The sequence below is a fragment of the Bradyrhizobium sp. 154 genome (assembly GCF_023073875.1).
Lineage (GTDB): Bacteria > Pseudomonadota > Alphaproteobacteria > Rhizobiales > Xanthobacteraceae > Bradyrhizobium.
In genome coordinates this window covers 283,817-391,949 of the sequence record NZ_JADPKG010000113.1, presented here as the reverse complement: position 1 = coordinate 391,949, position 108,133 = coordinate 283,817, and the positions used below count along the sequence as shown (strand labels likewise).

The window sequence follows — 108,133 nt, the reverse complement described above, 5'->3', positions numbered from 1 at the left end:
GGCATCGGCCTTGATTAGGCTCGCATCGACTGCAAATCCTTCACCGCCGACCAGTCGTTCCTCGATGCAGCGCCGCAGCACGCTCTCGAACACGCGACGGAAGAGATCGCTCTGCCGGAAGCGGCCATGCCTGTTCTTGGAGAATGTCGAATGATCGGGCACCGTCCCATCCAGACCGAGCCGGCAAAACCACCGGTAGGCCAAATTGAGGTGAACCTCATCGCACAGGCGCCGTTCCGATCGGATGCCGAAGCAGTAACCGACCAGGAGCATCCGGATCATCAGTTCAGGATCGATCGAAGGTCGGCCGATGCTACTGTAGAAGGGTGCCAGGTCCTGCCTGATCTCTTGCAGATCGACAAACCTGTCGACCGATCTCAAGAGATGGTCGGCGGGAATATGCTTCTCGAGCGAGAACTCATAGAACAAAGCAGCCTGTTCGACTTGTCGATGCCCCATCATGATCTTCAGTCCTGCCAATTAGACCGACTGAATCACTGATATCTCTGCGTCGCAACTGCCGCCTTTTTCAACAAAATCGGCCAGAAATCGACACCTGCGGCATTCGAGCAGGTCTATGTCGTCGGTCTGGACGACGATGGAAAACCGCGGGGCGCTCGGTTCACTATTCTGAGGGACAGCATCGTTTCCGCGGCCATGGACATGAACTGCCGGGTTCTGATCCGGCAGCCCACCAAGGTGTGCGCAGTGGCCAGCAAGCTGCCGGTAGGACATGTTTTTGGCATGGGCAAAGTAGTGACGTTGTTCCTGCCGAACATCCGCCGCGAGCTCTATGTGGCGATATTGGCGGCGGAACGACTTGCTGCCCTGCAAGACAACCTCCGGGCCGCGGGAGCGCTTCTTCGTACAATTCATTGACCCTGTGGCCGCATATCTTTGCTGTCGTCCAGAATGCCGCTCAACAACGCGTTCTCGGCTGTTTTCGCGAAATTTAGCCGATCTGAATCGGCATCTTTTCTGGGTGAGATAGCACCCGCTTTTCCGCACGAATGATCGCCTCAGGCGACCCTAATTTCTCAGACATATCGCCTGAGAAAAAATGGGAAAAATCATCATGCAGACCACCCAACAAGGCAAAAGGCGGGCGTCGCGCTTGTCACCCGAACTCGCAGCGGCCATCCGCCCTGCAATGGAAGCAGCAACAAGACTGAGGCTGCGTGGCGGCCGGTTCGAAATATACAACGTCGTGGAAGAAGTCTATTCCCTCTACCTGGATTGGAAGAATCGCAAAATCGCGAAGCGGTCAGCTCGCGCCCTCGCCGGCCAGCTAGGCATCGCACGGCGCAAAAGAATGACCTCGATCCGCATTTTGATCGAGGCAGTCTTGCCTGAGGCGAACCACAAGCAAAAGAGCCGCTGGGTAAGAGCCCTGGAATACATCTCCTCCCAAGACGTCCCGGCCACTAGGCTACGGCAATTCGCGCGACTACACGATGGATTGGCCGGATGTGCGCGGGCAGCAGTGGAGATTAAAAGGAAGCGGAGGCGCTCGCTGCGCGATTTTCCAGAGGGCGATTGGGGTGACTGAGCTGCGATCATCTGCAACAGGCTATTGTCGGCATAACGGGAATCCAACTATTTCGACGCCCGTCTAGCCCGGCAATGCGGTCGAGGCGCTCAGTGCTCCCGGCGTGCGGGCAAAAAGAAAACGGGCCCCACTGAAATGTGGAGCCCGCGCCTTCTATTCTAAACATCTTTAGCGACTCGGCTCAACCGACGCGCCCAGTTCACGCTATATCCGCTTCCGCTGCCATATCCTCAACGTGGCCCGCCAGCTTTAAGAGCCCCTTATCGAGCTCGGTGATGCGACGTACCGCAAGCGCCAAGTCCGACCGCAGCTCCGCCACCTTTCGGGCGAGGCCAGCGCACCCCCATAGCTTTGCCGTTAACTCGGATAACCCTTCTGCCGAGCTCGTCCGCAAAATGAATGGCAAGTCGTCCTTTATCTTTCGGGCCTCGGACCTCAAACTCCCGCTATCTGCAATGACATCGAATAATTCTTCAATCTCATCGGGGAGCAGCGGGCTTCTCTCGCATGCTGCGATAGCGTGGGTAAGCTCCTGAAACTGCTGCGGACTGCATTTAATAGCATTTGCTCTTAGCTCGCTGTCAGCGAGCGCGTTTAGTCCGGCGAGGATGCTGTCGTAACTCATGATCATTTCTCCGTGGTTCGCCGCAGCTTCGCGGCTGCATTCCCAACGGGCATTTACAAGATCGCGAAATTCTCGCGGACAGGCTAACGACCCAGACGCAAGCGCACTCTTCCGGCTAAGGTGCTCGCTCAGGCGCGTCCGCATCGGCGGTAGCGGCACAGGCTCACACAACATTTCATGGTGAGAACCGCCCCTCCAAATTGCGTTTGACTATGTTGATCGAATTCACGGTTAGTGGAGGCGGAAAGTTATGTCACGAGACTCTACCGTGTATTCCGGGCATCCAGAGTAATCGCACGCCGGTGTGAGTCTGAGGCAGCACTGATTTAGAAAAACAAAGCTTGACCGTTCGAAACCACGGAATCAAGCAACAGTCGCGTAGCTCTTCCTATTAGAGAATGGAATATTGACGAGCTCGAATGTGTAGAAAGGTCTGGTATCGTGCATCGCCGCAGCAAAATTAGTGCGTTTGTCGTCTACTCAGAAAGCCATGCTGACAGTTTACATTATACACTGCAGGGCGACGACGCCCCTCAACTCGCTTCTGAGAGCCTTCTAATAGGCGAGCCGAGCAAGCCCAGTCGCGGACAGGTCCGTTACTGGCATGTCGTCCGCGACTAGCGCTTGCTCTCAGCCATGGTCTGACAGCAGGGCTGTCGGCGTCCACGACCAGGATTCTGCTCAGCCGTGGACCGGTCCCTCACAAGATGCGGCCCTACCAGGGGCTTCACTGTTTAACGAAGTTTCAGCGCAGGAAAGGATGGATCGTCACCATGCCGGATTATCCGGCCGAGGAAGCCCTGTCGATCCAGGAGAATTGCGAGTTCTGCTTGGTGATGTACCGCCAGTTCGTCCACTTTCGTATCTGCGTTGCCACGGGAATCCGTACATGGCATTCGATTCTTGAAGCGCGCCTTGAAGGTATAAGTGGCGGTGGTCACCAAGTCTTTGTCACGGGCCTTCTGAGAGGTGACGACCACGGGCCTTTCAACGTCCCCACTTTTTGGGTAGTGGCGACGGAACGTACCTTCAACTAGAGCTTTCCCTCCTCCGCTAAAAAGAAGATATAGATGAGGGCACCATCTCGGAGAGCGGCCATCGTCAAAGTGCTTGAGGTCGTAATCGATGCCGCCCAGGACTATTGGCGCGCTTATTGGGCCTCGACCAATTTGTTTACGTACGCGATCTTTAAGCCTGTCACAGTTGAAGCCGTCGAGATGACCGAGGTCGAACAGGTCTGGCGGTACAATGCTGACCGTAAACCAGAACTCTGGGTCACGGGCCATATATTCGGCCAGCGTTGAGCCCCACCAGCGGCGGAAGGCGCGCAGGCAGACCGGACACCCGGCCGAACGGCATCTGAAAAAACCACACCCGTTAAGACGCTCGGCGAGGGCGCGGCCAGGCTCACCAAATTCGGGAAGAGCGCTCACCAAACGGCGGCGCCGATCGTGAGCTTCACTCAGCGTCTCGAACTTTTTCAGATGTTTTGCAGGATCGTAGTCTTCGTTAATATCGGCGGAGTAGAAGTTGAATTTCATGAAGATCTCAGGGGTGGTTCAAGAGTAAGACGCTGGAATCGATCCATCCGAGCGGCGCTGAATCGGGCGCAGCCAAGGTTCGCTTTAAGCGAACCTGGCACGAGACTTCAGTCCCCCCAATCGTCTTCGTTCTCCTCCTGCACGCTCGAGCCGCTCAAAGCGGTGATGTCTTGAAACTCGATGGTCGGTTGCTCTCCAGCTGGGACACGAACGAAACCGATGATCTTGATCGCGGTGCTGTCGGCGAGATCGTCCAATTTCGCTCTGAGTTTTGGTGGCAGGGCAATCTGAACCTGCCTGTCAAACACGGGTTTTCTCTCTTTCCGGTGCCTTACGTCAGAATGATCCGCTTCGCCCTGCTCTGCAGTATTGGATCCGGGGGCGATAGGCGGTGATTTCCTGCGTGGGTCGTTGAGAGCCGCCAGCTGAGCAAGTTTCTGGATGCCGCCATGCTTCTGTAGGGCTTCAGGGATATTGTCGACCGAAACTCCAATTCGGTCGACTAGGTACCGAAGCGCGCGGGCCGCTTTTGAGGCCTTCTTGCGAGCCTCTTCCGACTTGGCGTCCGTGATGAAGATCATTGCGGCGTAAACGACGTCCGATTTTTGTCCAACGCTCTTCAGAAACTGATCCTTGCGCTCGCGGTCAGCCTCGATCGCCGTCGCAATGCTCATTGCGTCCGCGAACATCTGGTACAGAGCTAGCCGGTAGCGCTGATCAACGCGCCGGTATTCCTCCTTGATATGGTCAAGGCGGTCCAGCAGTTCATCGTATGAGTGCGGTGTAGCAACTAGTTCTTGGGACATAGGCTCACGTCTCCTTACTTTGTGTAAGCAAAACGCCAGCCGGCACTTCGTCATTCGCGTAGCTTAGATGCTACTCGATTGATTGAATCCCAGATCGGAATCGCTTGTTGACGCGCCTCGCGCGTGACTGCGCTGCCACGAATTCAGCAATAGGCGCATCAAAGGTCTAACATGGAGCCCGGTATTGGACCGGTACACCCTGCTTCGTCCGCTTTCCGACCATTGAGCAATTTCGATGCTAGGACGAGCCCGGCATCGGCTTTTCGGTTGTACAGCCCATACAATATGCTGTCAATCGCATTTTTATGTGTTATGATCGGTCATGAGAGACCCCTTAACGCCGCGTCTTCTGACCGCACAGGAATGTGCAATCCTGCTGCTGCGTCTGATTGAGCTTCGAAATCAGGAAGGTACGCCGACTAGCCGCGTACGTCTCTCTGATCTCACGTTGCGCCGTTTATGGGGGCGGCATCGCCTGGATAGAGAATTCGTGGAGGAAGTTCAGGAGTGGTTGTTTCGAGGTGGATGGACAATTTTCTTTGCGGGCTCCACATATGCCGCCATCAAGACCTCAGCAGTGCTAAATTGGTCCCGCCTATCGTCGAAGCGATTGTTTGAGGAAGTTGGCACTGACGATTTGAGGTTCATTCAAAATGGCGACTTTGATTTCGCCCGGCATGCGCGCTTGCTTGCAAGTGAAGCTGACATTTACGATAGCGACTGAGCGCGCGCGAGCTTCGTAACTGCCGAGCTGATGATCTATTGATCCCTGCTCGTAGCTAACATATCTTACGAGTACACACGGTTATATCCGGTGTTACGCTAGTTCTCCTCCACTCAGTCTGCGGACGAGTCACGTGAAACAATCGCCGCTGGTAACGGCGACTGGCACGTCAAAATGGAGTCGAAATCTGCTGGTTGCGCACTCAACGCGCGTCTTACGGCCGAACGTTCGCCCACCTCTGATGGTCGCGCATCACTTGGAAGTACTAGCGCGACTGTCTGGTTCTCAAACTCAACTACGACCCGGGACGTCGAGCCGGCGCCCGGCCCACAGCTTCCGCCGCGGTTGCTGAGCAGGCAACAGGCTGCTGCCTACTGCAACCTATCGCCGAGCGCTTTCTCGGCTTGGGTGCGGTCTGGCAGGCTGCCTTCGCCTCTTGCCGGCACAACGCGGTGGGACCTGAAAGCTATCGACCTTGCATTGGACATCATGAGCGGCCTCCAGCCGCAACAGGAAACGTCTGCCTTGGATGAATGGAGAGCTAAACGTGCGCGTCGATCTGAAAGGGGTTCATCGGGTTAAAGCCCGCCTCGCAACAGGCGAGGTCAAGACCTACTACTATGCTTGGCGTGGCGGACCACAAATCAAGGCCGAACCCGGCACGCCGGAATTTGTTCGCGAATACCACGAAGCGTACGCGAGCGTCCGGCAGCCCCGCGCCGGCACGTTCATGACGATCATCGCGCAGTATAAAGCTGCGCCAGAGTTTACGGCGCTCGCTCAATCGACAAAGCGCGCCTATCTCGCCTACATCAAGCTGGTCGAGGACGAATTCGGTGACCTGCCAATCGCCGCACTAACCGACCGTAGAGTTCGCGGCGAATTCAAGAGCTGGCGAGACAAGTTCGCCAACACGCCACGCAAGGCCGACTACGCCTGGACAACATTGGCGCGGCTCATGTCGTTCGCAAAAGACCGCGGCATCATTGCTACTAACCCATGCGAGCGAGGCGGCCGCCTCTATGCAGCCGACCGCAAAGACAAGATTTGGACGGAGCAGGACATTGCTGCGGTCCTGTCGGTCGCCTCGGCGGAGATCCAACTCGCCTTGATACTGGCCTTGTGGAGCGGCCAACGGCAGGGCGACCTGTTGCGCCTGCCCTGGTCAGCGTACGAGAGCCCCTACATTCGGCTGCGTCAATCGAAAGGGGGCCGGCGCGTCGCCATGCCGGCCGGCACCCCGCTGCGAGCCCTGCTTGATGCTACCGACCGTCGGGGGCCGCTCATCCTGACGAACACGCTGGGCCGGCCCTGGACGTCCGACGGATTTCGCACCTCGTGGTCAAAGGCCTGCGAGCGCGCCGGCATTAGTGGTCTCACCTTTCATGACCTGCGCGGCACGGCCGTGGTTCGGTTGGCGATTGCTGGCGCCAGCGTGCCGCAGATCGCTGCAGTCACGGGCCACTCGTTGAAGGACGTCGAAGCCATTCTCGACGCGCATTACTTGGGTCGCGATATTCAGCTCGCCGAAGCTGCGGTGCTGAAGCTCGAAGCGAGAACAAAACTGTAAAATGACCTGTAAAATGAAGCCACCTTACCGCGTCACGTCTGCTGCTAAGTGCTTGTTTTATATGGTGGGCGCACCAGGGCTCGAACCTGGGACCCGCTGATTAAGAGTCAGCTGCTCTACCAACTGAGCTATGCGCCCGAAAGGCGGTAAGGCCTTGCGAGGCCGGTCGTTTAGCAAAGCGATCCGGGTATGGCAAGCGATCGGCCGCAAGTTTTCCAAGGCTTCGTCCACAAGTCCAAAATAGCGAAAAGCCGCTGGATTCCAGCGGCTTCGCCAGGGTTAATCGCGGGACAATCCGGCCCTGCTCAGAGCCGCCCCTCGCGGTCCCCGTCCGGACCGCCGTCGCGGTCGAAACGGTCACGGTGGAAGTGCCCCATGCCACGCTCCATCATGCGGTCCATGCGGTGTTCCATGAAGTGACGGGGCAGGCCGTCTTCGCCGCCGCCGAATGGGCCGCGGTGGCGGGTCAGCACCGCGAGGCGGCGCTTCTGGCCCTCGTCCAGCGTCTTGTAGAGCGGATCGGCGGCATCGGCGATCTTCTTCAGGGCCGCGGAGCTGGCGCCCATGTCCTCGGCGCGCTGGCGCAGGCGGGCGATCGGATCCTCCGGCCTGTCGGTATCGCCGGGGCCGGCATTCATCCGCGCATTGGCGCGGTCGATGCGCAGCTTGGCGAAATCGCGCACCGCGGCCTCGACCGGCGGCCACAGCTTCTCCTGATCGGCATTGAGCTTCAGGCCGGCGTGGACGGCGGCGATCCGTGCGTCGATGAAGGCGGCGCGGTCCTCGGGGTTCATGCGCATGTGATGGAAGCGCTCCATCCACGGGCGATGATATTGAGCATAGACCGCGCCCGAGCCGGCGACGCTGAGCACGGCGATGGCAGCGATGGTGAATTTCCTCATACGGACCTCCTCTGGAAGGATGCCCTGAGGATGAGGGCGGCGCCGCCGACGCGCAACTTACAACTTGGACAGGAAGCGGTGTTCTTAGGACTACGTAACGGCTGATTTACCGCCAGCCACGATCGGAAATCGTTTGCAACAAAAAGGCTTCCGTGCAGCTGGCACGGAAGCCCCGTTCATCGTGCATCGAGATCAGTTCGTCGTGCTCTTGGCTTCCTTCTGGAACTCGTCGATCAGCGCCTGGCCGACGCGGCCTGCGGCGTCCTTGTAGACCGGCTCCATCGCCTTGCGCATCGCCTCGTCCTGCTCGGGCGTGAGCTTGATGATCTCGCTCTTGCCGCTCTTCTTGATCTCGGCGAGCGCGTCGTCGTTCTCCTTCTGCGACTGCGCGTTGCTGAAGGCGGTCGCTTCCTTCATTGCCTTGGAAAGCTGGTCGCGGATGTCGGCCGGCAAATCGTCCCAGAACTTCTTGTTCACGATCACGACGTAACCGATGTAACCGTGATTGGTCTCAGTGATGTACTTCTGGACCTCGTGCATCTTCTGGGTATAGATGTTCGACCAGGTGTTCTCCTGGCCGTCGACGACGCCGGTCTGGAGTGCCTGGTAGACTTCCGAGAACGCCATCACCTGCGGCAGCGAGCCGAGCGCCTTGAACTGGGCCTGGAGCACGCGCGAGGACTGGATGCGGAATTTCACGCCCTGATAGTCGGCAGGCGAGACCAGCTTCTTGTTGGCGCTCATCTGCTTGAAGCCATTATCCCAATAGGCAAGTCCGGTGATGCCCTTGGCGTCCAGGAGCTTGAGCAACTTCGCGCCGAGCGGGCCCTCCGTCACCTTCCGCAGCGTCTTCAGATCGGGAAGGATGTAAGGCAGATCGAATACCTCGAATTCACGGATGCCGAGTGGGCCGAATTTCGAGTTGGACGGCGCCAGCATCTGCACGCTGCCGAGCTGGAGCGCCTCGAGCTCTTCCTTGTCCTTGTAGAGCGTCGAGTTCGGATAGACTTCGACCTTGACCTTGCCGCCGGTGTACTTCTCGGCGAGCTCCTTGAATTTCTCCGCCCCTTTGCCCTTCGGCGTGTCGGTGGCGACGACGTGGCTGAATTTGATGATGATCGGGTCGGCGCTGGCGGGGCCGACAAGGCCTAAGGCCAATGCCGCGACGGAGGCCGCGATCGCGAAGGTGCGCATAATCTCTCCCTGATGTTATTTGGGCCGCCCGGCGCGCGGGCGACCGTCCTCATGCCGGCTGCATCAATACAGGGCGGCGCGCCATGCGGCTATTGGCCGTTAGCAGGGCAGGTATTCGTGGTGAATGCCACGAGCACCGCTGCGCGCCCTTTTCCCACTTGCGGGAGACAGTTGGCAGAGGGTGCTTCCACGTAGAGGCTCCCCAGAGGAAGAGAACCCTCACCGGACGCTACGCGCCGACCTCTCCCGCAAGCGCGAGCGGGAGAGGTGAAGCCCACGCGCATCGCTCGCCAATGACAAGGCTTCGCTTGTCAGCTCGCCGCTGCCGTCGTCACCGTGTCACGCTGGCGCTTCATGACGATCTTGTTCAGCGCGCCGAGATAGGCCTTTGCGGAGGCGACCAGCGTATCCGGATCCGCAGCGCGCGCCGTCATCGAGCGGCCGTCCTGCGACAGCCGCACCGAGACTTCAGCTTGCGCGTCGGTGCCTTCGGTCACCGCGTGAACCTGGTACAGTTCGAGCTTGGCCTCGTGCGGCACCAGGCGCTTGATGCAGTTGAACACTGCGTCGACCGGACCGTTGCCCTCGGCTTCCTCGATCTTGATCTGGCCGTCGACGTCGAGCTTCATGGTGGCGCGCTGCGGACCGTGGGTGCCGGCGATCACGGTCAGCGAGGTCAGCTTGATGCGGTCGTGCGAGGCTGCCATCTCCTCGTCAACCAACGCCTCGATGTCCTCGTCGTAGATGTCCTTCTTGCGGTCGGCCAGCGCCTTCATCCGCGTGAAAGCATCTTCCAGCTGATTGGGGCCGAGCTTGTAGCCCATCTCCTCCAGCTTGTGCACGAAGGCGTGGCGGCCGGAATGCTTGCCGAGCACCAGGGAGGACTGCTTGAGGCCGACCATCTCCGGCCGCATGATCTCGTAGGTGGACGCGTCCTTCAGCACGCCGTCCTGATGGATGCCGCTCTCATGCGCGAACGCATTCCGGCCGACGATAGCCTTGTTGTACTGCACCGGGAACGAGGTCGCCGCCGACACCACCTTCGAGGCGCGGGTGAGCTGCGTCGTGTCGATCTTGTTCCAGTACGGGAATTTGTCGTTGCGCACGTTGATCGCCATCACAATCTCTTCCAGCGCGGCGTTGCCGGCGCGCTCGCCGATACCGTTGATGGTGCACTCGACCTGACGCGCGCCGCCGACGATGCCGGCCAGCGAGTTGGCGACCGCCATGCCGAGGTCGTTGTGGCAGTGCACGGAGAACACAGCCTTATCTGAATTCGGCACACGCTCGATCAGCGTCTTCATGAAGTGGGTGTATTCCTCCGGCACCGTGTAGCCGACGGTATCGGGGATGTTCACCGTGGTGGCGCCGGCCTTGATCACGGCCTCGACGATGCGGCACAGAAAGTCCATCTCGCTGCGGGTGCCGTCCTCGGCCGACCATTCGACGTCGTCGATCTGGTTGCGGGCGCGCGCGACCATCGCGACCGAGGTCTCGATTACTTGTTCCGGGGTCTTGTTCAGCTTCACCCGCATGTGCAGCGGCGAGGTCGCGATCACGGTGTGGACGCGGCCGCGCTTGGCAAATTTCACCGCCTCGGCGCAGCGGTCGATGTCGGCCGGGTGGGCGCGTGACAGGCCGGCGATGACCGAATTCTTGGAGCGGCGGGCGATCTCGCTGACGGCCTGGAAGTCGCCTTCGGAGGTGATCGGAAAGCCGGCCTCGATGACGTCCACGCCCATATCGTCCAGCAGTTCGGCGACTTCGAGCTTCTCCTCGAAGGTCATGGTGGCGCCGGGACATTGCTCGCCGTCGCGCAGCGTGGTGTCGAAAATGATGACGCGGTCCTTGTCGGACTTGTTCACGGTGGCCATTCTAGATTTCCTTTTGAGCTTTTGCGCCGTTCAGTGGTCTGGGCGCTTGAGGTGTCCGGTGATCTCGTACAACCCCTGAGCGCCCAGGCGCGTGGCGCCCAGCCGGCCCTCAGGGGCAGCTAAGAAGAAGCCCGCCAAGAAGGAGGGTGGGCAGCAGCGCGGCCGGGATCGTGGCGGCGGCCACGGCCACCTCCCCCGAAATCCCATCGATTTGGCCGCGAATCAGCATTGCCAGACCCTTTGAGCCCTCAATACTCGGTCAAAACCGTTGATGGTTGATTGCCGGGAGGGGCTCGATCCGCCCGTTTCTAAACGAGAAACGCCTGCAACTGCAACGCCTAAAAGATAGTCAGTGGAACTGACCTAAATAGGAGAGATTGCAGCCCGCGACGAGCGCAAGGCGCGCCGACTATCCCGTGCCGGTGCGGCGGGCGCGGGCCCTGTTCTCCCAGCGGTTCAGCATCTGACCGAGTTCGCCGGTCGCGACCACAGCGGTGCCGGCATTCGTGATCTCGTTGGTGTTCGCCGGCGCGTTGGCAGGAAGCCAGTCCGGCTCGGTATACTCACGCCAGCGGCGCGCCTCCGCCCGCCTTTTGCGGGAGACGTAGTCCCGCGTGAAGTAGCCGGCCGCAAATGCGATCGCGAGCAGGATGACCAGGACGACAACTTGCACAATGAACTCCGGCTTTATCCCCGTTAGCGCCTGCAATCCAAACGCATTTGAAGGTGACGAAATTGCGACCCGCCATCGCGCAGCGGTTTCGATTCCACCCCTCGCAACCGGCAGCGGACCGCACTAACCTCCGCCCGCTCGGCCGGATCAACCGGTCAGCGAACATGATCGGGAGGACGCGATGACACGCCAAGAGGCTCGTGACGAAGGGCAGCGTGACCAGGATGCTGCGCTTTCACGACGAACACTCGTCCAAGGAGTTGTACAAGGGCTTGCGCTCGGCGCCGCCGCCACAATGGCCGGAGCCGGCTGCGCCCTGGCCCAGACCGGCCCCGCCGCACCGCCGACGACGATCACCACCCCGCCGCGCGATTTCGGTCCCCAGGGCGCGCCGACCACATATTTCTGGGACCCCGACATCATCGCCGTCGATCCCTCCTTCAACGATCTCGCGCAGCCCAACACCGCGATCAAGCGTCTCTATACTGGCGTGCTGTGGGCCGAAGGCCCGGCCTGGAGCGCGCAGGGACGGTATCTCTTGTGGAGCGACATTCCCAATAACCGGCAGATGCGCTGGAGCGAGGATGACGGCCGCGTCAGCGTGTTCCGCACGCCCTCAAACAATTCCAACGGCAACTCGTTCGACTTTCAGGGCCGCCAGCTCTCCTGCGAGCACCTGACGCGCCGGGTGACGCGTTACGAGCATGACGGCACCGCCACGGTGCTCGCGGACTCCTATCAGGGCAAGAAGCTGAATTCGCCGAACGACATCGTCGCACACCCCGACGGCAGCTATTGGTTCACCGATCCGCCCTATGGCGGCCAGCTCTACGAAGGCGAGCCCGACGTCGCGGGCGGCCCGAGCAATGCCGGCGGCAAGCTCAATCCGCGGATCGGACAGCCCGCCGGCTTCGTGCCGGGCAAGCGCGAGCTCCCGACCAACTGCTATCGCATCGACCCGTCGGGCCGCATCGATCTCGTCGTCACCGAAGACCAGGTGCCAGATCCGAACGGCCTGTGCTTCTCACCAGACTACAAGAAGCTCTACATCGCCTCGACCGGCAAGGGACCGGGCGACACCGGACCGGGCGGCAAGGGCGAGATCTTCGTGTTCGACGTCGGCAGCGACAACAAGCTCTCCAACCCTAGAAAGTTCAGCGATTGCGTGATCGACGGCGTGAAGTGCGGGCCGGATGGCCTGCGCTGCGATGTCAACGGCAATGTCTGGGCCTCCAGCAATGCCGGGCGCGCCGTCGGCTATAGCGGCGTGACGGTGTGGTCGCCGGAGGGCAAGCTGCTCGGCCGCATCCGCCTGCCGGAGGTGTGCGGCAACGTCTGCTTCGGCGGCCCAAAGCGCAACCGGCTGTTCATGGCGGCGAGCCAGTCGCTCTACGCGGTCTACACGGCAACGCAGGGCGCAGGACCAGGCTGAGCGACACAAGCTCAATGCGACGCTGCGCCGGCGTTCCTCGCCGGCGCCAATTCTTTTGATAATCCTTCGGCGCGCGAGGAAAAAAACCATGCGTGTTGTGATCTGCGGCGGTGGCGTGATCGGCGCCTGCACCGCCTGGTTTCTTCGTCGCCGCGGCATCGACGTCATTGTGGTGGAACGGACAGAGATCGCGGCCGCAGCGTCCGGCAAGGCCGGCGGCTTCCTCGCACGCGACTGGTGCACCGGCACGCCGCTCGACGCACTGGCGCGGCGCAGCTTCGCACTTCATGCGCAACTGCCCGGGGAGATCGCGGGCGATTGGGGCTACCGCCCCATGACCGCCTATAGCGGCCTCGTTGTCCCCGATGGTGACGCCCGGCGAAATCTGCCCTCGGCACTTGGCTGGCTCGCCAACGGCGTCGCCATCGCGCAAACCATCGGCACGACCGCGACGACCGCGATCGTTCACCCTCGCAAATTCACCTCGTTCCTCATGGATGCGGCGCTCACGCAGGGCGTGCAACTTCGTCGCGGCCGGATCAGCGGCATCGTGCGCGATGCGGATGGCATCACAGCGAGCGGCGTCCAGGTCGAGGGCAGCGTCATCGAGGCGGACGCCGTCGTCATCGCGATGGGGCCGTGGTCGCTGCTCGCGGCGCAATGGATGAACCTGCCCGCCATCTATGGCCAGCGCAGCCCGAGCATCGTGTACGACACCGGCGGGGATGTGCCAGCCGATGCGCTGTTTCTTGAGCATGAGGACAATGGCGTCGCCGTGTCCATCGAGGTTTTCCCCCGTGCCGACGGCAGCACGCATATCACGGCGCTTTCCGACATCGCGCCGTTGCCGCTCGATCCCGCCGCCGTGACGCCCGACCAGGACGCGATCGCGCGCCTGCAGGCGATGAGCGAGCGGCTCTCGCCGCTGTTCCGGCCCGAGAAGATCATCGCGCGGCAGGCCTGCTTCCGCCCGGTGACGCAGGATGGTCTGCCGCTGATTGGCAAGGTGCCGCAGAGCGAGGGTCTCTACGTTGCGACTGGACATAATGTCTGGGGCATCCTCAATGCACCCGCGACCGGCGAGGCGTTGGCGCAGCTGATCGCCGAGGGCACGACGCAGATCGACCTTTCGCCATTCGATCCCGCCCGCCTCGGCCCGCTCGATCCGTCGCTGCTGCACGCACGTTGAACGGATGGGGCATGCTGGCGGCGTACATGCATGGGCCTCGACCGAATCTGCATGCCTGACGTGCCCGAGTCGCGCTGCACTCTATTTACGCAGCAATGGACTTTAACCCGCCTCCCACAATCCTGAATGCAGTTTCACTTGCCGAGAATGCCCTCGCCGGTATAGTCGCGCCCCAATAGCTCACAAGAGGCTGTTCAAGGGAGAAAAACAACATGAAGAATAGACTCTCTGTTGCGTTGCGAGTTCGCTCGACGCCGCCGTGATCGGCGCGCCGGACGACGCCGTCAGGAGTGACGTCAGTCTCCCGAGCTCCATCAAGTCCACCGCGAATTGATCGGAACGGCATCCGGGCCTCGGCCGGAGAGCCTTCCGCATGCGGTGCACGCAGCACCTTTTTCTCAAGTGGCAGCCAGGTTGCCCGGCCAATCATCAATGCGAGCATTCCAGATTTTGATCGATGGCTTTGCCATCAGCGCTCTCTACGCTCTCGGTGCCACCGGCTTCACGCTGATATTCGGCGTCTCCGGCGTGCTCAACCTCTCCCACGGCGCTATCATGGTGGCGGCAGCGGTGGCGGCCTGGGCCGCCGCCAGCATTCTCAGCGTCGGCACCTATGCCGGCGCGCTGATCGGCGTCGGCGTCGCCCTCATCACGGCATTTGCCACCTATTTCGCGGTGGTGAAGCCGATCCAGGATTCGCGCCGCATTCCGAACGAGGAGAAGGAGATCTTCGTCCTCACGGGAACGCTGCTGTGGGGCATCATGATCCAGGAGCTGATCGCCTATTTCTTCACCAACAACGCCAAGACCGTGCTGCCGATCGTCGAGGGCGTGGTCGAGATCCTCGGCGTCCGCACGCCGCGCAACGAGATTTTCACGGCGATCGTCTGCTGCCTGGTTATCGCTCTGTTGTGGCTCCTGGTGAACCGCACCCGCACCGGCAAGGCCGTGCTGGCCGCCTCGATGAACCCGCGCGGCGTCACGCTGCTCGGCCTCGAGCTCACCAACATCTACATCGTGGTGTGGGCGATCTACGGTATCCTCGCCGGCATCGCCGGCGTGCTGCTGGGCATGTTTCTGGGCGTCAGCTCCTACAGCGTCGGTCCGCTGACCGCGAGCGCGTTCTCCATCGTCGTGCTCGGCGGCCTCGGCAGCGTCTCCGGCTCGCTGATCGCGGCCTTCGTGGTCGGCTATCTCGAGACCCTGACCGCCTATCTGATCTCGCCGGCCTATCGCACCATCCCGGCGCTGCTGCTGCTCGTGTTTGTGATGTACATCCGGCCACAGGGCCTTCTGGGGAGGCGCTGAGATGGCCACCTTCTTCACCTCTCGCCTCTTCTTCGTCTCGCTCGCGCTCGTCGTCATCGCGGCAACGCTGCCGCTCTACGTCTCTGGCTATGTGCTGGGCCTGCTCACCGTCGCATTCTATTTCGGTGTGTTCGCGATGGCCTGGGACCTCTTGTTCGGCTTTGCCGGCGAGGTCAATTTCGGGCCGACCTTCCTGATCGGCGTCGGCGCCTACACCGCCGGCATCCTCAATGCCCAGTTTGGGTGGTCGGTTTATCTCTGCATCGTGCTCGGCGCATTCGCCTCCGTCATCGCCGGTCTCGTGCTGGCGTTGCCGGCCCTGCGCGTGCGCGGGCCCTATTTCGGCCTGACCACGTTGGTCGCGGTGTTGATGCTGCAGAATTTCGTGGTGGTGTTCGCCGACCTCACCGGCGGCGAGATCGGGCTGACCATTCCCGACGTCATCTCTATCAACGCCGGCGTGAATTACTGGATCGCGCTCGGCTTCATGACGATCTCGGCCGCAATCCTCTACGGCCTGTCGCAATCGCCGATCGGCCTCGTGCTCCAGGCCAGCGGCCAGGACCCGGTGCAGGCCGGCGCGCTCGGCTTCAACATCGTCAAGCACAAGCTCGCCGCCTTCATCGTCAGCGCGTTCTTCTCGGGGCTGTCAGGCGCGCTGCTGGTATTCTACTTCGGCACCGCCTCGGTCGGCACCGTCGTCGACGTCGCGGTCGGCGTCAACGTGATCGTCTCCGCCGTGCTCGGCGGCCGGCGCACCGTGCTGGGCGCTGCGCTGGGCGCGATCTTCCTGATCGTCGCCGGCGAGTTCTTGCGGCCGACCGGTGAGCTCGCGACCTTCATCGTCTCGGCGGTGGCGCTCCTCGTCGTGCTGTTCTTCCCTGGCGGCTTCCTCGGAGCGGCCCTCTCGCGCGAGGCGCGCTCGTGATGGATATGAGGCTTCCAAACAGGGCCGTGCTCGAAGTCCGCGGCCTGACTAAGCGCTTCGGCGGATTGACCGCAGTCAAGAGCCTCGGCTTCGAGGTCAATGGCGGCGAGATTTTTGGCCTGATCGGGCCGAACGGCTCGGGCAAGTCGACCGCGATGAAGACCGTGATGGGCATCGAGCGCCCGACGTCCGGCGAAGTGATCTTCGAGGGCGAGAACGTCGCCGGCCTGCCCGCGCACAAGATCGCGCGCAAGGGATTTGGCATGGTGTTCCAGCACTCGCGGCCGCTGAACCGGCAAACCGTGCTGGAGAACATCCTGGTCGCGCTGCTGCCGGACAGCCTGTTCATGCTGTTCCCCGACAAGGCGCTGATCGAGCGCGCCAAATGGATCGCCGAGCGCGTTGGGCTCGGAAATGTGATGAACCGCCGCCCGCCGACCCTGCCGTTTGCCGATCTGCGCCGGCTCGAACTCGCCAAGGCCATCGCACGTGACCCAAAGGTCGTGCTGGTCGACGAGCCCTTCGCCGGGCTGACGCGCGCCGAGGTCGAGATGTTCTCCGACCTGATCCGCAGCTTTCGCGACGAAGGCCGTGCGGTGATGCTGGTCGACCACAACGTCAAGAGCGTCGCAGCCCTCGTCGATCGCGTGCTCGCGATGTATCTCGGCGAGGAGATCGTCACCGGCAAGGCCGACGAGGTCATGAGGAACGAGACCGTGCGCCGGGTCTATCTCGGCGGCGCGATCGAGACCCATGCGCGGCCCGAGACCAGCTTCAAGGATAAGGTGCCGCTGCTCCAGGTCGAGAATGTCAGCGTGTTCTACGGCAAGGCGCAGGCGCTGGAGAACGTCTCGATCCATGTCCACGAGGGCGAGTTCGTCTCGATCGTCGGCCTCAACGGCGCCGGCAAGACCACATTGTTCAACACCATCTCCGGCTTTCTGCCCTACAGCGGCGAGATCGTGCGCGGCGGCGAGAAACTCCGCGGCACCAGTCCGGCGAAGATCGCACGCAGCGGTCTCGTGCAATGCCCGGAATCACGCGAACTGTTCGGCGAGATGAGCGTGCGCGAAAATCTCGATCTCGGCGGCCAGCATCTTTCCGACGAGAAGCGCGCCGCACAGCTCGCCTGGCTGTTCGAGCTGTTCCCGATCCTGAAGGAACGCCAGAGTCAGATGGCACAGACGCTCTCCGGCGGCGAGCAGCAGATGCTCGCGATCGGCCGCGCCCTGATGATGCAGCCACAGATCCTGATCCTGGACGAGCCGACGCTGGGCCTTGCCCCCGTCATCCTCGAGCAACTCTCCAAGGCGCTGACCAAGCTGCGGCAAACCACATCGATCACGGTGTTGCTCGGCGAGCAGAACGTGACCTTCGCGCTGCCACATGCCGACCGCGTCTATGTGCTGGAGCATGCAAGGATCGTGTGGGAAGGCGATCCCGGCCGCTTCGCGAGCGAGGCCGGGGCCGATTTTCTTTAAGTCTGTCAACATCAACAAAAACATAGAAAGGGAAACGACCATGCGACCATTAGTTCTCGGCAGCAGCCTTCTCGCCTCCGCATTGGCCTTGTGCCTTGCCGCTCCGGCCTACGCGCAGTCGACCGATCCGATCAAGATCGGCGTCATCGCCGAAGTGCAGTCGATCGCGGGCGCGGCAACGCCAGGCGGCGCGCAGATTGCCGCCGACGAGATCAACGCCAAGGGCGGCGTGCTCGGCCGCAAGATCGAGATCGTGACCTACGACAACAAGAGCTCGTCGGCGGATTCCGTTCGCGCTTTCCAGCGCGCCGTCAGCGAGGACAAGGTCTCCGCCGTCATCGCGAGCTATATCAGCGAGGTCGTGCTGGCGCTCGAGCCCTGGGCGGCGCGGCTGAAGATGCCGCTGATCACGCCAGGCGCGGCCTCGAACGAGATCACCAAGGCGATCCACAACGATTACGAGAAGAACAAGTACACCTTCCACGGCTATCTGACCTCGGCCGCGCAGGCCCAGCTCGTCTGCGACGCAGCCAAGGACCTGCTCGTCGACAAGCTCAAGTTCAAGACCGTAGCGATCATGAGCGAGGACGCCGCCTGGACCAAGCCGCTCGACGTCGGCTACGAGGCCTGCCTGCCGAAGGCTGGCCTGAAGGTCGTCGAGCACGTCCGCTTCTCGCCTGACACCACCGACTTCACGCCGATCTTCAACAACATCGAGAGCAAGAAGCCCGACGTGATCGTCACCGGCATCTCCCATGTCGGCGTGCAGCCGACGGTGCAGTGGAAGAACCAGCAGGTGCCGATCCCGATGTTCGGCATCAGCGCGCAGGCGCTGAGCCCGACCTTCTGGAAGGACACCAATGGCGCGGCCGACGGCATACCGTCGCTGGCGGTTGCGACACCCGACGTCGCCGTCACCCCCAAGACGAAGCCGTTCGCGGCTGCCTTCAAGGCCAAGTTCGGCGCACCGCCGGCCTATACAGGCTACACCGCCTATGACGAGGTCTACTTCATCACGGAAGCCATCAAGCGCGCCGGCTCGACCGATCCCGACAAGATGGTCGCCGAGCTCGAGAAGACCGACTACGAGGGCACGATCGGCCGCATCCAGTTCTACGGCAAGAACGACGAGTTCACCCACGGTATCAAGTCAGGCCCCGGCACTGTCACCGGCCTCGTCTTCCAGTGGCAGGACTCCAAGCAGGTCGTGGTCTGGCCCGAGAAGATCGCGGAAGGCAAGATGAAGTTTCCGAGCTTCGTGAAGCTGTCGCAGTAATTGATCCGCGCCCATGCAAGCCCATCGCTCCTGCGCGGAGCGGTGGGCTTTTCCTTTATCTTTCGCAGGTGCGTTGTGTCGCGGCCGACGCCTATCGACCTTGGACGATGTTGACTTTCGCCATCCTGCTCCCAATACTTCGAAAAAAACCAAACATAAGACGGTTTTGAGGGAGGATAGGATGCCGACTTCACGCAGGCAGCTGCTGAAGACATCGGCGGCTGCCGCCGCCGCACTCAGCCTCGATTGGACACGGGCCCAGGCGCAAGCCGAGAATTTGCGCATCGGCTTGATTTACGACCTCACCGGCCCCTTTGCCGCCGGCGGCTCGGTCGCCTCCTCGGTCGGCGCGCAGATCGCCATCGACCTCGTCAACGAGAAGGGCGGCATCGGCGGCAAGACCAGGATCGTGCCGGTCGCCGCCGACTCCCAGAGCAAGGCGGACGTCGCGATCAACGAGGCCGAGCGGCTGATCAGCCAGGAAAAGATCGACATCATCAACGGCGTCTATTCCAGCGCGCACGCGGTGCCGATGGCGGCGAAGGTGGAGCAGCAGAAGAAGATCCTCTGGATCACGACCGCGGTCTCGACCGCCGTGTTCAAGGACAAGAACCTGCAATACGTGTTTCGCGCCCAGATCCATTCCGACCAGTACGGCCAGGCCTTTGCAAGCTTCATCACGGAGCATGCGAAAGCCAAGCTCGGCATCGATCCGAAGGAGGTCAAGGTCGCGTTAATCCACGAGGACGGCCCCTATGGCGTCGGCGTTGCCTCCGCCGACGAGGCCTATGCCAAGGAGGCCGGCATTCAGGTCGTGCTGCGCGAAGGGTATTCGGCCTCCGCGCCCGATCTTTCGGTGCTGGTGACAAAAATCAAGCGCGCCAAGGCCGACGTGATCTCGCATGCCGGCTACAACCCCGACATCACCCTGTTCCTGCGCCAGGCCCGCGAGAGTGGTTTGCGCTTCAAGATGCTGTTCGGCGCCGGCGCCGGCTACAGCCAGCTCGACAAGCTGCGCGCGACTTTCGGTGCCGACATCGACAATTTCTGCAACATCGATCCAGTGCCGGCGCAGTTGCTCGATCCCGCCAAGCTCGCGCCGGGCATGGGCGACCTGATCAAGACCATGGTTTCGCGCTACCAGGCCAAGACCGGCGCGACCGACGTGCCGCCGCACTGCTCGATGGGTTTCAACCAGACCTGGGTGCTGCTCAACAACGTGCTGCCGGTCGCCAAAGAGAAATACGGCAGCTTCGACCCGGAGGCCATCCGCAAGGCAGCGCTCGACGTCGACATCCCCGCTGGCGGCACCATCCAGGGCTATGGCGTTAAATTCTTCCGGCCGGGCACGCCGCTGTCCGGCCAGAACGAGCGCTCGACCCCGGTCGTGATGCAGAACGCCGGCGAGCACATCTCGGTGGTGTGGCCGACGAACATCCGCACGCGGGAGCCGGTCTTCCCGCTACCGAAGGGCTCGACCTACGGGGCGTGAGGCGGTTGCGCTCGCGTGGCAACCTCCCCTGGACGGTAAGGCTATCGCATATGAATTCTTGGAGTGGCCCGAGCAAACGCCTCGTCGTTCGAGACGACCGCTCCGCGGTCTCCTCAGGATCAGGCTAATTGGCATAGGGCCCGTTGAAACTGCTGCCGCATACTCCGCCCTCATCCTGAGGAGCCCGCCAAAGCGGGCGTCTCGAAGGATGCGCCGCATGGAAGCCGCTTCCCATATGCGATTGCCCTCCCTCGAGAGGAGGGTAAGAGAGCTATGCCCTTACAACACCACCCTTCTCCCCTCCTCCGCCGACCAATAGCCCGCGTAATTCACCTTGATCGTCTCGTACGCCAGCGCGAGGTCCGACAGCGGCTGCCGTCCGGTCGCGGCGCATTCCATGAAGTCCTGGATCTCCTGCAAATAGCCGCGCGTCCATTCCTCCTCGAGGCAGACATATTGCCAGCCGGTTTTCCGGTCGACCTTTTCGGTGATGTAGACGCTGGCGAGCTTCTCCTCGCTGGTTTGGTAGCTCATCAGATGCGTGTTCGGGGTGATGTTGGCGAACAGTGAGCCGCCGCTCGTGTGGGTCTCGATCAGGTTGCGCACACCGCCCATGATCATGTCGCCGGAGAACACCGTCGCCTTGGTGCCGTCGGAGAAGGTCGCCGTCAGCGTGCCCCAATCCTCGACATCGACCGGATTGGCCTTGATATAGGTGCGTTCTTCGGGCCTGAGGCCAGCGGTGACGTTGCCGACATCGCAAGTGACGCTGGCGACGCGGATGGTCTCGCCGCGCGCTTTCGCCTCGACCTGCTTGAGGTAGAGCACGGCCGAGAGCGGGTGACAGCCCATGCGGATCAGCGAGCCGCCACCCGTCATCGCCCATTGCGCGGCATGTGCAGCGTGTGAGCCGGAATGGCTCTCCTCGCCCTTCATGAACAGGATCTTGTCGCCGGTAGCCCTGATTATCTCGGCGGCCTTGGTCACCGCGGGCGCGTAGATCCAGTCCTCGGCATACATGAACAATTTGCCGCTACGCTCGATCGCGGCCCCCGTCGCGTCCATCTCCTCGAGCACGCGCTCGTACATCAGCGCCTTCGGCACGCGCTTGCCGATCGGCTGTTGGTCGCCCTCGCGGCCGAAATAGCCGGCGAACGGCTTTTCACAAATGACGTGCTTGCCCGCCTGCATGGCGGCGATGATCATCTCGGCATGGAGATTGGGCGGGGTGCAGATGTCGACGACATCGAGCTCACGGTCCGCAATCACCTCCGCGAAGCTGCGGTAAACCCGCGGGATATGGTGGCGGGTCGCAAACTCGACCACGTGATCGCCGCGCGCGGCCACCGCCGCGACCTCGACGTCCACGCCATAGACGCGCTGGAACGCATACATGTGCAGCTCCGACACGAAGCCGCAGCCGACGAGTCCGACTCTGATCCTGGCCATGGCGCCCCTCACCCTTGCTTTGGGAGGCACTATAGCCCGCTGGCCGGCCTAATCCACCGAGACCCGCACCACGCCGGCGCTCATCATGCCGAGCGCCCGGGCGGCCGGCACCGAGAGATCGACGATGCGGCCGCGGATGAACGGGCCACGATCGTTGACGCGGCACTGGATCGTTCGTCCGCTATAGGACACTCTCAGCACGGCGCCGAAAGGACGCGTCCGGTGCGCGCATGTCAGCTCGCCACCTCTGCCGGCCTTTGCGTATCCATAGTACGAAGCAAGCCCGCTTTCGGCGTGGGCAGCAGAAAAGGCAAAAAGCAAAAAGCTGGCCAGAGATACCAATAGCGTCGTCTGCGCTTGCACGGCACCCTCCCGCTTGCCCTGCCCGGCGCTGCAAACGTGGCTTTGTTCCCCAAAGTTCCGGAAACACTGCCGGGCAACGCCCGGCAGCACCATCACACTTTGTTACTATTGTGGAACACCAGCGTGCGCACCTCGATGCTCTCGCGCGGCGCGGCATCTGGCGGCGTGGTCGGATCGACGAAGGCAGTGTGCGGCCCGAACCGCGTGCGGCCGTCGATTGCGGAATCATAGCACTTGAGCAGCAGCGCCTCGTCTGAGGTCATCTCGGGGAAATAGAACCAGCGGTGGTTCGGATTGTACCTTACCGAATAGGTCTCGCCGCGACGGTTGGGATAGATTAAATCGGAAGCGACGAGATCGTCGGGCGCAACCGTCGTGCCGTCGGCCATTGCCAGCGGTGAATCGCGCAAGGGGCCGCGGATCGGCCGCCACAGATTGATCACCTGCACGCGACCCTTCAGCAACTCTTCGGCTTCGTCAGGCAGATGCTCGCGCACGCGGTTGGCGCCGGAGACGGCGGTCTGGTCGACATGCACGCGTGTCGCTGGCTGGCGCGGGCCACCGCCACGAATGTCGGCGGCGCCCTCGATGCGCTTGCGCACGGTGTGGTCGAAGATGAAGACACGATCGGCCTTCAGCGTCGCGCGCAGGAATGCCTCCACGGCGGGATAATAGACCGCCCTGACCTCCTCCTCGTTGTAGAAATCCTTCACGCGGGTCGGATGACGCACCAGCGCGAAGCCTTCGCGATCAAGCGAGAAATTCTGCGCAATCAGCCGCGCATCAAAGATCGGGACCTGATGCGGCTCGGCAAGCGCCGTGCTCTTCGGCTCGCCCGGCGGCGGATCGAAGGCGTAGGTACGCGGCTTGCCTAAGACCGGCGCGAGATAGTTGAGTTCGGCTGTGACGAAGGGAAGCGATTCGATTTTTGTTTCTTGTAGGCCCATGGCCGGTCTCCCGATGTGGTCGTCTAAAGCATCTTGGCGGGAACCGGCGTGGCGCAAGGGAGCGGGCGCAAATAGCAATGGGGATGTTGTCGGGGACGCGAAATGCAGAAGGAACGTTTCGAGAGCGGCTTTCGCGTAGAAGGGCGCATTCTCATCTCACGGACGCATGAGCAATGCGTGAGATCTCGTGCCTCGTACGCCGCCGTGTCCGAAACACAAGATCTTGCAACAGCAGCGCACCGGCTAACACGAGCCGGATCATTCCGCGGCCTCGCCGCGAACAGCCTGACGCTTCGTAATCAGTTCACGCGTCAGCGGGATCAGCTCGCGGCCATATTCAATGGCGTCGATCAGCGGATCGAAGCCGCGAATCAGGAAATGGCTATGGAGGTCGTAATAGTCGCCAAAGACTTCCGCGACCTGCTCGGGCGTACCGACCAGCGCGGTGGTGTTGCTGTTGGCGCCGGTGAGCTTCGCGATCTCGGTCCAGAGCCGCTTGTCGATGCGGCTGCCCTGGTCGGCGAGTGCGAGCAGGCGCCGCGCGCCGGCCGTGGCGTGGCCGTCGGCGGGCTTGCGGTAGCCGGTCTTGTCCTGAAGCGCGGTCGCGCGCGCCAGAATGTCTTCCGCCTTCTCCCAGGCCTGTTGCTCGGTCGACGCAATGATGGGCCGCACTGACAGGCTGAAACGCGGCGTCGGCCGCCCGTGCCGGACCGCCGCGTTGTGGACGCGGGAAGTGACGTCGCGTACCTGCGCATAGGATTCACCCCACAGCGCGAATGTGTCGGCGTGCTTGCCGGCAACGTCGATCGCCGCATCGGAAGCACCGCCGAAATAGACGCGGATGCCTTCCGGGCGATACGGCTTCACTTGCGAAAAGGCGTTCTCGACCTGGTAGTACTTGCCCCTGTAGGTGAACGGCTTGTCGCTGGTCCATTCCAGCTTGAGGACGTCGAGGAATTCGGAAGTACGAGCGTAACGCTCGTCCTTGTCGTCGAGCGTGTTGCCGTCCTGCCGCAGCTCGGTGGCATTGCCCCCGGTGATGACATGGATCGCGACGCGGCCGCGCGAGAATTGGTCGAGCGCCGCGAACTGCCGCGCCAGCAGCGTCGGGGCGGTGAAGCCGGGCCGCTGCGCGATCAACACGTTCAGGCGATCGGTGACCCCGAGGACGTGCTGCGCGACCTGGAGCGCATCGGGCGAGGTCGAATGAAACGCCAGCAGCGCACGATCGAAGCCGGCATTCTCATGCGCTTTCGCCACCGTCTCGATGTGGGTCGGATTGAGCACCGGCCCTTCGCGGACGATGGTCTCGGACGAATGGTTGTTGCTGATGAAGCCGATGAACTCGATCGACATGACCGTCTCCCTGATTTTTCCCGAAAGCTAGAGGCCCAATGCGGCGCGGCCGAGACCGGTGCGCGTGGAATCGTCCTGCGGTGTGTGCACGCGCCCGCACAGCACGTCGCGATAGTGACGCTCCAGCGGATTGGTGCGACTGAGGCCGTGATTGCCGGAGATCGACAGCGCGTCCTCGACCGCCGCGACGGCATTGTTGGTGACGGTGAGCTTGATGACGTTGGACTCGCTCGCAGAGAGCTGGACGCCGTCATCGAAATCGCGCGCAAAAGACTCGATCAGCCGTGCATTGACCGCGAGCCGCGCCTCGATGGCGCCGACAATCTCCTGCGCCCGCGGCAAGCTCGCGAGCGGCGCGCCGAGGCCGGCGGGAACGCGCTGCTTCAGGAACGTGATCAGCCAGTCGCGCGCGGCGCGGGCGACGCCGTCATAGATCGCGGCAACGAACACCGTATGGATGGTCGCCTGCGTCACGTCGGGCGTGCGCCAATCCGCCGGCTTGCGGAGATCGACCTCGGCATCGAGCGGGATCACGACATCGTCGAAGATGACGTCATGGCTGCCGCTGGCACGAAGGCCGTGGTGGTCCCAGGTCTCGACGATGCACGTGCCCGGCAGGCCCGCCGGCACCAGGAACTGCCCGACCCGCGGCTCCGCCTCGTCGGTCCGGGCCCAGACCAGGTACCACTTCAGGATCGGCGATCCCGTCGAATAGATCTTGTGGCCGGAGAGGCGCCAGCCGGTTCCGGTGCGCCGCGCGATCGTCGCCGGCAGACCGCCGCGCGCGGGCGAGCCGAGCTCCGGCTCGACGCGCAGCGCGTTGATCAGCGCCAGGCCCTCGACGCTTTCGCGCGCAAGCTTGCGTGACAGCCGCGCCGGCCAGGTCGGGCTCCGCGACATGACGAGATGATTGATGTAATGCATTGACAGCACCAGCGCCGTCGACGGATCGGCCTTGCCGATGATGCCGATCACGCGCGCGGCGTATCGTGCGCCGGCGCCGGCCCCACCATGAGCCGCAGGAACCGTGAGCGACAACAGGCCCGCTGCGGAGAGCTCGCGAAAATTCTCGAAAGGGAAGCTGCCATTGCGGTCATGCTCGGCGGCGCGTGCGGCAAAGCCTGCTGCCAGGTCTTCAGCACGCGCGATGTAATCGGGCTCGGTGGGGACTATGCGCCCTTTGGCTACGGGAGTCACCATGTCGCGTCCAACCCCAGCAGACCGAGAATCTGGCGGCGCAGATCGGCCAGATAGGGATCGCCGCGGTGGCGCGGATAGGGCCGGTCGACACGGATGTCGGCCTTGACCCGTGCCGGGCGGTCACTGAAGACGATGACGCGGTTGGCGAGCACCAAGGCTTCCTCGGCATCGTGCGTCACCAGCAGCGTGGTAAAGCCCTTGCGCTGCCACAGCGAGACAAGCTCGGCCTGCATGGTGATGCGGGTCAGCGAGTCGAGTTTTCCCAATGGCTCGTCGAGAACCAGGATCTTGGGATCGTTGACCAGCGCCCGCGCCAGCGCGACGCGCTGCGCCATGCCGCCGGAGAGCTGGTGCGGATAAGCGCTGCGGAAAGACGACAGCCCGACGAGATCGAGAGCATCGTCGACGCGGTGACGCTGGCTCTTCAAAATGCCCTGGGCCTCGAGGCCCAGGGCGACGTTGTCCCAGACCGACCGCCAGGGAAACAGGGTCGGATCCTGGAACACGACCACGCGCGAGGGATGTGGACTGTTGATGCGGCTCTCGTCCTCGCGCAGCGTTCCGGACCTCGGCTTATCGAGGCCGGCGACAAGCCGCAGCAAGGTCGACTTGCCGCAACCGGAGGGACCGAGCAGCGCGACAAACTCGCCGGGCTCGACAGAGATGCTGACGTCGCTGAGAACGGGCAGCTCGGCGCCGTCGATGTCGAAGGCGTGGCTGACCTGCTCGATGTCGAGCGCAGCGCCGGCAGCCGGACGCGCGATCGCTTGAGCCAGAGCTACCATTTTACGGTCCCCTTCTGCCAAACTAGCAGGCGGTCGCGGATCGAGAACAGCAGCGTAATCGCGCCGGAGCAGAGCAGCGACATCACGATCAGTGCCGCATACATGTTGGCATAGGCGGCCCAGCCCTGCGCCCATTGCAGGTACCAGCCTAGCCCGGCCTTGACACCGATCATCTCGGCGACGACGAGCACCGCGAAGGACGCGCCGAGCCCCATGAACAGCCCGACGAACACGTGCGGGAGTGCCGCCGGAATCGCGACCTTCAGCACCAGGAAGGACGGCTTGGCCCCCAAGGTCCGCGCGACGTCGTAATAGGCGTTGCTGACGCTGGCGACGCCGGACCAGGTCAAGACGGTGACCGGAAAGCCGGTCGCCAGCGCGATCAGGAAGGTCGAGGCGCTCCAGCTCGACGGGAACGTGAAGAAGGCAATCGGCAGCCACGCGGTCGCCGGCAACGGACCGATGAAGCGCAGCACCGGATGCACCCAATAACCAACTGCGTGCGACCAGCCGATCGAGACGCCGGTCAGGAAACCGATCGTGGCGCCGACCAGATAACCGCCGAGCTGCAGTTTTACGGAGGCAAAGACACTGTCGAGCAGCTTTGGCAGATCATCGGTATAGACCTCGACGATCGATTGCGGCGGCGGAAAGAACGGCAGCGGCAGCCAAGCAAATTTTGCCGTTGCGACCTCCCACAAGGTCAGGAACGCGCCGAGCGCCACCAGCCAGGGCGCGCGTTTGCGCAAGCCGCGGCCTGCGGAGCCGAGATAATCGGCACCCAGCGTTCCGAACAAGGCAACCGCAGCGACGATGAAGGCTGCAATGCCGACCGAATGCGTGCGTGACCAGTCGCCGACATCCTGCCACCACAGACAGGACAGGCCAAAGCCGATCCAGGCGATGCTTGCGAGCACGCCGACGCCGGTCTCCCGGAGCCAATTCGCAAGCAGTGGCGCGCGAGAGAGGCGCGGCGCGCCGGAGGCGAGGCCGTCAGACAGCGAATACGTCGACATAGATGCGCTCCGCGAATTTGGCCGTGTCGGTGCTCGGCTTGAAGACCTGCACGCTCTTCAGATCATCGGCATAGGCCTTGAGCTCGCGCTTGAGCACGTCGCCGACCGGATGATGATGGTGGGTGTGGTAGCGCACCATGCCCTCGATGTCGGCGAGGGTGGCCGCCTTCGGTGCGTAGGGCTGGAATGATTGTGCGGCAATCGTCGCATTCTGCGCGGTGAACATCGCGGCATCGAGCAGCGCTTGCGTGATGGCCCGGGCGATCTGCGGCTCCTCGCGCACCAGGCTGCCGCGCAGGCCGAGGATGCAGCAGCTCTTTTCGCGATACTCGCCGTCGAGATTGGAAGCGACTTCCTTGTACTGAGTATCCTTGAGCCAGAGATAGGCGAGCGGATCGGAGGACAGGAAGGCCTGCACCTCGCCCTTCTCCACAGCGACATTGAGCAAATTGCCGGGATAGGCGCGCCAATCGACGTCCTTGATCGGATCGATGCCGAGCTTGGCGAGCTGGATCGAGAAGAAATTCTTGTCGGGGCCGGCGAGGTCGCCGACCGCGACGATCTTGCCCTTGAGATCGGCGAGCTTCGCGACGCCGGAATCGCGGCGCGACAGCACCCGCATGCAGCCGCCATGGGTGCCGGCGGCGATCTTGACGTCAAACCCCTGCTCCAGCGGCTTCAGCCAGCGCAGCGCCATGCCGAGGCCGGCGTCGCTCTTTCCGGTCGCGATCGCCTCGAGCAACTGGTCGGTCGAGCCGGAATAGTTGACGAGCTCGACGTCGAGATTGTGCTTCTGGAAGAAACCGTGCTCGATGGCGACCGGCACGGGCGCGAGGCAGACGGCGCCGGCATTCCACGACAGTTTCAGCTTGCGCGGAGCGCCAGTAAGCGCAGGTGCATTCGATGCTGTCTGGCACAATGGAAATTCCGAGAAGTCGACGCCGGGCGCGAACCCGCGCGGCGCAAAGGCGTGTGCCGCACCAAGAGCGCCGAACGGCGCAGCAAAGGCTGCCGCAAGCCCCGCCTGGAGCAGATGGCGCCGGTCGAGACTCGATCCACCGCGCTTGTCGTCATTGCTCATCGGTCCCACTCCTGCGCTGGCACGGCTCCGCTACATGCGCAACGGCTCGCGTTGCGCATGTTCCGTGCGGAGCTGCGTTTGAGAGAAAATCTTTTCGCGGGCGCTTCACGCGCCGCGTTGATGCGATGCGCAAATCATGCGGCGCAGTCGCCGCATCGTCAATGAAATGGAATTTCGAATGTTCGACGAAGCGAAGTCATTCTCTCCATCGCCACCCTCGCGAACGATGAAAGGATTTTCGCCGCTGCATCCTTTGGCAGAGCGCCGGGCTTCCCGCTCCCTGCTTCTTTCCTACGCAATTTCGGCCGCGCACACCGCACTTTCTCGAAAGCATCACTTTGCTAAAACGTCCTTGCCTGTCGCCTTTGCAATACGGATAGCCATTTCATTGACTGCGCTCCGCGCGGCCCTAGACTTCATGACCTCGCTGCATCGCTCGCTCACGCGTCGTGAGCAAAGCAACAAGACAGGCCACATGCGCATCAACTCCCATCATCACCCCATCACCCGCCGTCTCGCGGCATCGCTGCTTGCCGCCGCCCTCACCTTGTCGACGGCCGCCGCATCGTTCGCGGCCGACACCGTCGTGCTGCGCGTCGGCGACCAGAAAGGCGGCAACCGGTCGCTGCTCGAAATCTCCGGTTACACGAAAGACCTGCCCTATAGAATCGAGTGGTCGGAATTCCCCGCGGCCGCGCCGATCCTGGAAGCGCTCAACGCCGGTGCGCTCGACGTCGGCTATACCGGCGATCTCTCGTTCCTGTCGGTCTATGCGGCCGGCGCGCCGATCAAAGCGATCGGCGGGACGAGGTCAGACGCCAAGACGCAGGCCATCCTGGTGCGCCAGGATTCTCCAATCAAGTCGGCCGCCGACCTCAGGGGCAAACGGCTCGCCGGCACGCGCGGCGGTTGGGGTCAGTTCCTGATCGACGCGACGCTGGAGAAGGCGCAGATCAAGCTGGAGGATGCGACCTTCGCGCCGCTCGGACCGGTCGACGCCAAGATCGCGCTGCTCGCCGGCTCGATCGATGCATGGGCGGTGTGGGAGCCCTACGTCTCCTTCGCGACGCTGAAGGACAAAGCCCGCGTGATCGCCGACGGCGAAGGCCTGACCCCAACCATCACCTTCATCGTCGCTTCCGACAACGCCATCGCCACCAAGCGCGCGGCGGTGCAGGATCTTGTGCAGCGGCTGAACAAGGCGCGGCTATGGTCGCTTGATCACCTTTCCGAGTATGCCAGGAACACGGCCGAGCTGACCAAGCTGCCGGAAGACGTGCTGCTCTCGGCCTACACCGCGCAGCGCACCAGCCCGATCGTGATCGACGAGAACGTCGTGAAGGAGGTGCAGGATGCCTCCGACCGCTCGACGCGCTATGGCATCCTGCCGAAAAAGCTCGACGTCGGCAAAGCCGTCGACCGCAGCTTCACGGCTGCGGCCGCAGGATCGAACTAAACGCACCCGGCGGGATGCGCAGGCTTCGCCTCGAGGCCGGCCCGCTGCATCTCGCCGCGATCGTGCTCATGCAATTCGCCTGTATGAGCATGATCGTGTGGCTCGCGCTCTAGCCGCGCAAAACCTTACCAATATCCGCGATAGTAAGGCCGGTGAAAGACCCGATATGGCCGGTAGTAGCCGTAACGATAGCCGTAGTACGGACGATACGGCCGATAGTATCGCGGATAAGCGTAGGCCGGCCCATAGCCGTAATAAGCCGGGGCATAACCATAGCCGTACCCCGGATAGCCATAACCGCCGTAATACGGGCCGCCATAGTAGCCATAGCCGTAAGGCGCGGTGCTGGCGGCGATGGCGCCGCCGATGATCGCACCGGCCGCGAGGCCGCCGAGACCCCATCCCCAGCCACCGCCGCGCCAATGTACCTGCGTGACATCATCGCCGACGGCAGCCTTCATGCTCGCGACGTTGGTCGGCATCGGACCCGCCGCGGCCTGCTCGATTTGGCCGGCCATGACCACGCCGGCCAGCGAACAGGCAATTGCCGTTTTCCAGATCCTCATCGTCTTACTCCCTATCTGACGTTTCGCTTGGAAATGGATCGCATCGCCATGATCGAACATCCTTGCGCCTAGTCAAAGCCTCGAATTTGCGTGCGGCGCACAAGTGCCCTTCACGTCTCGCTGCGAGACGGCCGCTGGCGGGCCAGCGCGCCTGCTCGGTCGCCATGTGACACCGGCGCGACGCCGGAGTTCGGTGGCCAAGAACGGCATCAAGCCAAAGCATTAAGCTTGCCGCGCTCGCAACTAACAACCTACTTCCCGATTTACTATTCGTGCCGTTACTATCGGTTCCAATGGGCGCGGGACCGCGGGGCTTCTCGCGACAAAAGGCCTCGGCAAGCGCCAGAGCGCGGGAGGATGACATGAGTGCCGTCGGTAGTGAACCGCTTGCCCGCCAGGCGCTGGCGTTCGTCCTCGCTGGTGGACGCGGCAGCCGGCTTTTGGAGCTGACCGACCGGCGCGCCAAGCCGGCGGTCTATTTTGGCGGCAAGTCCCGCATCATCGACTTCGCGCTGTCGAACGCGGTGAACTCCGGCATCCGCCGTATTGCGGTCGCCACCCAATACAAGGCGCACAGCCTGATCCGGCACCTTCAGATGGGCTGGAACTTCTTCCGCCCCGAGCGCAATGAGAGTTTTGACATTCTCCCGGCGAGCCAGCGCGTTTCCGAGAACATGTGGTATGTCGGAACGGCGGACGCGGTCTACCAGAACATCGACATCATCGAATCTCACGCCTGCCGCTTCATCGTCGTGCTGGCCGGCGACCACATCTACAAGATGGACTACGAGGTGATGCTGCGCGAGCACGTCGAGAGCGGCGCCGACGTCACGGTGGGCTGCCTCGAGATGCCGCGCGCGGAATCATCGGGCTTCGGCATCATGCATATCGACGAGAAGGGCTGGATCCAGTCCTTCCTGGAGAAGCCGAAAGACCCGCCGCCGATGCCAGGCAAGCCGGACGTCTCGCTCGCCAGCATGGGCATCTACGTGTTCAATGCGAAATTCCTGTTCGACCAGCTCAGGCGCGACGCCGAGGACCCGGACTCGAACCACGATTTCGGCAAGGACATCATTCCATACCTCGTCAAGAACGGCCGCGCATTCGCGCACCAGTTCTCGACCTCCTGCGTGCGCTCCAGCAGCCACAACGGCGCCTATTGGCGTGACGTCGGTACCGTCGACGCCTATTGGTCCGCCAATATCGATCTCACCGATGTCGTACCGGAACTCGACCTGTTCGACCGCGCCTGGCCGATCTGGTCCTATGCCGAGATCACACCGCCGGCCAAGTTCGTCCACGACGAGGAGAGCCGGCGCGGCCAGGCCGTGAGCTCGCTCGTCTCGGGCGGCTGCATCATCTCCGGCGCCTCGCTGCGCCGCTCGCTGCTGTTCACCGGTGTCCGGATCAACTCCTACGCCAATGTCGAGAATGCCGTGATCATGCCCTACGTGAATGTTGGGCGCGGCGCTCGCTTGAAGAACGTCGTGATCGACCGTGGCGTCGAAATCCCCGAGGGCCTCGTCGTCGGTGAAGATCCCGAGTTCGACGCCAAGCGCTTCCGCACCACCGAGCAGGGCATCTCGCTGATCACCCAGCCGATGATCGATGGGCTCAATAAATGACGCCTGTTCGCGTCCTCGCGGTCGCTTCTGAAGTCTATCCCATCGTCAAGACCGGCGGCCTCGCGGACGTCGCTGGCGCGCTGCCGGTTGCGCTGAAGGCGCATGGCGTCGAGATGCGCACCCTGATGCCCGGCTATCCCGACGTGACGCGGCTGCTCGCCGGAGCGGAGGAAATCCGGCGCTGGCCGGATTATTTCGGCGGGCCTGGACGCCTGCTCGCAGCCTCGCACGACGGCCTCGATCTGTTCGTGCTCGACGTGCCGCATCTCTATGCGCGGCCGGGAAATCCTTACGTCACCAGCGAAGGCGTCGACTGGCCGGACAACGGCGTGCGCTTCGCCGCGCTCTCGCGCGTCGCCGCCGATATCGGCCACGGCCTGGTTCCGGCTTTCGTGCCCGACATCATGCACGCCCATGACTGGCAGGCGGGGCTCGCGCCGGCCTATCTGCATTATGACAACCGGCCGCGGCCCGGCACCGTGATGACCATTCACAACATGGCCTATCAGGGCAAGTTTGCTCCCGAGCTGATTGGCGCGATCGGCCTGCCCTGGCACTCCTTGAACGTCAACGAAATCGAATATTTCGGCGGCATCAGCTTTTTGAAGGCGGGCCTGCAATTTGCCGATCGCATCACCACGGTGTCGCCGACCTACGCGCGGGAGATCCAGAGCGACGAAGGCGGCATGGGGTTCGGCGGCCTGCTTCGCGCACGCGCGAGCGTGCTCAGCGGCATTCTCAACGGCATCGACATCTCGGTGTGGAATCCGCAAACCGATCCGCACATTGCCTACCGCTTCGGCGCGGAAGACCTCACGTTCCGGGCTGCAAACAAGGCGGCGCTTCAGCAGCAGTTCAATCTCGATTCCTCCGACGAGGCGCCGTTGCTCGGCGTCATCAGCCGGCTGTCCTGGCAGAAGGGGCTCGATCTCCTGCTCGAGGCCATTCCAATCATATTGGGTGAAGGCATGCAGCTCGCGCTGCTCGGCAGCGGCGATCGCGATCTGCAGGACCGCTACCAGGCCGCCGCTCGCGCCAATCCCGGCCGGATCGGAGTCGTGATCGGCTACGACGAGATCCTGGCGCATCTGATCCAGGCCGGCTCGGACGCGCTGATCGTGCCGTCGCGCTTCGAGCCGTGCGGCTTGACCCAACTCTGCGCGCTGCGCTATGGCGCCGTCCCGATTGTGTCGCGCGTCGGCGGCCTCGAGGATACCATCGTCGACATCGGCGAGGCCGACGCATCCGGCCATGATGCCACCGGTTTCAAGTTCGGCCCCGTCACGGCGGACGCCCTCGCCGGCACGCTGCGCAAGGCCAACACCGTCTTCCACGACAAGCTGACCTGGCGCCGGCTGCAATTGAGCGGCCTTGCGACCGACGTCTCCTGGCGCAACCGCGCCGGCGACTATGCCGCGCTCTACCGCGACCTCATGGCGGCCCGCGCGTGAGCATTGCCGAATCCATGCTATAGAGCCGGCATGGACCCCTTCGCGATCAAGCTGCTCGGCTTTGCCGCCGCCACCTGCACCACCGTCGCCTATGCGCCGCAGTTCATCAAGGTCTGGAAGACGCGCTCGGCGCGCGACATCTCGCTCGGCATGTTCCTGGTCATGGTGCTGGGCCTTGTGCTCTGGCTCGTCTACGGCCTGCTCTCCGGCGATGCCCCGCTAGTCGCCGCCAACGCGATTACCGTGGTGCTCGCCGGCGGCATCCTGTTCATGAAGCTGAAATACGGGTGAGGATGCCCCCTCTCCCTTGTCGGAGAAGGAAGATCACCCACCAAACACATACGACGCCATCGCTACGCCCGCGACCTCGTCGACGAAGACGCGGCGGCCAATGTCGCTGCCGGCGGCGCCCGCCGCGACCATCAGCGGCAACAGATGGTCCTCGCGCGGATGCGCGAGGCGCGCGCTGGGCGCGTTCTCCCAGTCGACGAGCATGGCGTTGCGCCGTGTCGCGTCCGGATTGCTGATGGCCTCGTTCAGATAGGCCTCGAAGGCGTACGAGACCGGCTTGGACTCCGGTTGATTGAAGCCGCGCATGTTGTGATAGGTCAGTCCGCTGCCGACGATCAGGACACCGTCGTCGCGCAGCGAGGAGATCGCCTGCCCGACCCTGATATGCTCGGCCGGATCGTAGCTCGACTTCAGCGACAGCAATACGATCGGCATGTCGGCGTTCGGATACATCAGGCCGAGCGGCACGAAAGTGCCGTGGTCAAAGCCCTGATCGGGATCCTCGCGGCAATCGAGCCCGGCGCGCGTCACCAACGCCTTCACTTCGGCTGCGAGCTCGGGCTGGCCCGGCGCCGGATATTTGAGGTGATAGGTATGCTCGGGGAAACCGTAATAGTCGTACACCATCGGCGGATGCGCCGAGGTCGACACGGTGAAGGCGTCGGCCTCCCAATGGCCAGTGATGACGAGCACGGCCTTCGGCCTTTTCGGCAACACTTGCGGTAATCGGCCGAACTCCGCGGCGGTCTTCGCATATTGCACCCGTCTGTCCTCCATGAACGGCCAGGGGCCACCACCATGCGACAGGAACAGGGTCGGAAATCGCGTCATCAGGTCGTCTCGCTAGCAACAGGCGCGTGCGAGCTGCCCGCGCAGTTCGCGGCGAGCATAGGCAAACCGGGATGGTTAGCAAGCCGTTAACGATTTGCCTTCCAAAATCCCGCCGTGGCCGAAGCAGTCGGCCTGAAGACAAGTGAGACGTGAGATGAGGAAGTTTGCGCTGGGGGACGTCGTCAACAGTGACAAGGGCCGCCGCGGCGTCGTTCGCGCCGCCTACAAGTCACGGGACGGCCAGCAGTTCTATGCCGTCGAGAAGGATGGCGCGATGGACTATCTGGAGGAAGACCGACTGAGCCCGGCGCCGCGCGTCGAGCTCGCGGCATAAATCCCACTCATTTCCTGCCCTCACCTGCGAGCCGATCGAGACGCTCCGCGAAGGGGTCGTCTCCGCTCGCGATGCGATCGTCCGCGATCAGCAGCAGGCGATCACGGTCGGCGGCCGCGTCCCAATGGGGCAAACCGAGGCCATTGGGATCGCCGTCTTTCGCAAAATTGATCCAATAGCCGCGGATGCGGCTCGCGACCTCGCGGTCTGCTCGCGAGAAGATTCCTGCACCGGGCACGCCTTCGACACCGAAGATGAACTGCAACTCGCGTCCGTGCCCATGATCAGGATTTGCGCGCTGCGCTTCAGGCACATAGCTAAAACGATAGCGGAAGGTCGGCGCGCCGCTTGCGGCATGCAGGCGCGCAAGCAGCCTCACCGGCTCGGAGAAGTCCTTGTCGGTGAAGAATCTTGCCGCGCCCGATGACCTCGCAAGATCCGGATAAAGACTGCGCAGGTCATCGCTTGTGACGCCTGCCGACGCCAGCTCCTCCTCAACACTGAGTTCGCTGTCGAAACCGGTCTCATCGTCGTTCGAGCCGATGATCAGGGGAATGCGGCTTTGATGTCCCGCTGCAAAGCCCGCGGCGACGTCCTCAGTCACCAGGCTTCCATCCAGCATCGGCGCAAAGCTGCGCGGTGATTTGTCCAGCAGCTGTTTTCCGGCGCCAAGCAGGCGGCTCGGCGCAACGTCGCGCAAGTCCGTCCGCTCTCCTAGCGCCGCGACGAGCTGACGACCGACAGCCTCCGCCTCTTGCGCCAAGCGAAGGCGCGCACGACCGGGTAGCGATTGCAGAATGGCTTTGTGGAATAACCCGCGCGTCTGCCGGCACAGCATCAGCAGCGCGATCGACGTCGCGCCTGCGCCATTACCGAACAGGGTGACGTTGTTTGGATCGCCGCCGAACGCCGCGATATTGTCGTGCACCCAATGCAGCGCCGCGATCTGGTCCATCAGACCGTAATTGCCGGAGCCGCTTTCCGACAGCGCGGGATGCGCAAGCCAGCCGAGCACACCGAGGCGATAATTCACGGTGACGACGATGAGGCCGGCCTGCACCAGCCTGGCGCCGTCGAACAGCGGATCGTTCGCGGTCCCCGTGACGAAGGCGCCGCCATGGATGAACATCATCACCGGTAACGGACCATCGACTCCGAAGGGACGAAACACGTTCAGCGTGAGGCAATCCTCGCTCGCGCCAGGCAGCGACGGTTGAAGACAAGGCGCGCCGTAGTCGTAAGCGGTGCGCATCTCCGAGCTCTCGGCCGTCGGCTGCGGTGGGCGCCAGCGCAGCGGACCGACCGGCGGCGCCGCGTAAGCAAGCCCCTTGAAGGAGGCCACCTCACCTTCCACGGCGCCAAGCATCTGTCCTTCGCGCGTCAGCGCGAACGGAAACTGTCCGACCGGCTGGGCCAAGGCCAGGCCGGCGCAGCCCAGAACTGCGGAAGCCGCAACAAGCGCGAGCAAGGACCGCATCTTCTAGATATCTCGATGCGAGAAAGGGTTCCCGGCAGGTTATGTCCCTGACCGTCAGCGAGGCAAGTCTCTCGCCGCGTCTAACTCCCCTTGGCCAGGAGCTCCGCCAGCGCGCGGCGGGCGACGATGCCGAGCTCGCCAAGCGTGGAATGTCCCGACTGCGCCGCCTCGATCAGGCGCTCGGCGATGAACCTGCGGCTGTCGTGATCGCCGCCATGCGGCAGTTGGCGGCACGTCTCCTCCAGGACGACGTCCATGTTCGCTTTGGTTCGATCACTCAACTCTATCATGACGCCCGGTCAGTATGCGTGGCTAGTAAGCGCAAGCATACACAGAAGGATGTAGTCTGATTAGCCCGGACAATCCCGGCGATTGTGCATCGCGATGCGTGTATCGCCACAAGCCTCGCGCGGCCACGATGACGCCGCAAACGACTACCGAAGATTGCACTTGTCCTGATGACAAGCCGAACCTGCAGCGATAGCCTGCCGGCAAAACAAAATACACGGGAGGAATGCCATGCCTGACGCAAGGGTCGCCGCACGTGAATCCAGGGCGGCGAGTGGAGCAGCCCAACAGGTCGATGTCGCCGTGGTCGGCGCCGGGTTTGCCGGCCTCTATCTCCTTCATCGCCTGCGCAAGGCCGGCTTCAAGGCGATCGCCCTTGATGAGGCCGGCGACGTCGGCGGCACCTGGTACTGGAACCGCTACCCGGGCGCCCGCTGCGACATCCAAACCATCGATTACAGCTACACCTTCGATCCGGAGCTCGAGACGGCCTGGACCTGGTCCGAGAAATACGCGACCCAGCCCGAGATCCTGCGCTATCTCGGCTTCGTCGCCGACCGCTATGACCTTAGGCGCGACATCCGCTTCAACACCAAGGTCAGCGCAGCCACATGGGATGAAGCGACAGGGCGCTGGCAGCTCACCACCGATAACGGCGCGCCGGTCTCCTGCCGCCACTACATCATGGCCACCGGCTGCCTTTCGGCGCCAAAGCCGCCCGAGATCGACGGCGTCAAGGATTTTGAGGGCGAAGTCTATTTCACCGGACGGTGGCCGCATGACGGGGTCGATCTCGCCGGCAAGCGCGTTGCCGTGATCGGCACGGGCTCGTCCGCCATCCAATCGATCCCGCTGATCGCCGAACAGGCCGCGCATCTGACCGTGTTCCAGCGCACGCCAAATTTCGCGCTGCCCGCGCATAACGGCCCGGCGCTCTCGGACCGCATGAGCCTGCTGCAAAGCGACCGCGCGGCCTATCGCGAGCAGGCACGCCAATCGATGGCCGGTGTGCCTTATCCTCAGCAGACCGCGGTGAGCTGGCAGCTCAGCGACGCCGAGCGTCGCGCGCGCTTTGAAGAGGCATGGGGCAAGGGCGACCTCGTCTATATCCTGACCCAGCTCTGGGCCGACCAGGCCGTCGATGTCGACGGCAACAAGATCGTCCAGGACCTGATCCGTGAAAAGATCAGCGCCGCGGTCAAGGACCCCGAGACCGCGGCGGCCCTGATGCCGCACGATCATCCGTTCGGCGCCAAGCGTCCCTGCCTCGATACCAATTACTACGCGACCTTCAACCGGCCGAACGTCACGCTGATCAATCTGCGCCAGGAGCCGATCAAGGCGATCACCGCAACCGGCATCACGACTGCCAAGCGCAGCGTCGACCTCGACGTGATCGTGTTCGCGACCGGTTTCGACGCCATGACCGGCGCGATCCGTGCCGTGCATCCGATCACGGGACGGGGCGGCCGATCGCTCTCGGACGTCTGGGCGCAGGGACCGCAGACCTATCTCGGCCTCACGGTCGAGGGCTTCCCGAACTTCTTCATGATCACCGGCCCCGGCAGCCCGTCGGTGCTGTCGAACATGGCGGTGTCGATCGAGCAGCATGTCGACTGGGTCGTCGATCGCCTTGCGGAGCTGCGCGATGCCGGCTTCACCACGATCGAGCCGACCGAAACGGCGCAGGCCGCCTGGGGCCGGCACATGGCCGATTGTTCGATGCTGACGCTGCATCGCCTCGCCAACACCTGGTACACGGGCGCCAACGTACCCGGCAAGGTCCAGGGCCTGATGCCCTATACCGGCGGCGTCGGCCCCTATCGCAGTATCTGCGACGAGGTGGTCAGCCGCGGCATGCTCGGCTTCAGGCTCACCGGCCCCAACGTCGCGACGCAGTGCAATGACGGCGAGGTGGTGCGCCTGCAGCCGGACGTGCGGCTGGTGCTGAACCTGCTGACGTCGCTGAACCTGCCGCCGATCGAGTCGATGGGCGCGCTCGGCGCCCGCGCCTTCGTCAACGAGTTCAACGAGGGCCGGCCTGCGGGGCGGCCGATCGGCGACATCGTCGACGGCACCCTCCCAGTTACCGACGGCGCGCTGGCTTACCGTGTCTACAAGCCGGCAACCCCGGGCCCGCATCCGGTCGTGGTCTACTTCCACGGCGGCGGCTGGGTGCTCGGCGACGAGCAGTCGGACGAGCCGTTCTGCCGCGACATGGTGCGGCGGACCGGCATGATCTTCGTCAGCGTCGGCTATCGCCATGCGCCGGAGCACCGCTTCCCCACCGCGGCCGAGGACGGCTATGCGGCGACGCGCTGGATCGCCGAGCATGCCGCCGAGTTCGGCGGCATGCCGGGGCCGGTGCTGGTTGCAGGCTGGAGCGCCGGCGGCAACATCGCCGCCGTCACCTGCCAGCTCGCACGCGACCGTGGCGGACCCGAGATCGCCGGCCAGCTCCTGGTCTGCCCGGTCACCGACTGCACCTTCGATCGGCCCTCTTACAACGACAATGCGACCGGCTACTTCCTGACGCGCTCGCTGATGTACTGGTTCTGGGACCTCTATTGCTCGCCGGCCGACCGCACCGACCCGCGCGTCTCGCCGCTCCGCGGCAAGCTCGAGGGATTACCGCCGGCCTTCGTCGTCACCTGCGAGTTCGACCCGTTGCGCGACGAGGGCGTCGCCTATGCCGAGGCGATGGCCGCCGCGGGCGTCCCGGTCGAGCAGCTTCGGGCGCGCGGCCATTTCCACTCGTCGTTCGCGATGGTCGATGTGGTGATCACCGGCGTGCCCGGCCGGCTGCAAATGGCCGGAGCCCTGCGGCGCTTCGCGGGACTTCCGCCGGAGGTCAGCCGCGGCGACGAGAGCAGCCGGGGCCAGGACAGCCCGGGGCACAAAATCGCGGCCGCCGCGAGCTGAATAGGGACAGGCCGCCGGGAACCTTTTCCCGGTTGCCGCGTTGGTTGTTCGTGGCATTGAGATGCAGCGACAAGTGTGTAGGCCCCGGCACGCGACCCCGTGTGCTGGGGTCGTCTTTTGCGTGAGGCAGGACGATGGGGGACGTGGTCGGGGATTCAAAGGTCGATTTCGGCGCGCTTGCGGTGCTGCATAAATGGCCGTCGCTTGCAAACCAGCGAAGGCTGGACAGAGAATCCTACCAGGTGAGTGAAGGCACGCTCGACGAGTGCATCTCGGCCTTCATGCAGAAGCCGGCGACGACTCGGCACCTCTATGAGATTCGCACCGTGGCGCAACCACCGCTCGTCACTGAAATCCTTTCGCCCGAGCACGTCATCGAGCTCTCGCGCTTAAGGGAATTTCTCTGAGGCCTTCACAAGCACGCGAGCAGGAACCTTCTTCCGGTTTTTCCCGTTGTCAGGGATCGGAAGCAAAGACATGAGCGCCTCAAGATGCTTGACGCCGGCGTGTCATCCCCCGTCGTGCCCTACGGCGCAGACCAGACCCTGTTCGTGGTGATCGATCGCCGCGACGAGGCGACTGAAATCCGCATCGAGCGCAGCGATCTCGAAGCCACCATCGGCGAGCTTGTCGCCGGATGCTTCAACGACCCGATCAAGGTGATTTCATTCAACACGCTCGAGCATTGGATGAAGGACATTTCGACCGATGTCGCCGGCGAGATCCGCGCGCGCTGCGACATCGACGGTGTAGAGCTGCCGGATTATCTCAGCGACTTCGTCGAAAGCCATTCCTGAGCCCGCTTCTCCGATTGCGCGGGCAAAAAAAGCGCCGCTTGCGCGGCGCTTTTCGTGTGACACGCTTATCGGCGTGACACGCTTAGTGGTGCCAGAACAATGCCAGCAGCAGAACGATCGGCAGCGGTACGCCAAGCAACCAAAGCAAAGCACCTCGTCCAAAACCCATGATCTCCTCCTCCTCTTGCATCACCGAGATGACGTCGGGAAAAAGCAGAAGTTCCGCGCCTCGCGGCGAGGGCGGATGCAATCAGAGCATGGAACGGCGGATGCTAAACGCGCCGGTGCTTGCCGCCGATCACCTCGATCTCGCGGCGGCGCTCGCCCGCGAAGGTCAGGAGTTTTTCGATCGTCAGCGCATCCGTGATCCGTTTGGCCAGCCGCTCAGCGCGCGCGGCCTGATCTTCGAGATACTGGATCGTGTTCAAGCGCCGCCTCCCCCAAAGCCCCGGATTGCTGGACAGGTATGGTGCGACAGAGCAACTAACAGCCGGTTAAGCACTGCGAGCGGCTTGAGGCTCATTGCACGACGTCGAGGCGGACATTGGTGATGCCTTTGTCGACCATGCCGAGCGCCTCGGCCGCGGAAGGGGAGATATCGACCACGCGTCCGCGAACATAGGGCCCGCGATCGTTGACCCTGACGGTCACGAAGCGGCCGGAGGAGGTATCGGTCACCCGCAGCTTGGTGCCGAACGGCAGGCTCGGATGCGCCGCGGTCAATTCGTTCTTGTCGAACTTCTCGCCGCTCGCGGTCTCCGTATCCGAATAGAAGCTGGCAACGCCATGCGAGGCGGTCTGCTTTGCGTCACCGTCGGAGCCGCGCGACCTCATGATCGGCCTTGGATGCAGCGCCGCCACCCTGTGCGGGCGCTCCACCGCGGCCTGCCGGCTGGTGCCGGCGAGATCGGCCTTCTGGCGGCTGACCGGCGATTGCGCGCAGGCGGCGAGCGAGGCGGCGCCGCCGATCGCGAGCAGCAGCCGGCACGAGGTTGCGAAGGAAATCCGGGCAGCTTCGGCACGTGCAATGCGAGACATGGTACGCCCTCCGAACGGCCCCGATTTTCGGTGGGCAATGAGGGCAGAACCTTGTCGGAACAAAAGCAGGCCTGAGGCCGCCTCCGTTTCGCGCCAGCTGTGACGATTCCACCACACTGGCCTTGTCCTGAACAGGCGCGGGTTAGCGGCACGCCGGTGCGTAAACCTCCGGCGCTACGCTAAATGTGGCAGGCACCCAGTGTTTTGGGTCCGCGCGCGGATATGCCGCCGACCTTAGTAACGCGGCTCGTACATCTGCGACTGCACCAGGGCCTTCACGTCGTTGGGCGCAGGTCCGTCAGCGAGGCCGCGCTGAAAGGCGACGTCTGCGACGGCGGCGGCGATGCGGACCGAGACCTCGCGGATGCGTGGCAGCGCCGGATAAAGGCTGCCTTGCGCGAGGTCGTCCTTGCCGACGCAATCGGCGAGCGTGTGGGCGGCCGCCATGAACATTTCGTCGGTGACGAGGCGCGAGCGGCTGGCGACGACACCGAGGCCGACGCCGGGGAAGATGTAGGAATTGTTGCCCTGGCGCGGCACGAAGGTGCGGCCGTTGAGCGTCACCGGATCGTACGGGCTGCCGCAGGCGAACAGCGCGCGGCCCCCGGTGTAGCGGTAGGCATCCTCCGCCGCGCACTCGGCCTTCGAGGTCGGATTGGAGAGCGCAAACACGATCGGCTGCTCGTTGAGTTCGGCCATCGCCTTTAGCACCTCGGGGGTGAAGGCACCGCCGACAGCGGCGACACCGATGATCGCCGTCGGCTTCAGCGTCTTGATCGCAGTCAGGAAATCGGCGATCGGCGCCTGGCCGGCATGGGCATAGCGCAGCTTGTGGCCGGACAGGCCATCGCGGCCGCTGACGACGAGGCCGCGGGAATCCACCAGCCAGTTGCGCCGGAGCGCTTCGGCCTCCGCCAGCCCTTCCGCCATCATGGCGGAAACCACGAGATCGGCGATGCCGGTCGCCGCCTCGCCAGCGCCGAGGAACAGGATGCGCTGATCCCTGAGCTTGCCGGCGGAGACGCGGAGAGCCGAGAACAGACCAGCGAGCGCCACCGCCGCGGTGCCCTGGATGTCGTCGTTGAAGACGCAGGCCTCATCCCGGTATTTGTGCAGCAGCTTGAACGCCGAATGGTTGGCGAAATCCTCGAACTGGATCAGCACGCCCGGGAATGTCTTGCGCGCGGCCTGCATGAATTCGTCGACGAAGCTGTCATAGGCCTCGCCCGTCAGCCGCCGCTCGCGCAGGCCGAGATAATAGGGATCGTTCAAGAGCTCTTCGTTGTTGGTGCCGACGTCGAGCACGATCGGCAGGCACAGCTCGGGATGCACACCGGCGCAGGCCGAATAGAGCGAGAGCTTGCCGACCGGAATCCCCATGCCGTTGGCGCCGAGATCGCCGAGGCCCAGGATGCGCTCGCCGTCAGTGACGACGATCAGCCTGGCCGGATAGGGCCAGTTCTTCAGGATCTCGGCGATCTGGCCGCGATCGCGCGAGGAGATGAACATGCCGCGCGGCCGCTGGAAGATCAGGCCGTATTTCTGGCAGGCGAGCCCGACGGTCGGGGTATAGATGATCGGCTGGATCTCGTCGATGTTGTCGACGACGACGCGGAAGAACAGCGCCTCATTGCGGTCATGCAGCGCGTTCAGAGCGACGTATTTCTCCAGATCGGTCGGCAGCGTGCGCAGATTGGTCAGCACGCGCTGAGCTTGCGTCTCCATTGTCAGCACGCAAGGCGGCAGCAGGCCGCGCAGGCCCAGCGCGTCGCGCTCGGATTCGGTGAAGGCGGTGCCCTTGTTGAGCAGGGGATCGCGCAGCAGCGTCATGCCGTGTGATTGATCGGACGATGTCGGTTGGGCAGCGACCCGGGCAGGTCTATTCACGAATTCCCCCAAGGAGTTTCTTATTGAACCGCGGACATTGTCGGCCAGCGCTCCCCCGAGATCAAGGACGTTGGGACTGAGGCATCTATTGTGATCTCGCACCGCAGCGAGATCGTCGCGCGAGATCGCAGGTCGCGCGCGACGCAAAGGTTAACGCCGCAAGCTCTTGCTCCTCATGATGCGAATTGAGAGCCTGCTCTCTCCCCTCGTCATTCCCGGGCGCGCGTCGGCGCGAACCCGGAATCCATTCCGCGGCCGTCTCTGCGGCCCAATGGATTCCGGGCTCGCGACTTCGTCGCGCCCCGGAATGACGAGAATACCTCACGATCTGTCACGATGAGGAAGTGTTATGAGGCGGCAGCACTACTCAACCTTGATGTCGGCGGACCTTACGATCGGCCACCGTTTCTCGGTCTCGGCCCTCTGGACGGCCGCGAGCGCCGCGGCGTCCCACCCTTTTGTCGCCCGCTTGTCGTCAGCGGGCTGATGCCGGAGTGAACGCTGCCGGGCGAGCGGAGGCAAGCCGGAAGATGATAGAGCCGCTATCCGGCCGCCCGTCTGGGCGTCAGATTGGCGGCGCTGTCGGCCGGCGGCGCGATCTGCATCAAGATGGTCTGGGTCGCCGAGGCGACCTCGATGCCGCTCTGCTGGAAGCGCAGCTTCATGCGGCGGTTGAATTCACGCTGGACGGGCCAGCGGCCGGCCTCGGTGCAGCGGATCTGGCCGACGATCGACACCATTGCGCCATCGACCTTGTCGATGCCCCAGAGCTCGAGATCGCCACGGATCAGCGCACGGAACTCCGGCTCGCGCCGCATCTCGTCAACGATGTCCTTGAGAATCTGACCGGCGCGGTCGGTATCTTCCTTGTAGGCGACGTTGACGCTGACGGAAGCGTTGCCGGCGCCACGGCTGGCATTGGTGATGGTCGTGACCGCGCTGAACGGCACGATGTGCACGGCGCCATCGCCGGCGCGCAGGCGGATGGTGCGGATCGAGACATTCTCCACCACGCCTGACAGCCCGGACACGCTGACATTGTCGCCGACCTGCACCGTGTTCTCCAGGAGCAGGAACAGGCCCGTGATGAGGTCCTGCACCAGCTTCTGCGAACCGAAGCCGATGGCAATGCCGACGATGCCGGCGCCCGCGAGCAGCGGGGCGACGTTGACGCCGATTTCGCTCAGCGTGGTGAGGCCGACGACGGCGGCGATCAGGCAGAGCAGCGCCGTCCGCAGCATCGGCTGGAAGGTACGTAGACGCGCGGCGCGGGCATAATGTCCGTCCCGGGACAGCGTATTGATCTGCCGGTCCAGCAGCGCGTTGCTGGCTTCCCAGATCGCGGCCGCGATGAACACTGCGACGCCGATCGTCATCACGGCCGAGATCAGCCGGCTGCCGATCTGGCCGCCGTAGAACCAGACGATCGCGTCCACGCCCCAGACTTCGAGCACCGCCACGAAGCCGATGAAGGCGATCACGCCAGATACGATCTTGCGCAGCAGCGGTAGATAGCGGTTGGCACGGATCTCGAGGCCGGGAAAGCGCTGAAGGATCTCCGGCCTGATCCGGAAGCCGCGGTCGATCAGGCTCAGCGTCAGCATGATGGCGACGCGAGTCATCAGCGCCACCACGACCGTCCCGACGAAATACTGCAAGAGCAGCGAATAGCCGTTGCGGATGTTGAGCGCCCACACGGCCCACAGCGCAAGATCGAGCCCGATGGCAAGATAGTGCCAGCCGCCGGCGATGCGATTGCGCAGACGGGCCGCGATCCCCTGCCGGTCGGCCGGCGCACGGATCGCTTCGGCGACCTGGCGGCGGCATTGCAGGATGATGACGACGATGAAGAGGTGCACGACCAGCATCACCATGCGCAGCAGCGCGGCATAGCCGGCACGATGCAGGCCGAGCAGCAGGGCCACATTGGCAAAGGCGATGCCGGATATGCCGACGCCGACGATGCGGCGCGCCCAGATCTCGACGTAGGCTGCGGTCTCGGCCCGAACCGGGAACAGGCCGAACGGTCCCGCCAGCGCCCGGATCACGCAGATGAGGCCGCGGGAGAACGCATAGGCGTTGACGACCGCGAGGATCACGAGACGTACTGTCGTGGGCTCGCCGATCTCGGTCCCGAGCAGCGCGGTGGCGATGCCCACGAAGACGACCACCGGCAGCAGTTCGAGCACGAGGCGTCCCAGCACGAAGGGCACCCGCAGCAGGATCTGCCAGACCCGCGCCAGACTGTGGCGGCGCCTGTGCAGTTCGGGCGCGGGGGTGACATCGGCCACCGATGACGGCGGATCGGCAATCGGCAGCGCCTGTGCTGGCAGGCGCGCGGTCTGCGGCACGCGTCCTTCCAGGAACGCAACCGGACGCCGGATTAGGCGGAACATCACCCATTCGGCCGAAAGGGCGCAGCCGAGCACCAGCGCCAGCTTCCAGGCGGTCTCGATCAAAAGATTGTAGGCGGCGGGATCGTTCGCGGTCCGCATGATCCAGTAATAGAACGCCGGAAAATGCGTGAGCGTCCGCGCCATGCTGGCGATCTCGCTCGATATCGAACCGATCTCCTCCGACACGGTGAGCAGGAGCTGTGCACCGAGGCCATCGGCCGAGAGCGGGATCGGCGATTTCTGCTCAGGCGCGGCCGGTGCCGGCTGCTGACCAGATGCATTCGCGATCGCGCGCAGCGTGTCGATCATGTGCGCACGCTTCTTGTCGTCCTGCAGTGTCTCCAGCGCGCGCTTGGCTTCCTCAGGCGACAGCGCGGCCGTACTGCTCGCAGCCGGCGTCTCGGCGCGGGCGCCGCAGAGAGATGAGATCGCGAGGAAGAGAGCAGCGAGGAGCGCCGGGGCGAACTTATGCGACACGAAGATTCCTTGGATAAAACAGATGCGCCGGCGGAGTCGGAATCGTCACCACCGAAGCACATGCGTCATGTCGGATGACCGTTATTCGCCCCGGACCTGTGTCGGAAGTTGGCCTTCGAGGCGACATTCTCTTGGCATTTGCCGCAATGCAGGATCGAAGATGGCGCGGGCTCAGCGCAGCTGAGACGTCATGAGAACACTGCGCGCGCAAGGGCTCTCCCGCTGTTCCGCAACGCTATCGCATCTGGGAAGCGGAATCCCTGCGGCCGATCCTTCGAGCCGCCCGCTTTGGCGGGGACTCGAGGCCAATTAGCCTCATCCTGAGGAGACCGCGGAGCGGTCGTCTCGAAGGACGAGGCGCTTGCTCAGGCCGGTCCAAGAGATCGCATGCGACTGCCCTGCGCCATTCCGGGAATTGGCCCGGAATGACGACAGGGAGGGAGGAGGGACAAGGCAGGACTTCAATACGTACGTCGCGGCGGGCCTCGGCGCGGCCAGCCCATGATCGACGTGATGCAAAATACAGCGCCGGGAAGGTAGGGGCTTTGCCTCACTGATGCAGCCCGCTAAACCTTGACCCGGCGTGCCGTTCGCGGTTTCGCCGCTATGCGATAGTCCGAACGAGCTCCATCGCACTTAGCGGCTGGATCTGCGGAGGTGGTGTCATAGACCTCCCCTTGCTCATGAGGTGGACGTTGCGCGTCGCTTGTTTGCGACCACTGCGATGCTCCTCCCGAGACACAAAACTGTCAAGCGGGATCGATGATCTGAAGGATCACATTTGAAGGCGCGAGTTCCCTGAACGGGGCATGGTGACATCATGCTCCTGTTTTGCCCGACGTGTCAAACCGACTTCGTAAAATCCGCAAGCGCGCGACGTGACCGGCAAGCCATTGATTCCACTATCCCCGGCTACTGTGCATGGGGTTGTTTTCGCAGTTTTTGTCCATGGCCGGCTTGCCTAGAGAAACATATCTGCCAGATCGACCGACGAGGACTTCCCGACCCGGTCGAAGTTTTGCGCCAGCCAGCTTTGCGCCGCCGCGCGGCCCTCGTCGCGCAGGCGGCACAACAGGCTCCATTCCGGGTGGAATTGCGTGGCCGTGCCGAGCTGCGACATCAGCTGGTCGTTGCCGATCCAGTGCATGTACATGCGGCTGTGCCTGTCGCTGTCGAGCTCGCCGTCGTCGATCAGCCGCGTGGCGAAGGCGATCGCGCGCATTTCTCGCATCAACGACGAATTGAAGCTGATCTCGTTGATGCGGTGGAGGACGTCAGCCGCACTGGTCGGCAGCGCGTCGCGCCGGATCGCCGTGACCTGCACGATGATAACGTCGTGGCTGCCCTTGCGGTAGATGAGCGGGTAGATCGCGGGATTGCCGAGATAGCCGCCATCCCAATAATGCTCGCCGTCGATCTCGACGGCCTGAAAATAGGGCGGCAGGCAGGCCGAGGCGAGCACGGTTTCTGCGGTGAGAAACGGGCTCTGGAATACCTTGATCTTGCCGGTGCGGACGTTGGTGGCGTTGAGAAAAAGCTGCGGCGCCTCGGGCGAGGAATTGAGCCTGTCGAAATCGACCACGCGCTGCAGCAGCGAGCGGAGCGGATTGAAGTGGAACGGATTGAGCAGGTTCGGCGGCAGCGTGTGCGTCAGCGTGTGGATGACGGCGTGGACCGGATGATATTCCGGCGGCAGCTTCAGGGCCTGGATCCACTGGTTGAGCGGCGAGAGCAAATCGTACGCCCTGTCCATGCGCGAGACTTCGTACCAGAATGCGTGCAGGCTCTGCCGCGCCGCCTCCGCGCCCCCGTTTGCCATGCCGGAGGCCAGCGCCACCGCATTCATCGCGCCGGCGCTGGTGGCGCTGATCGCTTCGATCGCGAGCCTGCCGTCCTCGAGCACCTGGTCGAGCACGCCCCAGACGAAGGCGCCGTGCGCGCCGCCGCCCTGGAGCGCGAAGTTGACGTTCTTGCGATCCGCGGTGCCGGTGGCTGTCACTTTGCCCGCTTCTTGCCTCCCTTTCCTTCTTTCTCCAGCTCCTTGCGCACCTCGTCGAACTCCTGCAGCGAGGCCTTGTCGACACGAGGAAATTTCAGGTCCAATCTTTCGAGCGCAGCATTGATCACGGAGCCGATCACGACGCGGGCGAACCATTTGTGGTCGGCGGGCACCACGTACCACGGCGCATGAGGTGTCGACGTGTGCCGCACAATGTCCTGATAGACGGCCTGGTAGCGCGGCCACAGCGCGCGCTCCTTGATATCGTCCATCGAGAACTTCCACTGCTTGGCCGGCTCTTCCAGCCGGTCGAGGAAGCGCTCGCGCTGCTCCTCCTTGGAGACATTGAGGAAGAACTTCAGCACCACGGTGCCGTTGCGGCAGAGATAGCGCTCGAAGGCGGAGATGTCCTCGAACCGCTCCTTCCAGATGTTCTTGGTGACGAGCTTTGCCGGCAGCTTCTCCTTGGCGAGGATCTCCGGATGCACCCGCGTCACCAGGCATTCCTCGTAATGGGAGCGGTTGAAGATGCCGATACGGCCGCGCTCCGGCAGCGCGACCACGTGGCGCCACAGGAAGTCGTGATCGAGCTCCTTGCTGCTCGGCGCCTTGAAAGAATGGACCTCGCAGCCCTGCGGATTGATGCCGTCGAAGATCGCCTTGATCGCACTGTCCTTGCCGCCGGCGTCCATGGCCTGGAATACGATCAGAAGCGACCAGCGGTCCTGGGCATAGAGCGTCTCCTGAAACGCGATCAGCCGCGTCTTGTTGGCCTCCAGGATCTCCTGCGCCTTCTCCTTGTCGAGATCGCCCTTCTCGTCGGTCTTGTGGTCCTTGAGGCGAAACTTACCGGATCCATCATAACGGAACGGCGTAATGTAACGGTCGAGCTCCTGGGCGATCGATCTGGACGGCTTCTTGTTCATGAGTTCGGGGACACCTTGCGTTGCGGCTTCAGTCGGTCGAGCACGCTACCAAGAATGCCCTTGGGAAGGAATATGATGAAAAGCACGAGCAGCACGCCATAGACGAGATTGTCCCAGCCGACCGCCCTGGTGCCGAAGCCGATGCGCAAGGTCTCCGCAAGCAGGATGGTGATGATGGCGCCGACGGTCGGGCCGAGCGAGACGAACAAGCCGCCGACGATGGCCGCGAACACCATCTGGAGCGACACGGCGATGCCGCTGACAGTATCGGGCGTGATGAACATCTGGTACTGGCAGTAGATCGCGCCGGCGAGCGCCGTCATCAGCGCGCTGAGCAGCGTGATCTTCAATTTCTCCGCGGTGACGTCGACGCCGGCCGCGGCGGCGGCATCCTCGTCCTCTGAGATCGCCTCCAGCGCATGGCGAGCCATGCTGCGGTCGACCCAGTGCCAGACCACGATGCCAAAAAGCCAGATCGCGAGCGCGATCAGATACCAGGTGGTCTTGTCGTCGAATTGCAGCGCCAGCAGCCTGTTGCCGGACGCCCGGTTCGGCGTGTAGCCGAGCGAGCCGCCGGTATAATCGCGCGTCGCGGTGATCACCTGGAGCACGATGCCTGATAGCGCCAGCGTCACCAGCACGAAATAATGCCCGGTGATGCGGAAGCGGAAGCAGGGATAGCCGACGATCAGCGCCAGCGCACCGGCCGCGGCCATGCTGACGGGAATGCCGACCCATGGCGATAGGCCGAGGTGATTCCACAACAGCGCGGTGACATAGGCGCCGATCCCCATGAAGCCGCCGTGCCCGAGCGAGACGAGGCCGAACCGCCCCATCATCGACCAGGACGTATAGGCGAACGACCAAATCAGGATCAGCACCAGGATATGCAGGTGATAGGGATCACGATAGACGAAAGGGAGCGCGACCAGCGCCGCCAGACCGATCCCCCAGGCTGCAAGTCGTCCCTGCCCCATCATCGGCGCCTCGCCAGGAGGCCTGCGGGCCGGATGAACATCATGACGATGAAGAAGGCGAAGGCGAGCACGTAGCCCCATTCGAGATCGGAGAACAGGCCGCCGAGCGAGATGATCTCGGCGAACACGAAGGACGCGATGAAGCCGCCGATGAAATTGCCTAAGCCGCCGAGCACGCAGATCAGGAACGTGATCGGCCCGAAGGAGAGGCCGACGAAGGGATGCACGTCATATTGCAGCACCAGAAGGCAGGCAGCGAGCCCGGCCAGCGCACCTCCAAGAGCCGAGGTGATGAGATAGATCCGCTTGGTGTCGACCCCCATCAGCGCCATGATCTGCCGGTCCTGCGAGATGGCGCGGATCGCGGTGCCGGTGAAGGTGCGCGTCATGAACAGGTAGACCGCAACCATGCCGACCAGTGCCGCCACGAAGGACAGCAGCCGTGCGTAGCTGAAATTCATGTCGCCGAAGGCGAGCACCGGTAGGCGGATGCCGAGATTGCGGAAGTCGATGCCGAAGGCGACGGTGGCAAAGCTCTGGAGCACGAACAGCACGCCGCCGGTCGCGAGCAGTTGATTGATCGGCGGCGCCGTGAGCAGCGGCGCGATCACGAGGTAGTGGAGCGCCGCGCCGAGGAGCGCAACCAGCAGGATAGTGAAGGGCGCAGCGATGAAATAGCTGACGCCGTAATACTGCACCATGAAATACATGGCGTACATGCCGATCATCACGAGCTCGGCATAGCAGATCCAGGTCACGTCGATGACGCCGAAGATCAGGTTGAGGCCGAGCGCGAGCAGCGCCAGCACGCCGCCGAGCAGGATGCCGTTGATCACGGCCTCCAGCAGATAAATGTCGAAGACGTCCAGAAATGCCTGCATGCCCCCTCACACCCCGAGATACGCTTCCTTGACCGTGTCGCTCGCCAACATCTCGGCCGAGGTGCCGGAAGCGCGGATCGTGCCCGCCTCGATCAGATAGGCGCGATCGACCACTTTCAGCACCTGCTGCACGTTCTGCTCGACGATCAGCACGGTCAGGCCGCTGGCACGGATCCGCTTCACCAGCTCGAACACCTGCTGCACTACGACTGGCGCGAGGCCCGCCGACGGCTCGTCGAGCAGCAGAAGCTTCGGATTGGACATCATCGCGCGGCCGATCGCGCACATCTGCTGCTCGCCGCCGGACATGGTACCGGCCAGTTGGTGGCGGCGCTCCTTCAGGCGCGGAAACAGCTCGAACACGACGTCGAGCCGCTGGGCATAGTGCGCGCGCGCCTCCCTCATGAACGCGCCCATCTTGAGATTGTCGTCCACCGTGAGCTGCGGAAATAGCCGCCGGTTCTCCGGCACATGCGCAATGCCGAAACTGACGATCTTGTGCGACGGCGTCGCCACGACATCAACACCTTCCATCTTGATCGAGCCGCGCGAGGGCCGGATCAAGCCGGAGATGACGCGCATCAAGGTGGTCTTGCCGGCGCCGTTGGGGCCGATGACGCCGACGGCTTCGCCGGCCTTGACGTCGAGATTGACATCGAACAGCGCCTGGAACGTGCCATAGCCGGCATTGACGCCGCGGAGCTCCAGCATCATTGCCCTCCCGCGCGACGGCGCGCTTCGGCGGCCGCGGCCTGCGTGGTCTCGGCATCAGTCCCGAGATAGACCTCGATCACCCGCGGGTCGCTCGCAACCGCGCTCGGCAAGCCTTCCGAGATCTTCTCGCCGTGATCGAGTACCATGACGCGATCGACCACGCGCATCAAGACGCCCATGATGTGCTCGACCCAGATGATGGTGATGCCGAGCTCGTCGCGGATGTTGCGCAGCATGTCGGCGGCCTGGTCCATCTCGGTCTCGTCGAGGCCGCCGAGGCTTTCGTCCGCCAGCAACAGCTTTGGCGCGGTGGCGAGCGCCTTCGCAAGCTCGAGCTTCTTCAGGCCGGCTGCGCCAAGTCCATCGACACTGGCATGGCGATCAATCGGCAGGCCGACCATCGCCAGCGACCGCTCGGCCGCTTCCTCGGCCTTGACTCGACTGTGGCGGCCCTGGCCGTAGAAGCCGGCGAGCGCGACATTCTCGAAGATGGTCAGTCGACGGAAGGGCCGCGGAATCTGGAAGGTGCGGCCGATGCCGCGGTTGATAATCCGGTGCGGCGCAAGGCCTGCGATCTCATTCCCGGCGAACAAGATCGAACCGGAGGTCGGCGCCAGCGTGCCCGAGAGCATGTTGAAGATCGTGCTCTTGCCCGAGCCGTTGGGTCCGATCAGGCCGAGGATCTCGCCCTGTTCGACCCTGAACGAGACGTTGTTGACGGCTGTGAAGCCGCCAAACCGCTTCACCAGCCCGCTGACTTCCAACACCGAAGCACTCCGCCGCTACTGGTTGCTGTAGGTGGTGCCTTTCGGCAGCGGCAGCACCGCCTCGCGCTGCGCCTGGCTCTTGGGCCACACCACGGAGGACTTGTCGTCGATGTACTGGATCACCACGGGAAACGAGCGTTCGTTCTGCCCGGCCATCGGCGTGCCCTCACCGTAGAACTTCACGCCGAAGCCGAGCATGGTGCCGCCCTCGGGAATGTCGGTGTCGAGCGCCGCCTTGCGCAGCGCGTCGGGATCGACACCGCCATACTTCTTGATCGCTCGCGGCAGCACGTCGCTCATGAATACATACGTGTTGGACGCGCCGATGCCGACATGGGCCGAGCGGATGGCGACGCCCGGCCTGATCTTGTCGAATTCGTCGCCGACCATCTTGATCACGGGCGGGAGCTTCGGATCCATGGTCTTCTGGTTGGCGAGCCAGATCGATATCGGGTCGGTGTTGAAGATGTACGCGGCGTCCGCGCCCATGCCTTCCTTCAGCTTCTCGTAGACGCCATAACCGGCGCCATGCCCCATCAACGCGCCGAACTTCAGGCCCTGCTCGCGGGCCTGGCGCAGCAGCAGCGTAATGTCGGGATTGTAGCCCGTGTGGAAGATCACGTCGGGCTTGGCGCGCTTGAGCTTGGTCACCAGCGCGGAGAGGTCCGGTGCGGTCGCCGAATAGCCCTCCTTCAGCACGATGTTGAAGCCGGCCTTCTTCGCACCGGCCTCGTTGCCCTTGGAGACATCGACCCCATAGGCCCCGTCCTCGTGAATGATGGCGACGCGCAGGTCCTTCGGCTCCTTGCCGAACTTCTCCTTGGCGTTCTGCGCGATGAAATCCATCGTCATCATGCCGAACTGGTCGCCGCTCGCCTGCGGACGGAACACGTATTTGTAACCCTTGTCGTTGAACACGGCCGACGAGATGCAGGTCGTGATCCACATGAACTTCTTGAGCTGCTCGACGCGGGCGGCGACCGGTACGCATTGCGCCGAGGAGAAGAAGCCGAGCACCATGTCGACCTTCTCCTGCTCGAGCAGGCGGACAGATTCGTTGATGGCGATGTCAGGCTTGCTTTGCGCGTCGGCGTAGACCGCCTCGACCTTGTAACCTTCGACCCCGGTCTTGGCGAAATGGTCGAGGATGATCTTTGCGCCGATATAGCCGAGCTCGGAGCCGCCGCCGGCGAGAGGTCCGGTCAAATCGAAGACGACGCCGATCTTGATCTTCTTCTCCTGAGCCTGGGCGGACACCGCCAAGCCCGCCGCGGCAATCGCGACCAACAGCCCACGTACCAAACGGGTAGCCATGCGCAGGCGCATCAGAACCTCCCTGGACGATTGTGCATCGCATTCTTGTTGCTCTTGCTTTTTCGCCCATCACATGGGCTGAGCGAAGCGATGTCAAGCCTCGCGCGTCAGCGAGAGGCGAGCCGCTGCGCTATAAAGGCCGTGACAAATCGCGGCATGGACGGCGTGAGATCGCTCATCCCGCGCACGAGATGAATGGCCGACAGTTCGGGCTCGGCCTCGCGCGCGAGATTGGCTTCGATCCGGGCGCGGGCCACCTCGCCCGGCATGTCCAGGTTGAGGACTTGAATCATCGCAATCACACGACCGGAGACCACGCAGTGCCAGTCCGCCTCCGCCGCGTAGTCGTCGGCGGTCAGCCCCGTCTCCTCTGCGACCTCGCGGACGACGCTGCCGGGAATGTCGAGAGCGCCGTCCCTGATGTCGTCGAGGTCGGGCGTGCCCGAAGGGAAATAGATGCGGCCCGAATTGGCCGTGTGCTGCGCCATCTCGCCCAGGACGAAGGCGCCGTCGGACGTGCGCAGCGCGCCCATGCCAAAACCGTTGAACACGGCCGGATCAGGAAAGCCCCAGTCGCGCCAGGCGAGGAAGCTGGCGAAATCGGTCTCGAAATAGGTCGCGGCGAAATGCCCGTCCGTGAACACGGCGTCGCGCCCGAGCAGCACGCGACCGTTCCAGATCTTCGGCCGCTCGCGCTGCTTCTCGGCAAAATGCGCCGCGATCTCGGCGCGACGCTCCTCGGCGAACGGCCACACGACCGGCCGCACCGCAAGATCAAGCGCCGTGACGCGATGAATGACCGGTGACGTCATGACGCCTGACCACTACGCCTTCGCGTCACTTATTTGGCAGTCCCCGTCGTCTTCTTGGCCTGATCGACGAACTTGTTGGTGAACGTCTTGCTGACGTCGATCTTGGCGCTCGCCACCTCGGGCGAACCGACGCTGAACACCGCAAGCACGGCCTCCGCGCCCTTCGGGTCCATCTTGCCGGTTTCGGAAAACATCGGGATCGTGTTCTTCAGCGCAGCGAGATAGAGATCCTTGTTCTTGCCGACAGTCTCCTCCGGCATCTTCGCCATGATCTCCTCGGGCGAATGCGAATGGATCCAGGCGAGCGTTGCCAGGATCGCATTCGTAAGCGCCTGTGTCTCCTTCTCATGACCGTTGACCCAGGCTGCCGTCGAGTACAACGCGCCGCCCGGATATTCGCCGCCGAACGTCTCGAGCGTGTCCTTCTGGGTGCGGGTGTCGGAAAGAATGCGTAAATCCTTGTGGTTGCCCTGAAGCACGGTGACGGACGGATCGAGCATCACGGCCGCGTCGATCTGGCCCTGCTCCATGGCTGCGACCGCGGTGGCGCCAAGGCCGACGCCGATCACGGCGGTGCCGGCGGGATCGAGGCCGTTCTTCTTGAGCATGTACTTCAGGAAGAAGTCGGTGGAGGAGCCAGGGGCGCTCACGCCGACCTTCTTGCCGGCGAGATCCTTGACCGACTTGATGTCGTTGGTCCGAGAGGGCGCGACCACCAGCACGAGACCGGGATAGCGGTCATAGACCACGAAGGCCTGAAGCTCCTGCTTCTTGGCGGCGAGATTGACGCAATGGTCGAAATAGCCGGAGACGACGTCGGCGCTGCCGCCGAGCACGGCTTTGAGTGCGTCCGACCCGCCCTTGAGGTCGACCAGCTCGACACTGACGCCGGCCTTCTCGTATTCGCCGAGCTGCTTGGCCAGCACGGTGGGCAGGTAGCACAGGCAAGAGCCGCCGCCGACCGCGATGGTCACCTTGCTTTGCGCCGCGGCAAGACCGATGGTGAGCGTCAGCGCGAGCAGCGCGCCGGCGAGCCTGGCAATCGTGTTCTTCATTGGTTTCCTCCGTTCGGCCGGCGGCACCATAGAGCAGCGGGGCTGGCTTGAGAAGCACCGCCTAAGTGGGCTGGCCATCGGCCCTGCGGCGCAATAGCATGCCCAAACAAGAACAATTCTTGATGGGGAGGATCATCCATGAATCGCCTTGCTGCCGGGCTGTCGATCACCGCCGCCTTTGCCGCCGGATGCGGCGCCACCCACCTGCTCCGGCCGGCGCTCGCCGCCGAAAACATCACCGCACAGATCATCCATACCGGCGAGATGGAGGGCGATGCGCTCGGGCCCGCAAACGCTGTCGGCTACCGCTCCAAGATGTTCGCGAGCGCGGACGGTGCCACCGTCTCGACCCAGGTCGGCAACGTGCCCAAGCACATGCATCCCAACACCAACGAGATTCAGTACATCCTGGACGGCACCGGGACGATCTGGCTCGGCGACAAGGAGGTGACGGTGAAGCCCGGCGATCTCGTGATCATCCCGAAGGGCACGCCGCATGGCGGCACCAAGCCGATCAGCGGCCAAGTCAAGGCGATCGCGATCAAGACGCCGCCGCAGGCACCCGACGACACCAAGCTGCTGGATTGAACGTTCGCGATCGGGGCTCGCGCCAACGCGCGGCCCCTTGCGCCCTAGCCGCGACCGTCCGACGCCGTCGGCCGCCAAACCAATAGCCGCCGCTCCACCAGCGTGACGCCAAAGTCGATCAGGATCACGAAGGCCGACAGCACGAACATGCCGGCGAAAACGCCGGCGACGTCGAAGATGCCTTCGGCCTGCTGAATGAGATAGCCGAGCCCGGCCGCCGATCCGAGATACTCGCCGACGACCGCGCCGACCACGGCGAAGCCGACCGACGTATGCAGCGAGGAGAACATCCAGGACAGCGCCGACGGCCAATAGACGTGCTGCATCAATTGGCGCTCGCTCATGCCGAGCATGCGGCCATTGTCCAGTACGGTGCGGCTGACTTCCTTCACGCCCTGATAGACGTTGAAGAAGACGATGAAGAAGACCAGCGTCACACCGAGCGCGACCTTGGACCAGATACCGAGGCCGAGCCACAGCGCGAAGATCGGCGCCAGCACGACGCGCGGCAGCGCGTTGACCATCTTGACGTAAGGGTCGAACACGGCTGCGACCAGTGGCTGGCGCGCAAACCAGAAGCCGACCAGCACGCCCCCGGTCGAGCCGATCACGAAAGCCAGGATCGATTCCGCAAGCGTGATTCCGAGATGTTTCCAGATCACGCCGGACGCGAACCACTTCACGATCTGGCTGAACACGTCGAACGGATTGGAGAAGAAGAACGGCGGCAGCAGGATCTTGCCGAAGACGGGGACGGTCGATAGCACTTGCCACAGCACAATGCAGACGACCGCGACCAGGACTTGCAGCGCAAGCAGCATCGGGCGCGACATCAGACCGCCTCCGCCGCCTGCGTGGATTGCATATAACCCTTCATCACCTCGTCCTTGAGCACGCCCCAGATCTCGCGATGCAGTGAATGAAACTCCTTATCGAGCCGTACCTCAAAAATGTCGCGCGGGCGCGGCAAGCGCACGCGCCAGTCACCGATGATGCGCGAGGACGGCCCCGCCGACATGATCACGACGCGATCGGCGAGTGCGATCGCCTCTTCGAGATCGTGGGTGACGAACAGCACAGCCTTGCGGTCGGCATTCCAGAGATCGAGCAGCAGATTGCCCATGACCTGGCGCGTCTGCGCATCGAGCGGCCCGAACGGCTCGTCCATCAGCAGGATTTTTGGATCGCGGATCAGCACCTGCGCCAGCGCCACGCGCTTGCGCTGGCCGCCCGAGAGCATGTGTGGATAGCGGCCTGCGAACGCACCGAGGCCGACGGAGGTCAGCCATTGCTGCGCCCGCGGCAGCGCTTCGGAGCGCGGCGTGCCCTTGATCTCGAGCCCGATCGCGACATTGTCGAGCGCGGTCTTCCACGGGAACAGTGCATCGGATTGGAACAGGTAGCCGGCATCCCGGTTCAGCCCCGCGAGCGGCTGGTCGAATATCCTGACGCTGCCGGCTGCCGGCTTGAGCAGCCCGGCGGCGACGTTGAGCAGCGTGGATTTCCCGCAGCCGGTCGGGCCGACAATGGCGACGAACTCGCCCTGCGCCACCGTGAGATGGGCTTTCTCCACCGCCGTATAGACCCGTCCGTCCCGGAGGTGGAACGCGACCTTGGCATCTTCCAGCGCCACTGCCGTGGGCGTCGTCATGTGCTTCCTCCAAACCTGGACCGATGCCTTAGCCGCTCGCGCGACCAAGTTCAATCAAGGCGCCAAGCGTGCTACGCATGGAGCTCTTATCCCCTTCACCCTCCCGCTGCAGGGGAAGGTAAGAGCGAGCTTACCCGCGATGCCCTCCAAGCTGGCGATCAGCTATGCACGTGTCACCAAGAGCTTCGGCCCGCTCAAAGCCGTCGACGACGTGTCGCTCGATATCGCCGAGGGCGAGTTTCTGGCCATCGTGGGTGGCTCGGGCTCCGGCAAGACCACCCTGCTGCGGCTCGCCAACCGGTTGATCGAGGCGGACAGCGGCACGATCACGGTGGAGAACGAGGACGTGCAGAATGTCGATCCGGTCGCGCTGCGGCGGCGGATCGGCTACGTGTTCCAGGCCGGTGGGCTGTTTCCGCATTTGAGCGTTGCCGACAATATCGGTGTCACGCCAAAGCTGCTGGGCGTCTCGGCTGCCGATATTGCCGTGCGCGTCGACGAGCTGCTGGAGCTCGTGCAGCTCGACCGCGCCGCGCATCGCGACCGGCTGCCGGAGGCGCTCTCCGGCGGCCAGCGCCAGCGCGTCGGCGTGGCGCGGGCGCTCGCGGCAAAACCTCGGATCGTGCTGATGGACGAGCCGTTCGGCGCGCTCGATCCCCTCACCCGCGATGCGCTCGGCGAGGATTTTCGCGACCTGCACCGCAAGCTCGGCCTGACCTCTGTCATGATTACGCATGACATGACGGAGGCCATTCTGCTCGCCGACCGCATTGCGGTGATGCGCGCTGGAAAGCTGCTCGCACAGGGCACGCCGGCAGAGCTGTCGAAAAGCGGCGACGCCTACGTGCTGGAATTGTTGCGCACGCCGCGGCGCCAGGTCGAGCGATTGAATGCGCGGCTGCCAACGAGCGGTGCGGCATGAGCCTCTTCACCGATCCGCGCTGGGGCGAGGCGCTGTCGCATTTGCCCGACTATCTCGGCAACCATGTGCGGGTGAGTCTCGCCGCGCTTGCGCTGGGCCTGATTGCGAGCCTGCCGTTGGCACTCCTCACACGCAACCACCCGGCGCCCCGGGGCATCCTGCTTGCGCTTGCCAGCATCGTGCAGACAGTCCCTGGACTTGCGCTTCTTGCGCTGTTCTATCCGCTCCTGCTGCTGCTGGCCTCCGTTACGCTCGCCTGGTTCGGCTTTTCCTTTTCCGCTTTCGGCTTCCTGCCGGCCGTGCTGGCGCTCGCGCTCTATTCGATGCTGCCGGTGCTGCGCAACGGCATCACCGGCCTCAACGGCATCGATCCCGCGTTGATCGAAGCCGCCAAAGGTGTCGGCATGACCGCGCGACAATCGCTGGTGATGGTCGAGCTGCCGCTGGCGCTGCCGGTGATGATGGCGGGGATCCGCACCGCCGCGGTATGGGTGATCGGCACCGCGACGCTATCGACACCGATCGGCCAGACCAGCCTCGGTAACTACATCTTCGCAGGGCTTCAGACCCAGAACTGGGTGTTCGTGCTGTTCGGCTGCCTGGCCTCGGCCCTGCTCGCGCTTGCCGTCGACCAACTGCTCGGCCTGCTCGAGACCGGCCTGCGCCAGCGCAGCCGCATGCGCACCGGGCTCGGCGCGATCGGGATCGCGGCACTGGTCGCCGCAACGCTGGTGCCGACGATGGGGCGTTCGTCCCAGAGCTACGTCATCGGCGCCAAGACTTTCACCGAGCAATATGTGTTGTCGGCCCTGCTCAGGGACCGCCTCCAGGCGGCTGACCTGTCGGCGACGGCGCGATCCGGCCTCGGCTCCAGCGTGATCTTCGAGGCACTGAAGGCCGGCGACATTGATCTCTATGTCGATTATTCCGGTACACTCTGGGCCAATCAGTTGCATCGCACCGACATTAAGCCGCGCGCGGAATTGCTCGCAGAGCTGAAGACAGCCCTCGCGAAAGAGAACATCACCTTGCTCGGCGAGCTCGGCTTCGAGAATGCGTATGCGCTGGTGATGCCGCGCAAGCGCGCCGAGGCGCTTGGCATCCGCAGCATCGCCGATCTCGCCGCGCACGCATCGACCATGTCGATCGCCGGCGACTACGAGTTCTTCTCGCGCCCCGAATGGGCCGCGCTGCAAAAGGCCTATGGGCTTTCGTTCCGCACCCAACGCCAGATGCAGCCGGACTTCATGTACGCGGCGGTCGCGAGCGGCGAGGTCGACGTGATCGCCGGCTACACCAGCGACGGCCTGATCGCGAAATACGATCTCGTCGCGCTCGATGATCCCAGGCACGCCATCCCGCCTTACGATGCGATCCTGCTGCTCGCGCCCATGCGAGCCGGTGACGAGCGGTTGCAGGCTGCGCTGAGGCCGCTGCTCGGCAGGATCGACATCGCGACGATGCGCGAAGCCAATCTGCGCGCGAGCGGCAACGATGCGAATTCATCGCCCGACGCAGTGGCGAAGTGGCTGTGGGAGAAGGTGAGCAATAGGTAGGCTGGCGCGACTGGTTCAGCGTCGTCATGGCTTTCGCCCATGGGCCTTCGCCAGGACGACGTTGGAGGGGCATGTGTGCTCCACCGGCGCTCTCCTCGCAAAGAGCTGAAAGACACTACAGCCCCCGGATCATCCCCGCGTTGATCAGCAGCCGGTTCAGCCGCCGCGCCTCGGCGCCATCCCTGCAGCCATAGAAGATGCCCTTGCAGCGGAGCATGATCTCCTTCTGCTCGGCGAAGGACGGATCGAGCGGGATGCCGGCGGCTTCCTGGATCACTAGCGGCAGATAGGGACCGTCGATCGTGTCCATCACGGCATCGCTCTTCACCGGCTCGAAATTGACGGCGTCGATCGCATAATAGGTTGCGTAGAGACGCGGATCGTAAGCGTCGAGCTTCTTGCCGAGGGCGCCCTCGTCGAGGCCGGGCTCAAGCAGGTTCGGCGCGAATTCCGGCTGGTGATCGCCGTAGCGCACGATCAGGAAAGGCTCGCCGGGAAAGTTCTTCTTCAGACCGGCGACGAAAGCTTTGTACTGCTCGGCGCTCATCACCTGGCGGCGCAGATATTCGTCGATGGACGGCAAGTTGCCCGGCGCGCGCCAGTTCGGCAGCAGATCAGGACGGAAGCGCGTCTCCCAGGGGAAATGATTGGCGCCGAGATAGATGAAGGTGAACAGCGGCTTGTTCGGCGGTTGTTGCCCCATCAGCTGAAGCGCCTTGTCGTAGAAGAAGGAGTCCGGCTCGACGTCCTTGGCGCCCAGATCCTCCGAATCGAGGAAACGTTCGATGCCGGTCGTCATCTGGAAGCTGCGCGCGCCCATGAAGCCGCCATGGGCGGGGTAAAGCGACAGGGTGTCGTAGCCGCAACGGCGCAGTGCCAATGGCAGGCCGCGTTCGACGCGGTTCGAGGCGATGCGCGTCACGAAATAGGCGAAGCGGCCGAACGAACGCGACGAGAGCCCCGCAAGCACGTTGTATTCGGTGAACCAGCTCGGCCCGCCATTGCTCTCGGCCAGGAACGTGCGCTGCTTGCCGTCCCAAGACGTGAAATGGTCGCCGTAACGCGGCGGCACCTTGATGCCCTGCGCGGCGCGGATGTCGAAGCTCGATTCATCATGGATCATGATGATATTAGGGCGGCGGCCCGCAGGATGGCAGGCGTCCACCAGCGGCACGTTGAGCCGCTCGTTGGTTGAGGCTGCGGATTCCATGAAACCGTACTGCACGAAGTCGGCGACCGCGGTGACGCCGGAGCGGAAGAATTTCGAGAGATAGCCGTCGTCGTAATAGCCGCGCCAGGCCTGGTCAGGATGATAAAGCGAATAGCCGACCAATGCGGCAACGCAGGCGAGCTTGCAGGCGAGCGCCGGCAGCCGGCGGATCCGGAACGGATCAAGCCACCACAGCGCATACATCAGCGGCAACGTGACGAGGCCGGCCAGGATCACCGACCAGCGCAGATTCGGGAAGATCGTGAACAGGAACGCAACGCTGTCGCGGTCGATCATCATCAGATCGATGAAGTTGACTGTCATCTGCACGACTTCGTGCTTGAGGCGCGACAGCAGCACCAGCACGACGACCATGGTCAGGGACAGCGCGCCCGACAGCGCCGGGCGCCGCAGCAGCGTGATCCAGAAGAAGTTGAGGATGCCCCAGGCCAGGGCGAAGGAGAGGCGCGAGCCGAAATCGGTCTCGGTCTCGTACATCAGCGCCAGCGCTGCGAAATGTGGCGCCGTGACCGCGAGCAGCCGCCAGATGCCGAGCGCGGCGACGCTCGCAAGCACGGCGGTGGTGGCAGAAGGACCTGGATTGGGCGCGGACGCCATCGACGACACGCAACTTTTGGTCCGGCGCGGTGATGCCAAGCCGCTTGGCCGGCATCGAGACAGCTGGCGGCGCCCGGCGCAGCCGGAAGCCTGCGCCGTGTCATAAAACTGTAACGGAACGGTCAACGTCAGGCAACGCGTCCGGCGATCCGACATCGCTTATTGTTGGCGAAAGACGGGTTGGGCCGCAGCCGGCAGGCAGCTGCTCAACGTCAGGGTTGGGCGATCCCCGCGATGAACAGGTCGATCACCCCCTCCGCCATCCGCTCGATCTGGCCGTCCTCGATGCCCCAGCGCGGAAAGTGGCCATCGAGATTCATCCGGGCAAAACCGTAGACCAACGCGCGACTGGCGATCTGGATGCGCTTCAGATCCGCCGACCTCAGCAGGCCCTGCTCGGCCGCATCAGTCAGCATCCGTTCCGACAGCGCGATCAGCTCGGTATTGTCGCGGGTCAGGTCCGCCGAGCTGCCATGGGCGAAGTAGCGCCCGGTGGAGATGATCTCGAAATGAGCCGGATTGCGCATGGCCCAGCGCAAGTAAGCGAGTCCAAAGGCGCGAAAACGCTCCAGTGGACCCTTGGGCGGCTCCTCGCCCAGCGCCGCCTCGATCTCAGCGCGGAAACGCCGCTGCGCCTCCTCGGCCACCGCCGCCATCAAGGCATCGCGGTTCGGAAAGTGCCGGAACGGCGCGCCCGGCGACACCGCGGCCCGGCGCGCCGCCTCGCGGACGGAGACCTCCGCACCTTCGGCCGCCAATTGCAGCGCAGCGTCAATCAGCACACGGCGAAGGTCGCCGTGGTGATACGGCCGGGCTTCGGGTGTTCGGCGGGCACGCGGTTTGGACGTCTGACGGGCGGGCATAGCGTCTTCTAGCATCACCCGAACGTGAATGTAAGCAGCGATTACACTATTGACGATTTTGTTGCTCTATATGTAATCATTGATTACATCCTTGAGGAGATCGCCATGTCACAACGTCAAAGCTGGCTCGAAGGCTGGCGGCAGCTTGCCGTCCTAACGCTCAGTCTGATCGCCCTGAGCCTGTGGATCGCCTCGATGCGGCTGTTCGAGGTTGAGGGCGTTCGTATGGTGATCCGCTTCACGGCGCGAAGTTCGCTGCTGCTGTTCTGCCTCGCCTTCAGTGCCGCGGCGCTGGCGCGGCTCTCGCCCAATGCCTGGACGCGCTGGCAGCACCGTAACCGCCGCTATCTCGGCTTGAGCTTCGCGGCCTCCCACGCCATCCACGCGGCGGCGATCGTCGCGTTCGCCAGGATGGATCCGGCCGGCTTTGCCCAGGCGACCTCCGCCGCCTCCTACATCTTTGGCGGCATCGGCTATGGCTTCATCATCGCGATGAGTGCGACCTCGTTCGACCGCACCGCCGCGCTGCTCGGATTGCGCACCTGGCGCATACTGCACGTTGCGGGCGGCTACTATCTCTGGTTCCAGTTCATGGTGTCGTTCGGCAAGCGCGTGCCGGCCATGCCGCTCTACGCCGCATTCCTCGTTCCGCTGCTGATCGTGCTGACGTTGCGCATGATAGCGATGGCCCGCCACCCGCGCAGGCAAACCGTCGCCGCGGGCTGAAAACGCCCAAACTCACTGCGGCAGCAATCCGAGCCGCTTGGCGATGATGCGGTCGAGCGTCCGTTTCGGTAGCACGGCCGCAATCAGGTGGCGGAGCGGGTCCGGCGTGATCTGGTAGCGCACCTTCGGGCTTGGCGCCGTCAGCGCCTCGAACACGATCTCGGCGATCCGCTCGGCGGGCAGGCCCTTGGCGCCGATGTCCATCATGAACGCCATCACCTTGTTCAGCGCCGGCAGATAGGGCGAGTTCTGGTAGACGGAAAGGTCGATCTCTTCGGCCTTGCTCCAGATCGGCGTCTTCACCGCGCCGGGGGCGACGATGATGACGTCGATGCCGAACAGCATCAGCTCGCGGCGCAGGCTCTCCGACAGGCCCTCGATGGCGTGCTTGGAGGTGCTGTAAGGCGCCGACAGCGGATTGCCGCTCTTGCCAGCGACCGAGCTGATCATCACGATCCGGCCCTTCGGCCCCTTCAGCAAGGGGTCTGCGCCGAGCAGCGGCCCGAACGCCTGCGTCGCGATGACAGGGCCAATGACGTTGACGTCCATCTGGCGGCGGAAATCATCGGCCGACAATTCGAGCACGGGACCGGCAACCGCGATGCCGGCATTGTTGACGAGACCGGCCAGCGTCTCGCCGCCCAACGCTCCGCGAACTTTTCGCCCGGCGGCGAGGACTGCTGCCTCGTCGGTGACGTCGAACAGCAGCGGGGCAAAGTTCGCACCGAACTCGCCTTGCAGCCGGTCGGCGTCGGCCTGCTTGCGGACACTGCCGAACACGCGATAGCCGCGCCCGATCAGGAATTTCGCAACGGCCCAGCCGATGCCCGTAGACGCCCCGGTAACGACGACAGATCGCATGGTCTTTCCACCTCGGGTTGCCGTGATCATGCAGGAGGAAGGTGCCTGTGTGCAAATGGCGCCCAGCGCGCAAGTCCGCGCAGCAGGTGTCGGTTGTTAAGATGAAGCGGCGCGCGAACGTTGCGACATGAGGTCGAAGGCACCTTGAAAAGGCGGATGAAGAGCCGAATCTTTCACTCTGACGACGCAGCCCTTTTCACGATCAGGGAGTTCTAGAAATTTTTGAAAAGGGACGCGAGATCAAGAATGTGGTTTAAGCGTCAGTTCTTGGCGTTCAAGCAGCGCATCAACTCGCGAAGAATTTGAATGAAGCAACTATGCTTCGCGCGAGAAGGAAGAGAAAGATCGCGTTTGCGATCTCGCTCGAACATAGTCGCGAAGGCTTAAAGATTTGTTTGGCGAGCGAAGCTTTCGCTCGCGTGTCCCGGACAAGGCGCAGCGCATAAGCAATGCGTCGCGGAGCCGGGATCCAGAGGCCGCTTGGCCCCGGATCAGCAGGGCATCACCAAGGTGCTGCGCTGCGTCCGGGGCACAACGGCTTAGTTCTTGCTCTTGTCGACCAGCGCACCCTTCTTGATCCAGGGCATCATGTCGCGCAGTTTCGCGCCGACCTCTTCGATCGGGTGTGCGGCGAGCTTGGCGCGGGTCGCCTTGAAGGAGGTCTGGTTGACCTTGTTCTCGAGCATCCAGTCGCGCGCGAACTTGCCGCCCTGGATGTCGGCGAGAACCTTCCGCATCTCCTTCTTGGTCTCGTCGGTAATGATGCGCGGACCGGTGACATACTCCCCGTACTCGGCGGTGTTGGAGATCGAGTAGTTCATGTTGGCGATGCCGCCTTCATAGATCAGGTCGACGATCAGCTTCACTTCGTGCAGGCACTCGAAATAGGCCATCTCCGGGGCGTAGCCGGCTTCGACCAGGGTCTCGTAGCCGCCCTTGATCAACTCGACCAGGCCGCCGCAGAGCACCACCTGCTCGCCGAACAGGTCGGTCTCGCACTCTTCCTTGAAGGTGGTCTCGATGATGCCGGCGCGGCCGCCGCCGATCGCGGAGGCATAGGACAGGCCGAGGTCATGGGCGTTGCCCGAGACGTCCTTGGCGATCGCAATCAGGCAGGGCACGCCGCCGCCGCGCTGGTACTCCGAGCGCACGGTGTGGCCGGGGCCCTTCGGCGCGATCATCAGCACGTCGAGGTCGGCGCGCGGATCGAGCAAATTGAAGTGGACGTTGAGGCCGTGCGCGAACACGAGGGCGGCGCCCTTCTTCATGTTGTCGTGCAGGTGCTCGCGATAGATGTCGCCCTGAAGCTCGTCCGGGGTCAGCATCATGACGAGGTCGGCCCATTTGGCGGCTTCGGCGACTTCCATCACCTTGAAGCCGGCGTTCTCCGCCTTCTTGGCCGAGGCCGACCCTTTGCGCAGCGCAATCGCTACCTCCTTGACGCCGGAGTCCTTCAGGTTCAGCGCATGGGCGTGGCCCTGGCTGCCATAGCCGACGATGGCGACCTTCTTGCCCTTGATCAGGTTCAGGTCGGCGTCGCGATCGTAATAAACACGCATAGTTCGTTTCCTCGTTCGGGGCCGGAAATCGGCCGATGGTCAGATATTTCGAAGGTGAATTGACGGATTTCGGGGGCTGTCTAGAGCATTTTAGGGCCGCTGGGAAACCCGTTTCTGCATGGAAATCTGCGGCATCATGCATCCATGAAGACGGGGTAGAGGGAAGCGAGCAGCAGGACGGCCATCAGCACATTGAAGGCACGGACCAGCCGCTCTGAGGTCAGGACCGGCCGCAATGCGGAGCCGAACAGAGCCCAGACCACGGTCGAGACCGTGCCTACGAGCAGGCTGATCAGGGTCTGGATTGCGATGTTGAGCGGGAATTGGGCGATCGCCGCGTAGGCGGTAATGGTGCCGATCACGATCACCCAGCCTTTGGCGTTGATCCATTGGAACATCGCCGCGCCCCAGAAGGTCATCGGGCCGCGGGCGGCGCCGTCGCCCGGCTTGGTCGGCCCGGACATGGCGATCGCGGCGGCGAGATAGATCAGGTAGGCGGCACCGGCATATTTCAAGATGGTCTGAAGGACCGGATAGGCCAGGAACACGGAGCCGAGCCCGAGGCCGACCGCGGCGACCATGAAGGCGAAGCCGATGACGATCCCGACGATGTGGGGGATGGTGCGCCGGAAGCCGTAGGTCAGGCCCGAGGACAGCAGCATGATGTTGTTCGGCCCAGGCGTGAAGTACATCACGACCATGAAGGTGAGGAAGGCATAGAACAGCGACTGGGACATGTTCGCCTCACGCGACTTTCGGCAGCGGCTCTTTGGGCGATGCCTTGGGCCGCTGCGCCAGCACCATCACCGCGATACCGCCGATCACGGTCAGCATGCCGGCGAGGCGCAGGGGTCCGAACCGCTCGCCGAACACGATGCTGGAGGCGGCCGATCCCACGAACGGCACCAGCAGCGCGAACGGCACCACCTGCGCCGCCGGATAATCGCGCAGCAATCGTCCCCACAGCCAGTAGGCGATGCTGGTGGAGACGGCGCCGATCACCAGCAGGCAGATCAGGCCTGTCAGAGACATGTGGATCAGCGACTGCCAGGTCGGCGTTGGCCCGTTGACGACCAGCGCGAGCGCGAACAGCGGCACCGCGGCAGTAAGGCACAGCCAGGCGAACAGGTCGAACATCGGCGCACCACGGGCGCCCCGCAGCAGCAGATTGCCGACCGCAAAGCAGACCGGCGCGATCATCAGCACCCCGAAGGCGCCGACGCTGAAATCGTAGCCGACGGTCCCGCAGATCATCAAAAGGCCGGCTGCTGCGATGACGATGCCGAGCGTCTGCATCGGCGTCGGGCGTTCGCCGAATGCGACAGCGGCGAAGCCGATCGTGAACAGCGCCTGGCTCTGCACGACCACGCTGGCCAGGCCGACCGGCACGCCGTGGGCGATGCCATAGGCCTGGCTCAGGAACTGGCCGAGGAACAGCGTGACGCTGATCGCGATCAGGAGCGGCCAGGCGACCTTCGGCTTGGGAATGAAAAGGCACGGTACTGCAGCAATGGTGAAGCGCATTGCCGTCATCAGCTCCGGCGAGAACTCGTCGAGCGCGATCCGGCTCGCCACGAAGGCAAGCCCCCAGATGATCGCCACCAGGACGGCGATGAGGATGTCGGCCGGCTTCATTGTTGTTCCCGGTCCTGCCCTGTCGTGCAGTCCCTGTTATTGTTCTGATCTAGCCTTGCTCGCCGGCTTTCGGTTTCCGCAGCAGATAGGTGCCGTGCATCGGGGCGTGATAGTCGGCCGAGACCAGCCTGAAGCCGACGTCGGTCAGCATCCGTTCCATCACCCAGCCGAAGGTGGAATATTCGTCGCGCATGTGCGCGACGACACCTTCACGCGAAAAGTCGTGGTTCTTGATCTGGAAGTCGGCCCATTGCTCGACGTCGCGCTCAATGGCGTCCGGCATTGAAGTGTAGACGATGTCGCGCAGGTAGAAGCTCGCGCCCGGCTTCAGCGCGCGATAGATCCGCGACATCGCCACCGCCTTCCAGAAGTCCGGCAGATGGTGCAGCGTGAACTCGCTGACGATCAAATCGTAGGATTCCGGATGGTAGGAGAAGCTCAGCAGGCCGGCCGATTGGGTGCGGACCGGCGCCTTGCGGTCACGTGCATAGATCTCGGCGAGCGCCAGCATCGCGGGCGAGATGTCGATAGCATCGACCTCGGCGCCCATTAGCGCCGCTTCGGTGGCCAGCACGCCGTTACCGCAGCCGATATCGGCGATGCGCCAGCCGCGCTGGACCCCGAGCATTTTCAGCGCGGCGCGCGCCCGCAGGTCGGCATCGTCATGGCTGTCATAGATCGACGCCACTGCGGGCTCGATCCCCATCCGGTTCCGCTCATTATAGTACCAGTCGCGCGCCAGCATGGTTCACATCCCTTCAGGCCCGCGACCAATCGCGGCAACGCCGGTGCGCGACACCTCGACGAGGCCGAGCGGGCGCATCAGGTCGATATACTGATTGATCTTGTCCGTATTGCCTGTGATCTCGAACACGAAGCTCTCGGTGGTGGCGTCGATCACGCGGGCGCGGAACGCATCCGCAAGCCTCAGCGCCTCGACCCGGTGCTCGCCCTGCCCGCGCACCTTCACCATCGCGAGCTCCCGCTCGATCGAGCGCTTGGTCTGCGTCATGTCGACGACGCGATAGACCGGAATCATGCGATCGAGCTGGTGCTTGATCTGCTCGATCACCATTGGCGTGCCCGTCGTGACGATGGTGATGCGCGAGAGGTGCTTCTGGCTCTCGGTCTCCGAGACCGTGAGGCTCTCGATGTTGTAGCCGCGGCCCGAGAACAGACCGATGACGCGCGCAAGCACGCCGGGCTCGTTCTGCACGAGCACGGCGAGCGTGTGCGTCTCGTTGGGATCGTGACGGTCCTCGATGAAGTAGGCGGATGCCGGCTGGTTCATTGTCGTCCCCTCAAATCCTTTTCGTCATGTCCGCGAAGGCGGGCCGCCAGTAATTGCCACGGCCTGAGATCCCTACACAGGGAGCGGCGTACTGGATCGGCCGGTCGAGCCGGGCGATGGCAGCGGAGCTTGTGACCATTGCGCTCACACCAGCGCCTTGCCGCCGGCGAATGCCTTTGCGGTGGCCGCGTCGTTGGCCTGCTCCGGCAACAGCATTTCGTTGTGCGCCTTGCCGGAGGGGATCATCGGGAAGCAGTTTTCGAGCGCAGCGACGCGGCAGTCGAACAGCACCGGGCGCTTGACCGCGATCATCTCGTTGATGGCGCCCTCGAGATCGCCAGGCTTGTGCACCTGGAGGCCAATGCCGCCATAGGCTTCGGCGAGCTTGACGAAATCCGGCAGCGCCTCCGAGTAGGAATGCGACAGGCGGTTGCCATGCAGCAGCTGCTGCCACTGCCGCACCATGCCCATGTACTGGTTGTTCAGGATGAAGATCTTGATCGGCAGCTCGTACTGCACGGCCGTCGACATCTCCTGCATCGTCATCTGCACCGAGGCATCGCCCGCGATGTCGATGACGAGGCTGTCCGGGTGGGCAACCTGCACGCCGATCGCGGCCGGCAGGCCGTAGCCCATGGTGCCGAGGCCGCCCGACGTCATCCAGCGATGCGGCTCCTCGAAGCCGTAGAACTGGGCGGCCCACATCTGGTGCTGGCCGACCTCGGTCGTGATGTAGGTATCCTTGCCGCGCGTCGCTTCGAACAGGCTCTGGATCGCATGCTGCGGCAGGATGACGTCGTTGCTCTTCTTGTAATACAGCGAATTACGGGCACGCCACTGCGCGATCTGCTGCCACCACGATTTGATGTCGGGCTTCTTCGCCTCTGCCTTGAACACCTGGAGGATGTCGCCGAGGATGTTGCCGCAATCGCCGATGATCGGCACGTCAACCCGGATGTTCTTGTTGATCGAGGATGGGTCGATGTCGATATGGATCTTCTTCGAGCCCGGCGAGAACGCATCGACGCGACCGGTGATGCGGTCGTCGAAGCGCGCGCCGACGCACAGCATGACGTCGCAATCATGCATGGTCATGTTAGCTTCATAAGTGCCGTGCATGCCGAGCATGCCGAGCCAGTTCTTGCCCGAAGCTGGATAGGCGCCGAGGCCCATCAGCGTGGAGGTGATCGGGAAACCAGTGACCTCGACCAGCTCGCGCAAGAGCTTGGTCGCCTCGGGACCGGAATTGATGACGCCACCGCCGCTGTAGATCACCGGACGCTTGGCGTTGGCGAGCAGCGCCACCGCCTTGCGGATCTGCGTGGCATCGCCCTTCACGCGCGGCGCATAGGAGCGGTGCACGTCGGACTTGCGCGGCGGATGATAGGTACCGGTCGCGAACTGCACGTCCTTGGGAACGTCGACCAGCACCGGACCCGGACGGCCGGAGGTCGCGACGTAGAAAGCCTCGTGCAGCACCTTGGCGAGATCGTTGACGTCGCGCACCAGCCAGTTGTGCTTGGTGCAGGGGCGCGTGATGCCGACGGTGTCGCATTCCTGGAAGGCGTCGTTGCCAATCAGATGCGTCGGCACCTGGCCGGAGATGCACACCAGCGGGATCGAATCCATCAGCGCGTCGGTCAGCGGCGTCACCATGTTCGTGGCGCCGGGACCGGAGGTCACCAGCGCGACGCCCGGCTTGCCGGTCGAGCGCGCATAGCCCTCGGCGGCATGGCCGGCGCCCTGCTCGTGGCGGACCAGGATGTGCTGGACCTCGCTCTGCTGGAAGATCTCGTCATAGATGGGAAGCACCGCGCCGCCGGGATAGCCAAAAATGTCGGTCACGCCATGATCGATGAGCGCGCGGACGATCATCGCGGCGCCGGTCATCTGGTTCGGATCGTGGCTCTTCTCGCTCATTGGCTTGCTCCGGATGCGCTGTTGTCAGCGGCTTCGTTCGTGTCGGGTTCGGGAAATAAAAAAGGCCCCGAAGAGGGCCCACGCACACCGCCTGTCTTGTGGATGGCAGCTAGCCACCCCCGGCGGTGTGCCTGGGTACGACGGCGATAAGGAGTTTGGTAATAATGTTACGCATGGCAGGCGCTCGGCTTCCCAAAGGTTGCGCGAAACATAGCGGCCAAAGCCCGGATGTCAAGGCAATGTGGCCGTTCCCGCGCGATTTTGGCAGTGTAGCGGTGTTCCCCGGGTTCGGCGAGCGGTAAATTCGGGAACCGGGTACAAAAGCTCGTCAGTTCGCATCCCGTGTCGCGTCCACGATCGCGGCGAGCCATCCCCTCGCCTCCTCCGGCTTCACCCATTCGAACTCAGGCAATTGATGCCGGAACCAGGTGAACTGGCGCTTGGCGTAGTGGCGGGTGTCGGCGCGGCCGATTGTGGCAGCTTCTTCCAGGCTGAGCTCGCCGCGCAGATGCCGGATCAGCGCCGGCACGCCGTGGGCCTTCGTGGCCGGCAACAGCGGATCGAGGTGTCTGGCGGCAAGCCGCTCGACCTCCCTGAGCGCGCCGGCGCTCAACATGGCATCGAAGCGCGCATCGATGCGGGCATAGAGTTCGTCGCGCGCGGGGGCGAGAAACACCGCGCGAAAATTGTCCTTCGGCAGCAACGGCGGCTGGCCTTCGCCGTGCCAGTCGAGCAGCGAACGGCCGGTCGCTTCGACTACTTCCAGCGCGCGCGCGATCCGGGTGCGGTCGCGCAGATTCAATCGTTCGGCCGCACGCGGATCGCGGTGCGCGAGTTCCGCGTGTAGCGCTTCGACGCCGTTCTGCTGCAGCCGCGCGCGCACATCCTCGCGCACCTCGGCAGGAATTGGCGGCACTACGGAGAGGCCCGCCGTCAGTGCCTTGAAATAGAGCCCGGTGCCGCCGACGAAGATCGGCAGGCGGCGTTCGGCCATCGCCGCTTCGAGCGCCTTCGCCGCGTCGCTCACCCAGGCACCGGCCGAGAAATTCACGGCCGCATCGACATGGCCATAGAGACGATGCGGCACGAGCGCCTCATCAGCCCCTGTCGGCCGTGCCGTGATGATGCGCAGATCGCGGTAAACCTGCATGGAATCGGCGTTGATGATGATGCCGCCGGTGGCGAGCGCAAGCTCGAGCGCCAGCGCCGACTTGCCGCTGGCGGTCGGGCCTGCGATAAGCACGGCCTTGCCAACACGCCTTCCGCTGACTTGCCCCTCGCTCACGAAAACCTCAAATGTCCCTCGTCGCCACGCTGATCTGCAATCCCGACAATCCTGCGCTCGACTCTACCATCGTCGACGGCGCCCGCGCTGTGCTGCCACAAGCAGCTCCCGCGCACTGGTTGTTCGAAGGGGTTGCGGTCGACATTCCCTTCGGCGCCGAAAGTAACCTCGAAGGCGACCGCCACGCCATCGAACAGCGGCTCCGCGAGCTTCGCGGCGACCTGCCCATCGACATCGTCGTGCAGCCAGTCGGCTTCCGGCGCAAGAAGCTTTTTCTCGCCGACATGGATTCCACCATGATCGGCCAGGAATGCATCGACGAACTCGCCGACTTGGTCGGGGTGAAGGCGCATGTGGCCGCCATCACCGAACGCGCGATGCGCGGCGAGATCGAGTTCGAGCCGGCGCTGCGCGAGCGCGTTGCGCTGCTCAAGGATCTGCCCGCCAGCGCGGTCGACGAAGTACTGGCCAAACGCATCACGCTGACCCCCGGCGGCCGTGAGCTGGTCGCGACCATGCGCGCGCACGGCGCCTACACCTGCCTCGTCTCGGGCGGCTTCACGCTGTTCACGAACGCGGTCGCCGCCAAGATCGGCTTCCAGGAAAACCGCGCCAACGAACTCGTCGTGCGCGACGGCAAGTTCACCGGCGAGGTGAAGGAACCGATCCTGGGCCGCGCCGCGAAACTCGCGACACTGTTGGATCTGATGGAATCGTTTGATCTCGACGACCTCGAGTCGATCGTGGTCGGTGACGGCGCCAATGACCTTGGGATGATCCAGGCGGCGGGGCTCGGTGTGGCGTATCACGCCAAGCCGGCGGTGGCCGCGGCCGCGGCAGCGCGGATTGATCACGGCGATCTCACCGCGCTGCTGTATGCGCAAGGGTATCGGCGCGAGGAGTTCGTGGAGGGGTAACGTTCTCTGCGTCATTCCGGGTGATGCGAAGCATCGAACCCGGAATGACAATGAATGGTAGGACGACCAGCCCTTCCTATTGCACGCTCAACGCCACGAAGCGCAGCTCGCCGTCGGCATTGGAGACGAGCAGCAGCACCGACTTCTTGCCGTCCTTCTTGAGCTGATCGACCCGCTTCTGGATGTCGGCGCCGCTCGACACCGCCTCCTGCGCCACCTCGACGATGACGTCACCGGCGGAGAGCCGCTTCTCGGCGGCGTCGGAATTGGCCTCGACATTGGTGACGACCACGCCCTTGACGGTGTCCTTGATCTTGTAGCGCGTGCGTAGATCCTTGCTCAGCGTTGCCAGATCGAGACCGAGCGCCTTCTGCGTCACCGGCTTCTCGGGTGCGGGCTCGTCGGTTTTCACCGCGGCCTGCACCTTCTCGGGATCCTGGAGCCGGCCGAGCGTGACCTTCTTGGCCTGTTCCTGGCCTTTGCGGATGATGATCACGTCGACCTCCTTGCCAACCGCCGTGTCGGCGACGACGCGGGACAGGTCCTTCGGATCCTTGACGTCCTTGCCATCGAATTTGACGACGACGTCACCAGGCTCGATGCCGGCGGGCTTCGCCGGACCCTTGTCGTCCACGCCGGCGACCAGCGCGCCGCGCGCCGGCTTGATGTTGAGGCTCTCGGCGATCTCGTCGGTGACGCTCTGGATGCGCACCCCTAACCAGCCGCGGCGCAGCTCGCCGAACTGCCGGAGCTGGTCGACGACGCCAACGACCGTCTTCGACGGCACGGCGAAGCCGATGCCAATGGAGCCGCCGGAGGGCGAGATGATCAGCGTGTTGACGCCGATGACGTCGCCGTCGAGGTTGAACAGCGGGCCGCCGGAATTGCCGCGGTTGATGGAGGCGTCGGTCTGGATATAGCTGTCATATGGCCCTGAGGAGATGTCGCGGTTCTTGGCCGAGACGATACCGGCCGTGACCGTGCCACCGAGACTGAAGGGGTTGCCGATCGCGACCACCCAGTCGCCGAGCCGGAGCTTGTCGGAGTCGCCGAACTTCACCGCGACCAGCGGCTTCGGAGGCTTGATCTTGAGCACGGCGAGGTCGGTCTTCTTGTCGACGCCGACCAGCTCGGCCTTGATCTTGGTGCCGTCGTTGAGGATGACATGGATCTCGTCGGCATCGGCAATGACATGGTTGTTGGTAACGACCACGCCTGCTGTGTCGATGATGAAGCCGGAGCCGAGCGAGTTGGTCTTGCGCGGCGGGTTGTTGTCGCCGCCCTTGCTGCCACCGCCGGGACCCCTGCGGTTCTTGAAGAAGTCGTCGAAGAACTCCTCGAACGGCGAACCTGGCGGCAGTTGCGGCATGGTATTGCTGCCGCCGCCCTTGGCCTCGACGGTCTGCGACGTAGAGATGTTGACGACCGCGTCGATCACCTTCTCGGCGACGTCGGCGATGCCGTCCGCTCCACGCGCATGGGCCGGCGTGCCGAACGCGCCGAAAGCACCGATGGCGAGCGCGGCCAGCCCAGTTCGCACCCAATGGCGCAAGCGGGACGGGGCAATGGTGGCAGCGGTCATTGTGATCTCCAGAGAATAGGGTTCGGCGCCAGCCTGCGCTCGAACGGGGGGACGGCGCAAGCGCAGAGCTTAACGGGTCTCAACACCCCGATAATACGGCGAAAAACCGGTCGATTGCCTTCACTTTGGCGTTGGCATGATGCTTAAACCGGGCGCCGCATCACCCAGATCAGGATCAGGCCGGCCACGGCCGAACCGATTCCGACAGCCCGCAGGATGTTGTCCGGCGTGGCGATAGCACTCTTCATGGCCTTGCGCATCCAGTTGGGACTGGCCGCGAACATCAAGCCTTCCAGCACGAACAGGATGCCTAGGCCGATGAGGAAGTCGGCAAACGCAATGGACCTCATCGGAATGGAACCTCCCGTTATGCTGTTCTTGTCTGGGCAAGGGCGGCCAAGCCGGCCGCCCTGTCTAGCTTACGGCTTCGCCGGCGTCTCGGTTGCCATCTTGCCGGACGGGTTACTGAAGTACCGGAAGAAATCCGAGTCTGGCCGCAGCAGGAAACGGGTATCGTTCGAACGCAGCCCGTTCTCATAGGCCGTCATCGACCGGTAGAAGGCGAAGAAATCGGCGTCCTTGCTGTAGGCTTCCGCAAACAGGCGGTTGCGCTCGGCATCGCCTGCACCGCGGGTCTGCTCAGCCTGCGAATTGGCCTCCGCGACGATGATGGTCGCCTCGCGATCGGCCTTGGACTTGATCTCCTGGGCCTTCTGGCCACCCTGTGCACGGAACTCAGCGGCCTCCCGCTCGCGCTCGGTCTTCATGCGCTGGTAGACCGCTTGGCTGTTCTGCTCCGGCAGGTCGGCACGGCGGATCCGGACGTCGACGACCTGAATGCCGTAGCCATCGGCCTCGCGGTCGAGCTGGTCGCGGATGCGCTGCATCAGCTTCTCGCGATCGTCGCGAACCACGTTGATGAAGGTGACCTCGCCGAGCACGCGGCGCAGCGCCGCGTTGAGGAGCGTGGTCAGCTGAATGTTGGCGGCCTGGATCGAGCCGACGCTCTGATAGAAGCGCAACGCATCCTTGATGCGGTAACGCGCGAAAGCGTCGACCACCAGCCGCTTCTGGTCGGAGGCGATCGCTTCCTGCGACGGGTTCTCCAGGTCGAGGATCCGCTTGTCGATGTTGATCACCGAATTCCACGGCGCCTTGAAATGCAGGCCGGGTGCGGTGACGACGTCGACGGGCTTGCCGAACTGGAGCACGATGGTCTGCTCGGTCTGCTGCACCGTGAACAGCGACATGTAGCCGACGATCACGACCAGCAGGAGTCCGAGCAGCGAGACGAAACCTGTAACCGGAGACCTCATCGGTTGCCTCCGCTCGACTGCGGACCGGTCGTAGGCTGCCGCTTGGGCGTCAACTCGGGAAGCGGCAGATAGGGCACGACACCCTGACCCGCAGGGCCGCCGTCATAGACCAGCTTCTCGGCGCCGCCGAGCACGCGCTCCATCGTCTCCAGATAAATCCGTTCACGCGTCACGTCGGGCGCCTTCTTGTATTCGTCGTACACTTTCAGGAAGCGCGCGCTCTGGCCCTTGGCCTCGGCGACCGCCTGCTCCTTGTAGCCTTCGGCGGCCTGCAGGATCTGCGCTGCACGTCCGCGCGCCTGCGGCACCACTTGGTTGGCGTAGGTCTGCGCTTCGTTTTGCAGCTGCTCCAGATTGGCGCGCGCCGCTTGCACGTCACGGAAGGCGTCGATCACCTGCGCCGGCGGATCGACCTTCTGCATCTGCACCTGGGTGATGAGAATGCCTGCGCCATAGCTGTCGAGAGTCTTCTGGATCAGTTCCTGCACCCCCTGCTCGATCGTATTGCGGGCACCGGTCAGGATCGGCTGGATCTGCGAACGGCCAATGACCTCACGCATCGCGCTCTCGGCGACCGCTTTCACGGTGCCTTCGGGGTTCTGGATGTTGAACAGAAAATCGCCCACGCCGCCGGCGTCGGGCTTGATGCGCCAGAGCACGGTGAAGTCGACGTCGACGATGTTCTCGTCACCGGTCAGCATCAGGCTCTCTTCCGGCACGTCGCGAATGGAGCGGCCGCGCCGCGCCGGATCCTCGATCACCGTCATGCCGATGGAAGTCGTGGAGACGCGCAGCGCCTTCGGCAGCAGCACGGTCTCGATCGGATAGGGCAGGTGGTAATTCAGGCCCGGATCGACGGTGCGGACATGCTTGCCGAAGCGCAGCACGACGCCGCGCTCTTCGGACTGCACGCGGAAGAAGCCCGACAGCAGCCAGAACGCGACGATGAGCAGGATGATCAGCGTGATGCCGACGCCGGAAAAATAGCCGCCCGGCATGATCTGCTGGAGGCGGTCCTGGCCGCGCCGCAGGAGGTCTTCCAGATCCGGCGGCCTCGGCCCGACCGGTTGCGGGCCGGAGCCCCATGGTCCCTTTGGACCCGAGCCCCATGGGCCACCGCCCTGATTCTTCCACGGCATTCGACGCTCTCCTCGGCAGGGTGGCATTGCCCCCGCCCGCTTTGTCCGGTCCGGCTTTATAGGGGACAGGCAGGTCCCTTACAACGCAGCCCTGACCGTCCTCCGAGCTATGCTCGGGCGCGAAAAAGTCAATGTAAACATTGGCGAATGCGGTTAATGGCCCGCCCGCCGACGATATGTCACATAGGAGAAGTCGGCGCTGTCGTCGGGGCCGGCAGGATGACGGATGCGCGCCACCTCGTCCCACTCGGCCTTGTCGATGTCGAAATACGTGTCGCCTTGGGGCCGCGCATGCACTTCGGTGATTTCGAGCCGATCGGCGCGATCGATCCATTGCCGAAAGATCTCGGCGCCGCCGATCACCGCGATCTCAGTGACCGAACGCCGCAGGGCGTCGCCCCGCGCAACCGCGTCCGCATCAGCCGCCGATGTCGTGACGATGGCTCCGATGGCGCGATAACCCGCATCGCGCGTGATCACGATGTTGGTGCGGTTCGGCAGCGGCCGGGGCAGGGATTCGAAGGTCTTGCGGCCCATGATCACGGGCTTGCCGATCGTGAGCGCCTTGAAGCGCGCCATGTCGGATTTCAGTCGCCACGGCATGGTGTTGCCCGCGCCGATGATTCCGTTCTCGGCGATCGCGACGACGAAGACGATCTCCATCAGGTCGCGCTCCCGGCAAGCCGTGTCAACGCTGGCCCGGTGACGCGACACAGCGTCCAGTCGTCCATCATGACGGCACCGAGCGATTTGTAGAACGCGATCGACGGCGCATTCCAGTCGAGCACCGCCCATTGCAGGCGCGACCAGCCGTTGTCGACGCATTCCTTCGCGAGATAGACCAGCAGCGCCTTGCCGAGGCCCCTGCCCCGATGCGACGGCCGCACATAGAGGTCTTCGAGATAGATGCCGTGGCGGCCGCTGAAAGTGGAGAAATTCGCAAACCACACCGCAAAACCGGCCGCCTCGCCGTTCCATTCGGCGATCGCGCAATGGAGCTGCGGCCGCTCGCCGAACAGCGCGTCCGCAATCATCGCCTCTGTTGCCTCGACCTCGTGCGAGAGCTTTTCGTATTCGGCGAGTTCGCGGATGAAAGCAAGAACGAGCCCGGCTTCGCCCGGGCGCACGCGGCGGATGTTGAGCGACATAGGCGCTAAACCGCGACTTCCGCCTTGATGTGCGGATGCGGATCGTAGCCGACGAGCTCGAAATCCTCGAAGCGGAACGAGAAGATGTCCTTCACGTCGGGGTTGATCCGCATCACCGGCAGCGCGCGGGGCGCGCGGGTGAGCTGGAGCTTCGCTTGCTCCAGATGGTTGGAATAGAGATGGGTATCGCCGAACGAATGCACGAAGTCGCCGGGCTTGAGGCCGGTGACCTGCGCGACCATCATCGTCAGCAGCGAATAGGAGGCAATGTTGAAGGGCACGCCGAGGAACACGTCGGCAGAGCGCTGATAGAGCTGGCAAGACAATTTGCCGTTGGCGACGTAGAACTGGAACAGGCAGTGGCACGGCGGCAGCGCCATCTTGTCGACCTCGGCCGGATTCCAGGCCGAGACGATCAGGCGGCGCGAGTCCGGATTGCGCTTGATCATGTCGACCACGTTCGCGATCTGGTCGATGCTGCGGCCATCAGGCGCGGGCCAGGAGCGCCACTGATGCCCGTAAACCGGGCCGAGATCGCCATTGGCATCGGCCCATTCGTCCCAGATGGTGACGCCGTTGTCGCGCAGATATTTGATGTTGGTATCGCCCTTCAGGAACCAGAGCAGCTCATGCACAATCGCCTTCAGCGGCAGCCGCTTGGTGGTCAGCATCGGGAAACCGGCGGACAGATTGAAGCGCATCTGGTGGCCGAACACCGACAGCGTACCGGTACCGGTCCGGTCGGTCTTCTCGGCGCCGTCTGAAAGAATCCGCTCGAGCAGGTCCTGATACTGGTGCATGTGTCGTGCGCCTTTGGGGAGGCTGGAAACTTAGCGGCCGCCTCCGCGCTGCGACAGCGGCGATTCGCTGTTCGCGCCGATTATACCCGGAAAAGTGAGCGTTCCCGGCGCAAACGACAAGCGGCGGAACCCAGCGTCCCGCCCCTCACCTATCAGCCTGATCCCGCTGGCTAAGTTGCCGGCTTGAGCACCGGGCTCCATTTCGCGATCTCGTTCTTGACGAGGGTCGCCAGCGCCTCCGGCGTACGGTCCTTGGGGCCGGGAATGACGCTGCCGAGCTCGAGCAGGCGCTTCCGGACGGTCTCGTCGTCGAGCGCCTTGATGGCCGCGGCGTTCAGGCTCGCAACGATTGCCGGCGAGGTTCCCTTCGGTGCGAACATCGCATTCCAGGCCTGGGCCTGGAATGCGGGTAGGCCGGCTTCCGCCGTCGTCGGCACGTTCGGCAGCGACGGATTGCGCTCCGCCGTCGCGATCGCATAGGCCTTGATGGTGCCGGCATTGATCTGCGGCACGGCGTTGACGATCTGGTCACACATGTAGTCGACCTGGCCGGCCACCAGCGCGTTCATCGCGGGGCCCGTGCCATTGAAGGGCACACCGACCGGCTTGATGTCGAGGATGGAGTGCAGAAGCTCGCACGAGACGTGCGAGACCGAGCCGACGCCGGCATGCGCGGCATTCACCTTCTCGGCGTTGGCCTTCACGTAGGCGACGAACTCCTTGAGGTCCTTCGGCGGAAAATCCTTGCGCGCCAGAATCAGGATCGGCGTGCCCGCGAGCAGCGCGACCGGCTCGAAGTCCTTTTCGGGATGATAGGCAAGCTTTGGATAAAGCGGCACGGAGGCGGCATGCGTGCCCATATGCCCGGTGATGAGCGTATAGCCGTCGTTGGCCGCACGCGCGGCGCGCGTTGTGGCGGTGGTGCCGCCGGCGCCCACTACATTCTCGATGATGATGCTCTGCCCCAGCGTCTGCGCCATGTGCGCGGTGACGATGCGCGCGACGACGTCGGTCGGTCCGCCGGCCGCGAACGGCACGATCATGGTGATGCTGCGCGTCGGATAGGTCTGTGCCTCAGCGGGTGCGGCAAGGACGCACAATGATGCGAACGCCGCGGCACATGCGCCCGCAAGCGCGCGAATGACAGTCATCTCGATCTCCCGGGAGACAAACAAAAATGCCGGCCACAAGGGCCGGCATTTTCATTCCACGAAGCCGTCATACAAGTCGATTCGACTTCCGAATGCGGCGCGCCGACGCAGGGCGCAACCTCTCAGTTCTCAGACTCGGTGAAAACCTCGTCGCGCTTGGCGCGCAACACCGGTAGCACCGTAAGAACGAGGAGGCCCGCCGCGACCGCCAGCAGCACCGCCGACAACGGACGCGTCAGGAACACGCTCCAGTCGCCGCGCGAGATCAGCAGCGCACGGCGCAGGTTCTCTTCCATCAGCGGCCCCAGCACCATGCCGAGCAGCAACGGCGCGGGCTCGAAATCGTGCTTGATCAGCCAGTAACCGACGAGGCCGAACACGCCTGCGAGGATGACGTCGACCGGTGCGTTGTTCACCGAATAGATGCCGATCGCACAGAAGATCACGATCGAGGGGAACATCAGCCGGTACGGCACGCGCAGCAGCCGCACCCAGATGCCGACCAGCGGGAGGTTGATGATGATCAGCATCAGATTGCCGATCCACATCGAGGCGATCATGCCCCAGACGAGATCCGGCTGCTTCTGCATCACCTGCGGGCCCGGCACGATGCCGTGGATGGTCATCGCGCCCACCATCAGTGCCATCACCGCGTTGGGCGGGATGCCGAGCGTCAGCAGCGGGATGAACGAGGTCTGCGCGGCGGCATTGTTGGCGCTCTCCGGCCCCGCCACGCCCTCGATCGCACCGCGGCCAAAGCGCGACGGATTCTTGGCAAGCTTCTTCTCGAGCGTATAGGCGCCAAACGACGCGATCGTCGCACCACCGCCGGGCAGGATACCGAGGATCGAGCCGAGCACGGTGCCGCGAAGGATGGCAGGCGTCGAGTCGATCAGATCCTTTCTGGTCGGCATCAGGCCGGTGATCTTCTGCTGCACGAGATCGCGGCTCATCTCGGCGCCGGCGTCGAGATTGCGGATGATCTCGGCAAAGCCGAATACGCCCATCGCCACCGTCGCAAAGCCGAGACCGTCGGCGAGCTCCGGGATGTTGAAGGCCATGCGCGAGGCGCCGGTCTCGATGTCCGAGCCGACCATCGAGAGCAACAGGCCGAACACGATCATCGCGATCGCCTTCAGCACCGAGCCCTTGGCCAGGACCACCGCGAAGATCAGGCCAAGCACCATTAGCGAGAAATATTCGGCCGGGCCGAACGCCAGCGCGAGCTTCGTAAGCGGCGCGCCGAGGACGGCAATCAAGACGGTCGCGACGCAGCCGGCGAAGAACGAGCCGATCGCGGCGATCGCCAACGCGGGGCCAGCGCGGCCCTGCTTGGCCATCTGATGGCCATCGATGGCGGTAACGACCGATGTCGCCTCACCGGGTATGTTGACCAGGATTGACGTGGTCGAGCCGCCGTACTGGGCGCCGTAATAAATGCCGGCGAGCATGATCAGCGCGCCGACCGGCGGCAGTCCGAAGGTGATCGGTAGCAGCATCGCGACGGTCGCGATGGTGCCGATGCCCGGGAGCACGCCCACCAGCGTCCCGACCAGAGCGCCGATCAGGCACATCAGAAGGTTGATCGGAGAGAGCGCGACGGCGAAGCCGTGAGCGAGGTTGGCAAAGATATCCATCACGCCCTCACTGGATCAGGAAACGCGGAAACATCGGCATCGGCAGCCCGAGCACGTACGGAAACAGGATTGCGCAACCGAACGTCAGGCAGGCGCCGACGATCGCAGCTTCGAGCCAGCGCGTCTCGTGCGAGCCCGTCGCCGCAATCATGAAGCTTACGAAGGCTGTGACCACGAGGCCGAGAGGCCGGATCGCCAGTGCGAAAAAGACGATCGCCGCCACCACGAACAGCGGCCCGCGCCAGGCGTAATGGGCGAGCGGGGCTCCCTCCGTCAGGAGCCCGGTCAGGGCGATACCGGCGGACAAGGCGACCAGCAGGCCGCCGAACATGCGCGGCGCGGTCCCTGCGCCGAAGGAGAAGCCCCGCATGCCCTGCAAATCACTCGATGCCCACAACGCGAACAGGGCCAGCGCCATCAGGACAACGCCGCCGACATAGTCCTGCGCCGATCGGATCGTCATGAACAGCGTGAGAATCGCCACCACGAACAGCGGATAGGAATAGATGAGCGCCAGCAGCACCTCGGACGAGGCCTTCTTGGCACCGCCACCGAACGATCCGAGGATGGCGCTGGGCGCGCCGGCAAGTAGCGCGGTCGCGTGGTTGGTGACGACCGTCGCCGGGCCGCGCCCGGCGCCCCAGCCGAAGATCGTCCCGATCGACCAGATCAATTCGAAAATCTGCGGCGCAAGCGCCAGCAGGCAAAAACCGAGCGCCACCTTTGTGTTTCGGGTGGCGGTCGCTGAGTGGCCCATCGTGTCGGCCATGGCTGTCTCCTCCGCGACCCGTAAGTCACGAGCACTGTTGTTCTAAATCGGCTGGAACTGGATCCCCCGCCCGGATCACTGCCTAGCGATTTTCATCACACAATGCCAGCAAAACCCAACAGGCTCCGGCGAGCAGGAGCCAGAGTGGATTGATGCGCGAACGGAGGTGAGCACCGCAACCGTCGCGCTGTTGGAGCGGCAGCGGGATACTTCAATGGCGATGAAAAGATTGCAAACCGACGACCATCCGGAACCCGCGGATGGAAACCGCTGGATCGCCGCTTGAAACCCCTGTTTTTCGAAACGTTTGCCCCCTATATTGGGGATGCCGGTTCGCCGGCTATGGAAATAAACGGTCGTCGCAATAAACCATTCGGACCCGGGGGCGGTACCCGGCGCCTCCACCAAAGCCCACCGACGGGCTGGCCCAAGAAGTGGGCTTTGGCGGGGGCGAAATAGGATCGACGAGGGCGTAAAGGGCGTACTTTTTCCCGGTATTGTTCCGCCGTTATCGGGCTACTGCAATAGTTGCCAACGACAACTTTGCTCCGGTTGCTCAGGCTGCGTAACGCAGTTTGAAAGACCACTCTAAAGTCCTAGCGGGTTAAGCTCCGCTAGGCGGGGTTCGGAGGCACCTGGCAACAGAAGCCTCCACTTTACTCTTTGATTTCTTCCCCGGCGGGGACTCCTGCTGACCCGTCAGGCGCGGTACTATTGCGGCTTGGCGAGTCGGGCCGGCAGGGCCCGGCTTCGGGGATGCAACAGGACCACCATGGCGACCGATCATATCCGATACGATGTGCTGGCCCGCGACGCGCTGCGCGGCGTGCTGCGCAAGGTGCTGACCGATGCGGCGACCCATGGCCTGCCGGGCGAGCACCATTTCTTCATCACCTTCGTGTCGAAGGCCGAGGGCGTGAAGCTGTCGCCGCGGTTGCTCGCGCAATATCCGGAAGAGATGACGATCATCCTCCAGCACCAGTTCTGGGACCTGACCGTGCTCGAGGACCGTTTCGAGGTTGGCCTGTCGTTCGGCGGCATTCCGGAGCGGCTGGTGGTGCCGTTCAGCGCCATCAAGAGCTTCCTCGATCCGTCCGTGAAATTCGGCCTCCAGTTCGACACCTCCGACCTCGCCGAGGTGGTGCCCGAGAGTTTGCCGGCAGCACCCGCACCGTCGGCCGTCGCGGTACCCGCGCCCGCCGCTGAGCCGAAGGAAAGCACGGACGCGCCGGCGGCCCCGAACCAGGGCGGCGCCGAAGTCGTACGGCTCGATCGTTTCCGCAAGAAATGATCTAGATTGGGCTCGCCCCGTCTCGCGCGGCCGGACTCCCTATATATCCGACTCCCTATATAGAAGGCATATCAAGGGGCCGCGCGGCATTCCGCACGGCGAAATGGATGTGCTCATGGCCAAGACTGCCCACTCAGAGACTGCCCGCTCAGAAACTGCTCGCTCGAAGACCGACCGCCCCGCCACCCGCACCGAGACCGATAGTTTTGGCCCCATCGAGGTCGCCGCCGACCGCTATTGGGGGGCGCAGACCGAACGCTCGCGCCAGAATTTTCGCATCGGCACGGATCGCATGCCGATCTCGCTGGTGCATGCGCTCGGCATCGTCAAGCTCGCCGCGGCACAGTCCAATCGCGAACTTGGCCTGCTCGACCAGCGCCGCGCCAACGCCATCATCCGCGCCGCGCGCGAGGTGATCGAGGGCAAGCTCGACGATCATTTCCCGCTGGTGGTGTGGCAGACCGGCTCCGGCACGCAGACCAATATGAACCTCAACGAGGTCATCGCAAACCGTGCCAACGAGCTGCTCGGCGGCGAGCTCGGTGCCAAGAAGCCGGTGCATCCCAACGACCACGTCAACATGAGTCAGTCGTCGAACGACTCTTTTCCCACCGCGATGCACATTGCCGCCGCAAGCCGCATCAATGCCGATCTCGTCCCTGCGCTCGATGAGCTGCTCCGCGCGCTGCGCAAGAAGGAGGAGGAGTTTTCCAAGATCGTGAAGATCGGCCGAACCCACACCCAGGATGCGACGCCGCTGACGCTCGGCCAGGAGTTTTCGGGCTATGCCGCGCAGGTCGAGAGCGGCATCGCCCGGCTCAAGATCGCGGTGAAGGAGCTCTATCCGCTGGCGCAGGGCGGCACCGCCGTCGGCACCGGCCTCAACTCCAAGCCGCGCTTTGCAAAGCTGTTCGCAAAGCACGTTGCCGGGATCACGAAGCTGCCCTTCACCAGCGCCGCCAACAAATTCGAGGCGCTGGCCTCGAACGATGCCTATGTGCTGGCGCACGGCGCCATCAATTCGGTGGCGACGGGCCTGTTCAAGATCGCCAACGACATCCGCCTGCTCGGATCCGGCCCGCGCTCGGGCCTGGGTGAGCTGATCCTGCCGGAGAACGAGCCGGGCTCCTCGATCATGCCGGGCAAGGTCAATCCGACGCAGTGCGAGGCGATGACCATGGTGTGCTGCCAGGTGTTCGGCAATCACACCGCGATCACGGTCGCCGGCAGCCAGGGCCATTTCGAGCTCAACGTCTACAAGCCGGTGTTGGCCTACAACATGCTGCACTCGATCCGCTTACTGGCGGACGCCGCGCGCTCCTTCACCGAACATTGCGTCAGCGGCATCCGCGCCGACGAGACGCGCATCAAGGAGCTGATGCAGCGCTCGCTGATGCTGGTGACGGCGCTCGCGCCGAAAATCGGCTACGACAATGCGGCCAAGGTGGCCAAGACCGCGCATGCCAACGGCACCACGCTGAAGGAAGAGGCGCTGCGGCTCGGCTTCGTTTCGGCCGATGAATTCGACCGCCTGGTCCGCCCTGAGAAGATGACCAGCCCGGGATAAATTCCGAATTCCGCTAGCCATCCGTAGTGATACGGACGCCAGACCCGCAGAAATATGCGGCTTTGGGGACGGGATTTGATTACCGTCAATGGCGCTGCGGGGCGGCGTGCTGCGCAGCCCTTCTGCCCTCGACGGGGGCGAAATTCATCGTTTGATGGCCGAGTGGCCGATTGACGAGGACGAGCGAATGGCAATCAAGTCTTTGGGGGCGCAATGCAGCGCCCGGTTTCTGAACGTTTCAACCTGCCTGAAGAGGATCGGGTGATGGAGACGCGGCATGGGGAACGTCATCAACCTGAATCGTTTCAGGAAGCGCGCCGAGCGGGAAGCCTCGGCGAAGCAGGCGGACGCCAACCGGGCGAAGTTCGGCCGCACGAAAGCGGAGCGGTCGGCGGAGGAGAAGCGGGCGGACCGGGCGAAGGAGCATCTGGATCAGCACCAGATCGATCGCGAGGAGCAGCCATGAAGTCGCCCGTCGTGAAACGGTCGATCGTCGTCGCCGGCCACAAGACCAGCGTCAGCCTGGAAGAGGCGTTCTGGAACGGCATGAAGGAGATCTCGGGCCTGCGCAACATGACGCTGTCCGAGTTGGTCGGCGAGATCGACAGTAACCGCCAGCAGGGTAATCTGTCGTCGGCGATCCGCCTGTTCGTCCTGGACTACTTCAAGAGCCGCGCCATGACCGTCCAGCCGGAAAAGGTCTCGGCCCAGTAGCTGCGGGGACTTTCCCGGGCGACCTGCTCTGCACTTTAAAATCACTCTAAGGTGCAGCTTCGGCGAGCAAGCGCGCTTGACCTCAATGCCCTGGGTTGAAAATACAGGGCATGACCGACACCAACGATACGCGTTCGCAGATGCCGCTGGGCCTGGCGCAGCGCGGCTATACCGGCGTCATCCAGCATCTGTCTGCCCGCGAGGCGGGCTCGGCGCTGTCGGACATCGAGCTCGAGAGCCGGCTGATCGAACTCGGCTTCGTCGAGGGCGCCCGGGTCGAGGTCCTGCATGAGGGGCTGGTCGGACGCGACCCGATCGCCGTGCGGGTCGACAATATCACCATCGCGGTCCGTCGTCGCGAAGCCATGGCCATCATCGTCGCTTAGATAGCGGCCGGATATTTGCTCCCATGGAATTACCCCTGCTGCATCTCGCCTTGGTCGGCACACCAAACAGCGGCAAGACCTCGCTGTTCAATGCCCTGACCGGCAGCCGGCAGAAGGTGGCGAACTATCCGGGCGTCACGGTCGAGCGCAAGGAAGGCTTTTTCGTCACGCCGCTCGGTCGCCAGGTCTCCGTGGTCGACCTGCCCGGCACCTACTCGCTGCGCGGCCGCAGCCCGGACGAGGAGATCACCCGCGACTTCGTGCTCGGCAAGGCCTCCGGCGAGACGATGCCCGATCTGGTGCTGTGCGTGGCCGACGCGACCAATCTGCGCCTGACCATCCGCCTGCTGCTCGAGCTCAAGCGCACGGGACGGCCGATGATCCTCGTGCTCAACATGTTCGACATCGCCACGCGCCGCGGCATCAATGTCGACGTGGAACGGCTCGCCAAGGAGCTCGACGTGCCCGTGGTCACCTCGATCGCGGTGCGCAAGGGCGGCACGGCCGATCTGTTGCAGCTGACCGACGAGATCTCGTCCAAGCTCGCCGCCGAGCTGCGCGAGAACAGCTGGCGCGCGCTCAGCGTCTCCGAGCTGCGCGCAACCCAGCGCGAGGCCGACCGCATCATCGCCGATTGCGTCAGCCTGCCTGCTAGTCCCGACACCTTGACCGCCCGGATCGACGCGATCGTGCTGCATCCCGTCGGCGGCCTCATCGTGCTCGCGCTGATCCTGTTCGTGATGTTCCAGGCGGTGTTCGCCTGGGCGCAGCCGCTGATGGAGCTGCTCAACTCCGGCTTCGATGCGCTGGGCGAGCTGGTCCACAACACCCTCCCCGCCGGCCTGCTCCAGAGCTTCCTTCAGAACGGTGTGATCTCGGGCGTCGGCAGCGTCATCGTGTTCCTGCCGCAGATCATCATCATATTCTTATTCATCCTGCTCCTGGAAGATTTCGGCTACATGGCGCGCGCCGCGTTCCTGATGGACCGCATCATGGGCGGCGCCGGCTTGCACGGCCGCGCCTTCATTCCGCTGTTGTCGAGCTTTGCCTGCGCCATTCCAGGCATCATGGCAACGCGCGTCATCGACAACAAGCGCGACCGGCTGACCACGATCCTGATCGCGCCGCTGATGACCTGCTCGGCGCGCATTCCGGTCTACACGCTGATCATCTCCGCCTTCATTCCGGCCAGGGACGTCTGGGGCTTCATCAACTTGCAAGGCCTCGTGATGTTCGGCCTCTATGCCACCGGCATCGCCAGCGCGCTGCTGGTCTCGTTCGTGATCAAGTTCTTCATGCTGCGCGACTATGCCCCGGCGCCGTTCATGCTGGAGCTGCCGGACTACAAAGTGCCGCAGCTAAAATCGATCGCGATCGGCATCTACACCCGAGCGAAGATGTTTTTGCAGCGCGCCGGCACCACGATCTTCTCGATGATGGTGCTGATCTGGTTCCTGGCTTCGTTCCCGCAGCCGCCTGCGGGCGCCACGGAGCCGGCGATCGATTTCAGCCTGGCTGCGATCATCGGCAAGGCGCTCGAGCCGCTGCTCGCGCCGGTCGGCTTCAACTGGCAGATCGCGGTCGCCCTGATCCCCGGCATGGCGGCGCGCGAGGTCGCGGTCGCAGCCCTCGGCACCGTCTATGCGATCGAGGGCGGCAAGGAGGCGGCCGAGCAGATCGGTCAGGTGCTGGCGACGAAATGGTCGCTCGCGACCGCCCTGTCGATGCTGGCCTGGTACATCTTCGCCCCGCAATGCGCCTCCACGCTGGCGGTGATCCGGCGCGAGACCGGAAGCTGGGCCTGGATGGCCGTGACCTTCACCTACATGCTGCTGCTGGCCTATGCGGCGAGCCTCGTCACCTACAATGTCGCGGTCGCGCTAGGGGCGGGCTAAAGCCCCTCCCAAGACAAAAGCTGCGAAAACAACCCCATGCACAGTAGACAGGGGTCATGAAATCAATGGCTTACGCGTGTGCGAAAGTCATCCGACCATAGACGGGATAACCGGCCGAAATTCGGAAAATCAGTTGACCCGTCGGGCAAAACACCGGCATGATGGCATCGTCACCTTCAACGCCATCAAGATCGCGGCCAGTCCGAAATCGCCATCGGCTTCATGGATCACTTCAGCACCGACAGACTGACCGCCGAGAGGTTGCACGAAAACCACCTCGCCGACCTCGTCGCACTCCATCTCGATCCCGATGTCTCGCGCTATATCGGCGGCGTACGCTCGGCCGAGACGACGACGAATTATCTCGCCACCAACATGGCGCATTGGGACGAGCATGGCTTCGGGCTGTGGACGCTGCGATCGAAAGACGGGGCGTTCGCCGGGCGGGCGGGAATCCGGCACATCCTCGTCGACGACGTCGCCGAGATCGAGATTGCCTACGCGTTCAAGCGCGATCTCTGGGGCCAGGGACTTGCGAGCGAGATCGCGAGCGCGCTGACGGACATTGGGCTGTCGCAGCTCGCGCTGCCATCCCTCATCGGCATCGTCTATGTCGCGAATGGCGCATCGCGCCGCGTGCTGGAGAAGTCGCACTATCTGCTCGAGCGGCGCACGAACCGTCACGGCGAGGACGTCGCGATCTACCGCAAACGGCGGTGAGAGACTGATCCGGGACGTCTCGCCATCTGCCGGTAGACTAGTCGGCTCGCGCAGCTGCGGAACGTATCGGGCTACCTCAGCATTCTCCCGCCATGCCCAGGTACTTCTTCCACGTCCACGACGTCGAACCGAGCTCCGATCAGCACGGCGAGGACCTGCCAGATGACGAAGCCGCCTGGCGCGAAGCCACGAGCTTTGCCGGGCAGCTCTTCAAGGACATCGACGGCAGGTTTCGGCCCGGCCAAGCATGGAGCCTGGAAGTGACCGATGAAGCCGGTAAGCCAATTTATCGGATCCAAATAACCTCAAAGGGCCAGATAAGCTCATAGGGGAACGGCGGCCTCAGGCCGACACGCGGCGGGCCCCCCGATCACCTTCCGCTAAGAGCGCGGGCCGTCAGGCCCGGTGGAACCCGGCGGCGGCGCGAGAGTTCCTTACCGATCTTACAGTGCAAATGCGGCTGCTCGCCTCGGGGCCCTTGGGGCAAGCAGCTGCGCTCTAGTAAACAAGTGCAACGGGGGTTCAATGACCGGTACGTCGAGGCCTGTGTCGGACAGTCATCTCAAAGATCTGCCGAGAGTTTCGACGGGCAGCGACGGCTTGGATGACATCCTGGGCGGCGGCTTGGACGCCAACCGGATGTATCTTTATGAGGGACGGCCCGGCACCGGCAAGACCACCATCGCCCTCCAATTCCTTCTCAGGGGCGTGCGCGATGGCGAACGCGTGCTTTATATCTCGCTATCTGAAACGAGGCGGGAGCTGGAGCTTGTCGCGCATCGGCACGGCTGGTCTTTGCAAGGCGTGGACATCTTTGAACTGGTCCCGCCGGAGACAACGCTCGATCCCGAACGCGAGCTCACGGTGTTCCATCCCGCAGAGATGGAGCTGAGCGAAACCACCAATTTGATTTTCAAGGAGGTCGAACGCGTTGATCCCACTCGCGTGGTGCTCGACAGCCTGTCCGAACTGCGCCTGCTGGCTCAAAACCCGCTGCGATACAGACGCCAGGTTTTGGCTCTGAAGCATTATTTCACCAATCGAAATTGCACGGTGGTCCTCCTCGACGATCTCTCATCGTCCCAGGACGACCTGCAGCTTCATTCCATCGCACACGGCGTCGTTATGCTCGAACAGCTGGCAATCGAGTACGGGGCCGAGCGGCGACGGCTTCGCGTGATCAAGATGCGCGGCATAAAGTTTCGCGGCGGCTACCACGATTTCACGATCTCGGAGGGCGGCTTGCGGATATTCCCCAGGCTGGTCGCGGCCGAACATCACAAGCCCTTTTCCGGCGAGTTCACGCCCAGCGGCAGCGCCGAGCTCGACCAATTGCTGGGAGGCGGCCTCGAGCGCGGCACCAACGCACTTCTCATTGGCGCTGCCGGGGTCGGCAAATCGTCGCTAGCGCTGACCTATGCGATAGCGGCGGCGGAACGTGGCGAGCACGCCGTGTTCTTCGCCTTCGATGAAGGCCGGGGCACCGTGGAGGCGCGAGCCCGCACGCTCGGCCTGCCTCTCCAGGAGCACATTGACTCGGGGCGAATTCGGTTTCAGCAGATAGATCCCGCCGAATTGTCGCCCGGCGAGTTCACGGCGAGCCTGCGCCGGAGCGTCGAGGTCGACAATGCGCGCGTGGTGATCATCGACAGTCTGAACGGTTACTTGAATGCGATGCCGGATGAGCGGTTTCTCATCCTGCAGATGCATGAACTCCTGAGCTACCTGGCACAGCAGGGCGTGTTGACCATCCTTATCCTCGCTCAGCATGGACTGGTCGGCCCGATGGATACGCCGCTCGACATCAGCTATTTGAGCGATTCGGTCTTGATGCTGCGCTATTTCGAGTTCGGCGGACGAGTGCGGCGCGCCTTGTCTGTCGTCAAGAAGCGCAGCGGCAATCACGAGCATAGTATCCGCGAGTTTCGGCTCGGCAGCACCGGGATCAAACTGGGCCCACCCCTCAATGAATTCAGCGGCATCTTTTCCGGCAATCCGCGTTATACCGGCTCGGAACTCCCGGAAGGACTGGCGGAATGAGCGCCCGCCGGGACAACCGTGTTCTCGTATATGCGCCCATCGGCCGGGACGGACCGGCATCGGCCGAGCTTTTCCGCGGCGCGGATCTGGACGCGGTCAACTGCCGAAGCCTGCTCCAACTCGTCAGCGAGATGGCCGCTGGCGTGGGCACCGTGTTTCTGGCGGAGGAGGGATTGTTCGGGAAAGACACGGCGCCGCTGGCACAATGGATCGCGAACCAACCGCCATGGTCCGACCTCCCATTTGTCGTTCTCACCAGCCATCGAGAGCAGCCGGCGGTCGTCGCCTGGCGCCGCAGCATCGTCGAGCTTTTGCGTAACGTTTCGCTGCTCGAGCGGCCGGTGCAGCCGATTACGCTGACCAGCGCGGTGCAATCCGCGATGCGGGCACGGCGGCGTCAATACGAGATCCGGGCTCTGCTTGAGGCGCGCGAGCAGACGGCGCAGGAGCTCGAGAAGCTGGTGATCGAGCGGACGCGAGAGCTGAAGGAGGCCAACGAGCAGCTTCGCCTCGAAATGAACGAGCGCGCTCGCGTGGAGGAAACGTTACGCCAGGCCCAGAAAATCGAAGCCATCGGCCAGCTCACCGGCGGCGTGGCTCACGACTTCAACAATCTGCTGATGGTGATTTCCGGCGGGCTCGACATGCTCGACCGCCAGACAGATCCAAACCGGCGCCGGCGTCTGATGGACGGGATGATCCAGGCGGCGCAGCGCGGCGCCAGCCTGACGAAGCAGCTTCTGGCGTTTTCCCGCCGGCAGACGCTTCGGCCGGAGCCCGTCGACGTCGCCGCTCAGATTGGCGGCATGCGCGAACTGCTCGATCGCAGCCTGAGGGGCGATGTTCATGTCGAGTTCGATTTTCCGGATTCGCTGTGGCCGGTAGAGGTCGATCCCGGTGAGCTCGAGCTGGTCATTCTCAATCTGGCCGTCAACGCACGCGACGCCATGCCCAACGGCGGCACGATCGTCGTGCGCGGGGAAAATCTACCCGACCTGAAGGACCAAGAGATCTCCGGCGATTATGTGCGTCTCTCAGTTATCGACACCGGTATTGGGATGGCTCCGGGCGTCTTGTCCCGCGTCTTCGAGCCGTTCTTCACGACCAAGGACGTCGGAAAGGGCTCGGGCCTTGGGCTGGCGCAGGTTCATGGATTTGCGACGCAGTCGCGGGGCACGGTGCGCATCCAATCGGAGGTCGGCCGCGGCACCAGCATCGAGCTGTACCTGCCGAGATCGTTGGACGTTCCTTCCAGGGAGCGACACCTCATCGACCTCACCAGGGTGCGGCCGAAGAAGAAGAACCACGGTCGGATCCTGCTGGTCGAAGACGATGACGAGGTGGCTGCATTGGTCAGCGAGATGCTCGGCCAACTCGGCTATGACGTCACGCACGCCTCCAGCGCGGCGGCGGCGCTTGGCGCCTTGGCCGACGGGCGCTCCATCGATCTGATCTTTTCCGACATCATGATGCCGGGCGGTATGAACGGGGTCGAGCTCGCGCGAGAGATCAAGAAAAGACGCAGTGACGTACCCGTCTTGCTGACCAGTGGATACGCCGAAGCGGCCGTCCATGAAGCCGAAGCCGAGGACGTTCAGATCCTGGCAAAGCCCTATCATATCGACGAACTGGCCGCCGCCCTTCACGCGGTCAAGTCAAAGCTTCGGCTCGACACGGACTCAAGGCGCTCGAATTGCCGCTGAGCTGGGCGGAGGCACGCGAAAGCGAAATCAGACCGATGGGCGCTGATGCAGGTAGATCTTTTCGAACTGCCCTACCTCCTCCACCTTGGCCTTGTCGAGCAAGTGGAAGGTTCTGCGCTCGGTTGCGACGAGACCATCGTGACGAAGCTGCTGCAGGATCCGGTTGACGTGAACGACCGATAATCCAAGGCAGTCCGCCAGTTCGATTTGAGTAATTGGGAGCTCAAAGGACCCCTTTGTCGTGCGCCCGATCAGTTCAAGCCGCTCGTAAAGCTCTACCAACAAGTGCGCCATTCGAACACGCGCCGGCCTGCGTCCGACATTGACGATCCATTCCCTGAAAATTGCGGAGTCGATCAGCGTTTCGCGCCAGAGCGCAGCCGCTACGTTAGGTCGCCTTTGATTTAGCTCACGCAAGGTGTCGTGCTTGATGAAACCGAGGGTACATTCTGTGAGCGTCGTCAGGTCATGATCCATGACGTGCAAGTGCAGGCTCTGGAGGTCCGGGATTTCTCCCGGCATATGGAGCGAGAGAATTTGCCTCTGTCCATCCGGCGTAAGCTTGGAGCGGAATGCAAACCCATCAACGATCAGGCAGGATTCCGAGGGGCGGTCACCGTCACGCACGAAACGGTGCTGGGCCGCGACGCGCTTGCTATGGATAGAAAGTTGTTCAAGTGCCAGGACATCGTCCTGGTCGAGCCGATTGGCCTTACTGAGCTTTTGAACGAGCGCAGCCGTTAACGTTCCGGGCATCGCGCACCTCTCCGCGCTTGAGGACGTTTGAGCCGGAGAGGAACTCGCCGCTCCGGCCCATAAGGCGGGAGCACAAAACTCTCAGCCACCAGCGCCCAAGAGTCGCGGCCGGTGATCGGGGACAATCACAGGTTAAGGGGAAGGTTCCAACCGAGGGCCTAAGTTAGTTTCTGGGCTGATACCCGCTCGATCTCGAAGCGCAACGAAACCAGCAAAACCGGGCCGAAATCATCGCGAACTTCGATTGCCAGCGCCCGAAACGCCGAACCGGGCAGCACGTCCTTGGCGAAATCGGCCATCGCAGCCGAGACCATAGTTCTCACCTCCTCCAAGGAGGCGATATCGACGCCGATCTCGTCGGCGATGAAGGTCTCATTGTCCCGGGTGTCGAAGTAATAGCGTGGCATGCACGCAAACCGACTGCCAACGCGTCCGTTCCTCGGTCCCAGCCGTTTGTGCGCTCACCGGAAATACCCCAGCACCAGATCGATGTCCGAGCTGCCGGCCAGCGTGCCGTTCAGCTCGGCGTCGATGACGCGGCGGCAGGCTTCGATCGCGGCGTGGTCACCGAGGTCGTTGGCGGCTTCCAGCACGAGCCAGGCGGCCTCAACCGACGCCTTGTCCGGCGCACCGCCGAGATCGGCGGCCGGTGTCTTGTTGATCTTCTTGCGAACTGCGGTGCCGAATTGAGGCAACATTGCTGATACTCCTCAGTGTACCTGGAGCTCGGGCTGACGGCCCGCGTCGGCACCCGCGCTGTTCTTGCGCGACTGGTAGAACTTCAGGATGCTGCGCGAGGTCTCGATCTTGAGCCGGCCGTACTCGTGCTCATTGTCGTGGAGTTCGCGCGCCGTGATCAGATGATCCTTGGCGCCGAGGAACAGCAGCGACATGGTCGTGTCCCAGGAGAAGTCGAGTGCCTTGCACAGCACCAGGATCATCTCCCGATTGCGGTCCATCAGCGCACGCTCGATCACGTCGACCGGCAGCGCCGACAGCAGCGACAAGCCGATCTGCACTTCGTCGAAGCGGTGCTGGCGCGCATAGTTCGAGATCGAGTCCTGGTTGAGATTGCCCTGGCGGTATTGCGTCGTTACCACGCGCTTGGCGACGAAATAGCTGCGCGAGGACGGACCGAACTTGGACTGAAGATCGCCGGTGACCTCGGTCACCGAGCTCTGGATCTGCGTCATCATTTCGGGTCGTTCAGTCTCGAGCCGGCGGCGGACGTCTTCCGAGGCCTTGGAGATCAGCTGCTGGAAGATGTGGCGCGGCACGTCCTTGCGCAGGCCAAGCTGTTCGGCAAGGATCGAATCTCCCTCGGCGCGGCGCACCATGTGCAGCAGGCCTGAGCCGGAGAAGCGTGCGCCCTCGTTCTTCGCAACGGACGTCACCACCTCCTGGTTGCCGCGCTTGACCAGCACGTCGGTCACGGCCTCGCCGATCGACTTGCGCTGGGCGATCGCCAGCAGATGCGACTGGCTCTTGGTCATGGCGCTCTCGACCAGCATCTTCTCGTCGATACGATTGGACTCGCGCAGCACGGGACCTGCGACGTCGATCTCGTCGTCGAGCGCGAGCTTCTCGATGACATTGAAGGGAGCATGGTCGCACGCCGACATCACCTCCGAGAGCTGCACCCGCGCCGCGACTTCGATCTCGTCGGAAAGCCGCCCGATGACCTCGCCGAACATGCTGATCTCGTCGTCGCTGTAGCGGCCGGTGATCAGGATGTCGGTCGCATGCCACAATGCCTTCGCACGGCTTTCGTCGGTGCCGCGTGCGATCGCGTCGTCCAGATCCTGTAGAAGCGTTTTCGCCCCGTTCATCTCGATAACCCCCAGTTCTTGGCGAGCAGTTCTTGCCGAGCAGTTCTTGACGAGCAGCTTGGCGAGCTGTCCCGCCGCTCGTGGCAGGACACCGGATTCCTCAGGAACCGACGCTAGAGATCAAACGCGAGAATTCAGTAAAACCGGCAAATCAGTTTTGCCGACCAAAATTCATTCAAATGCGTGGGAATGGGTTTACCGGCGCGGAAGGTCTCGCTTCACCTCTTCGGAAGGGAAGGTGAAGACCGGACCTGCGGCTAGCACCGCCTCACGGATTCTGTGGCGTCAGCACCAGCGGCGGCTTCGGCTTGGGCTTGGCGGGCGGCGGGCCCGGAGCGGGCTTCACGTCGATCGGCGGCGGCAAAGGGGCAAGTTGCTGGCTTGCCAGCGGTGGGCTCGGCACAGCGGGGGCCGCGTGCGGAGCTTTCGGCGTCGGGGCAACCTTCGCCTTTACCGGTGCGCGCCGCGGATCCTGGCCAGGCAGGGGCACATTCGCAGGCGCCTGCTCCGGCGCGCCATCGGGAGAGACCAGGGTCGGCAGAGCGGCCGTGGCGGGCGGCGGCTCGCCGCGCTCGATCGCATCGAGCCGGCGCGTCTCGCGGTCGATGGTGCGCACCGCGAGCCAGGAAGACAGCGGCGCGAGATCGACGGTGCGATTGAGCTTGTCCGGAGGGCCTGCCGCGAACAGCTGGATCTCCGGCGGGGCGCCGGAGAGGCCGGTCATGATCGGCGTCAGGCTGGCGCGGATGTCGGCCTGGTCGGCGGGAATGTCGTAGCCGCCGGAGACGATGGCGCGGGCGTTCTTCGCTTCCAGCGGCGTCGCGCCGACGCGCAGGCGCCCATCGCGGATCGTGAACGGGATCTGCGCCGAAGCGACCGCGATCGGGCCTGCCGACAGCGCGGGCTCGACCAGCTGGCGCAGCCGGTTGTCGTCACTGACCTGGCCGCCGTCGCTGGCGCGGATTGCGATCTCGAAGGCGCGCGGATTGAGGCCGGCAATCTCGGCGGAGTCGAGCGTCACCGTGCCGTTGCCGGCGAGCGCGCCGGTGAGGGCCGCGACGCTGCGGCCCTGGCTGGTCAGCGCCATCTGCACCGAGGCGCGTCCCTTGGGCAGCGCGAGATTGCGGTAGCGCAGCGCCGCCGCATCGACATTGCCGAGTTCGATACGCGCGTTCAGGGCCAAGCCATTTGCGCTATTGCGCGCGTCGAGACTTGCCGACATCTCGCCGCCGCCGATGCCGCCCTTGAGCGCATCGAGCGCGAGCGACTGGCCGTCGCCGCGGATCGTGCCGGCGAAGGGGCGCAGCTCGATGCCACCGGGCAATGTGCCGCGCAATGCCTGGAAGGCGATGCGGCCGCGCCAGCCACCGATGAGCCCCGCACTCAACGGTTCGCCGGACTCATGTCCGGCGGCGCCGATTGCCATCGCGAGCGCCGGCGCAAGATCGAGCGTATCGAGGCCCACCTCGCCATCGACACTCTTGTCCTGATCGAGCGTCACCGTCAGATGGCCGCGCAGGTGCGAGCCGGCTGCGGTGCTGTCGAGATCATCGAAGGTCAGGCGATTGCCGGACAGGCTGACGCGCGAGGACAGGCTGACTTTCTGCGCTGGCTTGTCGGTCGCGCTGGTCCCGAACAGCGGCGCCAGATTGGCGTTGCGCACGCGCAGGCTCGCGCTGCCCTTTGATGCCGGCCAGTCAAAATTGCCTTGCGCATCCGCATCCAGCGCGCCCGAGAGCTTTGCGTTCACTTGCAGCGGCCGGCTCCAGGCGCCGGTCACCTTGCCTTCGAACTGCGAAGCGCCCTCGCCTGCGGCCACCACGCGATCGAGGCCGAGCAGCGCCAGCAGCGCGCCGGCCTGCGGCGCCGTTAGTTTCGTATCGAGTGTGAAGTCGCTGTTGCGCAGGCGCTCGATGTCGAAGCCGCTGACGGCGGCCACCGGCGTCTGCGCGGCCAGCGTCGCGGTCGCCTTGAGCTGCGGCGCGTCGAGATCGAACACGGCGCGGACGTTGCTGCGATCGGCATGCTCGGCATTCTTGTCGAGGCTGAGGTCGAGCTTCAGGCGCGTCGCGCCGGCCAATGCCGGCATGGCATCGAAGCGCGCCCGCACCGCGGGCGCAAACGGCTCGATCAGCGCCGTGAGCTCGTGCAGCGAATTGCCGGAGGATTTCAGCGCGAGCCTGCCGGTGACCTGGGTGCGATCGAAGCTGCCGCTCGCTTCGGTGGTCACGCCGCCAGCCTGTCCGAACCGCAAGTGCTCCAGCGATAGCGCCGCCGGGCCGTAGCCGAGCTTTGCCGCAAACGGCCGCAGCTCCTGTCCTGCGGAGATGGCGCGGCCGATATCGAGCGAGAGCTTTGCCTCCTCCGGCCATTCGCCCTGCGGCCCGGCAAGCGCGCGCACAAAACTTGCCGCGGCATCGAGGTCGAGACGATCGGCCTTGAGCTCGGCATCAATCCGGGAGCCCTTGCTGGCGCCGGTCTGGACGAAGGCGATGCGGCCCTCCACCGCACCGCCCTCGATCTCGGCCTTCAGCCTGTCGATGGCGAGATGGTTGGCGGCAATCGTCACGTCACCGGCAAGGCGCAGCGGCCGCGTGCTGCGCCGGTTGATCTCGCTGCGGCCCTGCAGCCAAGCCAGCAGCGTATCGGGATCGGACGATTCGACGCTGAGGCGGCCGCTGAAGCTGTCGGCGCCGGGAGTCGCGCCATTGAGCGAGAGCTGCGTCATGCCGGGAGCGCGCAGCTCGAGCCGCTGGAAGGTCCAGGATCGTCCGTCGGTCTGAAGCTCGGCCGTGATGTTCTGGAGCGGACGGCCGCCGAGCATGATCTGGTCGGAGTTGAATTCGATCTGCGCCGGGATCGGCGCCTGCGGGATCGCGGCCAGCCCTGCGCGCAGCGCCGGCAGGACACGCTGCGGATCGGCATCGTCCTTGGCAGCATCCTTGGCCGCCAGCTTGTCGGCATCGACCTGCCGCGCCGAGAGCACCGCGCGCAGCAGCGGCGAGGCGCCGAACTTGAGGTCGCCGACGCCGCCGAGCTTCAGTGCGGCGTCCTCAGTACCGAAGCTGACGTCGATCTGGTCGAACTTTGCGCCGGCCGGATCGGCCTTCAGCTTCGTCGTGAGCTTCCAGGGCGTCGGCCCTACCTCGCCCGCCTTCTTCGTCGCGGGCACGGCGAGCGTCAGTGCGCCGTCGAATTTCGGCAGGCGGTTGTCGAAGGCGAGCACGCCTTCGAGATCGGCGAGGATGGCGCGCTCGCCCGGATCGATGTTGAGGTGGAGGCGGGTGGCGTTGCCGTCGGCGCTTGGGCCGGAGGAGATGCGAAACGGATAGCGCACGCCGTTGGCGGAGAAACGGCCGTCGCCGCGCAGGGAGCCGGCGAGCGAGCGCACGTCACCGGAAAAGGCGATGTCGCTCAGCTCCAGCGTCGAGCGGCTGGCGGCATCGTGCAGGGCGATGCGGCCGGTGAGATTGAGCCGCTCGATAGCGAGCGACGCGAGATTGAAGGCACCGCTCGCAGTAGACGGCAAATCGACCCGCCCGCGCGCGTCCAGGCCGAGGTCGACCGCCATGCCGCCGACCGAAAGCTCGGTGGCGCGCCATTCGCCGCGCATGAGGGAGCCAAGACTGAACTCGACGTCGAGCTTGTCGGCGCGCAGGCGGCCGAGATCGTTGTTGCCGCCGAAGGTGACCGCGCGCAGCCGCAGCGTCGGCGCCGGCAACAGCCGCGCGTCGAGCTCGCCCGCCACCCGCACCGGCACGCCGATGATTCGGCTCGCCTCCGCCTCGAACTGGGGCCGAAACTGGTTCCAGTCGACGAAGTGAGGCCCGATCAGCGCGGCCAGCAGCGCAATGATGAAGGCAATCGCCAATCCGAGCAGCGTCGTCTGCACGGGTCTCCCCTCGGCCAAAACGGCGCCCGGACCAGACTTTGCCCTCGGAAGGCTTCAGGCGGGCCGGAACAGCCCCTTATATAGGGGGAAGTATGGCGAAGTCACAGCGACCGTTGCGCGCGGAGGTTAACGCCGGCGAGAGGCCCTCATGGCGAGGAGGCGCAAAGCGCCGTCCCGAACCATAGAGGTCCCGCTTCCGCCGGCGGCCATCCTTCGAGACGCCCGCTTCGCGGGCTCCTCGGGATGAGGACCTGCGCTCGCAGAACCAGGGCTGACGCCTTTACCAGCTTGCCGGCAACCGCTTCAGGCCGCGCAGCACGAAGGTCGGCCGCCATTCCGGGGTTTCGACATCGTCGATGCGCAAATCGGGCAGCCGCCGGAGCAGCGTCGCGATGGCGATCTCGGCCTCGATGCGCGCCAATTGGGCCCCCAGGCAGAAATGGATGCCGCCGCCGAATGACAGCGGCTTCACGTTCTGGCGGGTGACGTCCAACCGGTCGGGCCGGTCGGGATAGACCGCCGGATCGCGGTTGGCCGAGCCGAGCAGGCAGAGCACGGTCTCGCCCTTGGGGATCTTCACCCCGCCGAGATCGTCGATGTCCTCCAGCGCGACGCGCCCGGTCATCTGCACCGAGGAATCGTAGCGCAGGAATTCCTCGATCGCGCCCACCATCAGCTCGGGCCGCGCCTTCAAAAGCGCGAGCTGGTCCGGATTGCGGTGGAGCGCCAGCAGGCCGTTGCCGATCAGATTGACGGTGGTCTCGTGACCGGCGCCGAACAAGAGGATGATGTTGGCGGTCAATTCCTCGTTGGTGAGCTTGTTGCCGTCCTCCTCGGCCTGCACGAGCTGGGTGATGAGATCGTCGCCGGGACTGCGGCGGCGCAGCTCGAACAGCTGCTGGAAGTACATCTGGGCCATCAGGTTGCCGGCGTTGCCCTGCTTGATCTCTTCCGGCGACAGCGGCACCGGGTCGAGCAGCCGCCCGCCGTCGCGCGAGCTCTTGTAGAAGACCTCGCGGTGCTCCTCGGGGATACCGAGCATGTCGCAGATGATGGTGACAGGCAGGCGGAAGGCGAAATCCTCGATCAGGTCCATGTGGCCGCCGTCGATCACCGCATCGATGGTCTGGTCGACAATCTCCTGGATGCGCGGGCGCATGTCCTCGACGCGGCGGGCGGTGAAGGCCTTCACGACCAGGCCGCGCAGGCGGGTGTGGTCGGGCGGATCGGCTTGCAGCATCCAGTGGCTCATGCTGCGGAACACCGGCTCGTCCATGATCTTTTCGCTATAGCGGCGCTTGGTGCGCTCGACGAAATCCTTGCCGAAGCGCTTGTCGCGCAGCACCAGGCTGACATCGGCGTGTCGGCTGGTGACGAATTGGCCGAACGGCGTCACATGGATCGGATCGATCGTGCGCAGCCGATCATAATGCGGATAGGGATCGCGGATGAAGTCCGGCGACAGCGGGTTGAACAGCTGATCGCTGTTCGGGCCTTGATTCGCGCCTTGCACTTGCTCGTTCATGGTGACCTCAGATCGGTTGCCGCATGACACGAATACGCAAAGCTGTCCCACAGCCCGGCGTAACCATCCCTTTCGAATTATCAACTCGATACATTGTTGTATCGAATTGCATTCTGCCCTAAGCTGCCGGGATGTCAAGAGTGAGAACCAGGCCGACCAGGGACGATACGCGCGACAGATTGTTCGAGGCGGCCGCGCGCGTGTTCGAGCAAGACGGCATTGGCGGCGCCAGCATCGAGGCGATCGCGGCCGCGGCGGGTTTTACCCGCGGCGCGTTCTATTCCAACTTCAAGAGCAAGGACGAGCTGATCATCGCCATGCTCGAGGACCATGTCGAGCAGTCGATCCGGCGCAACATGGACATCCTCGCGCAGCACGACAATCTCGACGATTTCATCGCGGCGCTGAAGACGATGGACCGCAGCAAGCAGGATCCACTCGGCCGCTCGCCGCTGCTGCACATGGAGATGATCCTGTTCGTCGCGCGCGCCGAGAAGCGCCGCCCGGAACTTGCAAAACGCCTGCGCGCGCGGCGCAAGCTGGTCGCCGACATCGTCGAGGCGACGTTGAAGAGCAACGGGCGGAATGACAGTCTGAACCCGCCCTGGATGGCCTCCGTCGTGCTCGCACTGGAAGACGGCTTCCGCCTGCACCGGCTGATCGACCCCGAGACGACGCCGGCCGACAGCTTTTTGCGCGCGATCACGGATCTGCGGCGGAGGACCGGGTTGGCGTCGGAATAGGATGTCGCTTCGCAGGACCGTCGCGTTTCCACGTCCCACTAAGAGGCGGCATGCTTAACGTGCCGCCAGGGCGACGGCGGCAACGCGGTGCATGCGGAACCTACTGTGCAGCTTCGCTCTGGACCGCGTGCAGCCGGCCGGCCACCACCCGCACCTTGCGCGGCGCGGCCCGCCAGATCGACAGCGCCGACAATGCGCTCACGATCACGGCAATGCCGAAGGCGAGCGTGTAATCGCCGGCGCGATCGTAGAGAAAGCCGGTCACCCAGGGACCGGCGGCACCGCCCGCCAGCGCGGCCAGCATGATCGTGCCGAAGATGCTGCCCTGGTGCCGGCCCTGGAAGATCTCGAACACCACAGCGCCCATGATCGAGGTGAGGCCGTAGCCGAGCGCGCCTTGCGTGAACACCATGAGATAGACCAGCCACAATGATGGCTGGAACTTCAGCGCTATCAGCGCCGCGAAGCAGACGGCAAAACCCGCGCAGCTGATCGCCCACACCCATTCCCGCCCGATCCGGTCGGAGACATGGCCGAGCAGGATCTGGCCGGGAATGCCGAGCAGGCTGACGATGCCGAGCGCCCACACCGCGACACCAGGGCTGAAGCCGATGTCGAGCAGGAATTTGGTCTGGTGCACCTGCACCGCGTACCAGATGTACAGGCCGCAGAAATAACCGAACGCGATCCACCAAAATCGTGCAGTTGCGACGGCACGCTTCAGCGTCCATTCGGTGCCGGCCCAGACCGGATCGACGACATTGGAGACGGGCTTTGCCGCTCCCGCGAGCCGGGCGGCATCGCCGTCCGGCTCAAGGCCGATGTCCTCGGGGCGCTTGCGCAGCAGCAGATTGATGGGCGCCAGAACGATCAGGACCAGCAGCCCCATCGCGGTGCAGGCGGTGCGCCAGCCGGTCTGTTCGATCATGTGCTGCACCCATGGCAGCAGCGTCACCGAGCCGATGCCGACGCCGGCGAACGCGATACCGATGGCGAAGCCGCGCTTGCGGATGAACCAGTTCGGCAGGAACAGCGACTGGCCGGAATAGCCGAGACAGACCGAGCCGGCGCCGACCATGACGCCGATGGTGACGTAGAGATGCCAGGGCGCGCTGGTGAGCGGCGCGAGCAGCAGGCCGCCGCCCATCAGCACGACGCCGAGCTCCATCACGGCGCGCGGGCCGGCGCGGTCCATGAGGCGGCCGATCAGCGGGCTGACCACGCCCGACACCACGAAGCCGAAGGAGAACGCCCCCGCGGTGACGCCACGCTCCCAGCCGAACTCGGAGATGATGGGAGGAAAGAACAATGAAAAGGCGGTGCGCGCGTTGACGCCAATGGCCATGGTGACGAAGGTCACGGCGACTACGACCCAGCCGTAGAAGAACGGAAACCGCATGTTTGTGTTTCATCCCTGGACGATCCTTCCGACCATCCGGAGATGCCCGGGTCAAGCGCTTTTCGTGCATGCCTCTTGAGCGGCAGCGCAATCGCATATGAGAGCGGCCCTGCGGCGATCGTCCATGATCTCGATCTCCAGCCGCTGCGGCGGCAGGCCCGAATCTGCGCGCACCGCCAAGATCATCTCGGCCGAAGGAGGGACGCTCAAGCGGTGGATCGTCTTTAAGGCCGCCGCGTCCAGTGGTCGGCATTGACGGCGCCTTGCGGGATCGCTCCCTTCACGATCGCTTCGACCTGACGCACCGTTTCCAGGGACTGATATTCGATTGCCTGCGGGGTCAGGCCGCCGACATGCGGCGTGGCGATCACGTTCGGCAGTTTCGCCAGCTCGGGCGTCGGCATCTGATCGGGCGCGCGGCCGACATCCATGGCCGCGCCGGCGATGCGATGCTCGATCAATGCCCGCGCCAGCGCCGCCTCGTCGACGAGATTGCCGCGCGAGAGATTGATGAAGACGGCATGCTTCTGCATGCGCGCCAGTGCCGCTTCCCCAATCAGGTTCTCGGTCTGCTCGTTGGCCACCGCGAGGCAGACGACGTAGTCCGACGCGGCGAGCAGCTCATCAAGACCGACCTGCCGGATCGCAGCATCACTGACGGTCGCGAAGGGATCGGCGACCAGCACCTCCATGCGCAGCACTTTTGCCACCTCGGCGAGATAGCGCCCGATGCTGCCATAGCCGATGATGCCGATCCGGCTGCCCGCGAGCTGGCGGCCCATCCGTGCTTCCGCCTTGCGGCCGGCCTGGTAGTCGGCGGTGGTTCGCGAGACGCCGCGGGAGAGATCGACCATGAAGCCGAGCGCGAGCTCGGCCACCGCCTGCACGAAGCCCGGGCCGGCACGGGTCACGAGCACGCCCGCCCTCGATGCCGCGTCGACATTGACGTTGCGGATGTCGACGGCGCAGCGGACGAATGCACACAGGCGCGGCAGCTGCGCAAAGATCTCGCCGCGCCCCTCCGTCATGCGATCGGCAACGATGATGTCAACGTCCTTGGCCGCACGCACGAGCCCGGCAGCGTCGAGCGGCTCGTCGCCATCGTGCAGCATCACCTCGGCGGTCGCGCGCAGGCCGTCCAGGCTGCGATCGCCGTAATAGTTCCGGCGCATCTCCGGCGTGTGAGCGAGCAGGACTTTCACGACGAGACTCCTTCAATAGCCGAACGCGCGCGGCAGCGCCGTCGAGAGCCACGGCACGAAGGCGATGACGAGCAGGCAGAGGAACAAGAGGCCGAGGTAGCCCATGATCGGCTTCACCGTCTGCTCGATCGGGACGTTACCGATCAGGCAGGCGCCATAGAGCCCGAGCCCGAGCGGCGGCGCGAACAGGCCGATCCCCATGGCGATGACAAGCACGACCCCGAAATGCAGGGGATCAATTCCGAGCTGCACGGCGACCGGCAGCAGCAGCGGTCCGAAGATGATGAGGGCGGCCGCGCCTTCCAGCACCGAGCCCATCACGATCAGCACGGCAATCGCCAAGAGGATGAACAACCAGACGCCTGAGGTCTTGGACAGGCCGAGCATGAAGTCGCCGACCGCATGCGGCACCTGCTGCAAGGTCAGCGTGAAGGCCAGCGATTGCGCGGCGGCGACGATGAACAGCACGAGACCCGCGCGCGTCGCCGCCTGCACGAAGCTGTGCGCGGCGGACTTGAAGCCGAGCTCGCGGAACACCACGCTGCCGACGACCAGCGCATAGGCGACGGCGAAAGCCGAGATCTCGGTCGCGGTGGCAAAGCCGGTCTTGAAGCCGAAGAAGATCATGAAGATCAGGCCGAACGAGGCGATCGCGCCGCTCCACAGGCCTGACACCGGCATCTGCGGCTCGACCTCCTCTATCTTGTCCGGCCGCTTGCCGAAGATGATGGACACCGCGATCAGCACCAGCGCCATCAGCGCCGACGGCAGGAGGCCTGCGACGAACAGGCCGCCGATCGACAGGTTCGCGACGAAGCCGAGGATGATCAAATTGATGCAGGGCGGAATGGTCTCAGCCATCACCGCGGACGCTGCAAGCAGCGCCACCGCGCCGCCCGGATTCTGCTTCGAGCGGCGCGCCGCCGGGATCAAGACGGAGCCGACCGCGGCGACGTCCGCCATCTTCGAGCCGGAGATGCCGGAGAACAGCACCATCGAGGCCACCATCACGACGTTCAATCCGCCGCGCATCCGCCCCACCGCGCGCTGCAACAGCTCGATCAGGCGCACCGACATGCCGTTGGCTTCCATGAGATAGCCGACGAGGATGAAGAAGGGGATCGCGAGCAACACGAAATTGTCGATGCCCCGCGCCATCTGCTGGGCGAAGATGACGCCGGGCAGCGCGCCCTCGACCCAGATGAAGATCAGCGCGGCGAGTGCCAGCGCAAACCCGATCGGCAATCCGCCGAACAGGGTGGCGAAGAAGCCGATCAGCATCAAGATGCCCGCCGACGGCACCGATGACGGCGAGAGATAATCCCAGGCAAGATAAAGGCCGGTGACGACCAGGATCGCAACGAGGCCCCTGACGATTTCAGGGAGCGGCCGCATGCAGAGATGGTTGATCGCGAACACCGTCATGAACAGCGCGCCGACACCCATCGGATAGAAGGTCAGCTCCAGTGGCAGGCCGGATCCGGTGGTCTGTCCCGCCGTCAGCGCACCCAGCTTGATGGCGTTGTAGGCGACATAGCCGGAGATCAGCACGACCAGGAGCGCGCTGGCGGCATCGACAAGCACCTGCAATCGCTGTGACAGCAGATCCCGGAAGAACGACACGCCGACATTCTCGCCGCGCGCGAGCGCGCTCGCCGCGCCGAAGAAGGCCGAGCCGACCATCAGTCCGCGCGCGACGTCGTCGGACCATTCGACCGGCGCGTTGAAGAAGAAGCGCAGCAGCACGGAGGCGCAGACCACCACGAGATCGACGGCCAAGAGAATGGCTGCGATCGCGTCGCTGAGGCGAAGCAGCATGGTGATGCTCCCGTGGCGTCCGCCCGAGAGAGGCACGGCGGCTGTCATCGCCAGCTCAGATTTGGCCATCTCAGGCTTGCGTCGCGCGGATGATATCGATGACGGCCTTGGATTCCGGCCGCGCCTTGATGAAGTTATCGGTCTGCGGCGCCACGCGTTTCCTGAACGCTTCGCGGTCGCATTCGGCCACCGTCACGCCCTTCTCCGTCAACGCCGCCAGCGCCTCCTTCTCGACCGCAAGCCCATGGGTGCGCGTGTCGGCCGCGGCCTTCTTCGCGGCATCGAGGAAGCCCTCGCGCAGCTTCGGATCCATGCGGTTGTAGGTCATGTCGCTGAAATAGATCGCGAGCGGCGAGAAATTGTGCTGCGTCAGCGCATAGAACTTCGCCGTTTCGAAGAACTTGCTGGCCAGGATGGTCGGCGGATCATGCTCCAGCCCATCCAGCACGCCGGCTTGCAACGCCGTGTAGATTTCGCCGAATGCCAGCGGCGTCGCCGCGGCACCCATCAGGCGCAGGCATTCGGTGATGACCGGGTTGGGCAGCGTTCTGATCTTCAGCCCCGCGAGATCTTCGGGCGTCTTGACCGGCTTCCTCGCCAGTACGCTGCGCGAGCCGAAATTATAGGCCCAGGCGATGATGCGGATGTTGCCACCCTTGAGCAGCGCATCCTCGATCGGCTTGGCGGCGCCGGCGTCGAACGCCTTGGTCTGCTGCGGAAAACTCGAGAAGAGAAAGCCGAGGTCGAAGGTGCCGACCAGCGGCACGAGATTGGCCGAGATCGACGAGCCCGACACCATGAGGTCGATGACGCCGAGCTTCACCGAATTGATGACGTCGATCTCCTGGCCGAGCTGGTTGTCTGGAAAGAAGGCGACCTCGATCTGCTCACCGAGGCCGTTCGCCTTCAGGCTCTTGACCAGATTGTCGTAATAGACGCGGCCGTTGGCGTATTTGGGATCGTTCGGCAGCGAGGACGAACATTTCAGTTTCAGCGTGGCAGCTTCGGCGCGGCCGACGATCGCGGGAGAGAGCACGAGGCCGGCGGTGACCGCCGCCGATGACTTGATGAACGCGCGACGGTTCACGGGCACGATGGTCATGGTGCGGCTTCTCCCCGATTATTCTTGTTCGCCGCGGTCGTTGCCGCAGCCTGTTACGCAGACTGTATGGCCAAAGCGACGAAGCAGGCAAGGCTAGCGCCAGTCGCGGCAGGGCGGCGCGCGATGACTGGCGGCAGCATGGGCGGATCGTGAAAACGCCGAGGTTATCCGGGATTATCGATGAGGATCGGCTTGCGGCCGATGTGTGAGGACGAGGGTTTCGCGGGGTGCCACGGATTGATCTAATTGGCGCATGGATCAATGCGCAATTCACATGGATTGCGCTCGAACGATGCTCCCCTCCCGGCAGGTCCCCTGCCCCATTTTGCCGCGGCCCGCTGCGTGATCCAGCGCACAGACGGCGT

Annotated in this window: 100 protein-coding genes, 1 tRNA gene, 1 other RNA gene and 1 pseudogene; 36 read left to right on the top strand and 67 right to left on the bottom strand. The window is 63.8% G+C overall.

Features of this window, described 5'->3' with window-relative positions; translation table 11 throughout:
- A partial coding sequence (locus tag IVA92_RS30105) for a transposase (RefSeq protein ID WP_247534520.1) occupies window positions 1-462 on the bottom strand: 462 nt, incomplete at its 3' end.
- 18 nt (window positions 463-480) lie between these two features.
- On the bottom strand, window positions 481-834 hold the full coding sequence (locus tag IVA92_RS30100) for a hypothetical protein (RefSeq protein ID WP_247278597.1): 354 nt from the start codon (window positions 832-834) through the stop codon (window positions 481-483).
- 226 nt (window positions 835-1,060) lie between these two features.
- Here IVA92_RS30100 and IVA92_RS30095 point away from each other — a divergent pair, with 226 nt between their 5' ends.
- Window positions 1,061-1,549, top strand: a complete 489-nt coding sequence (locus tag IVA92_RS30095; RefSeq protein WP_247278596.1) for a hypothetical protein — start codon at window positions 1,061-1,063, stop codon at window positions 1,547-1,549.
- A gap of 199 nt (window positions 1,550-1,748) precedes the next feature.
- Here IVA92_RS30095 and IVA92_RS30090 read toward each other — a convergent pair whose 3' ends face one another.
- The 3 genes from IVA92_RS30090 to IVA92_RS30080 all read right to left on the bottom strand — a co-directional run bounded on the left by IVA92_RS30090 (window position 1,749) and on the right by IVA92_RS30080 (window position 4,521).
- Window positions 1,749-2,174 carry a hypothetical protein gene (locus tag IVA92_RS30090; protein WP_247278595.1) on the bottom strand — a complete coding sequence of 142 codons (426 nt, stop codon included), beginning with the start codon at window positions 2,172-2,174 and terminating at the stop codon, window positions 1,749-1,751.
- A gap of 734 nt (window positions 2,175-2,908) precedes the next feature.
- Window positions 2,909-3,715 (bottom strand): hypothetical protein, encoded by an 807-nt coding sequence (locus IVA92_RS30085; protein ID WP_247278594.1) that lies wholly within the window; start codon window positions 3,713-3,715, stop codon window positions 2,909-2,911.
- 107 nt (window positions 3,716-3,822) lie between these two features.
- Window positions 3,823-4,521, bottom strand: coding sequence for a hypothetical protein (locus tag IVA92_RS30080; protein WP_247278593.1), 699 nt, complete (start codon window positions 4,519-4,521; stop codon window positions 3,823-3,825).
- A 322-nt stretch (window positions 4,522-4,843) separates the two neighbouring features.
- On the opposite strand from IVA92_RS30080, the gene IVA92_RS30075 reads away from it, so the two are divergent.
- Together IVA92_RS30075 and IVA92_RS30070 are read left to right on the top strand one after the other, a co-directional pair.
- Complete coding sequence (locus IVA92_RS30075) at window positions 4,844-5,245, top strand: hypothetical protein (RefSeq protein WP_247278592.1); 402 nt, start codon at window positions 4,844-4,846, stop codon at window positions 5,243-5,245.
- Window positions 5,246-5,792: 547 nt separating this feature from the next.
- Entirely contained in the window at window positions 5,793-6,815 is a 1,023-nt protein-coding gene (locus IVA92_RS30070) for a site-specific integrase (protein ID WP_247278591.1), read from the top strand.
- A gap of 62 nt (window positions 6,816-6,877) precedes the next feature.
- On the opposite strand, the gene IVA92_RS30065 is transcribed toward IVA92_RS30070, so the two are convergent.
- From IVA92_RS30065 to IVA92_RS30045, 5 genes are all read right to left on the bottom strand, one after another.
- Window positions 6,878-6,953 (bottom strand) — tRNA-Lys (locus tag IVA92_RS30065).
- A gap of 167 nt (window positions 6,954-7,120) precedes the next feature.
- Entirely contained in the window at window positions 7,121-7,717 is a 597-nt protein-coding gene (locus IVA92_RS30060) for a Spy/CpxP family protein refolding chaperone (protein WP_247278590.1), read from the bottom strand.
- 192 nt (window positions 7,718-7,909) lie between these two features.
- Window positions 7,910-8,911 carry a TRAP transporter substrate-binding protein gene (locus IVA92_RS30055; RefSeq protein ID WP_247278589.1) on the bottom strand — a complete coding sequence of 334 codons (1,002 nt, stop codon included), beginning with the start codon at window positions 8,909-8,911 and terminating at the stop codon, window positions 7,910-7,912.
- Window positions 8,912-9,222: 311 nt separating this feature from the next.
- The gene (locus IVA92_RS30050; protein WP_247278588.1) at window positions 9,223-10,785 is read right to left on the bottom strand and encodes a 2-isopropylmalate synthase; all 1,563 of its coding nucleotides are present in this window, start codon (window positions 10,783-10,785) and stop codon (window positions 9,223-9,225) included.
- Window positions 10,786-11,194: 409 nt separating this feature from the next.
- A complete protein-coding gene (locus tag IVA92_RS30045) occupies window positions 11,195-11,461 on the bottom strand; it encodes a hypothetical protein (RefSeq protein ID WP_247278611.1) in 267 nt (88 codons plus the stop codon).
- Window positions 11,462-11,639: 178 nt separating this feature from the next.
- Here IVA92_RS30045 and IVA92_RS30040 point away from each other — a divergent pair, with 178 nt between their 5' ends.
- The 7 genes from IVA92_RS30040 to IVA92_RS30010 all read left to right on the top strand — a co-directional run bounded on the left by IVA92_RS30040 (window position 11,640) and on the right by IVA92_RS30010 (window position 20,564).
- Window positions 11,640-12,890 (top strand): SMP-30/gluconolactonase/LRE family protein, encoded by a 1,251-nt coding sequence (locus IVA92_RS30040; RefSeq protein ID WP_247278587.1) that lies wholly within the window; start codon window positions 11,640-11,642, stop codon window positions 12,888-12,890.
- 88 nt (window positions 12,891-12,978) lie between these two features.
- Window positions 12,979-14,079 carry an FAD-dependent oxidoreductase gene (locus IVA92_RS30035; protein WP_247278586.1) on the top strand — a complete coding sequence of 367 codons (1,101 nt, stop codon included), beginning with the start codon at window positions 12,979-12,981 and terminating at the stop codon, window positions 14,077-14,079.
- 432 nt (window positions 14,080-14,511) lie between these two features.
- Window positions 14,512-15,387 carry a branched-chain amino acid ABC transporter permease gene (locus IVA92_RS30030; RefSeq protein WP_247278585.1) on the top strand — a complete coding sequence of 292 codons (876 nt, stop codon included), beginning with the start codon at window positions 14,512-14,514 and terminating at the stop codon, window positions 15,385-15,387.
- Window position 15,388: 1 nt separating this feature from the next.
- Complete coding sequence (locus IVA92_RS30025; RefSeq protein WP_247278584.1) at window positions 15,389-16,315, top strand: branched-chain amino acid ABC transporter permease; 927 nt, start codon at window positions 15,389-15,391, stop codon at window positions 16,313-16,315.
- On the top strand, window positions 16,315-17,796 hold the full coding sequence (locus IVA92_RS30020; RefSeq protein WP_247278583.1) for an ATP-binding cassette domain-containing protein: 1,482 nt from the start codon (window positions 16,315-16,317) through the stop codon (window positions 17,794-17,796). Before IVA92_RS30025 ends, IVA92_RS30020 begins: the two co-directional genes overlap by 1 nt.
- A 40-nt stretch (window positions 17,797-17,836) precedes the next feature.
- Window positions 17,837-19,072, top strand: coding sequence for an ABC transporter substrate-binding protein (locus IVA92_RS30015; protein WP_247278582.1), 1,236 nt, complete (start codon window positions 17,837-17,839; stop codon window positions 19,070-19,072).
- Window positions 19,073-19,253: 181 nt separating this feature from the next.
- Complete coding sequence (locus IVA92_RS30010; RefSeq protein ID WP_247278581.1) at window positions 19,254-20,564, top strand: ABC transporter substrate-binding protein; 1,311 nt, start codon at window positions 19,254-19,256, stop codon at window positions 20,562-20,564.
- A gap of 279 nt (window positions 20,565-20,843) precedes the next feature.
- On the opposite strand, the gene IVA92_RS30005 is transcribed toward IVA92_RS30010, so the two are convergent.
- The 8 genes from IVA92_RS30005 to IVA92_RS29970 form a co-directional block, all read right to left on the bottom strand.
- Window positions 20,844-22,013 carry a Gfo/Idh/MocA family oxidoreductase gene (locus tag IVA92_RS30005; RefSeq protein ID WP_247278580.1) on the bottom strand — a complete coding sequence of 390 codons (1,170 nt, stop codon included), beginning with the start codon at window positions 22,011-22,013 and terminating at the stop codon, window positions 20,844-20,846.
- Window positions 22,014-22,061: 48 nt separating this feature from the next.
- A complete protein-coding gene (locus tag IVA92_RS30000) occupies window positions 22,062-22,376 on the bottom strand; it encodes a septal ring lytic transglycosylase RlpA family protein (RefSeq protein ID WP_247278610.1) in 315 nt (104 codons plus the stop codon).
- A gap of 92 nt (window positions 22,377-22,468) precedes the next feature.
- Window positions 22,469-23,323 carry a CmcJ/NvfI family oxidoreductase gene (locus IVA92_RS29995; protein ID WP_247278579.1) on the bottom strand — a complete coding sequence of 285 codons (855 nt, stop codon included), beginning with the start codon at window positions 23,321-23,323 and terminating at the stop codon, window positions 22,469-22,471.
- 258 nt (window positions 23,324-23,581) lie between these two features.
- Entirely contained in the window at window positions 23,582-24,679 is a 1,098-nt protein-coding gene (locus IVA92_RS29990) for an LLM class flavin-dependent oxidoreductase (protein ID WP_247278578.1), read from the bottom strand.
- A gap of 27 nt (window positions 24,680-24,706) precedes the next feature.
- On the bottom strand, window positions 24,707-25,879 hold the full coding sequence (locus tag IVA92_RS29985; RefSeq protein WP_247278577.1) for an acyl-CoA dehydrogenase family protein: 1,173 nt from the start codon (window positions 25,877-25,879) through the stop codon (window positions 24,707-24,709).
- Window positions 25,873-26,664 carry an ABC transporter ATP-binding protein gene (locus IVA92_RS29980; protein ID WP_247278576.1) on the bottom strand — a complete coding sequence of 264 codons (792 nt, stop codon included), beginning with the start codon at window positions 26,662-26,664 and terminating at the stop codon, window positions 25,873-25,875. The genes IVA92_RS29985 and IVA92_RS29980 overlap by 7 nt, the downstream gene beginning before the upstream one ends.
- Window positions 26,658-27,680: an ABC transporter permease subunit gene (locus IVA92_RS29975; RefSeq protein WP_247278575.1), complete on the bottom strand. Its 1,023-nt coding sequence runs from the start codon at window positions 27,678-27,680 to the stop codon at window positions 26,658-26,660. Before IVA92_RS29975 ends, IVA92_RS29980 begins: the two co-directional genes overlap by 7 nt.
- Window positions 27,658-28,761: an ABC transporter substrate-binding protein gene (locus tag IVA92_RS29970; protein WP_247278574.1), complete on the bottom strand. Its 1,104-nt coding sequence runs from the start codon at window positions 28,759-28,761 to the stop codon at window positions 27,658-27,660. The genes IVA92_RS29975 and IVA92_RS29970 overlap by 23 nt, the downstream gene beginning before the upstream one ends.
- Window positions 28,762-29,236: 475 nt before the next feature.
- Here IVA92_RS29970 and IVA92_RS29965 point away from each other — a divergent pair, with 475 nt between their 5' ends.
- Complete coding sequence (locus tag IVA92_RS29965; protein WP_247278573.1) at window positions 29,237-30,217, top strand: ABC transporter substrate-binding protein; 981 nt, start codon at window positions 29,237-29,239, stop codon at window positions 30,215-30,217.
- 125 nt (window positions 30,218-30,342) lie between these two features.
- Here IVA92_RS29965 and IVA92_RS29960 read toward each other — a convergent pair whose 3' ends face one another.
- On the bottom strand, window positions 30,343-30,783 hold the full coding sequence (locus IVA92_RS29960) for a hypothetical protein (protein ID WP_247278572.1): 441 nt from the start codon (window positions 30,781-30,783) through the stop codon (window positions 30,343-30,345).
- A 362-nt stretch (window positions 30,784-31,145) separates the two neighbouring features.
- On the opposite strand from IVA92_RS29960, the gene glgC reads away from it, so the two are divergent.
- Genes glgC through IVA92_RS29945 form a run of 3 tightly spaced genes read left to right on the top strand, consistent with a single transcriptional unit; the run spans window position 31,146 to window position 34,150 of the window.
- The gene (gene glgC, locus IVA92_RS29955) at window positions 31,146-32,408 is read left to right on the top strand and encodes a glucose-1-phosphate adenylyltransferase (RefSeq protein WP_247278571.1); all 1,263 of its coding nucleotides are present in this window, start codon (window positions 31,146-31,148) and stop codon (window positions 32,406-32,408) included.
- Entirely contained in the window at window positions 32,405-33,859 is a 1,455-nt protein-coding gene (gene glgA / locus IVA92_RS29950; protein ID WP_247278570.1) for a glycogen synthase GlgA, read from the top strand. Before glgC ends, glgA begins: the two co-directional genes overlap by 4 nt.
- A 30-nt stretch (window positions 33,860-33,889) precedes the next feature.
- A complete protein-coding gene (locus tag IVA92_RS29945; RefSeq protein WP_247278569.1) occupies window positions 33,890-34,150 on the top strand; it encodes a SemiSWEET transporter in 261 nt (86 codons plus the stop codon).
- Between the two features lie 33 nt (window positions 34,151-34,183).
- On the opposite strand, the gene IVA92_RS29940 is transcribed toward IVA92_RS29945, so the two are convergent.
- Window positions 34,184-34,981 (bottom strand): class III extradiol ring-cleavage dioxygenase, encoded by a 798-nt coding sequence (locus IVA92_RS29940; protein ID WP_247278568.1) that lies wholly within the window; start codon window positions 34,979-34,981, stop codon window positions 34,184-34,186.
- A 154-nt stretch (window positions 34,982-35,135) separates the two neighbouring features.
- On the opposite strand from IVA92_RS29940, the gene IVA92_RS29935 reads away from it, so the two are divergent.
- Window positions 35,136-35,315 (top strand): hypothetical protein, encoded by a 180-nt coding sequence (locus IVA92_RS29935; RefSeq protein ID WP_247278567.1) that lies wholly within the window; start codon window positions 35,136-35,138, stop codon window positions 35,313-35,315.
- Window positions 35,316-35,322: 7 nt separating this feature from the next.
- Here the strand turns inward: IVA92_RS29935 and IVA92_RS29930 are convergent, their stop codons facing one another.
- Both IVA92_RS29930 and IVA92_RS29925 read right to left on the bottom strand, forming a co-directional pair.
- Entirely contained in the window at window positions 35,323-36,792 is a 1,470-nt protein-coding gene (locus IVA92_RS29930) for a carboxylesterase family protein (protein ID WP_247278566.1), read from the bottom strand.
- 80 nt (window positions 36,793-36,872) lie between these two features.
- Window positions 36,873-37,049 carry a hypothetical protein gene (locus IVA92_RS29925; protein ID WP_247278565.1) on the bottom strand — a complete coding sequence of 59 codons (177 nt, stop codon included), beginning with the start codon at window positions 37,047-37,049 and terminating at the stop codon, window positions 36,873-36,875.
- A gap of 262 nt (window positions 37,050-37,311) precedes the next feature.
- Between IVA92_RS29925 and IVA92_RS29920 the strand changes: the two genes are divergently transcribed.
- The 3 genes from IVA92_RS29920 to IVA92_RS29910 all read left to right on the top strand — a co-directional run bounded on the left by IVA92_RS29920 (window position 37,312) and on the right by IVA92_RS29910 (window position 40,799).
- Window positions 37,312-40,002: an alpha/beta hydrolase fold domain-containing protein gene (locus tag IVA92_RS29920; RefSeq protein ID WP_247278564.1), complete on the top strand. Its 2,691-nt coding sequence runs from the start codon at window positions 37,312-37,314 to the stop codon at window positions 40,000-40,002.
- A gap of 134 nt (window positions 40,003-40,136) precedes the next feature.
- The gene (locus tag IVA92_RS29915) at window positions 40,137-40,409 is read left to right on the top strand and encodes a hypothetical protein (protein ID WP_247278563.1); all 273 of its coding nucleotides are present in this window, start codon (window positions 40,137-40,139) and stop codon (window positions 40,407-40,409) included.
- 84 nt (window positions 40,410-40,493) lie between these two features.
- The gene (locus IVA92_RS29910; protein WP_247278562.1) at window positions 40,494-40,799 is read left to right on the top strand and encodes a hypothetical protein; all 306 of its coding nucleotides are present in this window, start codon (window positions 40,494-40,496) and stop codon (window positions 40,797-40,799) included.
- 272 nt (window positions 40,800-41,071) lie between these two features.
- On the opposite strand, the gene IVA92_RS29905 is transcribed toward IVA92_RS29910, so the two are convergent.
- The 13 genes and pseudogenes from IVA92_RS29905 to IVA92_RS29845 form a co-directional block, all read right to left on the bottom strand.
- On the bottom strand, window positions 41,072-41,227 hold the full coding sequence (locus IVA92_RS29905) for a hypothetical protein (protein WP_247278561.1): 156 nt from the start codon (window positions 41,225-41,227) through the stop codon (window positions 41,072-41,074).
- 91 nt (window positions 41,228-41,318) lie between these two features.
- On the bottom strand, window positions 41,319-41,837 hold the full coding sequence (locus tag IVA92_RS29900) for a septal ring lytic transglycosylase RlpA family protein (RefSeq protein ID WP_247278560.1): 519 nt from the start codon (window positions 41,835-41,837) through the stop codon (window positions 41,319-41,321).
- 234 nt (window positions 41,838-42,071) lie between these two features.
- On the bottom strand, window positions 42,072-43,724 hold the full coding sequence (locus IVA92_RS29895; protein WP_346015503.1) for an NAD-dependent malic enzyme: 1,653 nt from the start codon (window positions 43,722-43,724) through the stop codon (window positions 42,072-42,074).
- A gap of 542 nt (window positions 43,725-44,266) precedes the next feature.
- Complete coding sequence (locus IVA92_RS29890; RefSeq protein ID WP_247278559.1) at window positions 44,267-46,597, bottom strand: mechanosensitive ion channel domain-containing protein; 2,331 nt, start codon at window positions 46,595-46,597, stop codon at window positions 44,267-44,269.
- Between the two features lie 961 nt (window positions 46,598-47,558).
- On the bottom strand, window positions 47,559-48,596 hold the full coding sequence (locus tag IVA92_RS29885) for a patatin-like phospholipase family protein (protein ID WP_247278558.1): 1,038 nt from the start codon (window positions 48,594-48,596) through the stop codon (window positions 47,559-47,561).
- Window positions 48,593-49,522 (bottom strand): polyphosphate kinase 2 family protein, encoded by a 930-nt coding sequence (locus IVA92_RS29880; protein WP_247278557.1) that lies wholly within the window; start codon window positions 49,520-49,522, stop codon window positions 48,593-48,595. Before IVA92_RS29880 ends, IVA92_RS29885 begins: the two co-directional genes overlap by 4 nt.
- A pseudogene (locus IVA92_RS29875) lies at window positions 49,455-50,502 on the bottom strand (branched-chain amino acid ABC transporter permease). The gene IVA92_RS29880 and the pseudogene IVA92_RS29875 overlap by 68 nt, the downstream one beginning before the upstream one ends.
- Window positions 50,499-51,380 (bottom strand): branched-chain amino acid ABC transporter permease, encoded by an 882-nt coding sequence (locus IVA92_RS29870; RefSeq protein WP_247278555.1) that lies wholly within the window; start codon window positions 51,378-51,380, stop codon window positions 50,499-50,501. Before IVA92_RS29870 ends, IVA92_RS29875 begins: the two are co-directional and overlap by 4 nt.
- Before the next feature lie 6 nt (window positions 51,381-51,386).
- Window positions 51,387-52,091 carry an ABC transporter ATP-binding protein gene (locus tag IVA92_RS29865; RefSeq protein ID WP_247278608.1) on the bottom strand — a complete coding sequence of 235 codons (705 nt, stop codon included), beginning with the start codon at window positions 52,089-52,091 and terminating at the stop codon, window positions 51,387-51,389.
- Entirely contained in the window at window positions 52,091-52,861 is a 771-nt protein-coding gene (locus tag IVA92_RS29860; protein WP_247278554.1) for an ABC transporter ATP-binding protein, read from the bottom strand. The genes IVA92_RS29865 and IVA92_RS29860 overlap by 1 nt, the downstream gene beginning before the upstream one ends.
- A 15-nt stretch (window positions 52,862-52,876) precedes the next feature.
- Window positions 52,877-54,187 (bottom strand): ABC transporter substrate-binding protein, encoded by a 1,311-nt coding sequence (locus IVA92_RS29855; RefSeq protein WP_247278553.1) that lies wholly within the window; start codon window positions 54,185-54,187, stop codon window positions 52,877-52,879.
- A 95-nt stretch (window positions 54,188-54,282) separates the two neighbouring features.
- Window positions 54,283-54,987: an NUDIX hydrolase gene (locus IVA92_RS29850; RefSeq protein WP_247278552.1), complete on the bottom strand. Its 705-nt coding sequence runs from the start codon at window positions 54,985-54,987 to the stop codon at window positions 54,283-54,285.
- A 29-nt stretch (window positions 54,988-55,016) separates the two neighbouring features.
- The gene (locus tag IVA92_RS29845; RefSeq protein WP_247278551.1) at window positions 55,017-56,042 is read right to left on the bottom strand and encodes an ABC transporter substrate-binding protein; all 1,026 of its coding nucleotides are present in this window, start codon (window positions 56,040-56,042) and stop codon (window positions 55,017-55,019) included.
- Between the two features lie 138 nt (window positions 56,043-56,180).
- On the opposite strand from IVA92_RS29845, the gene IVA92_RS29840 reads away from it, so the two are divergent.
- The gene (locus tag IVA92_RS29840; protein WP_247278550.1) at window positions 56,181-56,630 is read left to right on the top strand and encodes a cupin domain-containing protein; all 450 of its coding nucleotides are present in this window, start codon (window positions 56,181-56,183) and stop codon (window positions 56,628-56,630) included.
- A 44-nt stretch (window positions 56,631-56,674) separates the two neighbouring features.
- On the opposite strand, the gene IVA92_RS29835 is transcribed toward IVA92_RS29840, so the two are convergent.
- Together IVA92_RS29835 and IVA92_RS29830 are read right to left on the bottom strand one after the other, a co-directional pair.
- Window positions 56,675-57,463 carry an ABC transporter permease gene (locus tag IVA92_RS29835; protein WP_247278549.1) on the bottom strand — a complete coding sequence of 263 codons (789 nt, stop codon included), beginning with the start codon at window positions 57,461-57,463 and terminating at the stop codon, window positions 56,675-56,677.
- Complete coding sequence (locus IVA92_RS29830; protein WP_247278548.1) at window positions 57,463-58,281, bottom strand: ABC transporter ATP-binding protein; 819 nt, start codon at window positions 58,279-58,281, stop codon at window positions 57,463-57,465. The genes IVA92_RS29835 and IVA92_RS29830 overlap by 1 nt, the downstream gene beginning before the upstream one ends.
- A gap of 139 nt (window positions 58,282-58,420) precedes the next feature.
- Between IVA92_RS29830 and IVA92_RS29825 the strand changes: the two genes are divergently transcribed.
- Both IVA92_RS29825 and IVA92_RS29820 read left to right on the top strand, forming a co-directional pair.
- Entirely contained in the window at window positions 58,421-59,203 is a 783-nt protein-coding gene (locus IVA92_RS29825; RefSeq protein WP_247278547.1) for an ABC transporter ATP-binding protein, read from the top strand.
- On the top strand, window positions 59,200-60,759 hold the full coding sequence (locus tag IVA92_RS29820; protein ID WP_247278546.1) for a glycine betaine ABC transporter substrate-binding protein: 1,560 nt from the start codon (window positions 59,200-59,202) through the stop codon (window positions 60,757-60,759). The genes IVA92_RS29825 and IVA92_RS29820 overlap by 4 nt, the downstream gene beginning before the upstream one ends.
- A 115-nt stretch (window positions 60,760-60,874) precedes the next feature.
- Here the strand turns inward: IVA92_RS29820 and IVA92_RS29815 are convergent, their stop codons facing one another.
- Together IVA92_RS29815 and IVA92_RS29810 are read right to left on the bottom strand one after the other, a co-directional pair.
- The gene (locus IVA92_RS29815) at window positions 60,875-62,587 is read right to left on the bottom strand and encodes a sulfatase-like hydrolase/transferase (protein WP_247278545.1); all 1,713 of its coding nucleotides are present in this window, start codon (window positions 62,585-62,587) and stop codon (window positions 60,875-60,877) included.
- Window positions 62,588-62,799: 212 nt separating this feature from the next.
- Window positions 62,800-63,369: a TetR/AcrR family transcriptional regulator gene (locus IVA92_RS29810; RefSeq protein WP_247534517.1), complete on the bottom strand. Its 570-nt coding sequence runs from the start codon at window positions 63,367-63,369 to the stop codon at window positions 62,800-62,802.
- 186 nt (window positions 63,370-63,555) lie between these two features.
- Between IVA92_RS29810 and IVA92_RS29805 the strand changes: the two genes are divergently transcribed.
- Window positions 63,556-64,176 carry a hypothetical protein gene (locus tag IVA92_RS29805; RefSeq protein WP_247278543.1) on the top strand — a complete coding sequence of 207 codons (621 nt, stop codon included), beginning with the start codon at window positions 63,556-63,558 and terminating at the stop codon, window positions 64,174-64,176.
- Between the two features lie 12 nt (window positions 64,177-64,188).
- Here IVA92_RS29805 and IVA92_RS29800 read toward each other — a convergent pair whose 3' ends face one another.
- From IVA92_RS29800 to miaA, 8 genes are all read right to left on the bottom strand, one after another.
- Window positions 64,189-65,037, bottom strand: a complete 849-nt coding sequence (locus tag IVA92_RS29800) for an SDR family oxidoreductase (RefSeq protein WP_247278542.1) — start codon at window positions 65,035-65,037, stop codon at window positions 64,189-64,191.
- Between the two features lie 539 nt (window positions 65,038-65,576).
- The gene (gene ilvC, locus IVA92_RS29795) at window positions 65,577-66,596 is read right to left on the bottom strand and encodes a ketol-acid reductoisomerase (RefSeq protein ID WP_035700280.1); all 1,020 of its coding nucleotides are present in this window, start codon (window positions 66,594-66,596) and stop codon (window positions 65,577-65,579) included.
- Window positions 66,597-66,730: 134 nt separating this feature from the next.
- On the bottom strand, window positions 66,731-67,333 hold the full coding sequence (locus IVA92_RS29790) for a LysE family translocator (RefSeq protein WP_247278541.1): 603 nt from the start codon (window positions 67,331-67,333) through the stop codon (window positions 66,731-66,733).
- Window positions 67,334-67,340: 7 nt separating this feature from the next.
- On the bottom strand, window positions 67,341-68,231 hold the full coding sequence (locus tag IVA92_RS29785; RefSeq protein WP_247278540.1) for an EamA family transporter: 891 nt from the start codon (window positions 68,229-68,231) through the stop codon (window positions 67,341-67,343).
- Window positions 68,232-68,280: 49 nt separating this feature from the next.
- Window positions 68,281-68,976 carry a class I SAM-dependent methyltransferase gene (locus IVA92_RS29780; RefSeq protein WP_247278539.1) on the bottom strand — a complete coding sequence of 232 codons (696 nt, stop codon included), beginning with the start codon at window positions 68,974-68,976 and terminating at the stop codon, window positions 68,281-68,283.
- A gap of 3 nt (window positions 68,977-68,979) precedes the next feature.
- Window positions 68,980-69,522, bottom strand: coding sequence for an acetolactate synthase small subunit (gene ilvN / locus IVA92_RS29775; protein ID WP_247278538.1), 543 nt, complete (start codon window positions 69,520-69,522; stop codon window positions 68,980-68,982).
- 144 nt (window positions 69,523-69,666) lie between these two features.
- Entirely contained in the window at window positions 69,667-71,442 is a 1,776-nt protein-coding gene (locus tag IVA92_RS29770; RefSeq protein WP_247278537.1) for an acetolactate synthase 3 large subunit, read from the bottom strand.
- A gap of 328 nt (window positions 71,443-71,770) precedes the next feature.
- The gene (miaA, locus tag IVA92_RS29765) at window positions 71,771-72,727 is read right to left on the bottom strand and encodes a tRNA (adenosine(37)-N6)-dimethylallyltransferase MiaA (protein WP_247278536.1); all 957 of its coding nucleotides are present in this window, start codon (window positions 72,725-72,727) and stop codon (window positions 71,771-71,773) included.
- A gap of 11 nt (window positions 72,728-72,738) precedes the next feature.
- Here miaA and serB point away from each other — a divergent pair, with 11 nt between their 5' ends.
- The gene (gene serB, locus IVA92_RS29760; RefSeq protein WP_247278535.1) at window positions 72,739-73,644 is read left to right on the top strand and encodes a phosphoserine phosphatase SerB; all 906 of its coding nucleotides are present in this window, start codon (window positions 72,739-72,741) and stop codon (window positions 73,642-73,644) included.
- 76 nt (window positions 73,645-73,720) lie between these two features.
- On the opposite strand, the gene IVA92_RS29755 is transcribed toward serB, so the two are convergent.
- From IVA92_RS29755 to IVA92_RS29710, 10 genes are all read right to left on the bottom strand, one after another.
- Complete coding sequence (locus tag IVA92_RS29755; RefSeq protein ID WP_247278534.1) at window positions 73,721-75,226, bottom strand: Do family serine endopeptidase; 1,506 nt, start codon at window positions 75,224-75,226, stop codon at window positions 73,721-73,723.
- A 143-nt stretch (window positions 75,227-75,369) separates the two neighbouring features.
- On the bottom strand, window positions 75,370-75,576 hold the full coding sequence (locus IVA92_RS29750) for a DUF2065 domain-containing protein (RefSeq protein WP_027560516.1): 207 nt from the start codon (window positions 75,574-75,576) through the stop codon (window positions 75,370-75,372).
- 69 nt (window positions 75,577-75,645) lie between these two features.
- The gene (locus IVA92_RS29745) at window positions 75,646-76,542 is read right to left on the bottom strand and encodes a protease modulator HflC (protein WP_247278533.1); all 897 of its coding nucleotides are present in this window, start codon (window positions 76,540-76,542) and stop codon (window positions 75,646-75,648) included.
- Window positions 76,539-77,681, bottom strand: a complete 1,143-nt coding sequence (gene hflK, locus IVA92_RS29740) for an FtsH protease activity modulator HflK (protein ID WP_247278532.1) — start codon at window positions 77,679-77,681, stop codon at window positions 76,539-76,541. The genes IVA92_RS29745 and hflK overlap by 4 nt, the downstream gene beginning before the upstream one ends.
- Before the next feature lie 153 nt (window positions 77,682-77,834).
- The gene (locus tag IVA92_RS29735) at window positions 77,835-78,344 is read right to left on the bottom strand and encodes a dihydrofolate reductase (protein ID WP_247278531.1); all 510 of its coding nucleotides are present in this window, start codon (window positions 78,342-78,344) and stop codon (window positions 77,835-77,837) included.
- Window positions 78,344-78,829: a GNAT family N-acetyltransferase gene (locus tag IVA92_RS29730; protein ID WP_247278530.1), complete on the bottom strand. Its 486-nt coding sequence runs from the start codon at window positions 78,827-78,829 to the stop codon at window positions 78,344-78,346. Before IVA92_RS29730 ends, IVA92_RS29735 begins: the two co-directional genes overlap by 1 nt.
- Before the next feature lie 5 nt (window positions 78,830-78,834).
- On the bottom strand, window positions 78,835-79,629 hold the full coding sequence (locus IVA92_RS29725) for a thymidylate synthase (RefSeq protein WP_247278529.1): 795 nt from the start codon (window positions 79,627-79,629) through the stop codon (window positions 78,835-78,837).
- Window positions 79,630-79,799: 170 nt separating this feature from the next.
- The gene (locus IVA92_RS29720; protein ID WP_247278528.1) at window positions 79,800-80,780 is read right to left on the bottom strand and encodes a tripartite tricarboxylate transporter substrate binding protein BugD; all 981 of its coding nucleotides are present in this window, start codon (window positions 80,778-80,780) and stop codon (window positions 79,800-79,802) included.
- 122 nt (window positions 80,781-80,902) lie between these two features.
- Window positions 80,903-82,420: a tripartite tricarboxylate transporter permease gene (locus IVA92_RS29715; RefSeq protein WP_247278527.1), complete on the bottom strand. Its 1,518-nt coding sequence runs from the start codon at window positions 82,418-82,420 to the stop codon at window positions 80,903-80,905.
- A gap of 4 nt (window positions 82,421-82,424) precedes the next feature.
- Window positions 82,425-83,186: a tripartite tricarboxylate transporter TctB family protein gene (locus tag IVA92_RS29710; RefSeq protein WP_247278526.1), complete on the bottom strand. Its 762-nt coding sequence runs from the start codon at window positions 83,184-83,186 to the stop codon at window positions 82,425-82,427.
- A gap of 288 nt (window positions 83,187-83,474) precedes the next feature.
- Here IVA92_RS29710 and ssrA point away from each other — a divergent pair.
- The 12 genes from ssrA to IVA92_RS29650 all read left to right on the top strand — a co-directional run bounded on the left by ssrA (window position 83,475) and on the right by IVA92_RS29650 (window position 93,502).
- Window positions 83,475-83,842, top strand: a transfer-messenger RNA (tmRNA) gene (gene ssrA / locus IVA92_RS29705).
- Between the two features lie 116 nt (window positions 83,843-83,958).
- Window positions 83,959-84,477 carry a ClpXP protease specificity-enhancing factor SspB gene (locus IVA92_RS29700; RefSeq protein ID WP_247278525.1) on the top strand — a complete coding sequence of 173 codons (519 nt, stop codon included), beginning with the start codon at window positions 83,959-83,961 and terminating at the stop codon, window positions 84,475-84,477.
- A gap of 103 nt (window positions 84,478-84,580) precedes the next feature.
- Entirely contained in the window at window positions 84,581-86,044 is a 1,464-nt protein-coding gene (gene fumC / locus IVA92_RS29695; RefSeq protein WP_247278524.1) for a class II fumarate hydratase, read from the top strand.
- An 88-nt stretch (window positions 86,045-86,132) separates the two neighbouring features.
- Window positions 86,133-86,309, top strand: a complete 177-nt coding sequence (locus IVA92_RS29690) for a hypothetical protein (RefSeq protein ID WP_247278523.1) — start codon at window positions 86,133-86,135, stop codon at window positions 86,307-86,309.
- 12 nt (window positions 86,310-86,321) lie between these two features.
- Complete coding sequence (locus IVA92_RS29685; RefSeq protein WP_247278522.1) at window positions 86,322-86,510, top strand: DUF4169 family protein; 189 nt, start codon at window positions 86,322-86,324, stop codon at window positions 86,508-86,510.
- Window positions 86,507-86,758 (top strand): ribbon-helix-helix domain-containing protein, encoded by a 252-nt coding sequence (locus IVA92_RS29680; protein ID WP_247278521.1) that lies wholly within the window; start codon window positions 86,507-86,509, stop codon window positions 86,756-86,758. Before IVA92_RS29685 ends, IVA92_RS29680 begins: the two co-directional genes overlap by 4 nt.
- 110 nt (window positions 86,759-86,868) lie before the next feature.
- The gene (locus IVA92_RS29675) at window positions 86,869-87,144 is read left to right on the top strand and encodes a FeoA family protein (RefSeq protein ID WP_247278520.1); all 276 of its coding nucleotides are present in this window, start codon (window positions 86,869-86,871) and stop codon (window positions 87,142-87,144) included.
- Between the two features lie 23 nt (window positions 87,145-87,167).
- On the top strand, window positions 87,168-89,039 hold the full coding sequence (locus tag IVA92_RS29670; protein WP_247278519.1) for a ferrous iron transporter B: 1,872 nt from the start codon (window positions 87,168-87,170) through the stop codon (window positions 89,037-89,039).
- A 222-nt stretch (window positions 89,040-89,261) separates the two neighbouring features.
- Window positions 89,262-89,759: a GNAT family N-acetyltransferase gene (locus IVA92_RS29665; RefSeq protein WP_247278518.1), complete on the top strand. Its 498-nt coding sequence runs from the start codon at window positions 89,262-89,264 to the stop codon at window positions 89,757-89,759.
- Between the two features lie 92 nt (window positions 89,760-89,851).
- Window positions 89,852-90,088, top strand: coding sequence for a hypothetical protein (locus IVA92_RS29660; protein ID WP_247278517.1), 237 nt, complete (start codon window positions 89,852-89,854; stop codon window positions 90,086-90,088).
- A 196-nt stretch (window positions 90,089-90,284) separates the two neighbouring features.
- Entirely contained in the window at window positions 90,285-91,799 is a 1,515-nt protein-coding gene (locus IVA92_RS29655; protein ID WP_247278516.1) for an ATPase domain-containing protein, read from the top strand.
- Window positions 91,796-93,502 carry a response regulator gene (locus IVA92_RS29650; protein WP_247278515.1) on the top strand — a complete coding sequence of 569 codons (1,707 nt, stop codon included), beginning with the start codon at window positions 91,796-91,798 and terminating at the stop codon, window positions 93,500-93,502. Before IVA92_RS29655 ends, IVA92_RS29650 begins: the two co-directional genes overlap by 4 nt.
- 27 nt (window positions 93,503-93,529) lie before the next feature.
- Here the strand turns inward: IVA92_RS29650 and IVA92_RS29645 are convergent, their stop codons facing one another.
- The 6 genes from IVA92_RS29645 to IVA92_RS29620 all read right to left on the bottom strand — a co-directional run bounded on the left by IVA92_RS29645 (window position 93,530) and on the right by IVA92_RS29620 (window position 101,504).
- Window positions 93,530-94,258, bottom strand: coding sequence for a Crp/Fnr family transcriptional regulator (locus IVA92_RS29645; protein WP_247278514.1), 729 nt, complete (start codon window positions 94,256-94,258; stop codon window positions 93,530-93,532).
- Window positions 94,259-94,416: 158 nt separating this feature from the next.
- Window positions 94,417-94,665 carry a hypothetical protein gene (locus tag IVA92_RS29640; protein ID WP_247278513.1) on the bottom strand — a complete coding sequence of 83 codons (249 nt, stop codon included), beginning with the start codon at window positions 94,663-94,665 and terminating at the stop codon, window positions 94,417-94,419.
- Window positions 94,666-94,719: 54 nt separating this feature from the next.
- Window positions 94,720-94,956: a hypothetical protein gene (locus IVA92_RS29635; RefSeq protein WP_247278512.1), complete on the bottom strand. Its 237-nt coding sequence runs from the start codon at window positions 94,954-94,956 to the stop codon at window positions 94,720-94,722.
- 12 nt (window positions 94,957-94,968) lie between these two features.
- Window positions 94,969-96,087, bottom strand: a complete 1,119-nt coding sequence (locus IVA92_RS29630) for a DUF2336 domain-containing protein (protein WP_247278511.1) — start codon at window positions 96,085-96,087, stop codon at window positions 94,969-94,971.
- Window positions 96,088-96,355: 268 nt separating this feature from the next.
- A complete protein-coding gene (locus IVA92_RS29625) occupies window positions 96,356-99,979 on the bottom strand; it encodes an AsmA-like C-terminal region-containing protein (protein ID WP_247278510.1) in 3,624 nt (1,207 codons plus the stop codon).
- 280 nt (window positions 99,980-100,259) lie between these two features.
- Window positions 100,260-101,504 (bottom strand): cytochrome P450, encoded by a 1,245-nt coding sequence (locus IVA92_RS29620; protein WP_247278509.1) that lies wholly within the window; start codon window positions 101,502-101,504, stop codon window positions 100,260-100,262.
- A gap of 131 nt (window positions 101,505-101,635) precedes the next feature.
- On the opposite strand from IVA92_RS29620, the gene IVA92_RS29615 reads away from it, so the two are divergent.
- A complete protein-coding gene (locus IVA92_RS29615) occupies window positions 101,636-102,247 on the top strand; it encodes a TetR/AcrR family transcriptional regulator (protein ID WP_247278508.1) in 612 nt (203 codons plus the stop codon).
- Between the two features lie 100 nt (window positions 102,248-102,347).
- On the opposite strand, the gene IVA92_RS29610 is transcribed toward IVA92_RS29615, so the two are convergent.
- The 4 genes from IVA92_RS29610 to IVA92_RS29595 form a co-directional block, all read right to left on the bottom strand.
- Window positions 102,348-103,646: an MFS transporter gene (locus IVA92_RS29610; protein ID WP_247278507.1), complete on the bottom strand. Its 1,299-nt coding sequence runs from the start codon at window positions 103,644-103,646 to the stop codon at window positions 102,348-102,350.
- 224 nt (window positions 103,647-103,870) lie between these two features.
- Window positions 103,871-104,848 carry an NAD(P)-dependent oxidoreductase gene (locus IVA92_RS29605; protein ID WP_247278506.1) on the bottom strand — a complete coding sequence of 326 codons (978 nt, stop codon included), beginning with the start codon at window positions 104,846-104,848 and terminating at the stop codon, window positions 103,871-103,873.
- Between the two features lie 12 nt (window positions 104,849-104,860).
- On the bottom strand, window positions 104,861-106,714 hold the full coding sequence (locus tag IVA92_RS29600; protein WP_247278505.1) for a TRAP transporter large permease subunit: 1,854 nt from the start codon (window positions 106,712-106,714) through the stop codon (window positions 104,861-104,863).
- 22 nt (window positions 106,715-106,736) lie between these two features.
- Complete coding sequence (locus tag IVA92_RS29595) at window positions 106,737-107,768, bottom strand: TRAP transporter substrate-binding protein (protein WP_247278504.1); 1,032 nt, start codon at window positions 107,766-107,768, stop codon at window positions 106,737-106,739.
- Window positions 107,769-108,133 lie beyond the last annotated feature (365 nt).

What these genes read in the sequence shown, in the direction of transcription:
- IVA92_RS30095 (WP_247278596.1), top strand. Translation starts at nt 1,061, where the DNA reads ATGGGAAAAATCATCATGCAGACCACCCAACAAGGCAAAAGGCGGGCG.
- IVA92_RS30090 (WP_247278595.1), bottom strand. Translation starts at nt 2,174, where the DNA reads ATGAGTTACGACAGCATCCTCGCCGGACTAAACGCGCTCGCTGACAGC.
- IVA92_RS30085 (WP_247278594.1), bottom strand. Translation starts at nt 3,715, where the DNA reads ATGAAATTCAACTTCTACTCCGCCGATATTAACGAAGACTACGATCCT.
- IVA92_RS30080 (WP_247278593.1), bottom strand. Translation starts at nt 4,521, where the DNA reads ATGTCCCAAGAACTAGTTGCTACACCGCACTCATACGATGAACTGCTG.
- IVA92_RS30075 (WP_247278592.1), top strand. Translation starts at nt 4,844, where the DNA reads ATGAGAGACCCCTTAACGCCGCGTCTTCTGACCGCACAGGAATGTGCA.
- IVA92_RS30060 (WP_247278590.1), bottom strand. Translation starts at nt 7,717, where the DNA reads ATGAGGAAATTCACCATCGCTGCCATCGCCGTGCTCAGCGTCGCCGGC.
- IVA92_RS30055 (WP_247278589.1), bottom strand. Translation starts at nt 8,911, where the DNA reads ATGCGCACCTTCGCGATCGCGGCCTCCGTCGCGGCATTGGCCTTAGGC.
- IVA92_RS30050 (WP_247278588.1), bottom strand. Translation starts at nt 10,785, where the DNA reads ATGGCCACCGTGAACAAGTCCGACAAGGACCGCGTCATCATTTTCGAC.
- IVA92_RS30040 (WP_247278587.1), top strand. Translation starts at nt 11,640, where the DNA reads ATGACACGCCAAGAGGCTCGTGACGAAGGGCAGCGTGACCAGGATGCT.
- IVA92_RS30035 (WP_247278586.1), top strand. Translation starts at nt 12,979, where the DNA reads ATGCGTGTTGTGATCTGCGGCGGTGGCGTGATCGGCGCCTGCACCGCC.
- IVA92_RS30030 (WP_247278585.1), top strand. Translation starts at nt 14,512, where the DNA reads ATGCGAGCATTCCAGATTTTGATCGATGGCTTTGCCATCAGCGCTCTC.
- IVA92_RS30025 (WP_247278584.1), top strand. Translation starts at nt 15,389, where the DNA reads ATGGCCACCTTCTTCACCTCTCGCCTCTTCTTCGTCTCGCTCGCGCTC.
- IVA92_RS30020 (WP_247278583.1), top strand. Translation starts at nt 16,315, where the DNA reads ATGGATATGAGGCTTCCAAACAGGGCCGTGCTCGAAGTCCGCGGCCTG.
- IVA92_RS30015 (WP_247278582.1), top strand. Translation starts at nt 17,837, where the DNA reads ATGCGACCATTAGTTCTCGGCAGCAGCCTTCTCGCCTCCGCATTGGCC.
- IVA92_RS30010 (WP_247278581.1), top strand. Translation starts at nt 19,254, where the DNA reads ATGCCGACTTCACGCAGGCAGCTGCTGAAGACATCGGCGGCTGCCGCC.
- IVA92_RS30005 (WP_247278580.1), bottom strand. Translation starts at nt 22,013, where the DNA reads ATGGCCAGGATCAGAGTCGGACTCGTCGGCTGCGGCTTCGTGTCGGAG.
- IVA92_RS29995 (WP_247278579.1), bottom strand. Translation starts at nt 23,323, where the DNA reads ATGGGCCTACAAGAAACAAAAATCGAATCGCTTCCCTTCGTCACAGCC.
- IVA92_RS29990 (WP_247278578.1), bottom strand. Translation starts at nt 24,679, where the DNA reads ATGTCGATCGAGTTCATCGGCTTCATCAGCAACAACCATTCGTCCGAG.
- IVA92_RS29985 (WP_247278577.1), bottom strand. Translation starts at nt 25,879, where the DNA reads ATGGTGACTCCCGTAGCCAAAGGGCGCATAGTCCCCACCGAGCCCGAT.
- IVA92_RS29980 (WP_247278576.1), bottom strand. Translation starts at nt 26,664, where the DNA reads ATGGTAGCTCTGGCTCAAGCGATCGCGCGTCCGGCTGCCGGCGCTGCG.
- IVA92_RS29975 (WP_247278575.1), bottom strand. Translation starts at nt 27,680, where the DNA reads ATGTCGACGTATTCGCTGTCTGACGGCCTCGCCTCCGGCGCGCCGCGC.
- IVA92_RS29970 (WP_247278574.1), bottom strand. Translation starts at nt 28,761, where the DNA reads ATGAGCAATGACGACAAGCGCGGTGGATCGAGTCTCGACCGGCGCCAT.
- IVA92_RS29965 (WP_247278573.1), top strand. Translation starts at nt 29,237, where the DNA reads ATGCGCATCAACTCCCATCATCACCCCATCACCCGCCGTCTCGCGGCA.
- IVA92_RS29960 (WP_247278572.1), bottom strand. Translation starts at nt 30,783, where the DNA reads ATGAGGATCTGGAAAACGGCAATTGCCTGTTCGCTGGCCGGCGTGGTC.
- glgC (WP_247278571.1), top strand. Translation starts at nt 31,146, where the DNA reads ATGAGTGCCGTCGGTAGTGAACCGCTTGCCCGCCAGGCGCTGGCGTTC.
- glgA (WP_247278570.1), top strand. Translation starts at nt 32,405, where the DNA reads ATGACGCCTGTTCGCGTCCTCGCGGTCGCTTCTGAAGTCTATCCCATC.
- IVA92_RS29945 (WP_247278569.1), top strand. Translation starts at nt 33,890, where the DNA reads ATGGACCCCTTCGCGATCAAGCTGCTCGGCTTTGCCGCCGCCACCTGC.
- IVA92_RS29940 (WP_247278568.1), bottom strand. Translation starts at nt 34,981, where the DNA reads ATGACGCGATTTCCGACCCTGTTCCTGTCGCATGGTGGTGGCCCCTGG.
- IVA92_RS29935 (WP_247278567.1), top strand. Translation starts at nt 35,136, where the DNA reads ATGAGGAAGTTTGCGCTGGGGGACGTCGTCAACAGTGACAAGGGCCGC.
- IVA92_RS29930 (WP_247278566.1), bottom strand. Translation starts at nt 36,792, where the DNA reads ATGCGGTCCTTGCTCGCGCTTGTTGCGGCTTCCGCAGTTCTGGGCTGC.
- IVA92_RS29925 (WP_247278565.1), bottom strand. Translation starts at nt 37,049, where the DNA reads ATGGACGTCGTCCTGGAGGAGACGTGCCGCCAACTGCCGCATGGCGGC.
- IVA92_RS29920 (WP_247278564.1), top strand. Translation starts at nt 37,312, where the DNA reads ATGCCTGACGCAAGGGTCGCCGCACGTGAATCCAGGGCGGCGAGTGGA.
- IVA92_RS29915 (WP_247278563.1), top strand. Translation starts at nt 40,137, where the DNA reads ATGGGGGACGTGGTCGGGGATTCAAAGGTCGATTTCGGCGCGCTTGCG.
- IVA92_RS29910 (WP_247278562.1), top strand. Translation starts at nt 40,494, where the DNA reads ATGCTTGACGCCGGCGTGTCATCCCCCGTCGTGCCCTACGGCGCAGAC.
- IVA92_RS29900 (WP_247278560.1), bottom strand. Translation starts at nt 41,837, where the DNA reads ATGTCTCGCATTGCACGTGCCGAAGCTGCCCGGATTTCCTTCGCAACC.
- IVA92_RS29880 (WP_247278557.1), bottom strand. Translation starts at nt 49,522, where the DNA reads ATGAACAAGAAGCCGTCCAGATCGATCGCCCAGGAGCTCGACCGTTAC.
- IVA92_RS29870 (WP_247278555.1), bottom strand. Translation starts at nt 51,380, where the DNA reads ATGCAGGCATTTCTGGACGTCTTCGACATTTATCTGCTGGAGGCCGTG.
- IVA92_RS29865 (WP_247278608.1), bottom strand. Translation starts at nt 52,091, where the DNA reads ATGCTGGAGCTCCGCGGCGTCAATGCCGGCTATGGCACGTTCCAGGCG.
- IVA92_RS29855 (WP_247278553.1), bottom strand. Translation starts at nt 54,187, where the DNA reads ATGCGCCTGCGCATGGCTACCCGTTTGGTACGTGGGCTGTTGGTCGCG.
- IVA92_RS29850 (WP_247278552.1), bottom strand. Translation starts at nt 54,987, where the DNA reads ATGACGTCACCGGTCATTCATCGCGTCACGGCGCTTGATCTTGCGGTG.
- IVA92_RS29845 (WP_247278551.1), bottom strand. Translation starts at nt 56,042, where the DNA reads ATGAAGAACACGATTGCCAGGCTCGCCGGCGCGCTGCTCGCGCTGACG.
- IVA92_RS29840 (WP_247278550.1), top strand. Translation starts at nt 56,181, where the DNA reads ATGAATCGCCTTGCTGCCGGGCTGTCGATCACCGCCGCCTTTGCCGCC.
- IVA92_RS29835 (WP_247278549.1), bottom strand. Translation starts at nt 57,463, where the DNA reads ATGTCGCGCCCGATGCTGCTTGCGCTGCAAGTCCTGGTCGCGGTCGTC.
- IVA92_RS29830 (WP_247278548.1), bottom strand. Translation starts at nt 58,281, where the DNA reads ATGACGACGCCCACGGCAGTGGCGCTGGAAGATGCCAAGGTCGCGTTC.
- IVA92_RS29825 (WP_247278547.1), top strand. Translation starts at nt 58,421, where the DNA reads ATGCCCTCCAAGCTGGCGATCAGCTATGCACGTGTCACCAAGAGCTTC.
- IVA92_RS29820 (WP_247278546.1), top strand. Translation starts at nt 59,200, where the DNA reads ATGAGCCTCTTCACCGATCCGCGCTGGGGCGAGGCGCTGTCGCATTTG.
- IVA92_RS29815 (WP_247278545.1), bottom strand. Translation starts at nt 62,587, where the DNA reads ATGGCGTCCGCGCCCAATCCAGGTCCTTCTGCCACCACCGCCGTGCTT.
- IVA92_RS29805 (WP_247278543.1), top strand. Translation starts at nt 63,556, where the DNA reads ATGTCACAACGTCAAAGCTGGCTCGAAGGCTGGCGGCAGCTTGCCGTC.
- IVA92_RS29800 (WP_247278542.1), bottom strand. Translation starts at nt 65,037, where the DNA reads ATGCGATCTGTCGTCGTTACCGGGGCGTCTACGGGCATCGGCTGGGCC.
- ilvC (WP_035700280.1), bottom strand. Translation starts at nt 66,596, where the DNA reads ATGCGTGTTTATTACGATCGCGACGCCGACCTGAACCTGATCAAGGGC.
- IVA92_RS29790 (WP_247278541.1), bottom strand. Translation starts at nt 67,333, where the DNA reads ATGTCCCAGTCGCTGTTCTATGCCTTCCTCACCTTCATGGTCGTGATG.
- IVA92_RS29785 (WP_247278540.1), bottom strand. Translation starts at nt 68,231, where the DNA reads ATGAAGCCGGCCGACATCCTCATCGCCGTCCTGGTGGCGATCATCTGG.
- IVA92_RS29780 (WP_247278539.1), bottom strand. Translation starts at nt 68,976, where the DNA reads ATGCTGGCGCGCGACTGGTACTATAATGAGCGGAACCGGATGGGGATC.
- ilvN (WP_247278538.1), bottom strand. Translation starts at nt 69,522, where the DNA reads ATGAACCAGCCGGCATCCGCCTACTTCATCGAGGACCGTCACGATCCC.
- IVA92_RS29770 (WP_247278537.1), bottom strand. Translation starts at nt 71,442, where the DNA reads ATGAGCGAGAAGAGCCACGATCCGAACCAGATGACCGGCGCCGCGATG.
- serB (WP_247278535.1), top strand. Translation starts at nt 72,739, where the DNA reads ATGTCCCTCGTCGCCACGCTGATCTGCAATCCCGACAATCCTGCGCTC.
- IVA92_RS29755 (WP_247278534.1), bottom strand. Translation starts at nt 75,226, where the DNA reads ATGACCGCTGCCACCATTGCCCCGTCCCGCTTGCGCCATTGGGTGCGA.
- IVA92_RS29750 (WP_027560516.1), bottom strand. Translation starts at nt 75,576, where the DNA reads ATGAGGTCCATTGCGTTTGCCGACTTCCTCATCGGCCTAGGCATCCTG.
- IVA92_RS29745 (WP_247278533.1), bottom strand. Translation starts at nt 76,542, where the DNA reads ATGAGGTCTCCGGTTACAGGTTTCGTCTCGCTGCTCGGACTCCTGCTG.
- hflK (WP_247278532.1), bottom strand. Translation starts at nt 77,681, where the DNA reads ATGCCGTGGAAGAATCAGGGCGGTGGCCCATGGGGCTCGGGTCCAAAG.
- IVA92_RS29735 (WP_247278531.1), bottom strand. Translation starts at nt 78,344, where the DNA reads ATGGAGATCGTCTTCGTCGTCGCGATCGCCGAGAACGGAATCATCGGC.
- IVA92_RS29730 (WP_247278530.1), bottom strand. Translation starts at nt 78,829, where the DNA reads ATGTCGCTCAACATCCGCCGCGTGCGCCCGGGCGAAGCCGGGCTCGTT.
- IVA92_RS29725 (WP_247278529.1), bottom strand. Translation starts at nt 79,629, where the DNA reads ATGCACCAGTATCAGGACCTGCTCGAGCGGATTCTTTCAGACGGCGCC.
- IVA92_RS29720 (WP_247278528.1), bottom strand. Translation starts at nt 80,780, where the DNA reads ATGACTGTCATTCGCGCGCTTGCGGGCGCATGTGCCGCGGCGTTCGCA.
- IVA92_RS29710 (WP_247278526.1), bottom strand. Translation starts at nt 83,186, where the DNA reads ATGGCCGACACGATGGGCCACTCAGCGACCGCCACCCGAAACACAAAG.
- IVA92_RS29700 (WP_247278525.1), top strand. Translation starts at nt 83,959, where the DNA reads ATGGCGACCGATCATATCCGATACGATGTGCTGGCCCGCGACGCGCTG.
- fumC (WP_247278524.1), top strand. Translation starts at nt 84,581, where the DNA reads ATGGATGTGCTCATGGCCAAGACTGCCCACTCAGAGACTGCCCGCTCA.
- IVA92_RS29690 (WP_247278523.1), top strand. Translation starts at nt 86,133, where the DNA reads ATGGCGCTGCGGGGCGGCGTGCTGCGCAGCCCTTCTGCCCTCGACGGG.
- IVA92_RS29685 (WP_247278522.1), top strand. Translation starts at nt 86,322, where the DNA reads ATGGGGAACGTCATCAACCTGAATCGTTTCAGGAAGCGCGCCGAGCGG.
- IVA92_RS29680 (WP_247278521.1), top strand. Translation starts at nt 86,507, where the DNA reads ATGAAGTCGCCCGTCGTGAAACGGTCGATCGTCGTCGCCGGCCACAAG.
- IVA92_RS29675 (WP_247278520.1), top strand. Translation starts at nt 86,869, where the DNA reads ATGACCGACACCAACGATACGCGTTCGCAGATGCCGCTGGGCCTGGCG.
- IVA92_RS29670 (WP_247278519.1), top strand. Translation starts at nt 87,168, where the DNA reads ATGGAATTACCCCTGCTGCATCTCGCCTTGGTCGGCACACCAAACAGC.
- IVA92_RS29665 (WP_247278518.1), top strand. Translation starts at nt 89,262, where the DNA reads ATGGATCACTTCAGCACCGACAGACTGACCGCCGAGAGGTTGCACGAA.
- IVA92_RS29660 (WP_247278517.1), top strand. Translation starts at nt 89,852, where the DNA reads ATGCCCAGGTACTTCTTCCACGTCCACGACGTCGAACCGAGCTCCGAT.
- IVA92_RS29655 (WP_247278516.1), top strand. Translation starts at nt 90,285, where the DNA reads ATGACCGGTACGTCGAGGCCTGTGTCGGACAGTCATCTCAAAGATCTG.
- IVA92_RS29650 (WP_247278515.1), top strand. Translation starts at nt 91,796, where the DNA reads ATGAGCGCCCGCCGGGACAACCGTGTTCTCGTATATGCGCCCATCGGC.
- IVA92_RS29645 (WP_247278514.1), bottom strand. Translation starts at nt 94,258, where the DNA reads ATGCCCGGAACGTTAACGGCTGCGCTCGTTCAAAAGCTCAGTAAGGCC.
- IVA92_RS29640 (WP_247278513.1), bottom strand. Translation starts at nt 94,665, where the DNA reads ATGCCACGCTATTACTTCGACACCCGGGACAATGAGACCTTCATCGCC.
- IVA92_RS29635 (WP_247278512.1), bottom strand. Translation starts at nt 94,956, where the DNA reads ATGTTGCCTCAATTCGGCACCGCAGTTCGCAAGAAGATCAACAAGACA.
- IVA92_RS29630 (WP_247278511.1), bottom strand. Translation starts at nt 96,087, where the DNA reads ATGAACGGGGCGAAAACGCTTCTACAGGATCTGGACGACGCGATCGCA.
- IVA92_RS29620 (WP_247278509.1), bottom strand. Translation starts at nt 101,504, where the DNA reads ATGAACGAGCAAGTGCAAGGCGCGAATCAAGGCCCGAACAGCGATCAG.
- IVA92_RS29615 (WP_247278508.1), top strand. Translation starts at nt 101,636, where the DNA reads ATGTCAAGAGTGAGAACCAGGCCGACCAGGGACGATACGCGCGACAGA.
- IVA92_RS29610 (WP_247278507.1), bottom strand. Translation starts at nt 103,646, where the DNA reads ATGCGGTTTCCGTTCTTCTACGGCTGGGTCGTAGTCGCCGTGACCTTC.
- IVA92_RS29600 (WP_247278505.1), bottom strand. Translation starts at nt 106,714, where the DNA reads ATGACAGCCGCCGTGCCTCTCTCGGGCGGACGCCACGGGAGCATCACC.
- IVA92_RS29595 (WP_247278504.1), bottom strand. Translation starts at nt 107,768, where the DNA reads ATGACCATCGTGCCCGTGAACCGTCGCGCGTTCATCAAGTCATCGGCG.